84 protein-coding genes, 2 rRNA genes and 1 pseudogene (1 of these 87 running past the window's edge) are annotated in these 96,608 nt (G+C 71.7%); 32 read left to right on the forward strand and 55 right to left on the reverse strand.

All coding sequences use genetic code 11. The features are described 5' to 3' along the window. The 5 genes and pseudogenes from BG418_RS19355 to BG418_RS19375 form a co-directional block, all read left to right on the forward strand. Positions 1–165, forward strand: partial view of a hypothetical protein gene (locus tag BG418_RS19355; protein ID WP_188275175.1) — the end only. 264 nt of this gene lie to the left of the window's left edge; the window shows 165 of its 429 coding nt (coding positions 265–429); its start codon lies off the left edge, out of view; it ends in the stop codon at positions 163–165. A 436-nt stretch (positions 166–601) separates the two neighbouring features. Next, positions 602–1,381 (forward strand): glycosyltransferase family 2 protein, encoded by a 780-nt coding sequence (locus BG418_RS19360; RefSeq protein WP_188275252.1) that lies wholly within the window; start codon positions 602–604, stop codon positions 1,379–1,381. After that, entirely contained in the window at positions 1,378–2,502 is a 1,125-nt protein-coding gene (locus BG418_RS19365) for a glycosyltransferase family 2 protein (protein ID WP_223185118.1), read from the forward strand. The genes BG418_RS19360 and BG418_RS19365 overlap by 4 nt, the downstream gene beginning before the upstream one ends. 20 nt (positions 2,503–2,522) lie before the next feature. Beyond that, complete coding sequence (locus BG418_RS19370; protein ID WP_188275254.1) at positions 2,523–3,290, forward strand: polysaccharide deacetylase family protein; 768 nt, start codon at positions 2,523–2,525, stop codon at positions 3,288–3,290. Between the two features lie 117 nt (positions 3,291–3,407). Then, positions 3,408–4,688, forward strand: a pseudogene (locus BG418_RS19375) (lipopolysaccharide biosynthesis protein); the annotation flags it as partial. Between the two features lie 31 nt (positions 4,689–4,719). Here BG418_RS19375 and BG418_RS19380 read toward each other — a convergent pair. Continuing rightward, a complete protein-coding gene (locus BG418_RS19380; RefSeq protein ID WP_188275176.1) occupies positions 4,720–6,093 on the reverse strand; it encodes a xylan 1,4-beta-xylosidase in 1,374 nt (457 codons plus the stop codon). Between the two features lie 153 nt (positions 6,094–6,246). Between BG418_RS19380 and BG418_RS19385 the strand changes: the two genes are divergently transcribed. Continuing rightward, positions 6,247–7,350 carry a DUF5925 domain-containing protein gene (locus tag BG418_RS19385; RefSeq protein WP_188275177.1) on the forward strand — a complete coding sequence of 368 codons (1,104 nt, stop codon included), beginning with the start codon at positions 6,247–6,249 and terminating at the stop codon, positions 7,348–7,350. A 69-nt stretch (positions 7,351–7,419) separates the two neighbouring features. Here BG418_RS19385 and BG418_RS19390 read toward each other — a convergent pair whose 3' ends face one another. Continuing rightward, on the reverse strand, positions 7,420–7,794 hold the full coding sequence (locus BG418_RS19390) for a GntR family transcriptional regulator (RefSeq protein WP_188275178.1): 375 nt from the start codon (positions 7,792–7,794) through the stop codon (positions 7,420–7,422). A 77-nt stretch (positions 7,795–7,871) separates the two neighbouring features. Here BG418_RS19390 and BG418_RS19395 point away from each other — a divergent pair, with 77 nt between their 5' ends. Together BG418_RS19395 and BG418_RS19400 are read left to right on the forward strand one after the other, a co-directional pair. Beyond that, a complete protein-coding gene (locus BG418_RS19395; RefSeq protein ID WP_188275179.1) occupies positions 7,872–8,810 on the forward strand; it encodes a GNAT family N-acetyltransferase in 939 nt (312 codons plus the stop codon). Then, on the forward strand, positions 8,791–9,291 hold the full coding sequence (locus tag BG418_RS19400; protein WP_188275180.1) for a DUF402 domain-containing protein: 501 nt from the start codon (positions 8,791–8,793) through the stop codon (positions 9,289–9,291). The genes BG418_RS19395 and BG418_RS19400 overlap by 20 nt, the downstream gene beginning before the upstream one ends. Positions 9,292–9,326: 35 nt before the next feature. Here BG418_RS19400 and BG418_RS19405 read toward each other — a convergent pair whose 3' ends face one another. Both BG418_RS19405 and BG418_RS19410 read right to left on the reverse strand, forming a co-directional pair. After that, a complete protein-coding gene (locus BG418_RS19405) occupies positions 9,327–9,983 on the reverse strand; it encodes a bifunctional 2-polyprenyl-6-hydroxyphenol methylase/3-demethylubiquinol 3-O-methyltransferase UbiG (protein WP_188275181.1) in 657 nt (218 codons plus the stop codon). Between the two features lie 29 nt (positions 9,984–10,012). Further along, on the reverse strand, positions 10,013–10,591 hold the full coding sequence (locus tag BG418_RS19410) for a carboxymuconolactone decarboxylase family protein (protein ID WP_188275182.1): 579 nt from the start codon (positions 10,589–10,591) through the stop codon (positions 10,013–10,015). Between the two features lie 159 nt (positions 10,592–10,750). On the opposite strand from BG418_RS19410, the gene BG418_RS19415 reads away from it, so the two are divergent. After that, positions 10,751–11,104 (forward strand): helix-turn-helix domain-containing protein, encoded by a 354-nt coding sequence (locus BG418_RS19415; RefSeq protein WP_188275183.1) that lies wholly within the window; start codon positions 10,751–10,753, stop codon positions 11,102–11,104. Here BG418_RS19415 and BG418_RS19420 read toward each other — a convergent pair. Then, on the reverse strand, positions 11,047–11,562 hold the full coding sequence (locus tag BG418_RS19420; protein ID WP_398999424.1) for a GNAT family N-acetyltransferase: 516 nt from the start codon (positions 11,560–11,562) through the stop codon (positions 11,047–11,049). The genes BG418_RS19415 and BG418_RS19420 overlap by 58 nt on opposite strands. Positions 11,563–11,756: 194 nt before the next feature. Here BG418_RS19420 and BG418_RS19425 point away from each other — a divergent pair, with 194 nt between their 5' ends. Next, positions 11,757–12,818 carry a lytic polysaccharide monooxygenase gene (locus BG418_RS19425; RefSeq protein WP_188275184.1) on the forward strand — a complete coding sequence of 354 codons (1,062 nt, stop codon included), beginning with the start codon at positions 11,757–11,759 and terminating at the stop codon, positions 12,816–12,818. Between the two features lie 76 nt (positions 12,819–12,894). On the opposite strand, the gene BG418_RS19430 is transcribed toward BG418_RS19425, so the two are convergent. Both BG418_RS19430 and BG418_RS19435 read right to left on the reverse strand, forming a co-directional pair. Further along, the gene (locus BG418_RS19430; RefSeq protein ID WP_188275185.1) at positions 12,895–13,773 is read right to left on the reverse strand and encodes a triacylglycerol lipase; all 879 of its coding nucleotides are present in this window, start codon (positions 13,771–13,773) and stop codon (positions 12,895–12,897) included. Between the two features lie 233 nt (positions 13,774–14,006). Then, positions 14,007–14,681: a TetR/AcrR family transcriptional regulator gene (locus BG418_RS19435; RefSeq protein WP_188275186.1), complete on the reverse strand. Its 675-nt coding sequence runs from the start codon at positions 14,679–14,681 to the stop codon at positions 14,007–14,009. Between the two features lie 87 nt (positions 14,682–14,768). Between BG418_RS19435 and BG418_RS19440 the strand changes: the two genes are divergently transcribed. Then, on the forward strand, positions 14,769–15,506 hold the full coding sequence (locus BG418_RS19440) for an SDR family oxidoreductase (protein WP_188275187.1): 738 nt from the start codon (positions 14,769–14,771) through the stop codon (positions 15,504–15,506). Positions 15,507–15,549: 43 nt separating this feature from the next. Here the strand turns inward: BG418_RS19440 and BG418_RS19445 are convergent, their stop codons facing one another. Together BG418_RS19445 and BG418_RS19450 are read right to left on the reverse strand one after the other, a co-directional pair. After that, positions 15,550–16,644 carry a hypothetical protein gene (locus BG418_RS19445; RefSeq protein ID WP_317453697.1) on the reverse strand — a complete coding sequence of 365 codons (1,095 nt, stop codon included), beginning with the start codon at positions 16,642–16,644 and terminating at the stop codon, positions 15,550–15,552. A 209-nt stretch (positions 16,645–16,853) separates the two neighbouring features. After that, positions 16,854–20,357, reverse strand: a complete 3,504-nt coding sequence (locus BG418_RS19450) for a DNA polymerase III subunit alpha (RefSeq protein ID WP_188275188.1) — start codon at positions 20,355–20,357, stop codon at positions 16,854–16,856. A gap of 180 nt (positions 20,358–20,537) precedes the next feature. Here BG418_RS19450 and BG418_RS19455 point away from each other — a divergent pair, with 180 nt between their 5' ends. After that, on the forward strand, positions 20,538–21,575 hold the full coding sequence (locus BG418_RS19455; RefSeq protein WP_188275189.1) for a DUF3533 domain-containing protein: 1,038 nt from the start codon (positions 20,538–20,540) through the stop codon (positions 21,573–21,575). A 72-nt stretch (positions 21,576–21,647) separates the two neighbouring features. On the opposite strand, the gene BG418_RS19460 is transcribed toward BG418_RS19455, so the two are convergent. After that, positions 21,648–22,538 (reverse strand): slipin family protein, encoded by an 891-nt coding sequence (locus BG418_RS19460; RefSeq protein WP_188275257.1) that lies wholly within the window; start codon positions 22,536–22,538, stop codon positions 21,648–21,650. A 215-nt stretch (positions 22,539–22,753) separates the two neighbouring features. Between BG418_RS19460 and BG418_RS19465 the strand changes: the two genes are divergently transcribed. Beyond that, positions 22,754–23,623, forward strand: a complete 870-nt coding sequence (locus BG418_RS19465; RefSeq protein ID WP_188275190.1) for an alpha/beta fold hydrolase — start codon at positions 22,754–22,756, stop codon at positions 23,621–23,623. A gap of 96 nt (positions 23,624–23,719) precedes the next feature. Here the strand turns inward: BG418_RS19465 and fxsT are convergent, their stop codons facing one another. From fxsT to fxsA, 5 genes are read right to left on the reverse strand one after another with little or no spacing between them, the layout of a single operon-like run. Further along, on the reverse strand, positions 23,720–27,655 hold the full coding sequence (gene fxsT / locus BG418_RS19470; RefSeq protein ID WP_188275191.1) for an FxSxx-COOH system tetratricopeptide repeat protein: 3,936 nt from the start codon (positions 27,653–27,655) through the stop codon (positions 23,720–23,722). Further along, positions 27,639–28,979, reverse strand: coding sequence for an FxsC protein (gene fsxC / locus BG418_RS19475; protein ID WP_188275192.1), 1,341 nt, complete (start codon positions 28,977–28,979; stop codon positions 27,639–27,641). The genes fxsT and fsxC overlap by 17 nt, the downstream gene beginning before the upstream one ends. Positions 28,980–29,039: 60 nt before the next feature. After that, complete coding sequence (locus tag BG418_RS19480) at positions 29,040–29,855, reverse strand: AAC(3) family N-acetyltransferase (RefSeq protein ID WP_317453698.1); 816 nt, start codon at positions 29,853–29,855, stop codon at positions 29,040–29,042. After that, a complete protein-coding gene (fxsBH, locus tag BG418_RS19485; protein ID WP_188275193.1) occupies positions 29,848–32,085 on the reverse strand; it encodes a radical SAM/SPASM protein FxsBH, inactivated beta-hydroxylase extension form in 2,238 nt (745 codons plus the stop codon). The genes BG418_RS19480 and fxsBH overlap by 8 nt, the downstream gene beginning before the upstream one ends. Before the next feature lie 27 nt (positions 32,086–32,112). Beyond that, on the reverse strand, positions 32,113–32,280 hold the full coding sequence (gene fxsA / locus BG418_RS19490) for an FxSxx-COOH cyclophane-containing RiPP peptide (RefSeq protein WP_067156419.1): 168 nt from the start codon (positions 32,278–32,280) through the stop codon (positions 32,113–32,115). Positions 32,281–32,523: 243 nt separating this feature from the next. On the opposite strand from fxsA, the gene BG418_RS19495 reads away from it, so the two are divergent. Continuing rightward, positions 32,524–33,429 carry a DUF4231 domain-containing protein gene (locus BG418_RS19495; RefSeq protein ID WP_188275195.1) on the forward strand — a complete coding sequence of 302 codons (906 nt, stop codon included), beginning with the start codon at positions 32,524–32,526 and terminating at the stop codon, positions 33,427–33,429. A gap of 37 nt (positions 33,430–33,466) precedes the next feature. On the opposite strand, the gene BG418_RS19500 is transcribed toward BG418_RS19495, so the two are convergent. From BG418_RS19500 to BG418_RS19530, 7 genes are all read right to left on the reverse strand, one after another. Then, positions 33,467–33,946: a hypothetical protein gene (locus BG418_RS19500; protein WP_188275196.1), complete on the reverse strand. Its 480-nt coding sequence runs from the start codon at positions 33,944–33,946 to the stop codon at positions 33,467–33,469. Between the two features lie 163 nt (positions 33,947–34,109). Further along, positions 34,110–35,015 carry a trypsin-like serine protease gene (locus tag BG418_RS19505; RefSeq protein ID WP_188275197.1) on the reverse strand — a complete coding sequence of 302 codons (906 nt, stop codon included), beginning with the start codon at positions 35,013–35,015 and terminating at the stop codon, positions 34,110–34,112. A 196-nt stretch (positions 35,016–35,211) separates the two neighbouring features. Continuing rightward, positions 35,212–36,000, reverse strand: a complete 789-nt coding sequence (locus BG418_RS19510; RefSeq protein ID WP_188275198.1) for a DUF1684 domain-containing protein — start codon at positions 35,998–36,000, stop codon at positions 35,212–35,214. Further along, a complete protein-coding gene (locus BG418_RS19515; RefSeq protein WP_188275199.1) occupies positions 35,997–37,298 on the reverse strand; it encodes an NtaA/DmoA family FMN-dependent monooxygenase in 1,302 nt (433 codons plus the stop codon). Before BG418_RS19515 ends, BG418_RS19510 begins: the two co-directional genes overlap by 4 nt. Beyond that, on the reverse strand, positions 37,295–38,311 hold the full coding sequence (locus tag BG418_RS19520) for an LLM class flavin-dependent oxidoreductase (protein WP_188275200.1): 1,017 nt from the start codon (positions 38,309–38,311) through the stop codon (positions 37,295–37,297). The genes BG418_RS19515 and BG418_RS19520 overlap by 4 nt, the downstream gene beginning before the upstream one ends. 47 nt (positions 38,312–38,358) lie before the next feature. After that, positions 38,359–40,170: an FAD/NAD(P)-binding domain-containing protein gene (locus BG418_RS19525; RefSeq protein ID WP_188275201.1), complete on the reverse strand. Its 1,812-nt coding sequence runs from the start codon at positions 40,168–40,170 to the stop codon at positions 38,359–38,361. A 374-nt stretch (positions 40,171–40,544) separates the two neighbouring features. Then, entirely contained in the window at positions 40,545–41,801 is a 1,257-nt protein-coding gene (locus BG418_RS19530) for a DUF5685 family protein (RefSeq protein ID WP_188275202.1), read from the reverse strand. 310 nt (positions 41,802–42,111) lie between these two features. On the opposite strand from BG418_RS19530, the gene BG418_RS19535 reads away from it, so the two are divergent. Further along, positions 42,112–42,546: a cell division protein SepF gene (locus tag BG418_RS19535; RefSeq protein ID WP_188275203.1), complete on the forward strand. Its 435-nt coding sequence runs from the start codon at positions 42,112–42,114 to the stop codon at positions 42,544–42,546. A 55-nt stretch (positions 42,547–42,601) separates the two neighbouring features. On the opposite strand, the gene BG418_RS19540 is transcribed toward BG418_RS19535, so the two are convergent. Together BG418_RS19540 and BG418_RS19545 are read right to left on the reverse strand one after the other, a co-directional pair. Continuing rightward, complete coding sequence (locus tag BG418_RS19540; RefSeq protein ID WP_188275204.1) at positions 42,602–43,792, reverse strand: acyl-CoA dehydrogenase family protein; 1,191 nt, start codon at positions 43,790–43,792, stop codon at positions 42,602–42,604. A gap of 88 nt (positions 43,793–43,880) precedes the next feature. Continuing rightward, a complete protein-coding gene (locus BG418_RS19545; RefSeq protein ID WP_188275205.1) occupies positions 43,881–45,527 on the reverse strand; it encodes an MFS transporter in 1,647 nt (548 codons plus the stop codon). Positions 45,528–46,111: 584 nt separating this feature from the next. On the opposite strand from BG418_RS19545, the gene BG418_RS19550 reads away from it, so the two are divergent. Further along, on the forward strand, positions 46,112–47,101 hold the full coding sequence (locus tag BG418_RS19550) for a phosphatase PAP2 family protein (protein ID WP_188275206.1): 990 nt from the start codon (positions 46,112–46,114) through the stop codon (positions 47,099–47,101). A gap of 132 nt (positions 47,102–47,233) precedes the next feature. Here the strand turns inward: BG418_RS19550 and BG418_RS19555 are convergent, their stop codons facing one another. Then, complete coding sequence (locus tag BG418_RS19555) at positions 47,234–47,449, reverse strand: I78 family peptidase inhibitor (RefSeq protein WP_188275207.1); 216 nt, start codon at positions 47,447–47,449, stop codon at positions 47,234–47,236. A gap of 486 nt (positions 47,450–47,935) precedes the next feature. Here BG418_RS19555 and ctaD point away from each other — a divergent pair, with 486 nt between their 5' ends. Continuing rightward, positions 47,936–49,648 carry a cytochrome c oxidase subunit I gene (ctaD, locus tag BG418_RS19560; RefSeq protein ID WP_188275208.1) on the forward strand — a complete coding sequence of 571 codons (1,713 nt, stop codon included), beginning with the start codon at positions 47,936–47,938 and terminating at the stop codon, positions 49,646–49,648. 26 nt (positions 49,649–49,674) lie between these two features. Here ctaD and BG418_RS19565 read toward each other — a convergent pair whose 3' ends face one another. Together BG418_RS19565 and BG418_RS19570 are read right to left on the reverse strand one after the other, a co-directional pair. After that, positions 49,675–50,949 carry an ABC transporter substrate-binding protein gene (locus tag BG418_RS19565; protein WP_188275209.1) on the reverse strand — a complete coding sequence of 425 codons (1,275 nt, stop codon included), beginning with the start codon at positions 50,947–50,949 and terminating at the stop codon, positions 49,675–49,677. Continuing rightward, positions 50,927–51,445 carry a hypothetical protein gene (locus BG418_RS19570; RefSeq protein WP_188275210.1) on the reverse strand — a complete coding sequence of 173 codons (519 nt, stop codon included), beginning with the start codon at positions 51,443–51,445 and terminating at the stop codon, positions 50,927–50,929. Before BG418_RS19570 ends, BG418_RS19565 begins: the two co-directional genes overlap by 23 nt. 104 nt (positions 51,446–51,549) lie before the next feature. Between BG418_RS19570 and BG418_RS19575 the strand changes: the two genes are divergently transcribed. Genes BG418_RS19575 through BG418_RS19585 form a run of 3 tightly spaced genes read left to right on the forward strand, consistent with a single transcriptional unit; the run spans position 51,550 to position 55,072 of the window. Beyond that, positions 51,550–51,930 (forward strand): hypothetical protein, encoded by a 381-nt coding sequence (locus tag BG418_RS19575; protein WP_188275211.1) that lies wholly within the window; start codon positions 51,550–51,552, stop codon positions 51,928–51,930. Positions 51,931–51,933: 3 nt separating this feature from the next. After that, positions 51,934–54,390: an ABC transporter permease subunit gene (locus tag BG418_RS19580; protein WP_188275212.1), complete on the forward strand. Its 2,457-nt coding sequence runs from the start codon at positions 51,934–51,936 to the stop codon at positions 54,388–54,390. Between the two features lie 22 nt (positions 54,391–54,412). After that, positions 54,413–55,072, forward strand: coding sequence for an ABC transporter ATP-binding protein (locus BG418_RS19585; RefSeq protein WP_188275213.1), 660 nt, complete (start codon positions 54,413–54,415; stop codon positions 55,070–55,072). Between the two features lie 56 nt (positions 55,073–55,128). On the opposite strand, the gene BG418_RS19590 is transcribed toward BG418_RS19585, so the two are convergent. Further along, positions 55,129–55,836 carry a transglycosylase family protein gene (locus tag BG418_RS19590; RefSeq protein ID WP_188275214.1) on the reverse strand — a complete coding sequence of 236 codons (708 nt, stop codon included), beginning with the start codon at positions 55,834–55,836 and terminating at the stop codon, positions 55,129–55,131. A gap of 531 nt (positions 55,837–56,367) precedes the next feature. On the opposite strand from BG418_RS19590, the gene BG418_RS19595 reads away from it, so the two are divergent. Together BG418_RS19595 and BG418_RS19600 are read left to right on the forward strand one after the other, a co-directional pair. Further along, the gene (locus BG418_RS19595) at positions 56,368–57,141 is read left to right on the forward strand and encodes a hypothetical protein (protein ID WP_188275215.1); all 774 of its coding nucleotides are present in this window, start codon (positions 56,368–56,370) and stop codon (positions 57,139–57,141) included. Positions 57,142–57,460: 319 nt separating this feature from the next. Then, entirely contained in the window at positions 57,461–57,871 is a 411-nt protein-coding gene (locus BG418_RS19600; RefSeq protein WP_223185120.1) for a hypothetical protein, read from the forward strand. 17 nt (positions 57,872–57,888) lie between these two features. On the opposite strand, the gene der is transcribed toward BG418_RS19600, so the two are convergent. From der to BG418_RS19620, 4 genes are all read right to left on the reverse strand, one after another. Then, positions 57,889–59,346 carry a ribosome biogenesis GTPase Der gene (gene der, locus BG418_RS19605; RefSeq protein ID WP_188275217.1) on the reverse strand — a complete coding sequence of 486 codons (1,458 nt, stop codon included), beginning with the start codon at positions 59,344–59,346 and terminating at the stop codon, positions 57,889–57,891. 71 nt (positions 59,347–59,417) lie between these two features. After that, positions 59,418–60,155: a 1-acyl-sn-glycerol-3-phosphate acyltransferase gene (locus BG418_RS19610; protein WP_188275218.1), complete on the reverse strand. Its 738-nt coding sequence runs from the start codon at positions 60,153–60,155 to the stop codon at positions 59,418–59,420. Next, entirely contained in the window at positions 60,113–60,820 is a 708-nt protein-coding gene (gene cmk / locus BG418_RS19615) for a (d)CMP kinase (RefSeq protein ID WP_188275219.1), read from the reverse strand. Before cmk ends, BG418_RS19610 begins: the two co-directional genes overlap by 43 nt. Before the next feature lie 52 nt (positions 60,821–60,872). Then, positions 60,873–61,991, reverse strand: coding sequence for a prephenate dehydrogenase (locus tag BG418_RS19620; RefSeq protein WP_188275220.1), 1,119 nt, complete (start codon positions 61,989–61,991; stop codon positions 60,873–60,875). Positions 61,992–62,136: 145 nt separating this feature from the next. Between BG418_RS19620 and BG418_RS19625 the strand changes: the two genes are divergently transcribed. The 3 genes from BG418_RS19625 (at position 62,137) to BG418_RS19635 (ending at position 63,693) form a co-directional block, all read left to right on the forward strand. Then, positions 62,137–62,454, forward strand: coding sequence for a DUF952 domain-containing protein (locus BG418_RS19625; protein WP_188275221.1), 318 nt, complete (start codon positions 62,137–62,139; stop codon positions 62,452–62,454). A gap of 91 nt (positions 62,455–62,545) precedes the next feature. Continuing rightward, complete coding sequence (locus tag BG418_RS19630; protein ID WP_188275222.1) at positions 62,546–62,959, forward strand: Rieske (2Fe-2S) protein; 414 nt, start codon at positions 62,546–62,548, stop codon at positions 62,957–62,959. Positions 62,960–62,976: 17 nt separating this feature from the next. Continuing rightward, positions 62,977–63,693: a DNA polymerase beta superfamily protein gene (locus BG418_RS19635; protein ID WP_188275223.1), complete on the forward strand. Its 717-nt coding sequence runs from the start codon at positions 62,977–62,979 to the stop codon at positions 63,691–63,693. On the opposite strand, the gene BG418_RS19640 is transcribed toward BG418_RS19635, so the two are convergent. The 11 genes from BG418_RS19640 to BG418_RS19690 form a co-directional block, all read right to left on the reverse strand. Next, on the reverse strand, positions 63,662–64,687 hold the full coding sequence (locus tag BG418_RS19640) for an ADP-ribosylglycohydrolase family protein (RefSeq protein WP_188275224.1): 1,026 nt from the start codon (positions 64,685–64,687) through the stop codon (positions 63,662–63,664). The two genes, BG418_RS19635 and BG418_RS19640, sit on opposite strands and share 32 nt — an antisense overlap. Then, positions 64,684–65,424, reverse strand: coding sequence for an NUDIX domain-containing protein (locus BG418_RS19645; RefSeq protein WP_188275225.1), 741 nt, complete (start codon positions 65,422–65,424; stop codon positions 64,684–64,686). The genes BG418_RS19640 and BG418_RS19645 overlap by 4 nt, the downstream gene beginning before the upstream one ends. A 157-nt stretch (positions 65,425–65,581) precedes the next feature. Further along, positions 65,582–66,739 carry a pseudouridine synthase gene (locus BG418_RS19650; RefSeq protein WP_188275226.1) on the reverse strand — a complete coding sequence of 386 codons (1,158 nt, stop codon included), beginning with the start codon at positions 66,737–66,739 and terminating at the stop codon, positions 65,582–65,584. Continuing rightward, a complete protein-coding gene (scpB, locus tag BG418_RS19655; protein ID WP_188275227.1) occupies positions 66,739–67,386 on the reverse strand; it encodes an SMC-Scp complex subunit ScpB in 648 nt (215 codons plus the stop codon). The genes BG418_RS19650 and scpB overlap by 1 nt, the downstream gene beginning before the upstream one ends. Then, on the reverse strand, positions 67,383–68,369 hold the full coding sequence (locus BG418_RS19660) for a ScpA family protein (RefSeq protein ID WP_188275228.1): 987 nt from the start codon (positions 68,367–68,369) through the stop codon (positions 67,383–67,385). Before BG418_RS19660 ends, scpB begins: the two co-directional genes overlap by 4 nt. 66 nt (positions 68,370–68,435) lie before the next feature. After that, a complete protein-coding gene (locus BG418_RS19665; protein WP_188275229.1) occupies positions 68,436–68,963 on the reverse strand; it encodes a hypothetical protein in 528 nt (175 codons plus the stop codon). Beyond that, complete coding sequence (locus tag BG418_RS19670) at positions 68,948–70,069, reverse strand: ParA family protein (protein ID WP_188275230.1); 1,122 nt, start codon at positions 70,067–70,069, stop codon at positions 68,948–68,950. The genes BG418_RS19665 and BG418_RS19670 overlap by 16 nt, the downstream gene beginning before the upstream one ends. A gap of 402 nt (positions 70,070–70,471) precedes the next feature. Next, a complete protein-coding gene (gene ald / locus BG418_RS19675; RefSeq protein ID WP_188275259.1) occupies positions 70,472–71,587 on the reverse strand; it encodes an alanine dehydrogenase in 1,116 nt (371 codons plus the stop codon). A 145-nt stretch (positions 71,588–71,732) separates the two neighbouring features. Then, the gene (locus tag BG418_RS19680) at positions 71,733–73,808 is read right to left on the reverse strand and encodes a tetratricopeptide repeat protein (RefSeq protein WP_317453699.1); all 2,076 of its coding nucleotides are present in this window, start codon (positions 73,806–73,808) and stop codon (positions 71,733–71,735) included. A gap of 240 nt (positions 73,809–74,048) precedes the next feature. Next, positions 74,049–74,675: an NUDIX hydrolase gene (locus BG418_RS19685; protein WP_188275232.1), complete on the reverse strand. Its 627-nt coding sequence runs from the start codon at positions 74,673–74,675 to the stop codon at positions 74,049–74,051. Between the two features lie 77 nt (positions 74,676–74,752). Further along, positions 74,753–76,414: a CTP synthase gene (locus BG418_RS19690; protein WP_188275233.1), complete on the reverse strand. Its 1,662-nt coding sequence runs from the start codon at positions 76,412–76,414 to the stop codon at positions 74,753–74,755. A 419-nt stretch (positions 76,415–76,833) separates the two neighbouring features. On the opposite strand from BG418_RS19690, the gene BG418_RS19695 reads away from it, so the two are divergent. The 3 genes from BG418_RS19695 (at position 76,834) to BG418_RS19705 (ending at position 81,870) form a co-directional block, all read left to right on the forward strand. Further along, a complete protein-coding gene (locus BG418_RS19695) occupies positions 76,834–78,636 on the forward strand; it encodes a glycoside hydrolase family 15 protein (protein WP_188275234.1) in 1,803 nt (600 codons plus the stop codon). Positions 78,637–78,788: 152 nt separating this feature from the next. Further along, positions 78,789–80,168: an FAD-binding oxidoreductase gene (locus BG418_RS19700; protein ID WP_188275235.1), complete on the forward strand. Its 1,380-nt coding sequence runs from the start codon at positions 78,789–78,791 to the stop codon at positions 80,166–80,168. A gap of 70 nt (positions 80,169–80,238) precedes the next feature. Beyond that, a complete protein-coding gene (locus tag BG418_RS19705; protein ID WP_188275236.1) occupies positions 80,239–81,870 on the forward strand; it encodes a PucR family transcriptional regulator in 1,632 nt (543 codons plus the stop codon). Between the two features lie 94 nt (positions 81,871–81,964). Here the strand turns inward: BG418_RS19705 and BG418_RS19710 are convergent, their stop codons facing one another. Both BG418_RS19710 and recN read right to left on the reverse strand, forming a co-directional pair. Continuing rightward, a complete protein-coding gene (locus tag BG418_RS19710) occupies positions 81,965–83,041 on the reverse strand; it encodes a glycosyltransferase family 4 protein (protein WP_188275237.1) in 1,077 nt (358 codons plus the stop codon). 182 nt (positions 83,042–83,223) lie between these two features. Next, positions 83,224–84,942 (reverse strand): DNA repair protein RecN, encoded by a 1,719-nt coding sequence (gene recN / locus BG418_RS19715; RefSeq protein ID WP_188275260.1) that lies wholly within the window; start codon positions 84,940–84,942, stop codon positions 83,224–83,226. A gap of 166 nt (positions 84,943–85,108) precedes the next feature. Here recN and BG418_RS19720 point away from each other — a divergent pair, with 166 nt between their 5' ends. Continuing rightward, on the forward strand, positions 85,109–85,525 hold the full coding sequence (locus BG418_RS19720; RefSeq protein WP_188275238.1) for a hypothetical protein: 417 nt from the start codon (positions 85,109–85,111) through the stop codon (positions 85,523–85,525). Between the two features lie 224 nt (positions 85,526–85,749). Here BG418_RS19720 and BG418_RS19725 read toward each other — a convergent pair whose 3' ends face one another. Genes BG418_RS19725 through BG418_RS19735 form a run of 3 tightly spaced genes read right to left on the reverse strand, consistent with a single transcriptional unit; the run spans position 85,750 to position 87,792 of the window. Beyond that, on the reverse strand, positions 85,750–86,691 hold the full coding sequence (locus BG418_RS19725) for an NAD kinase (RefSeq protein ID WP_188275261.1): 942 nt from the start codon (positions 86,689–86,691) through the stop codon (positions 85,750–85,752). Positions 86,692–86,696: 5 nt separating this feature from the next. Next, positions 86,697–87,512 carry a TlyA family RNA methyltransferase gene (locus BG418_RS19730; protein ID WP_188275239.1) on the reverse strand — a complete coding sequence of 272 codons (816 nt, stop codon included), beginning with the start codon at positions 87,510–87,512 and terminating at the stop codon, positions 86,697–86,699. A 7-nt stretch (positions 87,513–87,519) separates the two neighbouring features. After that, positions 87,520–87,792 carry a hypothetical protein gene (locus BG418_RS19735; protein ID WP_188275240.1) on the reverse strand — a complete coding sequence of 91 codons (273 nt, stop codon included), beginning with the start codon at positions 87,790–87,792 and terminating at the stop codon, positions 87,520–87,522. A 42-nt stretch (positions 87,793–87,834) separates the two neighbouring features. On the opposite strand from BG418_RS19735, the gene BG418_RS19740 reads away from it, so the two are divergent. Beyond that, positions 87,835–88,182: an SCP2 sterol-binding domain-containing protein gene (locus BG418_RS19740; protein ID WP_188275241.1), complete on the forward strand. Its 348-nt coding sequence runs from the start codon at positions 87,835–87,837 to the stop codon at positions 88,180–88,182. Positions 88,183–88,187: 5 nt separating this feature from the next. On the opposite strand, the gene BG418_RS19745 is transcribed toward BG418_RS19740, so the two are convergent. The 4 genes from BG418_RS19745 to BG418_RS19760 all read right to left on the reverse strand — a co-directional run bounded on the left by BG418_RS19745 (position 88,188) and on the right by BG418_RS19760 (position 92,317). Then, positions 88,188–88,988, reverse strand: coding sequence for an ABC transporter ATP-binding protein (locus BG418_RS19745; protein ID WP_188275242.1), 801 nt, complete (start codon positions 88,986–88,988; stop codon positions 88,188–88,190). Between the two features lie 47 nt (positions 88,989–89,035). Next, entirely contained in the window at positions 89,036–90,100 is a 1,065-nt protein-coding gene (locus tag BG418_RS19750) for an iron chelate uptake ABC transporter family permease subunit (protein ID WP_188275243.1), read from the reverse strand. After that, complete coding sequence (locus BG418_RS19755) at positions 90,097–91,167, reverse strand: FecCD family ABC transporter permease (RefSeq protein WP_398999465.1); 1,071 nt, start codon at positions 91,165–91,167, stop codon at positions 90,097–90,099. Before BG418_RS19755 ends, BG418_RS19750 begins: the two co-directional genes overlap by 4 nt. A 121-nt stretch (positions 91,168–91,288) precedes the next feature. After that, the gene (locus tag BG418_RS19760; protein ID WP_188275244.1) at positions 91,289–92,317 is read right to left on the reverse strand and encodes an HAD hydrolase-like protein; all 1,029 of its coding nucleotides are present in this window, start codon (positions 92,315–92,317) and stop codon (positions 91,289–91,291) included. Positions 92,318–92,388: 71 nt separating this feature from the next. On the opposite strand from BG418_RS19760, the gene BG418_RS19765 reads away from it, so the two are divergent. After that, positions 92,389–93,717 (forward strand): DUF1015 domain-containing protein, encoded by a 1,329-nt coding sequence (locus BG418_RS19765; protein ID WP_188275245.1) that lies wholly within the window; start codon positions 92,389–92,391, stop codon positions 93,715–93,717. A 103-nt stretch (positions 93,718–93,820) separates the two neighbouring features. Here BG418_RS19765 and BG418_RS19770 read toward each other — a convergent pair whose 3' ends face one another. Further along, positions 93,821–94,540 carry a tetratricopeptide repeat protein gene (locus tag BG418_RS19770; RefSeq protein ID WP_223185149.1) on the reverse strand — a complete coding sequence of 240 codons (720 nt, stop codon included), beginning with the start codon at positions 94,538–94,540 and terminating at the stop codon, positions 93,821–93,823. Between BG418_RS19770 and BG418_RS39990 the strand changes: the two genes are divergently transcribed. Further along, complete coding sequence (locus BG418_RS39990) at positions 94,421–96,226, forward strand: hypothetical protein (protein ID WP_317453700.1); 1,806 nt, start codon at positions 94,421–94,423, stop codon at positions 96,224–96,226. The genes BG418_RS19770 and BG418_RS39990 overlap by 120 nt on opposite strands. A 64-nt stretch (positions 96,227–96,290) precedes the next feature. Here the strand turns inward: BG418_RS39990 and rrf are convergent. Beyond that, positions 96,291–96,407: ribosomal RNA gene (gene rrf / locus BG418_RS19780) — 5S ribosomal RNA — on the reverse strand. Between the two features lie 105 nt (positions 96,408–96,512). After that, positions 96,513–96,608: ribosomal RNA gene (locus BG418_RS19785) — 23S ribosomal RNA — on the reverse strand; the annotation flags it as partial.

Here is a 96,608-nt window from a genome sequence, read left to right on the forward strand (position 1 = left end):
ATCAATCTGGTGATCGCCGAAACAATGGCGATCATCGAAGTCCGGTCCGTACGCGGCGAGATCATGGCGGTCGCAGTGATCAGCTTTCTTCTTTTCCTTACGGGAACGGGAGTAAAACGCTCCGCAACCGATCGGTCGAGAATGGTCAAAAACCCAAAAACGTGAGGCCACGTTCCAGGTCTTGCCATACAGCCCCAATCATCAATACCGTCTTACATCCACCCGCATCGGCCCATCATGCAAAGCGGCTCTAGGGGAGGGCTCAAGCGCCGCGAGGGGCGGCCGGGGCGGGACGCGCTAGGGGGGTACCGTGCTCGGTCTTTCTGCGTTCTCGACCGGTCACGGGCCGCGCGGCCAGCAAAGCCAGCTCACCTCAGCACGGAATGCCAGACCGTCATGACCGGGGTGGGGACCCCCCTTTCGTAACCGGAAACCATCCGGACTGCCCGGGGGCGGGCAGTCCACCGGACGAGAGGGACAGAGACTCGTGAGCTCTTCTGTGCGCCCGGCGAGCCGGGAGCAAGATCTATTCATCGTGCCACCGGACGGTGCCACGAACAGCCCGTCGGACGGCCCGGCCGCCGACGGCGAGGCCACTCGAATACCGGCGAATTCCGCGCGCTACCGCGCGGTCTCGCCGAATCTCGCGATCGCGCCGCCGGTGAGCGTCGTGATCCCCGCCATGAACGAGGCGGAAAACCTCCCGTACGTCTTCAAGACACTTCCGGAGTGGATCCACGAAGTCGTCCTGGTCGACGGGAATTCCACCGACGACACCGTACGGGTGGCCCGCGAACTGTGGCCCGAGGTCAAGGTCGTCAAACAGGTCGGCAAGGGCAAGGGAGATGCCCTCATCAGCGGATTCGCCGCCTGCACCGGAGACATCATCGTGATGGTCGACGCGGACGGCTCGGCCGACGGCGAGGAGATCGTCAGCTATGTCTCCGCGCTGGTCGGCGGCGCCGACTTCGCCAAGGGCTCCCGCTTCGCCAACGGCGGCGGCACCGACGACATGACACCGATCCGCAAGCTCGGCAACTGGGCGCTGTGCTCCATCGTCAACCGCAAGTTCGGCGCCCGCTACACCGACCTCTGCTACGGCTACAACGCCTTCTGGAAGCACTGCCTCGACAAGATCGTCCTCGACTGCAGCGGCTTCGAGATAGAGACCCTGATCAACATCCGGATCGTCAAGGCCGGACTGCGGGTCCAGGAGGTGCCCAGCCATGAGTACAACCGGATCCATGGTGTCTCCAACCTGAGCGCCGTGCGCGACGGCATCCGGGTGCTCAAGGTGATCGTCAAGGAGAAGTCCGTGCCCCGGGCGCACCGCCGCCCGCAGATGATCGGCCTCAACGCACGCCGGGGAGAGCTGTCTTGACCGATCGTCACCGCCGCGAGTTCTCCGTGGTGATCTGCGTGTACACCGAGGACCGCTGGGAGGACATCCTCGCGGCGGTCTCCTCCGTGCGCCATCAGTCACTGCCGGCCCTGGAGACGCTGCTGGTCGTGGACCACAACCGGCCGCTGCTCGAACGGCTCGGCGAGGAGTTCAAGGAGTACGCGGCCGACGGGGAGGTGCGGGTGCTCGCCAACGCGGGCCCCCGTGGCCTCTCGGCCGGACGCAACACCGGAATCGCCGCCGCCCGGGGCGAGTTCGTGGCCTTCCTCGACGACGACGCCGTGGCCGAGCGCGACTGGCTGCGGTACTTCGCCTCGGGATACGACAACCCCCGGGTCATGGCGGTCGGCGGCCGCACCATGCCCGCCTGGTCCTCGGGCCGCCGCCCGGCCTGGTTCCCCGAGGAGTTCGACTGGGTGGTCGGCTGTACGTACCGGGGCCTGCCGCCCGGACGGGTGCGGGTCCGCAACGTCCTCGGCGGCAACGCCTCGTTCCGCCGCACCGCCTTCGACGCGGCCGGCGGATTCGCCACCGGCATCGGCCGCGACGGCGACAAACGGCCACTGGGCTGCGAGGAGACCGAACTCTGCATCCGCCTCGCCCGCGCGGTGCCCGACGCCGTGCTGTTGATCGACGACCGCGCGGTGATCCACCACCGCGTCCCGCCCACCCGCGAACACTTCGCCTACTTCCGCACCCGGACGTACGCCGAAGGCCTGTCCAAGGCCCTGGTATCCCGAAGTGTCGGCGCCGGAAAGGGACTTGAGTCGGAGCGCCGCTATACGACCCGCGTGCTTCCGGCCGGTGTCGTACGCGGGGTACGGGACGCGGCGCTGGGGCGGCCGGGCGGGGCGGGGCGCGCGGGCGCGATCGGGCGCGCGGGTGCGATCGTGGCGGGTGTCGCGGTGGCGACCTGCGGCTATCTGCTCGGCACACTCCGGGCCCGCCGGGGCGGGGCCGTGTTCGAGGTCGCGCCGATCGCTGCTGGCGGGGAGCCGGGCGGGGATGGCTCGGGTGGGGATCCGTCGGGCGGGGAGCTTTCGCCCGGGCAGCAGCCGGGCGGATCACCTTCGGACACGGAGGAGGGGGAGGCCGCGTGAGCGCGCCCGTACCGATCCTGATGTATCACGCGGTGGGCCACCGCCCGGCCAGGGCGGCCTACGGCCTCTCCGTCTCGCCGGACGCTTTCGCCGACCAGATGGCCCTGCTCGCCGACCGGGGCTTCACCCCCCTGACCACCGCCCAACTGGCCCACGCATGGCGCACGGCGGGAGCGCTCCCCCTGCGGCCCGTCCTGATCACCTTCGACGACGGATACGAGGGCGTGCACCGCCACGCGCTCCCCGTCCTCGCCAAACACGGCTTCGCCTCCACCCTCTTCGTCTCGACCGGCTGGCTGCGCGGCGCCCACGAGGAGAGCGGCGCTCTCGACACCATGCTCGACTGGGACCAGGTACGGGAACTGGCCGCCGCAGGCACAGAGATCGGCGGCCACAGCCACACCCACCCGCAACTGGACCAACTCCCCGACGACCAGCTCTGGTTCGAGACCCTGCGCTGCAAGGAGATCGTCGCCGAGGAGCTGGGCGCCTGCCCGGTCTCCTTCGCGTATCCGTACGGCTACTCCAGCCGCCGGGTACGCCGAACCGTCCGGGCAGCCGGCTTCACCCAGGCACTGGCGGTCGGCAACGCACTCGCCCGCCGTCACCAGGGCCCGTACGCCCTGGAGCGGGTGACCGTCCGGCGCGGTACCGACATCGACGAGTTCGCGCGACTCGTCGAGGGCCGCGCCATCGCCCGCACCTTCGCCCGGGACCGCGCGCTCACCAAGGGATACGCCCTGGTCCGCAGGGGACGGCAGGCCGGGCGCGCACTGGCCGGAAGGTGAGCGGTGACGGTGACCGAGACGACGGCCGTGACGACCACCGCGCGGCAGCGGCTACGCAGAGCGCAGGCCCGGCAGAAACGTGACGGCACGCCGCTCTTCCGCAACGCCTACGCGCTGATGGTCAACACCGGTATCAGCGCGGTCCTCGGCCTCGGCTTCTGGCTGGTGGCCGCGCGGTACTACTCGGCGGACGCGGTCGGGCAGGGCTCGGCGGCCATCGCGGCGATGAAGTTCCTCGCCGGGATCACCGCACTCACCCTGACCGGCGCCCTGGCCCGCTTCATCCCGGTCTCCGGCGCCGGAACCGGCCGACTGGTCTTCCGTACGTACGCGGCCAGCGCCGTCGTCGTCGCTCTCGCCGCCGTGGTCTTCCTCCTCACTCTGAACGTCTGGGGACCCTCCTACCGCTTCCTGCACGGGCCGCTGCACGGCCTCGGCTTCATCGCCTCCGTCATCGCCTGGGCGATCCTCACCCTTCAGGACGGGGTGCTGACCGGGCTGCGCAGCGCGTTCTGGGTCCCGATCGGCAACACCGTCTTCTCCACGGTGAAGCTCCTGCTCCTGATCGCCATCGCCGCCTCTCTGCCCACCACGGGCGTGTTCGTCTCCTGGGTCGCGGCCATCGCCGTCTCCGTACTGCCGCTGGGATGGCTGGTCTTCCGACGCCTCGTCCCCCGTCACATCGAGCTGACGGCATCATCGGCGCGCCCGCCCAGCTACCGCGAGCTCGGCCGGTTCCTGGCCGGCGACTACACGGGCTCGCTGTTCGCCCTGGCCGTCGTCTATCTCGTACCGGTGATCGTCGCCTCCCAGGTGAGCTCGTCGGACAACGCGTACTTCTACATCACCGCCACCATCGGCGGCACGGTCGAACTCCTCGCCATCAACATGGGCGCCTCCCTGACCGTCGAGGGCGCCCACGACCCGAGCCGCCTCGGCCGCAACGCGCGCGCCGCGCTGATCCGGATGACCAAGATCGTGGCGCCGATCTGTGCCACGCTCTTCGTCCTCGCGCCGCTGGTCCTGCGCGTCTTCGGCCAGGGTTACGCGGACCACGCCACGCCCCTGCTGCGCCTGCTGGTGACCGGAGCACTGCTGCGGGTGGTGATCGAGCTGCACTTCGCGGTCCTGCGCGCCCAGAGCCGCACCGCCGGACTCGCCTACCTCCAGGGCGCGTTGTGCGCCCTGGTACTCGGCTCGACCCTCGCTCTCCTCCCTCCGATGGGCCTGACGGGCGTCGGCATCGCCGAGGCGTCGAGTCTCGCCGTGATCGCGGCAGTGACGGCGCCGAGGCTTTACGGGGTGCTGCGGGGGTCGGCGGCGGATGTGGCGGGGGGTATGGCAGAGGGCGTGGCAGGGGCCGCTCGGCCGGACGCCGGCGAGCCGGATGCCGCTGGGCTCGGCAGGTGAGCGGCGCGCGGCCGAGTCATCAACGGCTGAGCCAGCGCACCTGGTAGGCGGTCATCGGGAACGACCGGCCGTCGACCCGCGCCTGAGTGGCATGGTCCCGCGTGTTGACGACGAGGACGGTCCTGTCGCTCGCCAGCACCCGCACGTCGGGTATGTCTTCGGCAGTCGAGTCGAGGGATGCGTACCGGGTGCCGGGCGGGAACTCCCGGGCGAACCGGGAGACCAGCCCGTACATCGGCAACGGGGTTCCCCCGTCGGGGAGTTGTGTGGCGCTCCACAGGCAGCCCGGGCACTGGGCGGTGGCCTGCTGCGGGCTCCAGTAGAACCCCGTGGTCGCCCCGCCCCGGACCATGGCGATCATCGCGGCGGCCTGTGCGGCGACCCGGCGGTCCTCGCCCCACCCGGAGTTCTCGGGCTCCACGTAGTACTCCGACCACCACAGCGGCAGCCCGCCCGACTCCTTGCGCAGCCAGCGGCCGACATCGGTGAACTTGTCGAGCGCGGTGAAGGGATCGGGCAGCATCTGATTGTCACGGGTGAACCCGGCACCGTCGACCGCCACGAAGTCGGCGCCCTTCTTGTGCTGGTTCCAGTACCGGAAGGCGTCGAGGACCCGCTGGTCGACCGAGCCCCAGGGCCCCTTGAGGTCGGAGGCGAACTGGTTGTCCTGCGGCCCGTAGCTGTCCATCACCAGATAGGGCCCGCCGACCTGGTTGGCCTTGTTGGCCTTCTTCACCTCGTCGTAGACGAGGTTGTAGAGCCGGGTGTACCCCTCGTAGTTCCACCGCTGGCTGCTGTCGTCGAAGAACCCCTTGAACTCGTTCCACACCACGAAGTGCCGTACGTCCGGATAGCGCTTGGCGACGGTCGCGGCGAGGTCGGCGAAGTCCTGGTAGTGGGTCGGAAGGGGCGCGGACTCGAAGGACTTGAGACTCCAGTCGGTGTTCTGCTCGCCCGGCTTGCCGCCCTTCATCCAGTCCGGTGCGCAGCAGAGCGTGATCACCGGCGTGGAACCGGTCGACCGGATGAACGCGATGCGCCGGTCGAGATCCCCGAAGTCGTACGTACCCGGCGACGGCTCCGGGTTGCCCGCGCCCCAGCCCATGATGGCCTGGTCCTGCGGCATGGGCTGCCCGGCGAGGAGCTTGCGGGCCCGCGCGACGGCGTCGGGCGATCCGCTGTCCGCGCTGTACTGCGTGTGCGTGAAGCCCCAGCCGAGCTCGGTGTCGCTGCGGGCGGGACCGGTGGGACCGCCGGAGGTGGCGCCGTCCTTGCCGTCGGCGGTATGGCCGTCGGACGAGCCGGTCGTGCCGCCGCTCACGGCGAGGACCAGCGTGAGCGCGGCCGCGACCAGGCCGAGCAGCACGATGGAAGCCCCCACATGACGACGCATCACGATCCAGCCTATCTACGAGAGTTGCCTTTCGAGTCTTTTTCCACCGAACACTGATGGAACGTCCCACGCCCCACCCCGGTTCCCGCTTCCATCGGCGGCGCGAGTCCAACGGGACAAAACACCGTGCGCGGAGGGGAATGTTGCCGGATCATGGGCGCCATGTCCGCGAACCCTGAAGCCACGCTGCCGATCCGGCTGAATGTGGACGACAGCGATTCCCCGTCCGATGTCGTCGACGCGTTGTTCCTCGGGCGATTCGCCACGGGCGAGCAGCCGTTCTCGCACAGTTCCTCCATAGACCGGGTCAAGAAGGGCGTCAGCCTGCTGCCCCCGGGCGCCAAGGTGCTGCGCGCGGCCCGGGACGACGACCGCAGCGCCACGCTCGCCGAGGGCGACGGCTGGACGCTGCTCGTCTCGCGCTGGAACCGGGGCGCGGACGTCACGGTGACCGCGACCAGCGAAGACCTCGCCGAACGCGTCCTGAAGCAGGCCACGGAAGGCGCCGAGGACGAACCGGCACCGGTGCCGGAGAACGTCACGATGGGCTTCTGGTACGTCTCCCCGCGCCGGGGCCCGCACCGCACCACCCGCCAGATCGCCGCCGGTACCTGGGACGAGGTGCGGCCCAACTACACGGCGCCGGTCGCCGAGGCGATGGACCGCCTGATGAAGGTGACCCCCGACGACATCGCGGGCCGCCTGCTCCTGCTCCACGGCCCGCCGGGCACCGGCAAGACCTCGGCCCTGCGCACCCTGGCCCGCTCCTGGCGCGACTGGTGCCAGGTGGACTGCGTCCTGGACCCGGAGCGCCTGTTCAACGACGTCGGGTATCTGATGGACATCGCGATCGGCGAGGACGACGGCACCGCGAAGGGCCGCTGGCGGCTGCTGTTGCTGGAGGACTGCGACGAGCTGATCCGGGGCGAGGCCAAGCACACGGCTGGCCAGGCGCTTTCCCGTCTGCTCAACCTGACGGACGGCCTGCTCGGCCAGGGCCGCAACGTCCTGGTCGGCGTCACCACCAACGAAGACCTCGAACGCCTCCACCCGGCCGTCGTCCGCCCCGGCCGCTGCCTGGCGCGTATCTCTGTAGGCCCCATGACCCGCCGCGAGGCCGTCACATGGCTGGGCACGGAGGAAGGCGTCGGCCGCGAGGGCGCGACCCTGGCCGAACTCTTCGCCCTCCGCCGCGGCTCCACACCCCCCAGCGTCCCGGACCCCCGGGAGGACGTGGACGCGGGGCTGTATTTGTAGTTCGCGGGCGGGTTGTCGACGTGAGGACAGCGCGCCCGGCGCCCATGCCCCCACCCACGCGGGGGCGGCTCAGTCGCCGTACGCCGCCCGTACCGCGTCCTCCACCGCCGCCAGCGCCGCGTCGCGGCTCAGTCCCAGCCGTCGTACCTCCTCCGTGTACGTCTGAGCGGCTGCCGCGGCCCGGCGTTCCGCCGCGTCGCCCGCCGCCGCGACGAACGTCCCGTTGCGGCCGCGCGTCTCGATCACCCCGTCCGCCTCCAGCGCGCGGTAGGCCTTGGCCACGGTGTTGGCGGCGATCCCGAGGTCCTCGGCGAGACCGCGCACCGTGGGCAGCTTGTATCCCACGGGCAGCACCCCCGCCCGCGCCCGCTCGGCGATCTGGGCCCGCAGCTGCTCGTACGGCGCGCTCGCGGCTTCCTGGTCAATGACGATCTTCAGGGTCACAGCCCGATTCTCCCCCTCCCCCGCGCCCGGCGAAAATGGGAGGCACCCGCCTCGCCGCGCGCGTAGCGTGCGACCACATGACCGTGATCGTCCGAGCTTTCCGGCCCGAGGACCCCCTCGACGCCGAATCCGTGGTCCGGATACGCCGTGCGGTGGCCCCGCATCTGGTGACGACCCCGCAAGCCGTCGCGTTCAACGTGGCCCGGGCCAACCCGGCGCAGCACTACCTCCTCCTGGTCGCCGAGGAGAACGCCACCGTCATCGGCACGGCCCGTACGGGCATCGTCTATGACAGCCCGCTCCCCGGACAGGCGTTCCTCTCGCTCCAGGTCCACCCCGACCACCGGGGCCGTGGCGCCGGCACCCTGCTCACCCGCAGCGCCGAGGAACACCTCGCGACCGCGGGCGCCACCACGGTGCATTCCAGCGTGGACGACGCACCGGTCCCCCGCGCCTTCGCCGAACACCGTGGCTACCGCCCCTCGCGGACCGCTCACTGGCAGCGCGTCGGCCTCGCCAACGGCACCCTCCCTCCTCGTCTCTCACCCGAGGACCTGCCCCCGGGCGTCGAACTGCGCACCGCCGCCTACTACATCGACGACCCTCGCCCTGTCTTCGAGGCCGACGCCGAGGTCACCGCCGATGAACCCGGCGATGTCGACGTCGACTTGACGGACTACGACGACTGGCTCGGCCACACCTGGAACCACCCCTGCCTGGACCGCGACCTCACCATGGTCGTGGTGGTCGACGGCAGGATCGCCGCCTTCACCGCCGCCCACACCGACGGCGCCACCCGCTATCTGTCCGGCATGACGGGCACCCTGCGGGAGTTCCGCGGTCGGGGCCTGGCGAAGCTCGCCAAGAACGAATCCCTGCACCGCGCCCGCGCCGCCGGCTACACCGATGCCTTCACCGCCAATGACGCGGAGAACGCCCCGATGCTGGCGATCAACAAATGGTTCGGCTACGAAATCTGCGCCACGGAGATACAGCATGTCCACGAACTCGATTGACCCCGGCACCCTCCTCTCGGTCACGCTGGTCAAGTCAGGCCGTACGAAGATCAGTTACCCGGCGTCGGTGGTGTCCGACGACGGCACCCGCCTGACGGTGCACGCGGCCTGGGCGGGAGACGGCGTCCGCGACTTCGGCTTCGTCCGGTTCGAGCCGGGCGACGTCTTCACCGAGCACTACTGGCGGGACCGGTGGTACGCGGTGAAGGAGGTACGGGCCGCCGACGCGTCGCTCAAGGGCTGGTACTGCGACATCGCCCGCCCCGCCGTGGTCCGCGACGGCGAAGTGGTCGCCGAGGACCTCGACCTGGATCTCTGGGTCTCCGCCGACGGCGCCACCGTGCTCCGCCTGGACGAGGACGAGTTCCTCGCGAGCGGCCTTGCCGCCCGCGACCCGGACGCGGCGTCCCGCGCCGAGGAGGCCCTGGACGAGCTCGAACTCCTGGCCAAACTGGGCAAGTTCACGGCGTTGCTCGACTGACAGCTGACCGCTTCCGGTCGGCTGACTGCTCCCGGTCAGCCGACCTCCGCCTCCCCGGCGACGGCGATCACCGCGTACCGCTCGTCGTCCACCTCACGCCCCCACAACCGGGCGTCCCCGGACAGCCGCTCGTACCGCACCTGTCCGCCCAGCGGTGCCAGCGCGTCCGTGAGCCGCCCGGCGGGTATGCCGACGGATCCCCAGACCCCCTCGACCAGGATCAGACGCCCGCCGGGCCGCAACATGGACCACCAGTGCCGCAGCGCCCCGGCCGGGTCGGGCAGCGCCCACACCACATGCCGGGCCAGCACCACGTCGAAGCTCCGCCCGTGCACCGGCGGCCGAGCCGCGTCGCCCGTCAGCACCTCGGCGCCGGTCCCGGCGAGCTTGGCGCGGGCGCGCTCGACCATCCTGGGCGAGAGGTCGACGGCGGTCACCCGGTGCCCGCGCCCGGCCGCGAGCAGCGAGAGGCTTCCGGTGCCGCACCCGAGGTCGAGGAGGTCCCCGGTGCTTTCCGGCAGCCACGCGGCCAGCCGCTCGGCCCAGGCCGCGCGCACGGCCGGATCGCGCAGCCCGTGGTCGGGTGCCTCGTCGAAGGTGTCCGCGGCTTGGTCCCAGTCGATGGGATCGCAGGCGTCGTTGGCGTCGTTGGCGCCGCCGGCAGGGGTCGCGTCGATGCGGTCGATGTTCATGCACCGATCGTGACACCCACCACTGACAGTCACCCCTGCCGACCGCCGGACGCGCGGTCCACCAAGGCCGGAGCACCCGGCTCCGGTTCCAGGCGGCCGACCCGCGCCACAAAGCTCACCGCGTGGTACCAACCGCAGAGCACCAGCAGATCGAGAAGCTGCTCATCGCCGAAGTGCCCGGTCAGCCGCGCCCACAGCACGTCGTCGACGTCGGCGGTGTCGCACAGCGAGTCCACGAGTTCGATGAGCAGCCGGTCACGTTCACCGGTCCAGCACGCGTCATCCGCCTCACCCCCGGCGAGGGAGGTCACCTGCTCTTCGTCGAGCCCGACGCGGTCCGCGAAGTGCGCGACATGGACGCCCCATTCGTACGCGCAGCCGCGCCGCACGCAGGTCCGCAGGATCACGATCTCCCGCTCGCGCCGCCCGACGCTCAGGCCGCGCCCCAGCATGTACGAGCCCCACTCCTGCATGGCATCGGCGAGCGGAATATTGCGTACGAGCGCGCGGAAGAGGCCGATGGGCTCGGGGCCCGGCATCATCCGGTGCAGCAGTGCGGCGGTTTCCGGCTCGTACGGCGGTTCAAGCGGTGTGATGCGGGCGGTCATTGCTCCTCCAGGCGCGCTGGCACAGCAGTGGCGAACAGACGCTTCTAATTCAGAAGCATCGATACACCCACGGTACTGTTTCTGGATCCGAAGCGCCAGAGAGGCGGGCGGTGAGCGGTGAGCAGTCAGCGACGAACGGCCAGTGCCAAGGAGGCAGCCATGACCACACCCATGCCGGGGCGCGAGGTTCGCGGCTCGACGACCGGGCGGCCACTGATGGCCGCGCTCGACCTGTTCGGCCGCCGGTGGATCCTGCGCATCCTGTGGGAGCTGCACGAAGCGGGCCCCCTGGGCTTCCGCCCGCTCCAGCAGCGGTGCGACGGAATGTCCTCCAGCGTGCTGCACCAGCGGCTCGCCGAGTTGCGGGAGGCCCGCCTCGTCGAGCAGGCCCCAGGGACCGACTACCGGCTCACGCCGCTCGGCCGCCAGGCCTGGGCCGCGCTCGCCGGACTGAGTCAGTGGTCGCAGACCTGGGCCGCCGAACTCGACGGCGAGGAGAGCACCTTGCGGTAGTGGAACCGGTCGTAGGGCCCTTCCACCCGCCGCTCCACCACCTCGTATCCGTATCGGGGATACATCCCCCGGTTCTCCCACATCTTGGCGTTGGTGTAGAGCCGTACCTCGGCGAGGCCCAACCGACGGGCGTGCTCCTCCACGTAGTGGAGGAGCCTCTTGCCGAGGCCCGAACCCTTGGCGTCCGGGTGCACGGCGATGGAGTCCAGGAAGAGATGGTCCGCCTCGGCGACCAGCACCAGGACACCGACAACCGGCTCACCCGTCACGAACACCAGCCCCGCCGCCACGTTCGCCGCATGATCGGCCTCCATGGGCGCGGGCACCAGCCCGATGCGCTCGATGTAGTGGTGGTAGGCCGCGTCGGTCACCGCCTTCACGCGCGCGACGTCGGCGGCGGTGGCGAGCCTGATGTCATCGAAGGCATCGTCATGACTGTCGTTGTTCATGAGGATCATGGCCCCACCGTACGGCCGGTGCGACAAGCCGTTGCGGCCCGTTCTTAATCGCCTCTCAGTGGCCCCTTAACGGCGCCATAAGGATCACCATCACCCGTCCCCAGCAGGCGATTTCGGGGTTTCGGACGGCTAGCGTGCTGCACGCCCACCCCCGTGGCACCACCCCCCCCGTGCAGCACCGAAGGAGAACGTCGATGACCTTCCCCAAGCTCTCCACCGCGTTCGAGCAGGGGGCACCCCGTCGTCGCAAGGCCGCCACCGTCGCCGCCCTTGCCGTGGCGCCGCTCGCGCTGACCGGGCTCGCGGCCGGTTCGGCGGCCGCCCATGGCTCGATGACGGACCCGGTCAGCCGGGTCTCCGCCTGCTACGCCGAGGGTCCGGAGAGCCCGCGTTCGGCCGCGTGCAAGGCGGCCGTCGCCGCCGGCGGCACTCAGGCCCTCTACGACTGGAACGCGGTCAACATAGCCAACGCGGCGGGCAAGTCGAAGCAGATCATCCCCGACGGCAAGCTCTGCAGCGCGGGCAACGACAAGTACAAGGGCCTGGACCTGGCGCGCGCGGACTGGCCGTCCACCAAGCTGACCGCCGGCCACCACACGTTCCGCTACAAGGGCACCGCACCCCACAAGGGCACGTTCGAGCTGTACCTCACCAAGGACGGCTACGACCCCGCCAAGCCGCTGAAGTGGTCGGACCTGGAGTCCACGCCCTTCGCCAAGGTGACGAACCCGGCGATGCGGAACGGCGATTACGTCTTCGACGGCACCCTCCCCGCCAAGTCCGGCCGCCATCTCATCTATTCGATCTGGCAGCGCTCGGACAGCCCCGAGGCCTTCTACACCTGCTCGGACGTGGTCTTCGGCAAGGACAACGGCGCCGGTACCGGATCCGCCCCGGCCCCGACCGCCTCCGCGCCGACCGAGCAGCAGGTCGAGGACGGCGCCGCCAAGTCGACCGTGGAGCACCACGGCCACGGGGACGACGACGCGAGGACGGGCGCCGGCGCGCCGGCCCGGCCGGCCTCCGAGAAGTCCGGCGACACGGCCCGCCCCGGCAACCAGCCGCAGCCGGACGGCGTGGCCGCCTCTCCCGCCGGGGCGGACTCGGGCAGGACCGAGAACCTCGCCGAGACGGGCGGGGACGGCTCCACCACGTATCTCGCGATCGGCGGCGCGGGCGCGCTGACCGCCGGTGCCGCAGTCCTCTTCGCCACCGTTCGCCGCAAGGCCGCCACGGGCAGCCGCCACAGCGGCTGATCCCGCGCGACAACAACGCGGCCCTCTCCCCTACTTACGAAGTAAGTGAGAGGGCCGCGTTGCGTTCAGAACGAACTCAGCCGATGACGGACGCGCAGGTCGTGGGCGTCGCGTGCGCGGGGTCGAGCGCGTTCCCCACTTCGTGGTAGGTGATGCGGTCGACCAGGCCCATCGCCACATGCTCGGAGAGGTCGAGGGCGCACTTGTCCTGGATGAGGACGTTGTTGACGTCGGGCCCGTTCAGGAACTGCGAGCGGTACGGGGTGACGACCTCGTCGAACTTGCTGGAGATGACGGTGTAGTGCACCCCGGGGACGGTGTCGCCGCCTTCGTTGAGCTTGGTCAGGAAGGGCGACCCGGCGACCTGGTCGGCGAGGCCGGGAGTGGTGGCCTTGAGCAGGTCACCGGCGCCGGGGAAGTAGGGCAGCAGCGCCGTGAGGCCGAGCAGGGTGGTGCCGTGGTTGTCGGGCGCGATGCCCACCAGGGTGTTCACCTTGGCGGCGCCACCCAGGAACTTCAGATACCAGCGCGGCATCATGCCGCCCTGGGAGTGACCCACCAGATCGGCCTTGGGGGCGCCGGTCGCGGCGAGCACTTTGTCTACGAAACCGTCGAGCTGTCCGGCCGATTTGTCGATCGGGCCGAGCCCGTTGAAGAGCGGCACGCCCGGGAGTTGTCCGTAGTCGAGCGAGAAGACGCAGTACCCGCGCTGGGCCAGGTACGGGGCGAGGGCCAGCCAGTTGTCGACGGAGTTCCCGAAGGTTCCATGGACCAGCACGACGGGGCGGGGGTGGGTGGCGGAGGGCTTGCACGAGTAGTCGTTCCAGCCGCTGCTGGGGGCGGACTGGGCGTGCGCGGCGGTGGCGGGAAGGGCGGTGACCGAGGCGGCGAGCAACACCGCGGCCAGCGGTCTGATCACACGTTTCCAGGGATGGCGGGGCTTCCAGGGCAGCATCGGGCGATCTCCTTGCGGCTCAAGGGGAGTTGCGATGACACGCATCCTGTGATCCGGACCACAAGTGCTGTTCGCCCGCCAAATTACGCACCAGTAGCCTGAGAGTGAAGTTACGCGTCAGTAAAAACTGTTGTGTCGGCACCCACGACCGCTACACGCGGCACCACCACAACCGCTGGTCACCACCGCAACCGCCCGCCGCACCCCGCCTCGCGGCTCGCAACCGTCCCTGATCAACCGCGATCAGCCGAGGCGGCCTCCGCGCGACTCCGATCGCCCCCGTCAGCCGAGAGCAGCTTGCACACCGCCGTGGCGAGCTCGGCCGCGAGCGCGTCGTCGACCGGAGCATGGCGGCTGAGCAGCCGGTACCACATCACGCCGAACGCGAAGTCGACCGCGAGGTCCAGCGAGGCTCCGCCGGTCTCGCTCAATTCGCCGCGCCGCACCCAGCGTTCGAGGATCCGACGCAGCACCTCCCGACGCGGGCCGATCACCGACTCCTGCAACCGCCGGGAGAGCTCGACGTCGCCCTGCGCGTCGGCCATCAGCCCGACGAGGGCCCGGCCGGTGACGCCCTGGGTCAACTGGAAGGTGTAGCGGAGCAGTTCCTCGACGTCGTGGCGGACGCTGCCGGTGTCGGGGAACAGCCGGTCCGGGGTGCGGTGCGGGAGCTCGACCAGGACTTCGAGCAGAACGTCCTGCTTGGTCGGCCACCAGCGGTAGACGGTCTGGCGCCCGACGCCGGCGACGTCGGCGATCCCCTTCATCGTCAGTTCCTGGTAGCCGTCGCGCTGACACAGCTCCAGCGCGGCGTCCAGCACGGCGCGCCGGGCGGTCTCGCTGCGGGGCCGCCCGCGGGGCGCAGACCCCTCGCCCGCCTTCTTCGAGGAATTTTCCGGATTCTCCATGAGGCCACTTTACAAGACACCGTGCACCGGAATACTCTTTACGAGACACGGAGCACCGGAAATCATTCGAAGCGTGGAAGGCACGTCATGAACGAGCGAGTTGTGATCATCGGCGGCACGTCCGGCATCGGCCTGGCCACCGCCCGGCGCCAGCTCAGCGAGGGCCGGGACGTGGTCGTCACCGGCCGCTCCCCCGAGCGGCTGCAGGCCGCGCTGGCCGAGCTGAGTGCCCTGGAGGGGGCGGTGGGCACGGCGACCGGCGAGGTCGTGGACGCCCGGGACGAGGCGGCGACCCTGCGGTTCTTCACCGGCCTGGGGCGGGCCAACCACGTGGTCGTGGCCGCCACGGGTTCCACCGCGGCGGGACCGTTCCGGTCGGTGACGACGGATGCCTTGCGCGAGGCGTCCGAGGGCAAGCTCATAGCGCACGCCCTCACGGCCCGGGCCGCCCTTGAGGTCCTCTCCCCCGGCGGGTCCCTCACCTTCCTGACGGCCGCGTCGGCGGGCGCCGCGATGCCCGGCACGGCGGGTCTCGCGGCGGTCAACGCCTCGGTGGCGGCGATGGTTCCCGTCCTCGCGGTCGAGCTGGGCCCGGTCCGGGTCAACGCGGTCTCGCCGGGCATCGTGGACACGCCGTGGTGGGACTGGATGGACGCGGACACCAAGGCCGAGACCTTTGCCTCGTACGCCAAGTCCACCCCGGCCGGCCGCTGCGGCGCCCCCGAGGACATCGCGGACGCGATCGCGTTCCTCATAGGCAACAGCTTCACCACGGGTGTGGTCCTCACCGTGGACGGCGGCGCACGACTCTCGTCCGGCGCGTAGGGCGTAGTACCGAGGGGGGAACGGGGTGAGGTCGGGGCGCGGATCAGGCGGCGTCGGCCAGCCCCGGCTCGGCAACCGCGTCGGGCTTGGCCACCACGCCCGATTCGGCCCGCGTGCTTGGCTCAGCCACCGCGTCGAGCTCAGCCACCGCCCCCGCCACCTCACCCGGCTCGGCCACGGCAATCACGCCCGGCTCCGCCAGCGCCCCCGGGACGACCGCGTTCTGGCCGAACTTGGCTCGGGCTCGGTCGGCCACCGCCTCGATACGCCGCACTCGGTCGTCCGTCGGGTCGAACGTCAGCTGGCGGGAGGCGCGGCGGGCGGGCATCAAGCCCTCGGCCCGCAGGGAGATGCCCCGGACGCGGGCGCGCTGGAGGCCGAGCGAGTCGTGGATCGCGTACGCCAGCGCGGTGAGCGCGGGCGAGTGGGCCGTGGGCTCACGCAGGGTGCGGCCGCGTGTGGTGCTGGACCGGTCGGCGTACCGCACGGTCAGGGTCAGGGAGCAACACACCTGCCCGTCCCGGCGCATCCGGACGCCCAGTTCCTCGGTGAGGGAGAGCAGCGCACGGCGTCGGCGCTCCGGGTCCACCTCGTCGCGGGGGAAGTAGCGTTCGGCACCGAGAGCGGGGGCGCCTCCCGGTGACAGCCAGGGGTGCGCGGCGGTGCTGGGCACGACAGTTTTGCGGTCGACGCCCAGGGCCCGCTCGTGGAGCTCGCGCCCGGCCCGCGCGCCCACGATCCGCTGCAGGGTGGCGAGCGGCGCGGCGGCGACCTTGCCGACCGAGTCGAGCCCGTACGAGCACAAGGTGCGGGCGGTCGCGGGGCCGACGCCGTCCAGCGCGACGACGGGCTTCTCCGCGAGGAACTCCGTCACCTCGTCCGGGGACAGCACCAGGGTCGTGCCCGGCCGGGCGGCCCGGGCGGCCATCCTGGCCAGCATGGGGTTGGGCCCGGCGCCGATGGTGCAGCCCACTCCGCAGTGCGCGAGCGCCCTGACCCGTAGGACGGAGGCGAGCTGGGCCGCGTTCCATCCGAAGTACCGCTCGGCGCCCCGCACATCGACGAGCGCGGAATCCGGCGGGAGGGCCTGAACGGCGGGGGTGAGGCCGCCGAGCAGCCCGAGCAGCGCGGGAAGCACGGCCTCGACCCCGCTGCCGCCCGCACCCGTGGCACCACCACGGGCCCCCGCGTCCCTGACTACCCCGACACCTCTGACAGACCCGGCACCACTAACCGACCCCGCACCCCTGACAGTCCCGACAGACCTGACAGCCGCAGCCCCAGCCCCGTCAGGCCGCCCAGTAGGCCCATCGTCACCAGGAGGCATATGGAATCGCACGCAGAGGATCATCCCGCGCTCCCCGGGCTCTGATGCCACAACTTCCGTCCGGTGGCGGCTCGTTCGCCGGCGGGCTGGAGGTCGGCCCAAGGGTTCAGTTGGTACCCCGTGGACAACTCGATACGACGACCGTCGTCGCCCCGATCGGTCCGGCCCTCTTCCTTGTTGTCCTCCCGGCCACCGCTCCCCTCATCGGACGACGCTTCGGAAGACGGTTCCGACGGGGTCGACAAGCGGGCGGAGACCGCGTCCAGGCCGCCCTCGCGGCGCAGTTCGACCAGTTCGGCCAGGTTCCAGGCCGCGGCGCCCACCACGCTGAGGCTGCGTGGGCCGCGGCGCTGCACCACCCCTCGTACCAGCAGGAGCCAGGAATGGAAGACAGTGTGAGCACAGGCGGCGTGGCTGTCGCCGAAGAAGGCGAGGTCGACCAGGCCGGTGCCGTCGTCGAGCGTGGTGAAGATGACCCGCTGGCCGGACCGGATCGGCGGGGTCTGGGTGGCCGCCTTGGCGCCCGCGACCAGGACGGTCTCACCGTGCACGGCGTCCCGCAGCCGCTTGGCCGAGACCACGCCGAGCTCCTTCAGGAACGTCTCGTGATCCACCATCAGATGGCGGGAGGTGTCCATGCCGAGGACGCCCAGCTCGGCGCTGAGCCGTTCCGCGCCGTCGAGGTCGGGCAGCCCGGCGCGGGCCGTCCGCCGCCCGTCGGCGAGCGGGAGCTGGCCGCCGCCGGACCCGACCGCCCGCTGGGCGCGGTGGAGTTCGGCCAGGTGCAGCAGCAGGTCGCGCCGGTTGGCGCCGAACGCGTCGAGCGCGCCGACCTGGGCGAGCCGTTCGGCGACGGGGCGGCTCGGCCTGGCCCGCTGCCAGAAGTCGAGCAACGAGGCGTAGGGCTGCCCCTGTTGGATGCGGGCCGCCTCGGCCTCGCTGATTCCCTGGACGTCCGCGAGGGCGAGCCGGAGGCCCCAGACCCGGGTATTGGACACCAGTTCGATTTGATGAGCGACCGCGGACCGGTTCACATCGACCGGCAGGATGGGCACCCCGCGGCGGCGCGCGTCCGCCAGGAGCAGTCGCTTGGGGTACATCCCGGGGTCGTGGGTGAGCAGTCCGGCGTAGAAGGCGGCCGGGTGGTGGGCCTTGAGCCAGGCGGACTGGTAGGTCGGCACGGCGAAGGCGACGGCGTGCGCCTTGCAGAAGCCGTACGAGCCGAACGCCTTGATGATCTCCCAGGTGCGGTCGACCACTTCGGGCGAGTACCTGCGTGCCGCGTGCTCGGCGAACCAGATACGGGCCTTCTCCTGCGACTCGGGGTCGGAGAGCCCGCGCCGCAGCCGGTCGGCCTCGCCCCGGCCGCAGCCGGTCATGAGGTTCACCATCTCGATGATCTGCTCGTGGAAGACGACCACTCCGTAGGTCTCACCGAGGACGTCCGCGAGGTGCTCGTGCGGGTAGCGCACCGGGGCGCGGCCGTGCCGGGCCTCGATGAACGGCCGGACCATGTCGGCCGCGACCGGGCCGGGCCGGAAGAGCGAGATGTCCACGACCAGGTCGTGGAAGGTCGAGGGCTGCAGCCGCCCGATCAGATCGCGCTGGCCCGGCGACTCGATCTGGAAGCAGCCGAGCGTCTCGGTGGACCTGATGAGCCGGTAGGTCGGCAGGTCTCCCTGCGGCACCTGGCGCGGGTCGTCGAGGTCGAGGCGGCGGCCGGTGGTGCGGCCGATCTCGGCGACCGCGTGCGCCATCGCCGACTGCATCCGCACCCCGAGGACGTCGAGTTTGAGCAGCCCGAGGTCCTCCACGTCCTCCTTGTCGAACTGGGACATGGGGAACCCCTCGCCACTGGTCGGCACCACGGGGGTGCGGCGCAGCAGGGAGGCGTCCGAGAGCAGCACCCCGCAGGGGTGCATGGCGATACCGCGCGGCAGCGCGTCCAGCGCCTCGACCAGCTCCCACAGCCGCCCGTGCCGTCCCTGTTCCGCCGCGACCTCGCGCAGCTCGGGCAGTTCGGCCATCGCGGCGCGGGCGTCGCGGGCCCGGATGTGCGGGAAGGACTTGGCGATCCGGTCGATCTCGGCCGGGTCCATGGACAGGGCGGCGCCGACGTCCCGTACCGCGTGACGGACCCGGTAGGTCTCGGGCATGGCGACGGTGGCGACCCGTTCGGCGCCGAAGCGGTCGATGATCGCGCGATAGACGTCGAGGCGGCGGGCGGACTCGACGTCGATGTCGATATCGGGCAGTACGAAGCGCCGGGTGGAGAGGAAGCGCTCCATCAGCAGGCCGTGTTCGACGGGGTCGGCGTGGGCGATGCCGAGGAGGTGGTTGACGAGCGAGCCCGCGCTGGAGCCGCGCGCGGCCACCCGGATGCCCATCTTCCGTATGTCGTCGACGACTTGGGCGACGGTGAGGAAGTACGAGGCGAAGCCGTGGTAGGCGATGATGTCCAGCTCGTGGTGCATCCGCTCCCAGTAGGCACGGCTGCGGTCGTGGCCGCGCAGCACCATGCCGGCGGCGGCCCGGGAGGCCAGGACCCGCTGCGGGGTGCGGTCCGCAGCGCCGACGAGGTACGGCTCCGGGAAGTAGCTGTACTTCTCGATGCCCAGTTCCTCCGCGGGGTCGACCAGGCACGCGGCGGCGGTGTCCTCGGTCGCGGCGAGCAGCCGGTGCGCGGCGTCGCGGCGCAGCCCTGCGGCCTCGGCGACCAGTTCGGCGGTGGCTGCCATGGCGGCCGGGTCCTTGAGCCAGCGCTCACCGCTGTCCAGACCCTTGCCCGGGTCGACGGGGAGGAGCCGGCGGGCCGCGTCCAGGACGTCGGCGACCGGGCCGAGCCCGGCGTCCGCGTACCGTACGGCGTTGGTCAGCACGGCTCGTACGCCCTGTTCGGCGGCGAAGCCGAGCGTGCGGGCGGCGAGGCGCAGCGAGCCGGGGCCGGTGCCCTGGAGGCCGTGGTGGACGACCTCCAGACGCAGGGCGTCGCCGTAGAGCTCGCGCCAAGGGGCGAGGAGGCGCACGGCGCGGTCCGGGCGGCCCCCGGCGAGCGCCCGGCCGACCTCGGAGTCGGGTCCGAGCAGCACGGTGAGCCCGTCGGCGGGCAGCGCGGGCCAGGACAGTACGGGCCGGTCGGCGGTGGTGTGGGCGGCGGTGATCAGCCGGCAGAGTTCCGCCCAGCCGGTCGCGCCGTCCCGGGCGAGGAAGGTGGCGCGCGGCGCCGACTCGTCGACGAAGGCGCCGCCCCGGACCGGGGTGCGCTGCCGCTGGGCGCGGGGGGCCGGCCGGGCGCCTTCGAGGAGGTGCTCCGGGACGGCGAGGTCTACGCCGAAGAGCGGGCGCACCCCCTCCTTCGCGCATGCCTTGGCGAAGCGCACGGCACCGGCGAGGGTGTCCCGGTCGGTGAGAGCGAGTGCGTCCATCCCCCGTTCGGCGGCGCGTTCGGCCAACCGTTCCGGGTGGGAAGCCCCGTACCGCAGGGAGTACCCCGAAACGGTGCGCAGATGCGTGAAACCGGGCATCCGCACCTCCTGGACCAGTCGTTCTCGCGTTCCCCCTCCTTCACCATAGACCATTTTTCGAACATGCGTACGACATGCGTTCGAGCGACTTGTTCGAACAGCCGGGACGGGCCGGGCGGCTGTCAGCCATTCGGCCCACCCCTGACTGCGCGAGCCCGGCCCGCCCCGGAGCGTGAGGGCATGACCTTCCTCGACGAGGTGAAGAACGCCGTCACCGTGCGGGCCGCGCTGCTGGTCATCGGGGTGCTCGGGCTGATGGTCGCGTTCATCACGTCCTACGCGGGGGCCTTCCACAGCCCCAAGCCGAAGGACGTCCCGTTCGGGGTGGTCGCGCCCCCGCAGATCAGCGCACAGGCAGTGCAGCGGCTGAACGCGGTGCCCGGCGGCGCCCTCGACGCCCGCGCGGTCACCGACCGGGCCGCGGCCGTCAAGAAGCTGCGCGAGCGCGACCTCGACGCCGCGCTCATCGTCGACCCGGCCTCCACCACCGACACCCTGCTCGTCGCGAGCGGCGGCGGGGCGTCCCTCTCGGGTGCCGTCGAGCTGGTCACGACCGCGATCGAGAAGGCCGAGCAGCGCACCCTGAAGGTGGTGGACGTCGCCCCGGCCGATCCGAAGGACACCCGCGGCCTGTCGTCGTTCTACCTGATCGTCGGCTGGTGCGTGGGCGGCTACCTCTGTGCCGCGATCCTGGCGATCAGCCATGGCGCACGGCCCGCCAACACCCAGCGGGCGGTGATCCGCCTCGCCGCGCTCGCGGTGTACGCGATCGCCGCCGGGCTGCTCGGCGCGCTGATCATCGGGCCGGTGCTCGGCGCACTGCCCGGCAGCTACCTCGGGCTCGCCGGGCTCGGCGCGCTGGTGGTGTTCGCCGTCGGCGCCACGACCCTGGCCTTCCAGGGGCTCGCCGGGATCGTCGGCATCGGGCTCGCGATCCTGGTCATCGTGGTCCTGGGCAATCCGAGCGCGGGCGGCGCCTATCCGTATCCGCTGCTGCCGCCGTTCTGGAAGGCGATCGGGCCCGCGCTACCACCGGGCGCGGGCACCTGGACGGCGCGCTCCATCGCGTACTTCCGGGGCAACGCGGTCACCGGGCCGCTCCTGGTGCTCTCCGCCTGGGCGGTGGGCGGCGCCCTGGTCACGATGGTCATGGCCGTGCTGCGCCAGCGGGGCGAGCACCCCGAGGACGAGGCGCTGGAAGTCGGGGCGAGGGCATAACAAACGTACACCGTACGGTAATTGACAGTCCGTCAGCGACGGCTGACCGAGTCCTCCGCCACAACCGGCCGCTCACGGCCCCTCGGGCCCCTCGATGGAAGGCGGCTCGCCGACCGAGCCCTCCACCGCCTCCTCGACCTCGAACTCCAGGCTCGAATGAGCCTGCGCCGCCGGGGGTTCGGGGGCGGCGGGCGGCGGACCCTGCGGGGCCGCACGTTCCAGGAAGCGCAGCAGTTCCACCGGGAACGGCAGCACCAGCGTCGAGTTCTTCTCGGCCGCGACCGCCACCACCGTCTGGAGCAGGCGCAGTTGGAGCGCCGCGGGCTGCTGCGACATCACGCCGGCCGCCTCGGCCAGCTTCTTCGACGCCTGGAGCTCCGCGTCCGCGTTGATGACCCGGGCCCGGCGCTCGCGGTCGGCCTCGGCCTGGCGGGCCATCGACCGCTTCATCGTCTCCGGGAGCGAGACGTCCTTGATCTCCACCCGGTCGATCTGCACGCCCCAGCCCATGGCCGGGCTGTCGATCATCAGCTCCAGGCCCTGGTTGAGCTTCTCGCGGTTGGAGAGCAGATCGTCGAGGTCGCTCTTGCCGATGATCGAGCGCAGCGAGGTCTGGGCCATCTGGGAGACCGCGAAGCGGTAGTCCTCGACCTGGATGACCGCGTCCGCCGGGTCGACCACCTTGAAGTAGATCACCGCGTCCACCCGGACCGTGACGTTGTCCCGGGTGATGCCGTCCTGCGCCGGGACCGGCATCGTCACAATCTGCATGTTCACCTTGTGGAGCCGGTCGGCGAAGGGAAGGATCAACGTGAACCCGGGGCCGCGCACCCCGTCCCTGAGCTTTCCCAGCCGGAAGACCACACCGCGTTCGTACTGTTTGACGACCCGGGCCGCCGCCAGTACGTACACGAGCCCGGCGGATCCGGCAGCCACTGCCGCCGCCACCAATGCTTCGACCATCACGGCCCCCAAGGGTCCGAATCGGACGTGTACTTCGACGGTAACTCCGCTTCCGTCCCGGGGGGAGTCCCGGTCACACTCCACTGAACGGGTAAAGCACGGGCGGGAGGGGAATGCCGCAACAGTCAATGCCTGCATACGGCAATCGATACGGCCGGTGGGACGAGGGGCCAGCCGGCGGCCGGTATCGCGATCCACGACCGGAGGGGGCACGAGTGCGCGGTCGGGTGCGCGCGGCCGACGGGCGGCATCTGATGGTGGAGCGCTTCGGTGACCCGCGGGGCAGGCCGGTGTTCCTGCTGCACGGCACCCCCGGCAGCCGCCTGGGCCCCGCACCGCGCGGCATGGTGCTCTACCAGCGCCGGATGCAGCTGATCGCCTACGACCGGCCCGGCTACGGCGGCTCCGACCGGCTGGAGGGCCGCAGCGTCGCCGATGTCGTCCAGGACGTGCGGACGATCGCGGACAGTTACGGGCTGGAGCGCTTCGCGGTCGTCGGGCGGTCCGGCGGCGCCCCGCACGCGCTGGCCTGCGCGGCCCTGCTGCCCGAGCGCGTCACCCGCACCGCGGCCCTGGTCACGCTCGCGCCCCGGGACGCGCCCGGGCTCGACTGGTTCGAGGGGATGACCGCGTACAACGTCGAGGAGTACACCACCGCGAGCGTCGACCCCGAGGAGTTCGCCGCCCGGCTCATCCCCCGCTCCGACGAGATCCGCAGAAACCCGATCCAGCTCCTGGACGAGCTGCGCCGCGATCTCACCCACGCCGACCGGATGGTGGTCAAGGACGCGGGCGTGCGCTCCATGCTGCTGCGCAACTACCAGGAAGCGCTGCGGACTTCGGCGTACGGATGGATCGACGACGCACTCGCGCTGAGCAGCCCCTGGGGGTTCGACCCCGCCGACATCACCGGTGAGGTGCTGCTCTGGCACGGCGTGAAGGACGTGTTCTCGCCCGTCGGCCACTCGCGCTGGCTCGCCGAGCGCATCCCGGGCGCGACGGCCGTACTGGAGCCGACCGCCGCCCACTTCGACGCCCTGCACGCGCTCCCCGACATCCTCACCTGGCTGATCGAGGAGGACTGACCGCGAGGAACGGCCGACCGGCGGGAACCGGTGCGATCACTCCAGTCGCACCGGCCGTCCCGTCGCTCCGGTCACCGCCCCCGCGCACCGGCGGACTCACACCGCCAGCGGCTCCAGGTCCCGTTGTACTCTGCGCTCCTCCCGGGCGATACGTACGAACGCGTGCTCGTCTCCCAGGAGCCGCTGGAGCTCGTCCACGGTCTCCGCCCGCAGCTGGGTGGCCTCCTCCTTGCGGCCGAGGCCGTCCAGTGTCACCGACAGGTTCGAGGCGCAGGCCAGCGTCTCGGGGTGATGCGCGCCGAGGACCTCCCGCAGCCGTGCGACCGCGTTGCGCTCGATCTCCAGCGCGGCCTCCAGATCGCCCATGTCGGCCTTCACATTGGCGAGGTTGACCGTGGCGAACAGCGCGTGCGGGTGGTTCTCACCGAGTATGTCGCGCATGGTCCGTATCGTGCCCTCCAGCATCGACTCGGCGGCGTCCAGCGCCCCGCAGCCCCACTGGTAGATGCCCAGGTTGTTCACGGCCGCCAGCGTGTACGGATGCCGCTCCCCCGGCACCTTTATGTACTGGTCGACGACCTCCTGCGCGGTCTCCCGCGCCGCCGTCGAGTCCCCGGCCGCGAACAGGTCGGCGGCCATGTTGAGGTCGCAGGCCAGCCAGTCCGGGTTGGCGGAGGTGTACTTGGCGCGGTAGCGGTTGCGGGTGGCCGTGGTCAGCCGCCGCGCGTCGTCGAGCCGGCCCGCCCGGCGCAGCGACACCGCGAGGCTCTTGGCCGCGGCGAGGGTGCCCGGGAAGGCCCGGCCCAGCTGCTCCTTGTAGAGGTCGTAGGTCCGGCTGAGCAGCGCCACCGAGTCCTCGTACCGGCCGACCTCGCGCAGGTCGCGCGCCAGGTTCATGGCCGAGGACAGGGTGTACGGGTGCTCCGGGCCCAGCACCTCGGTGCGCCGGTCGTAGACGTCCTGGTCGAGCTCGCGGGCCCGGGCGTACTGGCCGAGCATGCGCATGTTCAGGGCGAGGTTGTTGGCGGCGGCCAGCGTACGGGGGTGCGACTCGTCGAAGATCTGCCGGAACCCCTCGTGCGCCTCGGTCGCCAGCTCCATCGCCTTGCTGTACTGGCCGACCGCGCCGAGGTCCATCGCCAGGGCGCTGGTGGTCATGTACGTGTGCGGATGCGAGGCGCCCAGCACCTCCGTCTGGCGGGCCAGGGTCTCCTCGTCCAGCTCCATCGCCTCCACGTAACGGCCGCGCGAGCGAAGGATGTTGGAGAGGTGGAAGCGCAGGTACAGATACTGGAGGTCGTTGGGCCCCAGCTTCTCGCGCCACTCCTCGCGCAGGTCCTCGGCGAGGTTGGCGGCCGCGTTGAAGTCACCGCGCTTCCACAGGTAGCGCACCCGGTCGATGAGGAGCCGACGGGTCTCCGGGTCGTCGCAGAGCCGGGCTCCGGACGGGGTGAGATGCGGCCAGATGGTGCCGAACTGCGGCCAGGTCTCCGGGTTGTCGATCGGCTCGTCGGCGTCGGGCCGGGCGCCCGCGAGGATGCGGTGGACGGCGTGCCGCGCGTCCATCTGCTCCTGGTCGCTCAACTGCGCCCGGATCACGGCCTGGACGAGCCGGTGCACCTGGATGGAGGAGCCGACCTGGTCGACCTTGGCGAGGGCGAACCGGCCGATCTCCCGGATGACCCGGCCGAGCACCAGTTTCTCCTGGAGTGTGGCGTCGTACGGCTTGAGCGCGTCGATCATCTCCTTGCTGTAGAGGAGATTGGCCGAAATCGGCTCCGGCGCGAAGAAGGCGCACAGCTGGAGCAGCCGGACGGCCGCCGGTGAGCGCTGCTTCAGCCGTTCGATGGAGACGTTCCAGGTGGCGGCGACCGGCTGCGGGTATCCGGCGGGCTGGTTGAGTGCGAGAACGCTGGGCGCCTGCTGGGCCAGCTGCTCCAGATAGGCGGCGACCGGTGTCGCGGTCTCGGCGATCCACGCCGCCGCCTGCTCGACGGCGAGCGGCAGGTCGCCGACGGCCATCGCGACCTGGTCGGCGTCGTCCGCGGAGAGCCCGGGGGCGCGCCGCTGGAGGTGCTCGACCGACTCCTCGCGCAGGAACACGTCGACCGGCAGCGCGTCGCCGTACTGCGACCAGGTCTGGTTCCTGGAGGTCACCAGGACGTGGCCCGGGCCGCCCGGCGGGAAGAACCGCTTGATCTGCTCGGGGTCGTCCGCGTTGTCGAAGACCAGCAGCCAGCGCGCGGTGGGCACCCCGCGCCGCAGCCGGTCGATGGCCTCGCGGGAGGCGGAGTTCATGTCGTCGCCGCCCTGCACGCCCAGCCGGCCGCCGAGTTCGGCGAGTCCTGCCACCACGTCGTCCTGCTGCTCGGCGGACATCCACCAGACCAGGTCGTAGTCGGCCATGAACCGGTGGACGTATTCGAGCGCCACCTGGGTCTTGCCGACGCCGCCGAGTCCGTACAGCGTCTGCGGCTGGGGCAGGACGACGGCGAGGCCGCCGCCGAGCTGATCGCGCATCCGCTCCAGGACCAGCGAGCGGCCGGTGAAGCCCGGGTTGCGCGGCGGCGCGTTCCAGATCTTCGGCACGGTGCCGGGGAACCGGGGGCCGGGCGCCACGCCGTCGCTGATCTGCACCGGCCGCTCAAGGGCGCGCAGCAGCGCGGTGGTCGCGTGCACCTCGTCGAGGCGGAACAGGTCCACCGGGTTGCGGTCGATGTAGGGGGCGGTGAGCCGGACGTCGCCGACCCGCAGCGGCAGCAGCTGGCGGCGTGCGCCCGAGGGGTCCTCGGCGGCGGCCCGCGACCATATCTCCACGGCCCGGGCCGACTTGAGGTAGGCGCTGGAGAGCAGCACCACGGTACGGGCCGCGCCCTCGGCGGCGATCGCCTCCCCGTCGGCGCCGCTGGGCTCGGCCGACACATCGCGCGGCACGACCCGGAATCCGGCCCTGGTCAGGACGGACTCGATCCAGTCGGCCCACATCCGGTTCTCGGCCACATAGCTGAGGAACAGATCGGCCGGCAGGGCGGGCCTGCGGCGGGTGAAGGCGTCCCGGATCCGCAGCCTGATCTCCTCGTTGACGGCCGGCATCGAGGTGATCCGGCCCTCGGTGACGACGGAGGCGAGGCGTTCGAAGGCGGAGAGCAGTGAGTTGGAGAGCCCGGCCTCGTCGCCGAAGGTCGCCAGTGTCTCCTCATAGGCGTAGTACGGGCGGTACGGGATCTCCACCGCGCCCCAGTACGCGGTGAGTTCCTCACCGGCGAGCCCGGCCGGGAAGCGGTCGAACTTGAGGCGGGCGAGCGCCCGTCCGGCGTCCGCCTTCTCCTTCTCGCCCTCGTCGATGCGCATCGGCACGGGCAGGATGCGGATGTTCTGGCCGCTGTAGCGCTCGTCGATCTGGCGGGCCACGGAGGCCGCGCCGTCGATGGACTGGTCGCTCAGGGTGAAGCAGTCCACCAGGATGTCGGGCAGGTGGACGGTGCAGATGTCGGCGATGTCGCTCAGGCCCGTACGGCTGTCGATCAGGACGTAGTCGTAGTTCTCCTTCATGTCGTCGCGCAGCGCGTCGAAGAAGTGGCCGCCGCCGAGCCGGTCGTAGAAGTTGTCCCAGTCGAAGGTGGAGACGGTCGCCGAGTACTCGCGGTTCTGCCGTCCGGCGGAGACGAAGTCGAGCGTCCCGCCGTCGGGGAACTGCCAGCCCAGCGCCTCCGGGGTGAGGGAGACGGCGTGCGGCTGGATGCGCGCGTAGTCCCGGTGCCACTCGTCGGAGCGGGGCACGGGGCTGGTCGCGGCCCAGGCGTACTCGGTGATCAGGTCGATGACCCCGGTGGTGGCGCCGAGCGTCGAGGGGTCCAGGAACGGGTGGAAGAAGCGGTGCAGACCCGGGGCCTCCAGGTCCCAGTCCACCGCGAGGACCCGCTTGCCGTTGGCGGCAAGGATCCAGGCCGTGTTGGCCAGGGCCATGGTGCGGCCCGTACCACCCTTGTACGAGTAGAACGTGACGATGCGTCCGTCACGACTGGCTGTCATCCGTCTCCTCCGCATCGGGCGCGTGATCGAGCCTGTCGGGGATGTACTGCGTGATGCCGAAATCGGTGCCCATCGGCCCGACCAGGCGCGGCCGTTCGGTGTGCCCGCCCCCCGCCGGCGGATAAACCGTCGCGTGTCTCAGATACTGCTGTGCGGCTGCCTCCACTACCTGGGGCAGGATCTGCCCGAAGGCCTCCATGCTGGGTACGCCCTTGGCGGCGGCCCGGCACGCGGCCCGTCCCTGGCGCATCTTGGACGGCATGGTGGACTCCAGACGCTCCGACAACTCTCCTTCCGCCGCTCTGCTCTGCTGGTCGTCGCGGTTCCAGGGGACGACCACGCTCACCCAGGGCCGGTGTTCCGCGTCGAAGGCCGCGAGCCGGGCCCGGCGGTCCGGGTCCTCAAGGGCCCAGCGGTCCACCAGCAGGACCTCGGGCCGGGACGGGGGCTGTTTGCCGTCGAGGTGCAGCACCTCCTCGTCGAAGGAGGAGACCGTGGTCTGGTAGTTGAGCGAGCGCACCATGTCCTCGGCGACGAGCGCCAACGGCCGTGCGGAGATGGGATGGTAGGGGTTCCAGTCCAGCGGACTGTCCCCGTAGTACGCGTCGTCGCGGCCCTCGGGCAGCTCATGGCGGGTGGGCGCGGCGACGGTGACGTGCATGGGACGGGGACCTTCACTGGCGGCCGCGCCGAAGGCGCTGGGGGCCAGCCGGTAGTCGACGTGCCGGCCGGGGCGCACGGCGGTGGCGTCGGCGACGCTCACGATCCGTTTGGCCAGTTCGTAGACCGCCCGCTCGTACTCCTCGGCGAAGATCCTGAGCTTGATCAGCCCGTAGAGCCCGTCGGTGAAGTAACGGTCGCCGAAGGCACGGTGGTTGAACTGCAACCGCTCGGCCGGACCGGGTAACTGCTCGGGCGGGACCGGCACCCACAGCGCCGGCACGATCGCCTCGGCCGGGCGGTTGGTGTACGCCTGGTGCTGGATGGTGCGCTGCTCGAACGCGTACCACTCGCGGCCGCACATCTCGCTCGCGAAGTAGCGCGGCGAGAACAGCGGCACGAACACCCGGGTGGAGGCCAGGACTTCGCCCAGGCGCTCCGACCAGCCCTCGCCCGAGCGTATCTCCCGGTCCATGAAGCCGGCGGGCGCACCGGCGGGCAGGTCGGTCATGGCCATCACATGGCCGCAGAGATCACGGAAGAGCCGCTCCACCCACATGTCGGGGTCCGGGCCGCCCGCCCCGTACCTCGGCGTGTGCGCGTAACTCAGAAAGAAGTAGGGCCGATGTTGGTCGGCCGGACGCGGCTGCGCTGATGCGTGCACACGACCCCCGTCCTGCAGGATTGAAGAACATCATTCCGGAGCGAGCTGCGCTCCATCCCCTCACCGTTTGGTCAAACAAGGCCGCTTTTCGGTCATCCAGTCCATCGCATGGTCCACCGCACCCCTGATCGAAAACAACCGGGCGGCTCTTGGCCCCAGCTGCCACTCTTTGCGCACTTCCTCCGGAAGGTCCGCCCCCACCGCCTCGAAGTCGCCGTCATCAAGATCCACATCGCGATAGTGGAACCAGGCCCGCCGGCCGTTCGCCTCGCGCACCACACAGCTGTACAACTTCTTCGGCGGATCCTTGAGATAGAGGTATTCGGCGAGGTGAAAGGCGGTGCAGACGGAGAATCCCACATTGATCATGAGTACTTTGGCGTCTTTGATTCCATAGAGCACCCCGAGCGGCGACTTCTCGCCCAGATGACAATCCGGCGCGTGTCCCTGTGTCAGCTCCAGGGCGCGGCAGCCCCAGGCCGCGAAGGACGTCTGCGGATGGTCGCTGCGCACCGCGTCGTCCCTGGTGCGGACCCATTCCGCCAAGCGGCCGATTCCCTGGCTGCGGGTGGTCGCCGGGTCGAAGGGCTCCATGGTGTTCTTGAAGGCCCGGTACGCGGCCGGATCGCGCATATTTCTGGTCCGGGCCCGATGGGCCGGTGAGGTGAGCGAGTTGGCCGGGGTGAACGCCGGGACCACCAGCGTGCCCTTCAGCGGCCCGCCGACCGCCGCCATCAGCGCGTGCCCCAGCACCCTCGGGGGCCCCAGACCGCTCATCGAGGCGTGCACGAGCAGGGTGTCCCCCCGCTCCACGCCCATCGCCGTCAAGTCGTCGAGTAACGCGCTCCCCAGCGCTGCCTCGGCTCGTTCATCCACGGGCTGCCTCTTCCCACTCCAGCCGGACGGCGGCGACCAGGCTCTTCCCGCTCACGGTGAGCTCGGCCGCCTCCTCAAGAGCTTCCAGCGCGCGCCGGGTCTCCGCCAGAGTGCGCGCACTCCTGTCGTACGCAGCGAGGGCCACCCGCTCATGCGTTTCGGCCAGCAGGACCGACACCGGCACGGGCTCGCTGTGCCGGCCGACCGCATGGTGCCAGGCGCCGTCGAGCGCGTACAGGTCCGCGACATCGAGCAGGGCCCGCAGTTTCGCCCGGCGAAAGCCCTTCAGCAGCCCCAGCGCCAACGCGTCCCCCCTGAGCCCCACCGGCACCCCCAGTGCCCCGTAGCCGTGCCGCCCGACCACCGGCTCGCCGTCCCCGGCGAGCGGGGTGAGCGTGGTCAGCACCGCGGCCGCCTCGGCGGCGTGGCCGGGCACGGTGGCCGAGAGCAGCCCCCAGGCCTCACCGAGCCGCCCGCTCCACTCGTCGGCCTCACCGAGCCCGAGGCGCGGCAGCACGTCGGTGCCGAAGCAGTCGCGGTACGGGTCCAGGTCGTCCAGGGCCGGATCGGGCGCCCCGTCCCGGCCAAGGCCGCGCACCGGCAGCCAGTCGCCGCACGGCTCACGCGGGCACTCCACATCGAGCTCGACGCCCGCGCCCCGGGCCCGAAAGCCCTTCTCGGCGGCGGTCACCACGACGCGGCCGCGCTCGCCCGGGGCGCCGACGCGCAGCTGGCCGAGGCCCGGCAGGAGCAGCCGGCCGTCCTCGTAGCCGACGGCGACGGGCAGTTCGAGCCGGGCGCGCACGGCGGCCGCGGCGGTGTACGCGGCAAGCCGGTGGGCGTGCGCCACGGCGTCCGCGCGCCCGGCGCCCAGCGCCTGAAGGGTGGTCAGCAGCCAGCTGCGGGCGTACGGCTGGGCCAGCACCTCGTCGAGCGCCGGGCCGTCGACGAGGGCGGTCAGCCGCCATGCCTCGTCCCACTCGGGGCCGCCGCGCCCGGCGAGGTCGGCGTGCAGACGGGCCAGCAGGGTGCGGGTGAGCTCGTGCTGGGACGCGACGAGCTCACCGGGGTCGGTGACCGCCTCCGGGACCAGCCGGGCGGCCGTGCGCGCCTCGATGCCGCGCACGATGGCCTCCAGGTCCTGGCAGTAGACCGACGGCCCGGCGAAGGCGTCCGTGCCCCGCTCGGCGTTGGCCGAGCTGTAGCGGTGGGTGTAGAGCCCGCCGCCGCAGGAACGCACCACCGGGCACTCACGGCACTCGGGCCCCACGCCCGCGAGGCCGAGCTGGCGCACCCGTACACCGGGGTGGGCGGCGACCTCGTCGAAGGAGTGCCGGAAGACGTCGAATCCGGTGGCGGCGGCCCCGTCGTACGCGCTCTTGAGCGAGTCGACCTGCTCCAGCGTCCCGTCCGTCTCGACCACGACGAGATCGGTGGGGGCGAGGCCCAGGGACTCGGTGAGGCTGGGGCCGCCGTTCAACGTCGACAGTACGGACTCGAACAGCCGGACCGGCACCGGTCTGCCCTGCTGCTCCCAGCGGTCGAAGACGGTGAGGATCCACTCGGCGTACTCGGTGGGCGAACCCTTGGGCCGGGCCGGGGGCGCGTCCCAGGTCGCGTGCGGCAGCAGATAGTCGATGCGCGGCGGGTCCAGGGCGATCAGCGCGTCATGCACGGTGACAGGGTCGTTGGCCACGTCGATGGTGCAGAGCAGCCCGAGGAAAAGATGGCGGTAGCGCTCGCTCTGGAGCAGTTCGACGGCCTTGAGGACCAGGGGATGGCTGGTGCGGCCGTCGGCGAAGCGGCGGTGGCGGTCGTTGGCCGATTTGTCCCCATCGAGGGAGATACCGACGCGCACACCGAACTCGTCGAAGAGATCGAGGTAGCGGGGGCTCAACTGCAGGCCGTTGGTGTGGATGCGCAGATCGAGCGCCGCGACGCCGTCGAGGGCGGCGGTCAGCTCCTCGCAGACGCGGCGCAGCCGGGCCGGCCCTGCCAGCAGCGGCTCCCCTCCGTGCAGGATCACTGACACGGAGGGCAGTACGTGTTTCTCGGCGTGCTCGGCCAGTCGCCGGGCCGTCCAGGAGATCGCCTCGTCAGAGATTGCCTTGGGGCGGGTGCGCCAACTCTGATCAGGGGCTTCGTAGATATAGCAGTGATCACAAGCAAGATCGCATCTGCTGTGAACCTTGAGCACGATCTCGCGGAATGGGACCACGGGTCCAGTCATTCCGCCAGTCTAGAGCTCCGGGCGTGACTAGAGCGCCGAGTTGAAGGTCGATGCCTGAACAGGCCGGCCGAGGGACGAGGGCAGCACGCGGCCGAGCTTCCTGGCAGCATCGGCGCCACGGACGTCGATCTCGGCCAGGGGCACACGGCTCTTCTTCGCAGGGGCGAAGGAGAGAGAATTCACGGAGGTCTTCACGGCCGTCCTTGATGGGTAATTCCTGCATGTGGACAGTGGTACCGACGACATGCACCGTTGCAGTGTCGGCGGGACGACTTTACTCTCTTGGCCACTGTTGGCAACTGAGCACGACCACCTGAAACGAACAGGTGGCACAGCCTTAGCGGAAGATGTACGGAACGGGTCGTTCCATCGAAAGAGTGATGGATAAAACCGCAGACAGGGGTGGATGTGACGGCGATTCCCGGTCCTCTGCAAAGCATGGTCTTCCGCAACAACGACCTGCCGGGTCTCTTCCATCACGCGGACTCTCTCGCGATAGGGCGTCAGCGGGCCGCGGTGAACGTCACGCGCTGGCAGTTGTGCCTGCTGGTAGCGGGTGCGGCGCTGGCGGCGCTGCCGTGGAAGATGACGCTCGGTGGCGACTTCCGGCTGACGAGCGCGCTCAGCGCACTGGCGTACGCGGGGGTGCTCGCGGTGAGCTTCCGCGCCGCCCGGGGGCACGCAAAATCGCATTGGCAACTGAATCGTTCGGCGGCCGAGTTCATCAAATCCATGTGCTGGCGCTATGCGGTGCACGGGGCTCCGTTCGACTCCAACACACCTTCCCCCGAAGGTCTGTTCACCCTCCGTCTGGAGGAAGGACTGCGGGAGTTGCGGAAGGTGGGCTGGCAGGACCCGCGCGAAGAGCAGGCGTCCACGCTGGCCGACGCGGATCTCATCACCGCGCCCATGCGGGAGTTACGGGCGAAGGCCTTCACCGTACGCAAGGAGACGTATGTACGGGACCGCCTGATCGAGCAGCGCAACTGGTACCGGCGCCGCCAGGAGGCGTCCCGGCGGGCCACCGCGCTGTGGACCTCCGCGATCACCCTGCTCACGCTTCTCGCGTTGCTCTTCGCGACGCTGCACACGTTCGGGGCTGCTGAGGACGTGAAGCCGGCCGGGCTGCTCTCGGCCGCTGCCGCCGCATGCCTGGCCTGGAGCGAGATCCGCCGCCATCAGCCGCTGATATCGGCGCACTCACTGGTGGAGCAGGATCTGATGGAGAAGCATGTGGCCATGGAGAACACGGTCAGCGAGCGGGAGTGGCCGAGGGCGGTGTACGAGATCGAGCGAGTCGTCTCACCCATGCACACCGACTGGCTTGCCAGGCTCCGCAGTTGATCGACCGTAAGACCTACGTCACCCGTCTGACGAACCGTCAGGGGCGGGTGAGCCCGTCGCGCCACACCACCGTGACCGTCCTGCCCAGGCTGCGGGCGTACGCGACGATGTCGCCCGTGCCGCCGAGCCCCCGCGCGGGCCGCCCGTCCCACACCGCCACCAGACGGTCGCAGTTGTCCGCGATATAGGCGCCCGCCGCGTAGTAGGCCTCGTCGGTGGAGTGCGGGAAGTCCATCCGGATCTCCTGGGTGGCCTGCCGCTTGAGGCCCTGGTAGCGGGCGAGTTCGACGGCGTCGGTGAAGCCCGTCTCGTAGTCGCCGCTGGGAATGACCACGGTCAGGGACGCGCCGCATTCCAGGGCGACGGCCGCGAAGAGCTGGTCGGCGCCGGCGGCGAGGCTGGACAGCACCTCCAGTGAACCCTCGTGGCCGCACAGCAGACTGCGCAGACAGCCGCGGATCTCCTCTAACGCCTCGGAGGGAATGTCTCGGTGACCGGTCACTCCGATGCGTTTCACTGGCTCACCCCGTGTGTCCGCTCGCCTCTCCGCCGTGAACATCCTCCCAAAAAGGCGCAACGCGTCCAGTCGTACGCACCCGACCCCGGCCAGCTGGGACGAGCCCCCGCCCGGTGCTCGGGCGGGGGCTCGCCGCCGCTTTACGCAGCCAGGTGATCAGCCGTCAGAAGAGGCTGACGCCATAGGCGTTCATGGCCGCGACCACGGGCTGGAAGAAGGTCGTGCCGCCCGACGAGCAGTTGCCGCTGCCGCCGGAGGTGAGACCGAGGGCCGTGGAACCGGAGTAGAGCGGACCGCCGGAGTCGCCGGGCTCGGCGCAGACGGTGGTCTGGATCAGGCCGCGCACGATGTCGCCGTTGCCGTAGTTGACGGTGGCGTTGAGCGCGGTGACCCGGCCGCTGTGGATGCCGGTGGTGGAGCCGCGCCGGGTGACGCTCTGGCCGACCGTGGGATTGGCCGCACGGGTGATGGGCTGGCTGCCCACCGCGCTCGGGTGGGAGAGCGCGGTGTTGGTGTACTGCACCAGACCGTAGTCGTGGCCCGGGAAGGTGGTGCCGACCGTGGGGCCGATGCTCGTCGAGTGCGAGGAGCTGGTGTAGTAGTTCGGGTAGCCCTGGGTGCAGTGACCGGCCGTCAGGAAGTAATAGGTGCTGCCCTTCCTGACGTTGAAGCCCAGCGAGCAGCGCCAGCTCGTCGTGTAGATGGCGTCTCCGCCGGAGAGCAGCTTGCTGATCTTCCCGTTGGTCCGCTCGACGCGTATCGCGGACGCGTTGGATCCGGCCTGCTGCTTGATCTTGGCTATGTCGGCCTGGGTGACGCCGGGGTCGGCGGTCACGATCAGCGTGTGGGTGGCGGGGTCGACGTGCCAGGCGGTGCCCGCGACATCGGCTCCGAGCACGGCGTCGCTGACGGCGGAGAGCTGGGTGGCGCTGAACGCTTGGGCCGGACTGGCGCTGGCGGTGGGGACCGCGAGAGCAGCGGCGGCGACGAGCCCGGTGGTGATGGCGGCTGCCTTGGTGCGTCTCGCGAAAGAGCCGTGACGCCGGGGGATGGTGCGCTTGATCCTCACTTCTGTTCCTCCCGAGGGAAGTCGAGGGGCCCGGTTTGGGTGGGGGGACCCCGTGAGGCGCGGCCAAGGGCCGACGGCAGCACAATGAAGCGCCGCCGTGCTCCTGACAAGCGCTGGGAGGGAGTATTCGGTGGCCCGGCCGTCGGGCGCAAGGGCGCCTTTCGGCCGGGCAGTTGGGGTTTCGGCGAGGCGCGGGTCAGCCGGTGAGCACGGTCCGCTCCCCCGCCGGGACGGCGATGTCCAGCGTGTTGCCCGGGGGCGGGAAGGGGCAGATGAAGTGGTCGGCGAACGCGCACGGGGGCAGCAGTGCGCGGTTGAGGTCGACCGTCACGCTGCCGTCCACCTCGGGTGCGCCGGGGCGCAGAAAACGGAACCGGTAGCTCGAATCCCCGCTGGTCGCATCGGCGAAGACCGCCCAGAGCCCGCCGTCGCCCTCGACCGCCACCTGAAGGGTGTGGTTTCGGCCCTCCAGCGTGAAGGCGATCTCGCCGCCGAGCCCGAGCCCGCGCTCCACCCCGTCGGCGTTCGCCACATTGACGGTCCGCGCCTCGTCGTACGGGCGGAAGGTGCCGGGCACCGCCCAGCGTGCGTCGTACGGCGTCGCCTCGATGCCCTTGAACGCGCGTCGGCGCTCGGCCTCGGGGTCCCAGATCCGCACCGCCCACAGCCCCTCGCGGCGCAGCACCACCAGCCGCCTCGCGCCCTGGGCCAGCCGCGACTGTCCGATCGGGGCGTGGTCGGCGGTGAGCCGGACCTCGCCGGTGAACTCCTCGCCGTCCAGGCTGATCCCGTCCTCGGCGCCCGCCGAGAGCACCACTTCGTCGCCCTCTTCGCGCCAGCGCCCCGGCACGGCCGGAATTCGACCCTCCACTGCGTCGGCGAGCCAGTGGGTGCCGGTCAGCGCGAGGGGGCCGTAGGGCGAAGAAACGGTCGCGATGCGCCGTTCGTGCCAGCGGTCCCACTCCTGTGCCGCGTCCGTGCTCATGCTGGTCCATCCTTCCGTACGGGGGTGCGCAGCCCCAGATGCGAGCGCAGTGTCGGGCCGGAGTATTCCGAACGGAACACGCCACGCTCCTGAAGCAGCGGCACCACGTCGTCCACGAAGTCGTCGAGCCCGCCCGGGGTGAGCTGCGGGATGAGGATGAACCCGTCGGCGGCGTCGGTCCGTACGAACTCGTCCAGCTGGGCGGCGACCGAACCGGGTGTGCCGATGAACGACTGGCGGGCGGTGGTCTCGATGACCGTCTGCCGGATGGAGAGACCCTTCGCCTCCGACAGCGCCCGCCATTTGGCCGCGACCGCGAAGGGGTCACCGACCTTCACCCGCCCCTGCACCAGCGTCGACGCGGGATCCGGGTCGATGTCCGGGAGCGGCCCGTCCGGGTCGTACGCGGAGAGGTCGCGGCCCCAGATCTGCTCCAGGGTGACGATCGCGTTCTGCGGGGAGACCTGACGGCGGCGGATGTCGGCGGCCTTCTCCTGCGCCTCGGCGTCGCTGTCGCCGAGCACGAAGGTGACCCCCGGCATGATCTTCAGGTCCTCGGGCTGTCTGCCGTACCGGGCGAGCCGGCTCTTCACATCGGCGTAGAACGCCCGCCCGGCCTCCAGGCTGCCGTGCCGGGTGAAGACGACATCGGCGGCGGACGCGGCGAACTCGCGGCCCTCGCCGGAGTCCCCGGCCTGGATGACGACCGGATGACCCTGCGGGGAGCGCGGCAGCGTGAACTCCCCCGATATGGCGAAGTGTTGGCCCTGGTGAGAGAAGGGACGGGGAGTTCCCTCAGCCGTCCAGGAATCCCACAGTTCACGTGCGGTGGCGACGAACTCGGCCGCCCGGGTGTACCGGTCGGCCCGGTCCAGATAGCCGCCGCGCCTGAAGTTCTCGCCGGTGAACGCGTCGAACGAGGTGACCACGTTCCAGGCCGCGCGGCCGCCGCTGAGATGATCCAGCGAGGCGAGCCGACGGGCGAGTTCGTACGGCTCGTTGAACGTGGCGTTGACCGTGGCGGCCAGACCCAGGTGCTCGGTCACGGCCGCGAGGGCGTTCAGGACCGTGATGGACTCCGGGCGGCCCACCACGTCCAGGTCGTGGATGCGCCCCTTGTGCTCGCGCAGCCGCAGCCCCTCGGCGAGGAAGAAGAAGTCGAACCGGCCGCGCTCGGCGGTGCGGGCCAGATGCTCGAAGGAGGCGAAGTCGATCTGGCTGCCCGAGCGCGGGTCGGTCCAGACGGTGGTGTTGTTGACGCCCGGGAAGTGGGCGGCGAGATGCATCTGCCTGGTCATGACGCCCTCCCGGCCTGCGCGTACTGGTTGACGGCCCGGGACAGGCCCAGGTGTTCGCGGAGTGTGGCGCCGGGATAGAAGCGGCGCAGTAAGCCACGGTGCTGGAGCACGGGCACCGTCCCGTCGACGACGAGCGCGAGATCGCGTCCGGGGTCGGCCGGGCGCAGATGGAAACCGTCGGCGGCGCCCTGCTGACACCAGTCGCCGATCAGCCCGGCGAGGCCGACCGCGTCGGCCGTGGTGTGCAGTTCGACCGGGATCGAGACGAGCACCCGCAGGCGTCCGGGGTCGCGGCCATGGGCCCGCACCCGGTCGCGCAGTTCCTCGCGGGCCTCGCGCGCGGTGGTGGGGTCCTCGGCCCGTACGAGGGCGATGTCGGCGTGCCGGACGGCGGCGGCGCGGGCCTCCGGATCGGTCGCGTCGATCACGGTGACGGGGTGGCCCTGCGGTGGCCGGGGCACGATGGCGGGGCCGCGCACCGAGAACGTACGGCCCTCGAAGTCGACGTAGTGCAGCTTGTCGCGGTCGATGAAGCGGCCGGTCGGCTCGTCACGGATCTCGGCACCGTCCTCCCAGCTGTCCCACAACTTGGCTGCCACATCGGCCACTTCACGCGCCTCGTGCCACAGCTCGGCGATGGGAGCGGCTGATCGACGACCGAAGAGCCGGGCCTCGGCCTCGGTGGTCGACACCTGCGGGCTCCAGCCCGCCCGGCCCCGGCTCACCCAGTCGAGGGTGGCCACGGCCGAGGAGACATGGAACGGCTCGGTGTGGGTGGTGGTCACGGTGGGGACGAGCCCGATCCGCCCGGTGGCGGGCGCGACCCTCGCCAGCACGGCGAGCGCGTCCGGGCCCGGCCGGGCGAAGGAGTCCCCGAGGGTGACGAAGTCGAGCCGGCCGCGCTCGGCGAGCCGGGCGAGGCGGACGTAGTGCGGGGCGTCGTAGTGCGGTGGGCCGCCGAGGTCGACGGCGAGATGGAGCGGCCGGGTGGCCGACCTGTCGGAGGCACTCATGGGGTGGTTCCTTTCGGACGGGGTACGGAGTGGGCGGCGCCGGGTCGTCAGGCGCTGAGGCGGTGGCATGCGAGGTCGCGCAGGAATCCCAGCGCGGCGCGGGCGGTCGCGTCGTTCTGGCGGAACGCGGGGCCGCCGGTGCGGGGCCGGGTGAAGGCTCCGGGCGCCCGCGCGGTGGTGTGCGGGCCGAGCGCGAACAGGCGTGGGTACGGGCGGGCCTCGCGGTCCAGGACGCGCCCGTCGGCGGGGTCCACGGTGAGCAGCCCCGCCCCGGTCGCGCCCGCCCCGTCCCGGTACAGCGCACGCAGCAGCGGGCTGCGGGTGCGGTCGAGCGACGGCTCGGGCAACCGTGCCTCGACCAGGGCGCGTGCCTCGATCCACTCCCCCGGCACACTGGCACTGCCCGCCCGGAAGACCCCCGCGTCCTCGTCGCTCTCGACGGTGACGCCCGCGCCGAGGAAGCGCACGATCCCGGCGTCGGACAGCGCGAGCAGTTGCCGCAGCCGGGGGCCGGGCGGGCCGGAGGCGAGATAGCTGAAGAACCCGTGCCACCAGCGGCCCACATCACCGAGCCGGGGCAACTGCCCGTATACGGAAAGCAGCCCCAGGAACACCGCCAAGTCGACGCTGTTGGCATCGTCATGACGTCTCGTCAGATCCTGGGAGACATATCCCCGCAGGCCCTCCTGGAGTGCTTCGTACGACGGGAAGCGCACCCCGTCCAGAGGGTGGTCCAGGGCCTCCAGGTCGAGGCGGTCGGCCGGGTCGGGGACGGCCGCGGCGACCAGCGCATGCAGCTCGGGGCTGCCGGGGTCTGCGGCCGCGTACTTCTCCTCGAAGTCCGGCCAGTCGACAGCCGTGCGCTCGGGATGGGCGGTGAAGAGCCGGTGGTAGTGGGCGAAGCCGAGCTCCTTGTCGATGAGCGGCCACACGTCCCGGCGGAAGTCGGGGCGGCTCGGCCGACTCAGCAGTTCGTCGACCGCCTCCGGTCCGAAGAAGCGTGGCAGCGGCGGCCGTTCGCCCTGCCAGGCATATCCGATCTTGGAGTGGTACGGGACACCGCGCCGCGACCCGACGTACAGCACCGGCTCCCGGCCCGACGGGAGGTAGCTCCCGTCCTCCGCGTACCGCCCGCCGCGCCCCTCGGTCAGGAGCACCATCAGGTCGACGAAGGCGAGCCCGAAGCCGCGCACGATCACCGGCTCACCGGGGCGCAGGGCCGACAGATCCGAGTCGGCGGTGAAGTCGGGCGGCAGATGGACGAGGTCGTGGCGGGCCGCGAAGGCCGCCAACTCCCGCTGCTCGTCGTCGAGTTCGGCGTCCAGGTGGCCGATGGTGAGCACCACGAGATCGGCGGCCAGCGGTTCTGCGCGACCCTCCAGACGGACATGCTGACGACCCTCGCGCGGTCCGCCGATCCGCAGCGCGCGCGTGCGGTGCTCGTGCACGGTGACGGTCGGCCCGAGCGCGGCCACCGCCTCCTCGTACACCCAGCGCAGATACGCGCCCTGCGCCCGCCGACTGGGGAAGGTCTGTCCGTCGATCCCGGCCCATTCGGCGAGGGTGGGTCCGGGGCGGACCGGGCCCTCCTGCTGGACGGTGTCGTCGGTGAACATGGTGACGTCCTCGGCCATGGAGTTCATCCACAGCAGCGGCGACTGCTCGGCGCGCCAGATCCGGCCGCCGCCCGGCGGATACGGGTCGACGAGGTGGACGTCCAGCGGCTGATCCCCGTACAGCTCAGGGAGGTTGGCGGCCAGCCGCTCCAGGAATCCGGTCCCCCGCGGACCGGCTCCGACGACGACTAGGGACGGCTGGTGAAGCGAGGGCGTGGGGAGTTTCGAACGGGCAAGGGACATACGAAGGCTCCGTGGATGCAGAGATCGAACACGGTGATGCCTTCACGGAACACGGCGCGGACCAGCCCCTCAGCACGGTCCGTTGCCGAGGCTAGGCGGTGCGTACGGCCCGTTGTCAAGCCTGTCCAGACTGTGAGCCGTACGTCTCAGGTCGGTTGACGCGGATACGGATGCCTGTTCCACTTGGGCCATGCATCCGCAGCAGTGGCTGGTCACGCGCTCCCACATCGACTTCGGTCGAGTGTGGTCCTGTTCCTGTTGAGCCGACCCCCTGCACGGCCCCGCGTTCTTTTTTCTCCTTCCGCGCCTTCACACACCTGACACCGCGCACCCCTCCCCTCGCACCACCGCGCAAGCGGCATGACGGAGCGTCATCAGTTGCATCCGCAGTCGCATGCGTCACAGCAACAGCTCTCGCAGCTGCAGCAGTCCCCGCAGCCGCTGCAGCAGTCGCAGACGTCACAGCAGTCGCAGTCCCGGCAGAAGCCCTCGCGCTTCTTCCGGGACCAGGGCCCCTCGTACTCCTTGGCGCAGCACATCTGGCAGGTGCAGCAGAGCCCTGCGAAGACACCGCACCCGGCGATCAGCCCACGCCGACGCGGCGGCTCGGGCGGCCCGAACGGCGGCCCGAACGGGCCTCCGGGACCAGGCGCGTACGGGTTGCCCGGGTTCGGTGCGTACGGGTTGCCCGGCGGCGGCGTGCCGTAGGGGCCGTACGGTCCCGGCTGATGCGACGCGTGCGCCGACCCGTCGTCGTGGCCGCCGTGCCCACAGCTCACCGTTCCGAACGACCGGTTCACGGACTGGCCGAGTTCATGCGCGAGGAGTACGTGCGCGAGCTTGCCGTCGACGAAGTCGACCTCGCGCAGGGCGAGCCGGATGCCGTGCACGGCGTCATCGGCGAGGCGTCGGGCCTCGACGAGGTCGGTGCCGGTCGCCGTGAGCGGGTTCCACGCACCCGACGCGGCGTCAGATGCCTGGTCCTCCACGGCGTCCAGCAGATGCGCGAGCCGTCCGAAGAGGCGGCCCGCCTCCGCCAGCGGCTCCGCGTTGTGCGGGCGGTCAGCGAGGACGGCGGTGTGCGCGAAGGCGGCGGCCGTGGCCGTCTCGGTCGGCTCGGTGACGGTCAGCAGCGAGGTGCCGGGCCCGGCGAGCGCCTCGATCGCGGTCTGCCGGTCGACCGCGTCGACCAGGACCGCCGTGTCGAAGCCGAGCGACGCACCGGTGCGGGCGCCCGCCTTGTCCCAGCTCGCGGCGACCCGGCGGGCGGCGAGCGCCACGGGCCTGCGCTTCAACAGGCCGTCCCGGTCGGCCACGTGGTCGCGGACCTTCGCCGAGGCCAGGACGAGGGAGACGGCGGCAGCGAGGCGGGCGCCCTCACCCTTGGCGACGGGGGCGGTTCGCATCGCGCGCAGCGGACAGGGCCCGGCCGTGCGCCGCCACCCGGTGGTCCGCTCGACCTGAGCCTCCGTCAGAACCGAGACGATCAGGCCGTCGTAGTTGGTGACGACCCTGGCGAGCTGACCGTGGTCCGAGCGAAGTGCCAGGCAGAGCCCGCACAGATGGGCCATCCACTCGGTCTTCAGCCCTTCGGTGAGCCGATGCGAGCAGGGCCTGACGATTCCGAACACGAAGCTCCCCCGGTGACGTAGGACACATGCCCTACGCTTCGTTCAACAGTGCGCCAGGCATCGTATCGAGCCACCCGTTCACTCGTACGCCCCCTCCGTCACCCGTCTGGACGGAAGTTCATATTTTGTATCCGTTACCCGTCATACAGCGGAAGAAAGCTGACGATTCGCCACATCTTCTGCACCAGTACCGTCACGAATCCCCTGCACGGCGGCTATCCACTTGGCGCGGTATCCGCATCATGGACGACCATAGGGATGCGGAACGCAAGAAGTGGCAAGAAGAAGTCCGCTGTGAGAGGAGGCGTCCATGGGATCGGTGCGCAAGGCGAGTGCATGGCTGGGACTTGTCGAGGACAACGACGACCGCTACTACGACGACGAGTACACCGAGGAAGCCGCGCCGTCCGGCGAGGCCTGGGTGACGGACCCGCGGGTACGCGTGGCCTCCGAGGCGGCCGAGGAGCAGGGCCGCCGGATCGCCACCGTCACCCCCGACGGCTTCCGGGACGCGCGCGGTATCGGCGAGCTCTTCCGGGAGGGCGTCCCGGTCATCGTGAACCTCACGTCCATGGAGCCCGGTGACGCCAAGCGCGTCGTCGACTTCGCGGCCGGTCTGACCTTCGGGCTGCGCGGCTCCATCGAGCGGGTGGCGACGAGGGTCTTCCTACTGACCCCCGCCGACACCGAGATCGTCAGCGGCGAGGCGGGCCGCACCGCCGGCGGCTTCTTCAACCAGAGCTGAGCGAGGCGCTCACCGGTCCGAGCCCGGCCGGATCGATTTACCGGAAGGTGCCGGTCTAGCGGAAGGCATCGAGCCCGGTGAGCGCCTTGCCCAGCACCAGCTGGTGCATCTCGACGGTGCCCTCGTACGTCAGCACCGATTCGAGGTTGGTGGCGTGCCGCATCACCGGGTATTCGAGCGAGATCCCGTTCGCCCCGAGGATCGTGCGCGAGGTGCGGCAGATCTCGATCGCCTCCCGCACATTGTTGAGCTTTCCGAAGCTGACCTGTTCCGGGCGGAGCCGCCCCGCGTCCATGCGCAGGCCCAGATGATGGGCGAGCAGGATGCCCTTGTGGAGCTCGACCGCCATGTCGGCGAGCTTGGCCTGGGTGAGCTGGAAGCCGCCGATGGGCCTGCCGAACTGCTCACGGCTCTTCGCGTACTCCACGGCCGCCTCGAAGGAGGAGCGGGCCGCGCCCATCGCACCCCAGACGATGCCGTAGCGTGCGTGCGAGAGGCAGCTGAGCGGGCCCTTGAGGCCGGTGACGCCGGGCAGCACGGCGTCGGCGGGCAGCCGTACGTCGTCCATGACCAGCTCGCTGGTGACCGACGCCCGCAGCGACCACTTGTGCTTGATCTCGGGCGCCGAGAATCCCGGGGTGTCGGTGGGTACGGCGAAGCCGCGGATCCCGTCGTCGGTCTGCGCCCAGACCACCGCGACCCCGGCCACCGAGCCATTGGTGATCCACATCTTGCGCCCGTTGAGCACCCAGTCGGTGCCGTCCTTCTTGGCGTAGGTGCGCATACCGGCCGGGTCGGAGCCGTGGTCGGGCTCGGTGAGGCCGAAGCAGCCGATGATCTCGCCCGCCGCCATACCGGGCAGCCAGCGCTGCTTCTGCTCCTCGGAGCCGTACTTCCAGATCGCGTACATCGCGAGCGAGCCCTGGACGGAGACGAGCGAGCGGATGCCCGAGTCGGCGGCCTCCAGCTCCAGACAGGCCAGGCCGTACTGGACGGCACTGGCGCCCGCGCAGCCGTATCCGGTCAGGGACATGCCGAGCGCCCCGATCGAGCCGAGCTCGCGGGCGAGTTCGCGGATGCCGGGCAGCTCGCCGTTCTCGTACCACTCGGCGATGTGCGGCAGGACCCGGTCGGCGGTCCAGGAGCGGACGGTGTCGCGGACCGCGAGGTCCTCGTCGCTCAGCAGGTCGTCGATGCCGAGGGGGTCGGCCGGGTCGAAGGGGGGCAGCTTGGCGGGTGCGGACATGAGGGATGCCTCCGGCGGCTCGCTCAGAACCTGTGCGGCTCAGCTAAAACTAGCAGTGGTAGTTATTGCTGGGCGCTGACGTTACGGGTCAGTGTCCCGCGCGTCCAGACCCCGCGGCCTCGGCGGCGGGGACCATCGGCCGATCGGCCATCGCGAGCGGTGCGTCGGTGCGCTGGGCGGGCAGTTCCGGGTGCTGCGCCGCGCACTCCATCGCGCGCGGCAGCCGCAGCGCGGCCACCGCGCCGAGGACCAGCAGACCCGCGCTGACCAGCAGCGTCACATGCAGTCCATGCACGAAGGAGTGCTGGGCCGCGCTGCGCAGGGCGTCCCCCGCGGGTCCCCCGAGCCGGGCGGCGATGTCGTACGCCTCGCCCAGCGAGTTGGTCGCGCCCGCCGAGGCGGTGTCCGGCACTCCGGGGACGTCGGCGACGCCGGGGGCGTAGGCCGCGTTCATCACGCTGCCGAGCAGGGCGATCCCCATCCCGGCGCCGAGCTGGTACGAGGTCTCGCCGATCGCGGCGGCGCCGCCCGCGCAGTCGGCGGGCGCCTCGCTGAGCATCGATTCGTACGCCCCGAAGAGCGTCGTCTGCAGGCCGAAGCCCAGGACTATGAACGCGCAGGTCAGCAGCGCCGGGCGGTCGTGCTGGCCCATCATGACCAGGAGCAGGACGGCCCCGGCGGTGAGCGCGAAGCCGCAGGCGACCATCGTGCGCGGGCCGAACCGGCGCAGGGTGTGCGAGCCGGTGGCGCCCGCGGCCATCGCGGCGAAGGTGAGCGGCAGCAGCCGCAGCCCGGTCTCCAGCGGGCTGAGCCCGAGGACCAGCTGGAGGTACTGGACCGCGATCAGCTCCAGGCCGACCAGCGCCAGCATGGCCAGGACGATGCATCCCACCGAGGTGGAGAAGGTGGGCCGGGAGAACATCCGCATGTCGACGAGCGGATGTGTACGGCGCTTCTGACGGCGTACGAAGAGGACGATCAGGGCGGTGCCCACGCACAGCGGCGCGAGCGTCCAGATGTCCATGACGCCGTGACCGGCGCCGAGCCGCTTCACACCGAGCACCAGGATGAGCACCCCGGCCGCCGCCATCAGCGCGCCGAGCACGTCCCACGGCCCGTCGGCAGAGCCCTTCGACTCGGGCAGCAGCTTGCGGCCGAGCGGCAGGATCAGCGCCATCAGCGGGATGTTGATCAGGAAGACCGAGCCCCACCAGAAGTGCTGGACCAGGAAGCCGCCGAGCACCGGCCCGGTGGCGGCGCCGATCGCGGCGGTGGCGGTCCACACGCCGATGGCGGTGGCGCGTTCGCGACGGTCGGGGAAGACCGCGCGCAGGATGGAAAGGGTGGCGGGCATGATCATCGCGCCGCCGACGCCGAGCAGCGCACGGGCGACGATCAGGAGCTCCGCCGAACCGGCGAGGGCGGCGACCGCGGAGGCCGCGCCGAATATGCCGTAGCCGAGCAGCAGCACCCGGCGGCGGCCGATGCGGTCGCCGAGGGTGCCGAAGAGGATGAGGAGCGCGGCGCAGACCAGCGGGTAGGCGTCGACGATCCAGAGCAGCGCGGTGGCGCTGGGGCGCAGGTCCTCGGTGACCGAGGGGACCGCGACGTGCAGAACGGTCGCGTCGAGCGCGACGAGCAGCAGGCTCACACAGAGGACGACGAGGACGACCCAGCGGTTGGCGCCGCCGACGGTGGCACGCGCGCGTGCGGCGTCCGTGGTCGTTCCTGCCATGTGTGTACCTCCTGTACGGCGGCCCCTGCCGGGGTCCCGGGACGCGCCGGCCTCGCGGTGACGCGTCGTCCCTCGCTGTCGGCGGCCCCATGACCTGGTCTCGGTGGGCCCGGCATCGACGATGCGAGTGATCCGTCAGCGTACGCGAGTTCAAGCCAGCGGCACGTGGTGCAGCTCTCACCCCGTACGCCCCACAGGTGTGGCGTACGCCACCCTGTTACGCCCCCGCGCGCTCCGCTTCACCCCTCGTTCACCCCGCGAGTCACCGCGCCACGGCACAAGCGCGGCGGGGCGCGAGGCCGGGGCACGATAAATGATCTTGGCACGCCGTGCCGCGATAGCCCGGCACACGGTGCCAGGGCCGATGACCGAACGATGAATTCCGTCCCGCTTCCCGGCGAACCAATTCACCGGGTCCAAAGCGCGTTCCCGAACCGGACCGAGCGGAATAGATCCCAAGGTCATCACCGTATTTTCCGGGCCCGGGAATAATCCGGCGCGTGAGACCTACTCCACATCACATCGTCATCACAAACCCGCCGGATCGGCCTGGGCCGTCACTCACTCGCTGTAACGTCGATTGAGTGCGTACCGACCGAATCTTCGCCCGTCTGGACCGGGAGCCCGAACCGCCGAAGATAGCGATCCCGCGGATGAGCCGTCACCGCGTGATCCTCTTCGCCGCGACGATGGCGTTCTACCTCGCCATCGTCGTCGCCGTGCTCGCCTCGTCCTGGCTCGTCGAGCTGGACTGGAAGGTCATGCTGTACCGGCCGTACGAGCAGTGGCCGCAGCTGCACGCCTTCCTCGACTACTTCGTGGTCCTCGGCCAGCGCGGCCCGACGGCGGTGATGGTCGCGGCCTGGCTGGGCTGGCGCTCCTGGCGGCAGCACACCCTGCGCCCGCTGCTCGCGCTCGGCGCCTCCCTGCTGCTCCTGAACATCACGGTCGGCGCGGTCAAGCTGGGCCTGGGGCGGCTCGGTCCGCACTACGCGACCCAGATCGGCTCCGCCGAGCTCTTCGCGGGCGGCGATATATTCCCCTCCGGCCACACCGCCAACGCGGTGGTGACGTGGGGCATCCTCGCCTATCTGGCCACCACCCCGAGGGCCAGGCGCTGGCTGTCGGTGATCTCGGCCATGGTCGCCCTCGGCGTCGGCGCCACCACGGTCTACCTCGGTACGCACTGGGTGAGCGACGTGCTCCTCGGCTGGGCGGCCGGGCTCCTCATCCTGCTCATGCTGCCCTGGTGCGAGCCGCTGATCGCGCGCGCCGAGGCCCTGGTCTTCGCCCTGCGCGCCAAGTGGCGCGCACGCGGAACTGCCGCTCCCGCGCTGCCCGTTCCGGCCGGTGCGCTGCCCGCGATGTTCGCCCAGCGCAGCGCCAACGAGGACGACGCGCCGGTCCGCGAGCCGGTCGGCGCGGCCTCCGGCACCCGCGCGGCCCGGGGCGCCACCCGGCCCCCCTCCGGCTCCCGCCCGGAGCGGCCCCCGGTGCCCCCGGCCGCCAGCAGGCGCCCGCAGCACTCCGAGCGCGGCCCGCGCCCGGCCCCGGCGCGCCCGATCGGCGGCTGACCCGGCGCCTGCCGGTCGGCACACTGGACGGCGGGGGACCGGTACGCACAACCACCCCCGCAAGGCGAAGGCCCCCGCGGCTCCACTTCGGAGCGGCCGGGGCCTTCGTCGTACCGGGGATCACACCGTGTCTCAGCCGCGCCAGCAGCGGATCACCGTGCCGTCGGCCACCTCGAAGTTCAGCCGCCCTTCGAGGTACTCCATGGTGATGATCGAGCCGGGCGGGAGCGACCTGACGGTGGTCCAGCCGCGCGCGCGTGCCAGCCGCTCGGCGGCCTCGCCGGCCAGGCCGACATAGGCGTCGGGGGCGTCGTCGGGCTGTGCTGAGGGGGTCGGTATGGGTGCCATGCCAGCCACCGTAGGCCGCCCCGGGCGGTGACGGAAGCCGGGGCCGCGCCCTGCCCGCCGCCTGACCCCTTGCCCTGCCCGTGTCCGCACCACGTCCCCCTCCGGTCACACTTGTGTCACAGGATCTTGCGCGGGGTTTACCTCGAACTTGGTCACTCGTACGGGGAGTTCCGTGCGGCCCGAGGCGAAATACGGCACCCTTCGACAGATGGTTCGGATCCATTACGGAATTCGCCGGACGGTGGCTCGCAAACGCCTGCCGGAATTACTTCCCCGGCGCCCAGCGTGGGAAATTGACGGGTCATAGGGAATTCACGGCATCCTTACAGAATCCGCACCGACGGCGGTTCCGCTTCGCCGTCGCTGCGTCCGGCCCGTTTGGCTCGTATGCACCCGTCTTGGTCACGTACGCACCCTGTCGGACCGGGTACCAGCGCGAGCATCATGGCTACCGGCCTGATGCCTGACACCTGAGTGGGGGCGGCGATGGGTACGGAGACGGCGACCGCGGACGCGGAACCGGTGGAGGCCCGCCAGTCGGGCCGGGTGATCGTGGACTGGCTGACCACCACGGATCACAAGAAGATCGGGCATCTCTACCTGGTCACGTCGTTCGTGTTCTTCCTGGCCGCCGGCGTCATGGCGCTGCTCATGCGGGCCGAGCTGGCCCGCCCGGGCCTGCAGATCATGACCAACCAGGAGTACAACCAGCTCTTCACCATGCACGGCACGATCATGCTGCTGCTCTTCGCCACCCCGACCTTCGCCGGGTTCGCCAACGAGATCATGCCGCTCCAGATCGGCTCGCCGGACGTCGCCTTCCCCCGGCTGAACATGCTCTCGTACTGGCTGTTCCTCTTCGGCGGGCTCATCGTCCTCGGCTCGTTCTTCGTCACCGGGGGCCCGGCCGCCTTCGGCTGGTTCGCCTACGCGCCGCTCAACTCCTCGGTCCACTCCCCCGGCGTCGGCCCGGACCTGTGGATCATGGGGCTCGCCCTCGCCGGCTTCGGCACGATCCTGGGCGCCGTCAACTTCCTGACCACCATCATCGGGATGCGCGCGCCCGGCATGACGATGTTCCGGATGCCGGTCTTCACCTGGAACGTGCTGTTCACGTCGATCCTGGTGCTGATCGCCTTCCCGGTGCTCGCGGCGGCGCTGCTCGTCCTGGAGGCGGACCGCAGGTTCGGCGCGGTGGTGTTCGAGCCGCAGTGGGGAGGCGCGCTGCTGTGGCAGCACCTCTTCTGGTTCTTCGGCCATCCCGAGGTCTACATCATCGCGCTGCCGTTCTTCGGCATCATCACCGAGATCATCCCGGTCTTCGCCCGCAAGCCGATCTTCGGCTATCTCACCCTGGTCGGCGCCACCATGGCGATCACGGGCCTGTCCGTCGTGGTGTGGGCGCACCACATGTTCGCGACCGGCGCGGTGCTGCTCCCGTTCTTCTCGTTCGTGTCGTTCCTGATCGCGGTGCCGACCGGGGTGAAGTTCTTCAACTGGACCGGCACGATGCTGCGCGGCTCGCTCAGCTTCGAGACACCGATGCTCTGGGCGGTCGGGTTCCTGGTGAGCTTCCTCTTCGGCGGCCTCACCGGCGTCATCCTCGCCTCGCCACCGCTCGACTTCCATGTCACCGACTCGTACTTCGTGGTGGCCCACTTCCACTACGTCGTCTTCGGCACGGTCGTCTTCGCGACGTTCGGCGGCTTCTACTTCTGGTGGCCCAAGTTCACCGGCAAGATGCTCGACGAACGCCTCGGCAAAATCCACTTCTGGACGCTCTTCATCGGCTTCCACACCACGTTCCTGGTCCAGCACTGGCTGGGCGCCGAGGGCATGCCCCGGCGGTACGCGGACTATCTGGCCGCCGACGGCTTCACCGCCCTCAACACGGTCTCCTCCATCGGCGCCTTCCTGCTCGGCATGTCCACGCTGCCGTTCCTCTACAACGTCTGGAAGACCGCGAAGTACGGGGAGTTGGTGGGCGTCGACGACCCGTGGGGGTTCGGGCGCTCGCTGGAGTGGGCGACCTCCTGCCCGCCGCCGCGCCACAACTTCGTGACCATCCCCCGCATCCGCACCGAGTCCCCCGCGTTCGACCTGCACCACCCGGAGTTCGCGCCGTTCCGCGACGACCTCGTGCTCGACAGCCGCCGCAAGGAGAAGGAGCCGGTAGTTCCGGAAGCGTCGGACGACTGAGCAGCGGGGATTCAAAGACAGGCTCTTCAGGGCCGGTAGGCCAGCTGCGGGACGGTGAAGCAGTTCGTGGTCATCTCGCCCTGGGGCACCCACCCCCTGCCGTCCTGCCAGCGGGCCACCGACAGACAGGTGCGGCGCTCCTTCGGCGGCCGGGCGAGATGCCCGTACGAGACCGGAAGGAGCAGGCCGCGTGCGGTGTACGGTTGGGGGCGGTTGAGGAAGTCCTCCACGCACGCGCGCGTGAGCGCGGCCTGCGGGCAGGAGCGGGCCGCGTCCGTGAACCACATCGCGGCCGCCCAGCCCTCCAGCTGCCACTGGGAGAGCGCCTTGCCCTTCATCGCCGTACGGAACGCCGCCACCTCCGCGTTGCCCTTGTCGTCGTAGTCGCGCGACGAGCCGGTCACCCACAGGGCGTTGCGGCAGCGCGGCGCGTCCCGGTAGTCGTCGCCGACGGCCGCGTTCCAGTTCTGCACATTGGTGACCTTGGCGGTGACCTTCACGCCGAGCGCGTCCATGGCCTCGCACAGCTGCACATTGCCGTGCGTGTCCAGCGCGTCGAAGACGAGATCGGCGCCCCGGTCCTTCAGGTCGGCGGCGACGGCACGGAAGTTCGGCAGCACGAAGTCGACCTGTTCGCCGACCACTTGATAGCCCTCGGCCTTCAGCCCGGCGGTCACAAGACGGGCGTACGCGGCGGACGCGGCCTGGTTGTAGGAGACGACGGCGGCCGTGCGCGCGCCCTGCTCGTTCTTGAAGTAGCGGTAGACCTCGGTACCGCCGTAGAGGCTGCCGCCCCAGCCGGGGGTGCCGTCGCGCGGGGCGTCGCTGCCGTAGATCCCGTACAGATGCGGGTAGGTGTCATAGGCCGCGCCGATCGGCTGGCCGCCGATGTCGGGGACGCCCGCGGCGGAGACCAGGGGCGCGCCCGCGTAGTCGAGCGCGGTCGTGGCGACCAGGGCGAACACCTTCTTCTCGTCCACGAGTCGGTGCACGCACTCGGTGTTGCCGACCCCGCTGCCCCCGTCGTCGCAGGTCAGCACCTCGATCTTGCGCCCGCCCAGGCCGCCTTGGGCGTTGAGCGCGTCGAAGTAGGCGCGGGCGCCGTCGCGCGGACCGGTGAAGGCGGCGCCGCCGACCGGGCTGGTCTCGCTGGAGATGACGCCGATCCGGATCGGCTCGGCGGCCGCCGGCCGGCTGGGCCCGCTCTCGAAGTCCCGCTCGGGAAGCCGACTGCCGCACCCGGCGCCGAGCAGGAGCAGCGCCGTCAGCAGCAGCCTCTCAGCAGCCCGGCGCGGCCGCATTGCCGCTCAGTTTGACGAGCGCGCAGAGCGTCTTCACCGAGACCTTCCATGTCTGGTCCTGGAGCACCGCGGTGCCCTTGGCGCCGGGCAGCGCCGGGTTGCCACCGACCAGCAGGTCGTACGTCACGGCTGCACCGGTCGGCGAGGTGAACGTGACGGCGGTGACCTTCGCGGAGGACTGCGCCGCGTTCTTGTCGCCGCCGAACGCGGCGAGCAGCGGCCGCAGCATGTCGCCGTTCTCCAGCACCTTCACCTTGGCGTCGGTGGACGCCTTGGAGTCGAAGAAGGTCGCCCAGTTCCTCTCGATCTGCGCCTTGGCCGCGGCCGGGTCGCCCGGCCGGTTCGGCGCCGGGGAGTTGGCGGGCGCGGTCGCGGAGGGCGAGGGGGACTTCGCGGAGCCGCCGCCGCTGTCCGAGCACGCCGACGCGACCGGGACCAGTACGAGGACCGCCGCGGCCGCCCAGGCCGCAGGTCGAACACGAGTGCCGAGACTCATCTGGCTCACCACCAAGACCGAATGCTTCCAGGGTCTGCCGCTTCAGGGCATAGTGCAAGGAATCGCCTTCCACCACCAGACGCGACGCGGGACCTGGGGGCCTGATGCGGACTTCCCGGCTGCTGTGGGCGGGCCTCGCGGCCGTCGCCTGCGGCGCGGTCCTGTGCGTGGCGGGCTGGTACGGCGTGTCCGGCGAGCGGTTCGCCGCGCGCCAGATCCCCTATCTGGCCTCCTGTACGGTGCCGGGCGCGGCCCTCCTGGTGGCGGGCGCGGTGCTCCTCGCGCGCGTGGAGGCCGCCCCGGAGGTACGGCGCCCGGCCGAGGCTCCCGAGGAACCCGGGCCGTCCTCCTCGGACGGCCCGCTGCTGTGCGTACCGGGCGGAACGCTGGCGCACCGGCCCGACTGCCCGCTGGTCGCCGCGCGCCCGGACGCCCGGCCCGTCGGCGACAAGGTGCTCGACCCCTGCCCCGTGTGCGAGCCCTGACCCGTGGCGTCCCTGACGTACGACCTGACCCTCGCCGGGCTCACGGTCGGCAGCGCGGCCGCCCTCACCGGTATGGGGCTCGTGGTCACCTATCGGACGACCGGCGTACTCAATCTGGCGCACGGCGCGATCGCGATGGTGTGCGCCTATGTGCTGCGCCAGTTGGTCGTCGACTGGCACTGGCCGCTCGCGCTCGCGGCCGTCGTGACCCTGGTGGTGATCGCCCCGGCCATCGGCGTGCTGCTCGACGTCCTGGTCTTCCGCCGTCTCTCGGTCGAGGGCAACGACCCCACCCGGACGCTGGTCGCCTCGATCGGGGTGTTCGTGCTGCTCGTCGGCGCCGCCGCGCTGATCTGGGGCCCGGGCGCACGGCCCGACGCCCCGGCGCTGGTGACGGACGAGCCGTGGGGCCAGCTGGCGGTGGTCGCCGCGCTCGCCGCCCTGGTGGTGACGGTGACCCGCTGGACGCGGTTCGGCGGCGAGGTGCGCGCGGTCGTCGACAACCGTGAACTGGCCGCGCTCGGCGGCATCGACACGGACCGGGTGGCGTCGGTGGGCTGGGCGTTCGGCGCGTTCACGGCGGGACTCACCGGCGTGCTGCTCGCGCCTTACGTACGACTCGACCCGTACGGGCTGCCCCTGCTCGTCGTCGAGGTCATCGCGGTCGCGGTGATCGCCAGGATGCGCAGTGTCGTGGTCGCGGTGGCGGCGGCGCTCGTGATCGGCGTCGCCCAGGCCCAGCTGACCCGGCTGCACCCGTCGGGCCGCGTCGAACCGCTCCTCCAGGCGGTCGGGGCGAACCTGTTCGTGGTGGCGCTGCTGGTGGCCGCGTTGGTGCTGCCGGGGGTCGGCGGGCGGGACGCGTTGTCGCGTACGACCGTGGCGGCCGTGCGGATACCGCCCGTCGCCTGGCTGGTGGCGGGGGTCCTGTTCCTGCTGCCCCTCGGCTTCGCGGGCTCGGATCTGCACACCTCGGTGCAGGTCCCGGCGCTGGCGATCATCCTGCTCTCACTGGTCGTGGTGACCGGCCGGGGCGGCCAGATCTCGCTGGGCCAGACGGCGTACGCGGGTCTGGGCGCGCTCTTCACGGCATGGCTCGCACGGTCGGTGCCGGAGCTGGTCGCGCTGGGCCTCGCGGTGCTCCTGGTCGCCCCGCTCGGTCTGCTGACCGGCCGACCCGCGATCCGCCGGCACGGCCTGGCACTGGCCCTCGCGACGCTGGCGGTCGGCGTGGCCGCGAGCCGTTTCGTCTTCGCCCAGCCGTACGCGACCTCGGGCCTGACCGTGTCCCGCCCGGCGGGCCTGGGCGACGACCGCGCGTACTACAGCGTCGAACTCGCCCTGCTGCTCTGCTCGTTGCTGGCGGTCGCCGCGTTGCGCCGGGGGCGCCCGGGCCGCGCGCTGGCGGCCATGCGCGACCACGAGGAGGGCGCGGCCGCCTCGGGCGTGCCCGTCCCCGCGCTCAAACTCCTCGCGTTCGTCACCGGCGCAGCCCTCGCCGCGCTCGGCGGCGGGCTGCTCTCGATGGGGCTGCGCACCTTCGACCCGGGCGCGTACGACCCGGTGCGCGGGCTGCTCTGGTTCGCGGCGGTGGTGGTCCTGGGCGCCGACAACCCGCTGGGGGCGCTCGCCGGGGCGGCGCTCCTCGTGGGCCTGGACGCGGGCACGCAAGGCGGAGTGGCGGCGGCCGTCGTCGGTCTGCTCGCGCTGCTGATCGGCCGCTTCCCGCAGGTCCACGAGCTGCTGTCGCGGTGGCGGCGACCCGCGCGCGTGCAGCCTCCGCCTCCGTCGCCCCGCAAGGCGCTCCCAGTGGGCCCGCCCCTGCAGCTCACCGCGCACGGAGTACGGCTCTCGTACGGCCCGTACACCGTCCTGGCCGGGGTCGACCTGGCCGTGCCGCCGGGCGAGGTCACCGCGCTGATCGGCGGCAACGGCGCAGGCAAGACCACCCTGTTCCACTGTCTGTGCGGCACCCTGCGCCCCGACGCGGGCCGGGTCGCGCTCGGCGGGGACGACATCACCCGCCGCCCGGCCCACGCCCGCACCCGGCTCGGCATCGCGCGGACCTTCCAGCAGATCGCGGTGTTCCCCTCGCTGACCGTGGAGGAGAACGTACGGGTCGGGGCCGAGCAGGGCCGCGTGCGGGACCCGGCCGCCGTGGAGCAGGCGCTGCGGCTGATGGGCCTGGCGGGCGGGGTGCGGCGGCTGCCCGCGGCCGGGCTGCCGACCGGCACGCTGCGCCGCGTCGAGCTCGGCCGGGCGCTCGCGGGCCGCCCGCACACCCTGCTGCTCGACGAACCCGCGGCCGGACTGGACGCCGCCGAGATCCGCGAACTGGCCCGGGTGCTGCGCGCGCTGGCCGCCGACGGCATGGCCGTGCTCGTCGTCGAGCACGACCTCGACCTGGTCGCGGACATCGCCGACCGGGTCCATGTGATGCGGGCGGGACGGATCGAATGAGCGCGCGGCGCGGAGGCGGGTCATGGGCGTCGAGATCGAACTGAGCGGCGCCCGGGTGCGGTACGGGCCGCTGGAGGCGCTGCACGGGATCGACCTGGCCGTGCCCGCCCGCGCCCTCACCGTCCTGCTCGGCCGCAACGGCTCCGGGCGCACCACGGCCCTGCGCGCCCTGGCGGGCACGGTGCCGCTGGCCGCCGGGCGGGTGGTGTGGCGGGGCGCCAATGTCACCCGGCTGCCCGCCCACGTACGGGCCCGGCGGGGCCTCTGCCTCGTCCCGGACACCCGGGCCGTGCACGCCGGGCTGACCGTCGCCGAGAACCTCGAACTGGCCGCCGCCTCCAGCGACTTCACGGTCGCGCTCGACGGGTATCCGGAGCTGCGCCCTCTCCTCACCCGCCGGGCGGGCACGCTCTCCGGCGGCGAGCAGCGGATGCTCGCCGTCTCGCGCGCGCTGCTGCGCGGCGCCCGCCTCGTCCTGCTCGACGAGCCCACCCAGGGCATGTCCCCGCAGGTCGCGGACCGTACGTACGACCTGCTCGCAGAGCTGGCCCGGGACGCGGCCGTCGTCGTCGCGGAACAGCGGCTGCCGCCCGGCCGCACCGCGATCGTGCATCAACTGCGGCGCGGGCGCGTGGTATTCAGCGGCGAGAGCGCCGAGTTCGGCGACCACTCGCCCGAATGAGCCCCACCCGGTCGGACGACCGGATGGGGCTCAGATACCCACGCTCGCCCGACTGCCTACAGCGCGAGCGTCTGCCCGGGCAGGATCAGGTCCGGGTCGGCGCCGATGACGGCCTTGTTGGCCTCGTACAGCGACTGCCAGCCCGTGCCGTGGGCCGCCGCGATGGTGGAGAGCGTGTCGCCGTCACGCACGGTGTACTGGCCGCCGCGCGCGGAGCGGTCGGCCCGCACGGGCGGCCGCTCGACCGAGGTGACCCGCTTCGGCTCGGCCTGGCGTGTTTCGGCCTTGCCCGATTCCGCCTTGTGCGGCTGGGACTTGGGCGCGTGGAACGACTTCGACACGGTCTTGGGCGCGGAGTGCTTGGCGGGCTTGGGCGCCGAGGGCGCGTCCCCGTACGCACCCGCGCTGACCGAGCAGGAGGGCCACGCACCCCAGCCCTGCGCGTGCTGGAGCCGGGTGGCGACGGCTATCTGCTGCGCCCGACTGGCCCCGTCGGCGGTGGACGCGTACGCCCCGCCGCCGTACGCCCGCCAGGAGCCGGCGGAGAACTGGAGCCCGCCGTAGTAGCCGTTACCGGTGTTGATGTGCCAGTTTCCTCCGCTCTCGCACTGGGCGATGCGGTCCCACACCGCACCGTCCGCCGCGCCCGCCGGGCCGGCGGAGACCGCGAGCAGGGCCAACGGTGCCGCCACCACGGCGGCTCCGATCAGCGCCGCTGTGCCACGGGAGCGCCTGGAGCCGGAACGACTGGTACCAACAGACATGAAGTCCCTCTTCCGAAGGACCCGGGGTTCCCCCTTGACGCCACGGCCCTCGACGCGTCCGGCGTCTCGGTCCGTGCCGCCCCGCCCGCCGGGGTCGTGCGCTTGCCTGTGGTGCGGTCGTACGAGTCGTACTCGTTCGTGCGGCCGTACGGGGCGGGCTGCCCGGGCGGTGCTCGATGCACACGGCGTGGAATGTAGGGACCGGATCACCCTGGTATCAACCAATGCCTTGTCATTCCAGGCCAGTTGACTATTACCCCGGGTAACGGCTATTTCCGGACACCCACTTGATTGAGGGATTTCAGGATTTGTCGACCTGCTGTCCAGCTGATCTGTGACTCAGCTCACCGGGTCAACTTCCGTGTGACTGCCACCTGTTGACGCGGAGTAAGGAATTCCGGGGGCGCGCTCACGCTGTGCGCCCGCCGGTTCGATTCCGTTCGCCTCGGAGCGTGACCCCTGCCACAGATCCGCCGTTGTCCTTTCAGGAGCCGGGAACCACCCGGCGCACGCATCCAGTAGGAGCCACCCGTGCCGCGCATGCTCGACGTCAGCGAGGACGTCCGCGCCGAGATCGGCGACGAAGAAGCCGACCGGCTGCTCGCCGGCGAGAACGCCCCGGGCAGCTACGACTGCACCTCCTGCCGCACCCCGGGCGACTCGGAGCACGAGGCGACCAGCACCGTGCTCTTCGTCGGCGACGAGACCGCCGTCCTCGCCTTCGCCCACGCCTCCTGCATCCCCTCCCAGGTCGTCCAGGTCTCCGAGGAGCAGCTCCAGGGGGCCGTGCGGTCCATCACCGGCGACGAGTTCGGCGGCGCCGCGCCCGAGCAGGCCGTGCTCGGCATCACCAGCGGCCTCATCCTGATCGAGGGCGCGCTGCACCCGGCGCTCGTCGTGGAGCCGACCGCCCCGATCGCCCGCCCCGGCTCGGGCGGCACCGTGGACGAGTTCCTGCCGCTCCTCATCGAGCAGGGCTTCGTGCCGGTCACCGAGGTCGGCCGGATGCCGTCGGTCCTCAACGGCTGGTCCGTGCTGCTCGCGATGGGCCAGCTGCACGCGATCCTCCAGCCGGGCACGGGAGGCGGCGGCAGCCCCGTCTCGTGGTGGCAGGCCCACCAGCCGCTCCAGGTGACCGAGGGCTGGCGCGCGGCCGCCAACCGCACCCAGCGCGTCCTGGTGTTCGCGGCCCCGGTCGGCTCGATCGGCCAGCAGCCCCGTGAGGACCTGCTGCGCGACGCGCTGGAGAAGGCGGCCTCCGACGGCACGCTGGTGTCGGCGGCGATGCCCCTGGCGGGCACGTGAGCTGAGCCGACGGCCCCGCACCCCGGGGTCCGGGCCTCGCATCGGCCCGGGCCCCGGGGTGCGTCGGGGCGCCGAGCCGATTCAGCCGAACTGTTCCATCGGGGCGCCCGGGGCGGATTCAACGCGGCCCGCAGGTCGCCCGTTCAGCCGGTACAGCGGCGGCCGCGTGAGCGCCCCGCGCACGCGGGGATGTCCCGGTGCATCCGTTCGCACGCGATATCCGCGCTGGGGCCCGCATCCGACGGCCCTCGGGGTCGTTGGCACATACGTGCACTCATACGAGCCCTCCCGCCAGCCGTACCAGTCGCAGATCCCCTCCATGCGCCCCGCGCAGGACCTGTTCGGCGGGCTCTCCGCCACCCCGATCTACGACGCGCTGTACTCCGAGTACCGCCGGTCCTTCCGGGCGCTGCCGGGCGATCGCAGCGGCGAGGACGACCTCGGCTTCCGCAGCTTCGCGGCCCTGGCCCACGCCGGGGCGCACGGCTTCCGCGGCGGCCACCAGCACCACGCCCAGCCGTTCCACCCGCAGGGCCCGCACCCCCAGACCGTGCCCAGCCTGACCGCGTACCCCGCGCACAGCGGTGTCACCTGGCAGATGAGCGGCATGGCCACGGGCGCCATGCCCACCGGCGTCGGCGCGGGCACCGCCCATATGACAGGGCGGCAGCACACCGGGCTCCATCAGCTCCCGGCCGCACTGCCGCCCGCCCCGCGCAGAGGGCTGTAGCAGCCCCCGCGCCGGGGTTACTTCTTCTTGTTGGCGCCGCGCTTCTCGCGCACCCGCACCGAGATGTGGATCGGGGTGCCCTCGAAGCCGAACTCCTCGCGCAGGCGGCGCTCGACGAAGCGGCGGTAGCCGTGCTCCAGGAAGCCGGAGGCGAAGAGCACGAACCGCGGCGGCTTGGTGCCCGCCTGCGTACCGAACAGGATGCGCGGCTGCTTGCCGCCGCGGATCGGGTGCGGGTGGGCGGCGACGATCTCACCGAGGAAGGCGTTGAGCCGACCGGTCGGGACGCGCGTCTCCCAGCCCGCCAGCGCGGTCTCGATGGCCGGGACCAGCTTCTCCATGTGACGGCCGGTCAGCGCCGAGACGTTGACGCGCGGGGCCCAGGCCACCTGCTGCATCTCGGTCTCGATCTCGCGCTCCAGGTAGTAGCGGCGCTCCTCGTCGAGGTCGTCCCACTTGTTGTACGCGATGACGACGGCACGGCCCGACTCGACGGCCATGGTGATGATGCGCTGGTCCTGGACGCTGATGTTCTCGGTCGCGTCGATCAGGATGACCGCGACCTCGGCCTTCTCGACGGCGGCGGCCGTGCGCAGCGAGGCGTAGTAGTCGGCGCCCTGCTGGAGGTGGACCCGCTTGCGGATGCCCGCGGTGTCGATGAACTTCCAGGTCACCCCGCCGAGCTCGATCAGCTCGTCGACCGGGTCGCGGGTGGTGCCGGCCAGCTCGTTGACGACGACGCGGTCCTCCTTCGCCACCTTGTTCAGGAGCGAGGACTTGCCGACGTTCGGGCGGCCGATGAGCGCGATGCGGCGGGGGCCGCCGACGGCGGCGGTGCCGAAGGTCTGCGCGGGCGCCTCGGGCAACGCCTCCAGGACGGCGTCCAGCATGTCGCCGGTGCCGCGGCCGTGCAGCGAGGAGACGGGGTGCGGCATGCCGAGGCCGAGCGACCACAGCGCGGCGGCGTCCGACTCGCCCGACTGGCCGTCCACCTTGTTGGCGCACAGCACGACGGGCTTGCCGGCCCGGCGCAGCAGCTTGACGACGGCCTCGTCGGTGTCGGTGGCGCCGACCTTGGCGTCCACGACGAAGACACAGGCGTCGGCGGCCTCGATCGCGTACTCCGCCTGGGCGGCCACGGACGCGTCGATGCCGAGCACGTCCTGCTCCCAGCCGCCGGTGTCGACGACCTTGAAGCGGCGGCCGGCCCACTCCGCCTCGTAGGTGACGCGGTCGCGGGTGACGCCCGGCTTGTCCTCGACGACCGCCTCGCGGCGGCCGATGATGCGGTTCACCAGGGTCGACTTGCCGACGTTCGGGCGGCCGACGACGGCGAGGACGGGCAGCGGGCCATGGCCCGCCTCCTCGATCGCGCCCTCGACGTCCTCGATGTCGAAGCCCTCTTCCGCGGCGAGCTCCATGAACTCCGCGTACTCGGCGTCGCCAAGCGCTCCGTGGTCGTGCTGGTCGTTCATGAAGTCCGTTCCTCGTTCTGCGTCATCGATGGACCGGGCGTCCGGTCCACTACTCAAGTCTCAAGTCTCGCTCAGCGCCCGGTGAGGCGCCTGGCGTTTTCCAGGTGGCCGGTGAGCCGTTCCTGGATCCGTACGGTCGCCTCGTCCAGCGCCGTCCGGGTCCGCCGTCCGCTGCCGTCCCCGGCCTGGAAGGCGTCGCCGAAGACGACGTCGACCCGGCTGCGCAGGGGCGGCAGCGCCTTTATCAGCCGCCCCGGGCGCTCGGTGCTGCCCAGGACCGCCACGGGGACGATGGGCGCCCCCGACCGTACGGCGAAGTAGGCGAGGCCGGCCCGCAGCGAGGCGAAGTCGCCGTCGCCCCGGGTGCCCTCGGGGAAGATCCCGAGCACCCCGCCGTTGTCGAGCACGGCCAGCGCGTCGGTGATCGCCGTGCGGTCGGCCGACGAGCGGTCGACCTTCACCTGGCCGATCCCCTCCAGGAAGGGTCCCAGAGGCCCGACGAAGGCCTCCTTCTTGATCAGGAAGTGGGTGCTGCGCGGGGCGGTGCCCATCACCATCGGGCCGTCGATGTTGTGCGAGTGGTTGACGGCGAGGATCACCGGGCCGCTCGCCGGAACCCGCCAGGCGCCGAGCACCCGGGGCTTCCACAGCCCGTACATCAGCCCGACGCCGATCCGGCGCCCGATCTCGGCGCCCCGCTCGGCGACAGGCGGGTGCGGCGCGAAGCGCCTCGATGAGGGGCGGTGGCCGGGTGACGGGAGGGATGTCACTTGGCGGCCCGCTTCTCCTCGATGAGGGTGACCACGCACTCGATGACCTGGTCGAGGGTGAGCTCGGTGGTGTCCACCTCGACGGCGTCGTCGGCCTTGGCCAGCGGGGAGGTCTTACGGCTGGAGTCCGCCGCGTCCCGCTTGATCAGGGCTTCCTTCGTGGTGGCCACGTCGACGCCCTTCAGCTCACCGCTGCGCCGGGCGGCGCGCGCCTCCGGGGACGCGGTGAGGAACACCTTCAGGTCGGCGTCGGGCAGCACCGTCGTACCGATGTCGCGGCCCTCGACCACGATGCCGGTCTCGGCGGCGGCCGCCGTGTCCCGCTGGAGCTGGGTGATGAGCGCCCGCACCTCCGGGACGGCGCTGACCGCGCTGACCTTGGCGGTGACCTCCTGCGTACGGATCGGACCGGACGCGTCGAGGCCGTCCACCGTGATGGTGGGCGCCGAGGGGTCGGTGCCGGAGACGATGACGGGCTTGGCGGCCGCGGTGGCGATCGCCGCCGGGTCCTCCGTGTCGACATCGTTGCTCAGCATCCACCAGGTGATCGCCCGGTACTGGGCGCCGGTGTCCAGGTAGCTCAGCCCCAGCTTGGCGGCGACCGCCCTGGAGGTGCTGGACTTGCCGGTGCCGGAAGGGCCGTCGATGGCGACGATCACAGCTGCCGGAGCGGTCCGGGCGGCGCTTTCCACGGTGACGGACACCTTCCTGGTACGGAGACGGGGTGGGCGGGCACACTTCCGCCCCGCACCAAGGTTACTGGCTCATACGTGCGGCCCGTTCCGGCGCCTGCTGCCGGATCGCCCAGCCCCGCTCCCGCAGGGACGCGGTGAGGCCCGGCGCGGCGGCCGGCTCGACCATCAGCTGGACCAGACCGGCCTGCTGGGCGGTGGCGTGGTCGATCCGCACATCCTCGATGTTGACCCCGGCCCGGCCGGCGTCCGCGAAGATCCGGGCCAGCTCGCCCGGCTGGTCGCTGATGAGCACCGCGACGACCTCGTACACCGTGGGGGCCGCGCCGTGCTTGCCGGGCACCCGCTCGCGGCCCGCGTTGCCGCGCCGCAGCACGTCCTCGACATCGGCCGCGCCGCCGCGCCGCTTCTGCTCGTCGGAGGACTCCAGGGAGCGCAGCGCCCGTACCGTCTCGTCCAGGTCGGCGGCGATGCCGGACAGCACGTCCGCGACCGGGCCCGGGTTGGCGGAGAGGATCTCCACCCACATCCGGGGGTCGGAGGCGGCGATCCGGGTCACGTCCCGTATGCCCTGGCCGCACAGCCGCACCGCCGTCTCGTCCGCCTCCGCGAGCCGGGCGGCGACCATGGAAGACACCAGCTGCGGGGTGTGCGAGACGAGCGCGACCGCGCGGTCGTGCGCGTCAGCGTCCATCACCACGGGCACCGCGCGGCAGAGCGCGACCAGCTCCAGGGCGAGGTTCAGCACCTCGGTGTCGGTGTCCCGGGTCGGGGTGAGCACCCAGGGGCGGCCCTCGAAGAGGTCGGCGGTGGCGGCCAGCGGCCCCGAGCGCTCCTTGCCGGACATCGGATGCGTACCGATGTACGCGGAGAGGTCGCAGCCCAGTGCCTCCAGCTCGCGGCGCGGGCCGCCCTTGACGCTGGCGACGTCTATGTACGCCCGGGCCGCGCCCGTACGGATCGCCCCGGCGAGCGTGGCCGCGACATGGGCGGGCGGCACCGCGACCACCGCCAGGTCCACCTGGCCCTCGGGCGGGTCGTCCGTCCCGGCGCCGAGCGCGGCCGCGGTCCGGGCCTGGGCCGGGTCGTGGTCGACGAGGTGGACGGTGACCCCGCGCCCGGCGAGGGCGAGCGCGGCGGAGGTACCGATCAGGCCGGTACCGATGACGAGTGCGGTCCTCACTGGGCGATGTCCTTGCGACGTGCGGCGCCGGGTGGCGTGAACTCCCTGGCCCGGAACTCCGGACCTGAGACCTAAAGCCTAGTCAGCTCCACTGACACCCGGGCACGGCGTCCGCCGTACGGACGGCATGGGGTAGAACGAGGGGATGATCTTCCATGTGGTCCCGCTGTCCGACTGGAACGCGGCCGGGACGGCCCCGTACGCCCCATCCTCCCTCGCGTCCGAGGGCTTCGTGCACTGCTCCGGCGACCGCGCGACCGCGCTGGCGATCGCGGACGCGCACTACGGGGACGAGTCGGCGCCGCTGCTCGTCCTGTCCATCGACGAGGCCGCGCTGGGCGCCGAGGTCCGCTGGGAGGGCCGGGACGGGGCCTTCCCTCATGTGTACGGCCCGATCGAGCGGGCGGCGGTCACGGGCGTCGTACAGCTGCACCGGGCCGCGGGGAAGTGGACCACGCCGTAACAGCGGACCGCGCCCTGACGGCTGGGCCATACGGCGTACCGCACGCGCGCGTCGCCGCCTTCGCGGCGGGGGTGCACCAAGATGGCACCCCATGGAGACGGCAACCACCCGCCGCGCGGTCCTCGCGGCGGCCGCGGGCACGGCCGCGCTGGCGAGCTGCGGCAAGAGCGACCACACGAGCGGCGGTACGGGCAGTACGCAGCAGGGCGCCGGGGGCGGTGGCGTACTGGCGAAGACGTCCGACATCCCGGTGGGCGGCGGGAAGGTGTTCGCGGCCGAGAAGGTCGTGGTGACCCAGCCGGAGGCCGGCACCTTCAAGGCGTTCTCGGCGATCTGCACCCACCAGGGCTGCACGGTCAAGGACGTCTCCAACGGCACGATCAACTGCCCCTGCCACGGCAGCAAGTACCGCGTGGCCGACGCCTCGGTGGCGTCCGGCCCGGCCCCGCGCCCCCTCGCGCCCGAGCGCATCACGGTCGAAAACCAGTCGATCCGCCTGGCCTGACCGGCCACAATCGCCGGATGACGCCCGATCTGCCCGACCTGCTCGTCCGCGACCACACCGTGTACTCCTGCGTGATGGGGTCACGCGCCTTCGGCCTGGCCACGTCCGCCAGCGACACGGACCGCCGGGGCGTCTTCGTGGCCCCCACCGAGCTGTTCTGGCACTTCGACAAGCCGCCGACGCACGTCGAGGGCCCCGCCGAGGAGCAGTTCAGCTGGGAGCTGGAACGATTCTGCGAACTGGCCCTGCGCGCCAACCCCAACATCCTGGAGTGCCTGCACTCACCGCTGGTCGAGCAGATCGACGACACCGGGCGGGAACTTCTCACCCTGCGCGAGGCGTTCCTCTCCCGACGGGCCCACGAGACGTTCACCGGCTACGCGGTGAGCCAGCGCCGGAAGCTGGAGGCGGACGTCCGGGTGCACGGCGCCCCGCGCTGGAAGCACGCCATGCACCTCCTGCGCCTGCTGACGAGCTGCCGCGACCTGCTGCGCACCGGGGCCCTCACGATCGACGTCGGCGAGGAGCGCGACCGTCTGCTGGCCGTCAAGCGCGGCGAAGTGCCGTGGCCGCAGGTCGAGTCCCGGATGACCCGGCTGGCCGAGGAGTGCGAGCGGGCGGCGGGCCGCACTCCCCTGCCGGCCGAGCCGGACCGCACCCGGGTGGCGGACTTCCTGTTCCGGGTGCGGCGCGAGTCGGCGCTCACGCGTCCCAGAGCGCTCCGAGCGCGATGAGCTCACCGCGGTACTCGATCCGTTCCGCCCATTCCTTCGGCCAGGCCGCGACGCCCAGGTGAGCCCCCGCGAACGCGCCCGCGAGGCAGGCGATGGAGTCCGAGTCGCCCCTGGTGCAGGCGGCCCGGCGCAGGGCCGTCAGCGGCTCCGAGGGGAAGAGCAGGAAGCAGACCAGGGCCGTGGCCAGCGCCTCCTCGGCGACCCAGCCGTCCCCGGTCTCCAGGCACGGGTCCGTCTCCGGCGACGGGTTGTGCAGCGCCTTGAGGACCCGGTCCAGGGCGTCCAGGCACTCGTCCCAGCCGCGCGCCATGAAGGCCGCCGGGCTCTCGTCGTGGGCGTGCGTCCACAGGTCGCCCAGCCACCGGTCGTGGTAGCGGGTGCGGTTCTCGTACGCGTACGAGCGCAGCTGGCCGACCAGGCCCACCGGGTCGGCGCCCTGGGCGAGCAGGAAGACCGCGCGGGCGGTCAGATCGCTCGCCGCCAGCGCCGTCGGGTGGCCGTGGGTGAGCGCCGCCTGGAGCTGGGCCGCGCCCGCCCGCTGCTCCTCGCTCAGCCCCGGCACCAGACCCACCGGCGCGACCCGCATGTTCGCGCCGCAGCCCTTGGAGCCGACCTGGCTCGCCTGCTGCCAGGGCCGTTCGCTGTCGAGGAGCCCGCAGGCGACCAGGCAGGTGCGCCCGGGCGCCCGGTTGTTCTCCGGCGAGTGGTACCAGTCCACGAACTCCTCGCGCACCGGCCGCTCCAGGCGGCGCGGGCCGAGCAGACCGCGGTCCATGGCGGCCCGTATGCCCCGCCCGACCGCGAGCGTCATCTGGGTGTCGTCGGTGACGATCGCGGGCTTGGGCAGCCGCATCTCCCGCCACGGCCCGCACTTGGCCAGGATCGCGGGCACGTCGCTGAACTCGGTCGGGAAGCCCAGGGCGTCCCCGAGCGCGAGTCCGACCAGCGACCCGGTGGCCGCCTGTTTGGCTCGGCTGGTCACTCGACTGTTCATGAGGGTCGTCCTTCCGGGCGCAGTAGCGGCGGGTGCAGCGCGGTCGCCACGCCCGCCCGGTACAGCGCGGCCGGCTTGCCCCGGCCGCCGGTCAGACGCGCGGCGCCCGCCACCGGCTCCACGAAACCGGGCGTGGCGAGGACCTTGCGTCGGAAGTTGGGCCGGTCGAGGGCGGTGCCCCAGACCGTCTCGTAGACCTGTTGCAGCTCGCCGAGGGTGAACTCGGGCGAGCAGAAGGCCGTGGCCAGGCAGCTGTATTCGAGCTTGGCGCCGATACGGTCGCGCGCGTCGGCGAGGATCCGCTCGTGGTCGAAGGCGAGAGTTCCGTACGTGCCGAAGGGCACCCACTGCGCGTGCGCCGCGTCCCCGCCGCCGCGCGGCTCGGGAAGGTCCGGCACCAGGGCGGTGTAGGCGACCGACACCACCCGCATCCGGGGGTCGCGGTCCGGGTCGCTGTACGTCCGCAGCTGTTCCAGGTGCAGACCGGCGACGACCGGATCGCTGAGCCCGGTCTCCTCGGCCAGCTCGCGCCGCGCCGCCTGTCCCGCGCTCTCCCTGGGCAGCACGAACCCGCCCGGCAGCGCCCATTCGCCCTTGTACGGCTCCTCGCCGCGCCGGATCAGCAGGACGTGCAGCCCGCCGTCCCGGACCGTCCAGACGGCGAGGTCGACGGTGACCGCGAACGGCACGAAGGCGTACGGGTCGTAGCCCTCCGGCACCCTGGCCGCGCTCGCCATCACTCGCCACCTCCATCAGCTTTATAGTCATTCTGACTATAAAGCTGATGCGGGGGCGCGCACAACCGGCGCGCGCGGACAGCACGAAGCCCGGCCCCCATGGATCAGGGACCGGGCTTGGAGCCTGTCTTCGTCGGACAGCTGCCGACCGGGCGACCTACAGGCCGACCTCGCGCATCAGCATGCCCACCTCGGTGTTGGTGAGGCGGCGCAGCCAGCCGGACTTCTGGTCGCCGAGCGCGATCGGGCCGAAGGAGACCCGGACCAGCTTCTCCACCGGGAAGCCCGCCTCGGCCATCATGCGGCGCACGATGTGCTTACGGCCCTCGTGGAGCTCGATCTCGACCAGGTAGTTCTTGCCGGTCTGCTGGACGACCCGGAACGCGTCCGCACGCGCGTAGCCGTCCTCCAGCTGGATGCCCTCCTTGAGCCGCTTGCCGATCTCGCGCGGCAGCGGACCGGTGATGGCCGCCAGGTAGGTCTTCTTCACGCCGTACTTGGGGTGGGTCAGACGGTGGGCCAGCTCGCCGTGGTTGGTGAGCAGGATGATGCCCTCGGTCTCGGTGTCGAGACGGCCGACGTGGAAGAGCCGCGTCTCGCGGTTCGTCACGTAGTCGCCCAGGCACTGGCGGCCGTCCGGGTCCTCCATCGTGGAGACGACACCGGCCGGCTTGTTGAGCGCGAAGAACAGGTACGACTGGGTGGCGACGGTCAGGCCGTCCACCTTGATCTCGTCGCGCTCCGGGTCGACACGCAGGCCCTGCTCGACCACGATCTCGCCGTTGACCTCGACGCGGGACTGCTCGATCAGCTCCTCGCACGCACGCCGCGAGCCCATGCCGGCCCGGGCGAGCACCTTCTGCAGCCGCTCGCCCTCCTGCTCGGCGCCCGGGAAGGTCTTGGGGGTCTTGATCTCCGGCTTGTCCGCGTACCGGTCGCGGTTGCGCTGCTCGATCTTGGCGTCGAGCTCGCGCGGGCGGGCCTGGCCCATCCGCTGGCCGTGCGGGCCACGGCGCACCGGGGTGCCGCCCTGCGGCGACTTGGGGCCGCCCTTGGCGCCGCCGCGCGCGGACGCGCCGCGACCGCTGCGCGGGGCGTCCGAGGAGCCGCCCACGTCGTACGTGCGCTCCTCGGGGCGGAGCGGGCGCTGCTTGCCGCTGCCGCTCTGGCGCGGGCCACCGCCCTGGCGCTGGCCGTCCCGGCCACCACCGGAGCCGCCCCGGCCGCCGCCACCGCCGCTGCTGCCGCGGCCGCCGCTGTTGCCACCACGGCTCCCGCCGTTGTTTCCGCTGCTGTTCCTGCCGCTGCTTCGCATCAAATTTCCGTCTTGTCGTCTACGTGGGTTTCCGGGGCGTCCAGCGCGTCCGGATCGAACGACGGCACACCTTCCAGCGTCTCGGCCTCGATCGCGTCCGCCTCGGGGAGGAAGGGCGCGAGCTCCGGGAGCTCGTCCAGGCCGCGCAGGCCCATCCGCTCCAGAAAGTAGTTCGTCGTCCTGTACAGGATCGCACCTGTTTCGGGTTCCGTCCCCGCCTCGTCCACCAGACCCCGCTGGAGGAGGGTCCGCATGACGCCGTCGCAGTTGACCCCACGTACGGCCGAGACCCGCGAACGGCTCACCGGCTGGCGGTACGCGACGACCGCCAGGGTCTCCAGGGCCGCCTGGGTGAGCCGCGCCTGCTGGCCGTCCAGGACGAACCCCTCGACGGCCTCCGCGTACTCCGCGCGGCTGTAGAACCGCCAGCCGCCCGCCACGAGCCGCAGCTCGAAGCCGCGCCCCTGGACGGTGTACTCGTCCGCCAGCTCCCGCAGCGCGTCCGCCACGGCCCGCCGGGGCCGGTCGAGGACCTTCGCCAGGTGCTCCTCGGTGGCGGGCTCGTCGACGACCATCAGGACGGCTTCGAGGGCGGGCTTGAGCGCGACCTGCTCCGCTGAGCCGTCCTCTTCCGGTTCGCCGTTCACGCGCTCTCCACCTCCACGACTTGGTCGAACTCGTCCGTGACGGCCGGCTGGTCCCCGTCGCCCCCGCTCCACCGCACCACGAGCTCCCCCAGGGCCTCGTCCTGGTCGAGGACGACGGCCTTCTCCCGGTAGAGCTCCAGCAGGGCGAGGAAGCGGGCGACGACGGTGAGGGTGTCGGCCGCGTCCAGCGTCAGCTCCCGGAAACTGACATCCCCGCGCTCGCGAAGCATCGCCACGACGACGGCCGCCTGCTCCCGTACGGAGACGAGCGGCGCGTGGATGTGATCGATGTACACCTGCGGCTTGGCCTTCGGCTGCATGGCCTTGACCGCCAGCTTGGCGAACCCCTCGGCGCCGATGCTGATGACGACCTCGGGCAGCAGCTCGGCGTGGTGCGCCTCAAGTCCGACGGTACGGGGGTACCGGCGCGCCTCGTCGTCGAGCCGCGCGCTGAAGATGTCCGCGATGCGCTTGTACGCGCGGTACTGGAGCAGCCGCGCGAACAGCAGGTCGCGCGCCTCTAGCAGCGCGAGATCGGCCTCGTCCTCGACCTCGGCGACGGGCAGCAGCCGAGCGGCCTTGAGGTCGAGCAGGGTGGCCGCGACGACCAGGAACTCGGTGGTCTGATCGAGATCCCAGTCCGGCCCCATGGCCCGGATGTGCGCCATGAACTCATCGGTCACCTTCGACAACGCGACCTCGGTCACGTCCATCTTGTGCTTCGAGATGAGCTGAAGCAGCAGGTCGAAGGGCCCTTCGAAGTTGGCAAGCCGGACTTGAAAGCGCCCGTCACCGACCTCGGGCCGCGCCTCCAGGGGCGCGGGGGACTGCGCGACCGGCCCGGCACGGTCCGCAGCCGGAGCGGCGACCGGCACGGGGTCCGGGGGCGGAGCCTCCGGGAGAACTTCCACCCCCGGACCGCGACCCAGGACGCGGCGGCGCCCCCGCGCGGCGGGAACGTTCGGGTCGTCGGCGGTGGGCAAGAGGCGGTCCAGGGGGTGCGGAGCGGGCGGTACGAGGCGCGGCGGGACGCACGGCGCAGGCTAGTGCTACCGGCCCCGCAGACGCCGTACGAGGATGCTCGCGTCGCCACGCGACTCCAGGTCGGCCAGGACCACCGCGACGGCCTCGCGCACGATCCGCCCGCGGTCGACCGCGAGCCCGTGCTCCCCGCGCAGGACCAGGCGGGCGTGCTCCAGGTCCATCAGCTCCTCCGCGGAGACGTACACCGTGATCTTCTCGTCGTGCCGCTCACGGCCGCTGGGGCGCCGGTTGGCCGCCCGGGCCCGCCGGCGCTGCTGCGCGGTGCTGGAGGCGGCAGGAGCGGCCGGACGGGCCCCCTTGGCGGCCTCGGCGGGCGCCGCCGTGCGGCTGCGCGGCTCGGCCGAGGCCGACTCCTCCTCGGCGGCCGAGTGCTCGGACGCGGACTCGTCCGCCGCCCCGGGGTCGCTCTCGCCCGCCGGACCCGGCACCCGTGCCTCGCCGTTGGTCCGCCTCGGGGCGGAGGACTGGAGCGCCATCCCTCCGGTCGTACGGAACAGTTCGTCGGCCCCGGGCAGACTCACTCGGCGTGACACCGGGCGAGCACCTCCCTGGCGAGCTGACGGTAGGCGGCGGCGCCGACGGAGTTGGACGCGTACGTGGTGATGGGCTCGCCCGCGACCGTGGTCTCCGGGAAGCGCACCGTGCGGCCGATCACCGTGTGGTACACGTGGTCGTCGAAGGCCTCGACCACACGGGCCAGGACCTCGCGGCTGTGCACCGTGCGCGAGTCGTACATCGTGGCGAGGATGCCGTCGAGCTCCAGGTCGGGGTTGAGCCGCTCCTGGACCTTCTCGATCGTCTCGGTCAGCAGGGCGACACCGCGCAGCGCGAAGAACTCGCACTCCAGCGGCACGATCACCTTGTGAGCCGCCGTCAGGGCGTTGACGGTGAGCAGGCCGAGCGAGGGCTGACAGTCGATCACGATGTAGTCGTAGTCGGCCATCAGGGGCTTGAGCGCACGCTGGAGCGTGGACTCGCGGGCCACCTCGCTCACCAACTGCACTTCGGCGGCGGAGAGGTCGATGTTGCTCGGCAGCAGGTCCATGTTGGGAACCGCGGTCTTGAGCAGGACCTCGTCGGCCGACATGCCCCGCTCCATGAGCAGGTTGTAGACCGTCAGGTCGAGCTCCATCGGGTTCACGCCCAGGCCCACCGAGAGGGCGCCCTGCGGGTCGAAGTCGACGAGCAGCACCCGGCGTCCGTACTCCGCGAGCGCGGCACCCAGGTTGATGGTCGACGTGGTCTTGCCGACGCCGCCCTTCTGGTTGCACATCGCGATGATCTTCGCGGGACCGTGGTCGGTCAGCGGACCCGGGATCGGGAAGTACGGCAGCGGCCGTCCGGTGGGGCCGATCCGCTCACGGCGCTGGCGTGCGGCGTCGGGGGCGAGGGTGGCCGCGTACTCGGGGTCGGGCTCGTACTCGGCGTCGGGGTCGTAGAAGTGCCCCTGGGGCACCTCGTCGTAGTCGGCGAAAGCGGCGGTCTCGCGGCCGCTCTCGTTGCCGGCCATGGCGTTCACGTGTAGGCCGTCCATCATCCGTGGGGCTGTCGTCATGTGCGGGGTGGTTGCGAAGGCGCGGACCGCGACGGAGCCGACAGCCTCAGCAGGCCCCGAAGGGCCATGGCCCCGTGCGGGCATCCCTGGTTGACCACCTCCGGGAGTAAATGTCGACTCATTCACAAGTCGTCTTACCTCCTTGGAAGTGACCAGGAAACTTTATCGATAGGTCAGCGTGGCACCATGCCGACGGTTGGCGACTCTATGGCGTGTCACCGGTCCGCAGCAACACAATCCGCCGGACCCGGCCGGATGTGTCGGCAATGGAACACCACTCTGTCAAGGGCGTACAGGCGTCAGAGCGCACGTTTCGGGGGTGCGCGAAACGGTTAAACAGTTACGTTCGAGGCGAGTTGAGCGAGCCTGCCACACTCCGGTGGAAGTGTCGTGATACACACCCGGCCGGACCTTGGTCGACAAGGTCCGGCCGGGCGTGTGAGGTTGACGGCCCGGGTTGACGAACCGTTTTTTTAGAGCGTCTGATCAGCCGATCAGCGTGCTGAGCTCAAGGGTCTCCAGGCCGTGGGCCTCGGCGACCGGGCCGTAAACGACCTGGCCGTCATGGGTGTTGAGGCCCAGGGCGAGCGCCGGGTCGCGGCGCAGCGCCTCGACCCAGCCGTTGTTCGCCAGCGACACGATGTAGGGCAGCGTGGCGTTGGTGAGCGCGTACGTGGAGGTGTTCGGCACCGCGCCCGGCATGTTGGCGACGCAGTAGAAGACCGAGTTGTGGACCATGAAGGTCGGCTCGGCGTGGGTGGTCGGACGGGAGTCCTCGAAGCAGCCGCCCTGGTCGATCGCAATGTCGACAAGGACACTTCCGGGCTTCATCTTGGCGACGAGCTCGTTGGTGACCAGCTTCGGGGCCTTGGCGCCCGGGATGAGGACCGCGCCGATGACGAGGTCGGCCTCGATGACGGCCTTCTCCAGCTCGTAGGCGTTGGAGACGATCGTCTTGATCTTCGTGCCGAAGATCTTGTCGGCCTCGCGGAGCTTGTTGATGTCCTTGTCGAGCAGGGTCACGTGGAAGCCCATGCCGACGGCGATCTGCACGGCGTTCCAGCCGGAGACGCCGCCGCCGATGACCACGCACTCACCGGCGTGGGTGCCGGGGACGCCGCCGGGGAGCACACCGCGGCCGCCGACCGAGCGCATCAGGTGGTACGCGCCGACCTGCGGGGCCAGCCGGCCCGCGACCTCGGACATCGGGGCGAGCAGCGGCAGCGCGCGGCCCGCGGTCTCGACCGTCTCGTACGCGATGGCGGTGGTGCCGGACTCCAGGAGGGCGTCCGTGCACTCGCGGGACGCGGCGAGGTGCAGGTAGGTGAAGAGCGTCTGGTCCTTGCGGAGGCGGTGGTACTCCTCGGCGATGGGCTCCTTGACCTTCAGCAGCAGGTCGGCGGAGGCCCACACCTCGTCGGCGGTACCGAGGATCTCGGCGCCGGCGGCGACGTACTCGGCGTCCGTGATCGACGAGCCGACACCGGCGTTCTGCTCGATGACGACCTGGTGGCCGTGGCGCACCAGCTCGTGGACGCCGGCGGGGGTGATGGCCACCCGGAACTCGTTGTTCTTGACCTCGCGGGGGATACCGACCTTCACGTCGATCACGGTCCTTGGCTCAGGGGATGAAGGGGGTCTAACACGTACATACCCGGATGCACGGGGGCGCACCGGGAGACACCGCAAGAAGGTGCGGCGGAGCCAGTCTAATGAAGGTTTTCCAGCTGTCTACCCTTACAAACTATTAATCTTTGGCCGAAGCGCTACGGATTTCGCAGGCCGGAGCGGCGGCTTCACCTTCGGGTCCCAGCAGCCTCTCGGCAGCACCCCGGTGCAGCCTGGCCCCGGCCGGGTCGCCGAGCCGGTCGAGGGTGTCCGCGAGCCGGAGCTGGAGGGCCGCCTGGAGACGCAGATCACCGGCCTGACGCGCCCACTCGACCGCCTCGCGGCAGGTGCGCAGCGACTCCTCGGGGCGCCCGGCGTACTCCTGCACCCGGGCCGCCTCGCTCAGCGCCCGCGCCTGGCCCGGCAGATCGCCGAGGCGTCGGTATCCGGCCACGGCGGCGCGCCAACTGCGCAGCGCCTCGCCGTACCGGCCCGCGTAGGTGTGCACCGCGCCGAGCCGTCCGTACAGCCGGGCCTCGTCCTCGCGCTCGCCGCGCGCCAGCCGCTGGGCGAGCGCCCTGCCGTACCAGTCGGCGGCCCGCTGCCAGTCGCCGAGCTCCTGGTGGGCGCCGCCTACGGATTCCATCGCGCGGCCGGTCGCATACGGGTCGTTCGCGGCCCGGCCCGCGTCCAGCGCCGCCCGGTAGCGCACCAGAGCGTCGGCCGTACGCCCGGTCCCCGCGTCCAGATCGCCCAGATTGAGCAGGGCCGCGGCCTTCTCCCGGTGCAGATTCCGTCGCTCGGCCACATCGAGGACCAGCTGATGCAGCCCGTACAGCTCGGGCGCGGCGGCCTCGGTGCCCTGGTGCGCGGCCAGCGCCCGCACCAGGGCCGCGACCAGGCGCCGGGCCAGCGTGTCCAGGTCGCCGTCCTCGACCGCGAGCCGGGCGGCCGCGAGCAGCGCGGGACGGCGGGTGCGCAGCCACTCGGCGGCGAGCGGGGCGCTGGGGAAGCGCAGGGCGCGGGGCAGTCCGGCGAGCTTCTTGCGGGCCGGGGAGCCGTCCGGCTCGGTGACCGCGCGGCACGACTGGAGCAGCCGTACGGTCCGCTCCAGCATCCGGGCCCGGGCCAGCTGCACCTCCGCCACCCGGTCGGTCGCGGCCAGCTTCACGAGCAGCGGCGCGAGCCAGCCGGGCACCGCGTACTGGGCGGGCCGCTCGTGCGGCTCCCCCACCGCCCGCAGCAGCCCGTACGCGACGAAGTCCTCCAGCGTGTTCTGCGCCGCCGACACCGAGCACCCGGCGAGGGCCGAGGCGGTCTGGGCGTCGACGAATCCGGCCGGGGCGAGCGAGAGGAGGCGCAGCAGCCGGGCGTTGGGCTGCGGCAGCGACTCGTACACCAGGCGGAAGACGCGCACCAACGGCCGCTCGGCGACGGGGAGTTGACCGGTAAGGACGCCGCCGTCGTCGGGCAGCGCGTGCAGTCGCTTGGCCACGTCGGCGACGGCCGCCTGGGGGCGGATCGAGAGCCAGCCGCCGGCCAGCGCGAGCGCGGCGGGCTGACCCGCGCACTCCTCGGCCAGGTTCTCGGCCGCGCGCGGGTCCACGGTGATCCGCACCGACCCCGCGAAGCTCTCCAGGAACTCCACGGACGCCTTGGGGTGGAGGCCGCCGAGCGTGCACGGGCGTACGTCCGGGATGCCGGTGAGCGGGCCGCGCGCGGTCGCCACCACCAGGCAGTCGGCGTTCTGGGGCAGCAGCGGGTCGACCTGCTCGGCGCCGGCCGCGTCGTCGAGGAGCAGCAGCACCCGGCGGTCGGAAAGCGCCTCGCGCACCAGCTGCGTCAGCTCGTCCTCGCCGCCGCCGGGCGGCACCGGCACGTCCAGTACGTCGAGGAGCTCGCGGGCCGCCCGCTCGGCGGGGACGGGGGCGCCGCCGGGCTCGGTGAGGCCGACCCGGAGCACCCCGTCGGGGTAGTCGTCGCGGAGCTGGTGGGCCAGCTCCTCGGCGAGCGCGGTCCGCCCGGAACCGGGCCGTCCGGCGATGAGCAGCACGCGTGCGCGGGGCGACTTGCGGCCGGACAGGGTGTCGAGCCCGGCCCGCTCGACGTCCTCGCGCAGCTCCTTCAACTCCCGCTGGCGGCCGAAGAACTGACGGCCACTGCACTCCTGCGGATCAACGGCAGAGCCGCCCAAGTCCACCGCCTGATCCGTCACGGGGCCACGCTCCGTCCGCTGCGCACGAGCCGAGCCCGGCGGGGCTCCGCGGCGGGCGTTCCGAGCGTAGTTCACCCCCCACGACTGCCCTGGTCGAGCGCGGCTGTCAGGTCGCCCGATCGGATCAGCGGATCGTCGGACCGGCATGCTCGCCGCGGCGGGAGGTGCCGTCGTTCGGGTGCGGGTCGTCTGTGGCTGGTCGCGCAGTTCCCCGCGCCCCTGTAGGCCCGGGGGGCGGTCCTACTTCTCGAACGGCCTCGCCGGCCACGGGGCCTCCGCCGGGCGCAGCGACTCCACGCCCGACCCCGCCTGCGCGGCCGTCAACGCCAGGGCTCCCACCACCAGGCAGTTGTTGTGGAGCTCGCCCGCGAGCACGCCGCGTACCAGCTCGGGCAGGGGGACCCGGGCCAGTTCCATGTCGGCCTCCTCCTCGGAGACCTCGAAGCGTTCGCCCTCCGCCTCGGAGAGATCGCGGGCGAGGAAGATCCGTACGGCCTCGTCGCAGCCGCCGGGGGTGGTGTAGACGTCGGTGAGGACCCGCCAGTCCTCGGCCTTGACGTGCGCCTCCTCGTACAGCTCGCGCTGGGCGGCGTGCAGCGGGTTCTCACCGGGCACGTCGAGCAGCCCGGCCGGGATCTCCCACAGCTTGTGGCGCACGGGGTGGCGGTACTGGCGCAGCACCAGGACCCGGCCCGCGCCGTCGAGCGCGAGGACGGCGACGGAGCCCGGGTGGACCTGGTAGTCGCGGCGCGCGACCGTACCGTCGGGCATGACCACGTCATCCGTGCGCACGCTGGTCTTGTTGCCCTCGAACGGGGTCGTGGTGGCGACGACCCGCCACTCCTCGGGGGTGTCCTGGAGCTGCATCGATGTCCTCCCGTAAAACAGAAAACCGGGGTACGCGTCCGGTGAAGGACCCGTACCCCGGCAACCGTATCGCCTGGTTACTTCTTGCCGGTCTTCCGCTCCACGGCCGCCTTCACCAGGCCCGCGAAGAGCGGGTGCGGGCGGGTCGGGCGGGAGCGCAGCTCCGGGTGCGCCTGGGTGGCGACCAGGTAGGGGTGCACCTCACGCGGGTACTCGACGTACTCGACGAGCTTGTTGTCGGGGGACGTGCCCGAGAAGAGGATGCCCGCCTTCTTCTCCAGCTCCGCGCGGTAGGAGTTGTTGACCTCGTAGCGGTGGCGGTGGCGCTCCTCCACGTACGGCTGGTCTCCGTAGACCTCGCGGACGATCGAGCCCTCGGCGAGCTTCGCCGGGTACATGCCCAGGCGCATGGTGCCGCCCAGGTCGCCCGCGCCCTCGACGTACGCCAGCTGCTCCTCCATCGTCGAGATGACGGGGTGGGCGGTGGCGGCGTCGAACTCGGTGGAGTTGGCGTCCGGGATGCCGGCGAGGTTGCGCGCGGCCTCGATCACGATGCACTGCAGGCCCAGGCAGATGCCGAGCAGCGGCACCTTGTTCTCACGGGCGTACTGGATCGCGCCGATCTTGCCGTTGACGCCGCGGTCGCCGAAGCCGCCGGGCACCAGGATCGCGTCGACGTCGCCGAGGTTCTTCTTGGCGCCGGCCGGTGTCTTGCAGTCGTCCGAGGTGACCCACTTGACCTTGACGCGGGCCTTGTTGGCGAAGCCGCCGGCGCGCATGGCCTCGGTGATCGAGAGGTACGCGTCCGGCAGGTCGATGTACTTGCCGACCAGCGCGACCGTGACCTCGTGCTCCGGGTTGTGGACGCGGTCCAGCAGGTCGTCCCAGGTCGTCCAGTCCACGTCGCGGAACGGCAGGTCGAGCTTGCGCACGACGTACGCGTCCAGGCCCTCGGTGTGCAGGACCTTCGGGATGTCGTAGATCGACTTGGCGTCGATGGCGGCGACCACCGCGGCCTCGTCGACGTCGCACATCAGCGAGATCTTGCGCTTGATCGACAGCGGCACCTCGCGGTCGGCGCGCAGCACGATCGCGTCGGGCTGGATACCGATGTTGCGCAGGGCCGCGACCGAGTGCTGGGTCGGCTTGGTCTTCAGCTCGCCGGACGGGCCGATGTAGGGCAGCAGCGAGATGTGCACGACGAAGACGTTGTCGCGGCCGACCTCGTGGCGGACCTGGCGGACGGTCTCCAGGAACGGCAGCGACTCGATGTCGCCGACCGTGCCGCCGACCTCGGTGATGACGACGTCGACGTCGTCGGTCGCCATCCGGCGGATGCGGTGCTTGATCTCGTTGGTGATGTGCGGGATGACCTGGACGGTGTCGCCCAGGTACTCGCCGCGCCGCTCCTTGGCGATGACCTGCGAGTAGACCTGGCCGGTGGTGACGTTGGCCGAGCCGTCGAGGTCGACGTCGAGGAAGCGCTCGTAGTGGCCGATGTCCAGGTCGGTCTCGGCGCCGTCGTTGGTGACGAACACCTCGCCGTGCTGGAACGGGTTCATCGTGCCCGGGTCGACGTTCAGGTACGGGTCGAGCTTCTGCATGGTGACGCGCAGGCCGCGCGCCTTGAGGAGCGCACCCAGGCTGGAGGCAGTCAGACCCTTGCCGAGGGAAGAGGCGACACCCCCGGTGACGAAGATGTGCTTGGTCGTCGAGGACGCAGAGGATCGAGTCTGCATGGCCAAGAGGGGGCTCCCGTGGTCGCGGTCTGGAAGTGCGTGCCGGCTGCCCGGTGCCGGATCCTGTCGGGATTCCGGGGGGCGCCGTCGCTGCGGTTCGGGGGTTCTTGCACCACCCGGCCACGGGCTACCAGGGTATCAGCGAGTGCGGCTCATCGCTTCCGGCCACGCTCCGCACACCGCCCGGCAACCCTGTGTACTCCACTCACCCGGACGGCCCAGCGGCGTTGCCGGAAGGCCTCGGCGGATCACCCACGTGCGTCGTATCCTGCTCGGACACTCGCCGCCGAGCCGCTGGTAACACGGCACCACCCCGGCCGTCACCCGCAACATGCGCTCGTTGGCTGTCCCTTGACCGCAGTCGCAGTAGCAGTAAGCGCCCCGCGGGGCGGACGTGGCCGTTCGACTGGAGATTGCACGTGGCCGGGCGCATCGAGGATTACGCACTCATCGGAGACATGCAGACCGCCGCACTGGTCTGCCGGGACGGCACGACCGACTGGTTGTGCCTGCCACGCTTCGACTCGCACGCCGTCTTCGCCGGACTGCTCGGCACTGATGAACACGGCTTCTGGCGGATCGGCCCGGCCCACGCGGCCGACGCCGCGCCACCCCGGGCGGACCGGCGCCGCTACCGGGGCGACTCGCTGATCCTGGAGTCGGAGTGGGACACCCCGCGCGGCACGGTCCGGGTGACCGACTTCATGCCGCCGCGCGACGGCGCGCCGCAGCTGATCCGGATCGTGGAGGGCGTGAGCGGCCGGGTGCCGATGCGCAGCGCCCTGCGGATGCGTTTCAGCTACGGGCGTGTCGTGCCCTGGGTGCACAAGGTGGACGGCCGTACGGTCGCCGTCGCGGGCCCCGACTCTGTCTGGCTGGACACGCCGGTCGACACGTACGGCAAGAACCTCACCACGTACTCCGATTTCACCGTCTCCCCCGGCGAGCGCATCGCCTTCACGATCAGCTGGCAGCCCTCCCACAAGGAGCCGCCCGCCCTCTCCGAGCCCGAGGCGGCCCTTGAGGCGACCGAGGACTTCTGGCGGGAGTGGGTCGATCACTGCACGTACCACGGGCCCTACCGCGAGGCCGTGGTCCGCTCGCTGATCACCCTGAAGGCCCTCACGTACGCCCCGACCGGCGGAATCGTCGCCGCGCCGACCACCTCGCTGCCCGAGGACATCGGCGGCTCGCGCAACTGGGACTACCGCTACACCTGGCTGCGCGACGCGGCGATCACCCTCTCCTCGCTGCTGCGCACCGGCTACCGCGAGGAGGCCCGCGCCTGGCGCGAGTGGCTGCTGCGGGCGGTCGCGGGCGACCCCGAGAACCTGCAGATCATGTACGGGATCGCGGGCGAGCGCGAACTCGGCGAGGCCGAGCTGGACTGGCTGCCGGGATACGAGAACTCGGCCCCGGTCCGGGTCGGCAACGGCGCCGCCCACCAGCTCCAGCTCGACGTGTACGGCGAGGTCACCGAGGCCCTGCACCTGGCCCACATGACGGGCCTGGCCCGCAACGACTACGCCTCCCTGCTCCAGCTCAAGCTCATCCGCTACCTGGAGGACCACTGGGACCAGCCGGACGAGGGCATCTGGGAGGTGCGCGGCCCGCGCCGCCACTTCGTGCACTCCAAGGTGATGGCCTGGGTCGCGGTCGACCGCACGATCAAGCTGATCGAGTCGGGCGACGCGGACGGGCCGCTGGAGAAGTGGCGCGAGCTGCGCGACGACATCCACCGCGATGTCTGCGAGAAGGGCTACGACAAGGAACGCAACACGTTCACGCAGTCGTACGGCTCCAAGGAGCTGGACGCCTCGCTGCTGCTGATCCCGCAGATGGGCTTCCTGCCGCCGGACGACAAGCGCGTCATCGGCACCATCGAGGCGATCCAGCGCGAGCTGTCCACGCCCGACGGATTCATCCTGCGCTACCCCACGGCGGGCGAGGAGGCGGGCTGCGACGGCCTGGAGGGCGACGAGGGCGCGTTCCTGGCCTGCTCGTTCTGGCTGGCGGACGACCTGGCCATGATCGGCCGCGTCGACGAGGCCCGGAAGCTCTTCGAGAAGCTGCTGTCGCTGCGGAACGACATCGGGCTGCTCGCCGAGGAGTGGGATCCTCGGCTCCAGCGCCAGGTGGGGAACTTTCCGCAGGCGTTCAGCCATGTTCCGTTGATCGACACGGCGCTCAGGCTTACTGCCTCCGGCGCGTACGGGGGGTAGGCGCTGGGGTGGGTGCTCGCCGCGTTCGGGTGCGGGTCGTCTGTGGCTTGTCGCGCCCGCGCGGCGGAGCCGCATAACGTCGCTTCCCCGCGCCCCTAGCGGGGTTGCCGCTTAGGGTGGAAATGTCCTGTTCCCTCCGAAAGGGGGGCGCCATGACCTCCCCCTCCAAGGCGGGCACGGCCCTCGCCGAGCTTCGCGAAGACCTCTCCGGTGATGTGTACGCGCCGGGCGATCCGGGCTACGACGAGGCGCGGCAGGTCTTCAACGTCATGATCGACCGCCGCCCCGCCGTCATCGCGCAGTGCGCGTCCGACGCGGATGTGGCGACCGCCGTACGTTTCGGCCGCGAGCTCGATCTGAAGATCGCCGTGCGGGGCGCCGGCCACAGCGTCGCCGGGCAGGCCGTCAACGACAACGGCCTGGTCGTCGATCTGCGCCGGATGCACGAGGTCACCGTCCACCCCGCTGCCCACGCCGTACGGGTCCAGGGCGGCGCCACCATGAGCCACCTGGACCTCGCCACCACGGAGTACGGGCTCGCCACGACCGGCGGCCGGGCCTCCACCACCGGTGTCGGCGGCTTCGTCCTCGGCGGCGGCACGGGGTGGCTGGACCGGGCGTTCGGGCTGGCGGTCGACAACCTCCTCGGCGTCGAGCTGGTCACGGCCGACGGCACGGCCCTCACCGCGAGCCCGGAGGAGAACCCCGAGCTGTTCTGGGCGCTGCACGGCGGCGGCGGCAACTTCGGCGTCGCCACCTCGATCACCCTGCGCCTGCACGACCTGCCGGCCTTCTCGATCGCGATGCTGATGTACCGGCCGGAGCTCGGCCCCGAGGCGATCCGCACCTACCGCGAGCTGATCGAGGCCGCACCGCCCGAGACGGGCGGCGGGGTCCTGTACATGAACGGCCCGCCCGAGGACTTCATCCCCCCGGAGCTGGTCGGCAAGCTGCTGTGCGCCGCGCTCCTGACGTACGCGGGCCCCGCCGACCGGCTCACCAAGCTCGCCCAGCCGCTGCTCGCGCTGCCGCACGAGGTCGAGATCGTGGGCGACATGCCGTACCCGCAGGTGCAGACCATGTTCGACGACCCGCCGGGGATGCGGAACTACTGGTCGGCCGAGTATCTGACCGGACTGCCTAACGAGCTGATCGACGTCTTCTGCGCCCGGGCCGACAGCCTCCCGGCGCCCACGGTCCAGCATGTGGTCTTCCCGCAGGGCGGCGCGATCGCGTCCGGCCCCGCCGAGTTCCCGGTGCCGTACCGCGACGCGCCGTGGGCCGTGCACCCGTTCGCGATCTGGGAGGACGCGGCGGACGACGAGCGCTGCAAGCAGTGGGTCAGGGACGTGCGCGCCGATGTGCGGCCCTGGTCGACCGGTGCGGTCTACCTCAACTTCATCGGGGACGAGGGCCAGGACCGGGTGGTCGCGGGCCTCGGCGCCGAGAACACCGCACGGCTCGCCGCCGTCAAGCGCCAGTACGACCCCGACAACGTCTTCCGCTACAACCACAACATCGCCCCGGGCTGACCACCGCCGCCGTCCGTGTCGTACCGTGACCCGCATCACGTCCGTACGACAAAACACGAGGTGAACCCCATTGGACACCCAGGGCGGGATCACCGTGCGGCGGGCGCTGGAGCTGCCGGGGCTGCGCGGCGGGCTCCCCGAGGTGGTGGCGGGCGCCGAACGCCTCGGCCGGACCGTGCGCTGGGTGCACGCGGGCGAGGTGCCGAACATCGCGTCGCTGCTCAAGGGCGGCGAGCTGCTGCTGACCACGGGCCTGGGCCTGGGCACCCGCCCCGCCGAACAGCGCGCCTTCGTACGGCGGCTCGCCGACCGGGGCATCGCCGCGCTGGTCGTGGAGCTCGGCCCGCGCTTCAGCCGGCTGCCCGCGACGATCGTGGACACCGCCCGCGCGGCGGGCCTGCCGCTGGTGGCGCTGCACCGCGAGGTCGCGTTCGTGACGGTCACCGAGGAGATCCACACCGAGATCGTCAACGGCCACTACGCCCTGCTCCAGCGCGCCGAGGAAGTCCACCGGCGCTGCACGGAAGCGCTGCTCTCGGGCGGCGGGGTGCCGCAGGTCCTGTCGATCCTGGCCGACTTCACCGCCAACCCGGTGTTCCTGGAGACCCCGGACGGCCAGCTGCTCTACGCGGCCGCGTGCTCCGGCGAGTCGGGCGCTGATCCGCTCCAGGTCTGGGAGGGGCTGCGCGGCCAGCGCGAGTCCCGCGAGTCGGGGCCGCCCACCGGTTCGGTCCTGGTGGACGTGCCGGGAGGCGGCCACGGCACCGGGGCCGTCCGCGCCCGGCTCGTGCTGCTCGCGGTCGCGGCGCCGCTGCTGCCGGTCCACCGGATGGCGGCGGAACGGGCGGCGGCCATCCTCGCGGTCGTCCTGATGCAGGCGCGCCAGGAGGAGGAGCTGGCCGCGCGCGGGCGCGGCGACTTCCTGACCGACCTCGCCGAGGGCCGGATCACCGCCGAGGACGCGCCCGGCCAGGCGAAGGTCCTCGGCTTCAAGCCGGGCGATGGACCACTGCTTCCGGTGGTGATGCGGCTGACCACCGAGTTCTCGGAATCCTCCGCCACCGGCAACTGGGCGGTCCTGGCCCGCGCGGTCCTGGAGGAGCTGTCGTCGGTGGGGGTGCCGGTCCTGTTGGGCGTACGTCCGGTGGAGGGCCGGGTGCCGCTGCTGCTCGGGCTGCGCTCGGAGCCGGAGCGCAACGCGGTCGCGGACCGGGTCGCGGCGGCCCTGCGGGCGGGCGTGGAGCGGGCGGGACTCGCCCGGGCCGGGGCGCAGCCGGTCGTGGTGGTCGGGGTGGCGGGCGGCTGGGCGGCGGCCTCGGCGGGGCTGCGGCACGCGGCCGAGACGGCGGCGGCCGCCCAGGGCCTGCCGGAGCTCCCTTGGTACGACGCCCGGCGCCTGGACATCGACCTGCTGCTGTGGCGGCTGCGCGAACACCCGGACCTGGCGGCGTTCGTGGAACGCGCGATCGGCCCGCTGCGCACCCACGACGCGGCCTCGCGCCCACCGCTGCTGCCGACCCTGGAGGTCTATCTGGCGCACGCGGGCCGCAAGGCGGAGACGGCCCGCGAACTGCACCTCAACCGCCAGACCCTCTACAACCGCCTGGCCCGCATCGCGGAGCTACTGGGCACGGACTTGGACGACCCACAGACGGTCCTGGCGCTGTCTTTGGCGCTGCGGGCGCGCAGGCACGTTGCCTGAGCGTCGCTGTACCTAAAGGGGCGCGGGGCTGTGTCATTTTGCGGCTCCGCCGCGTGGGCGCGACCAGCCCAGCACGGTCCACACTCGAAAGCAATTAGTGACGATTCGTCAACTCATCGTAAACGCTGAGCACTTGAGCAACCGTCTCATCCTCGGTAGGCCAGTCCGCAGCCTGCGCGGGCCCGGCTTCGGCCAGTTCACGCCGCCGCACCGGATCCGCAAGCAACCGCACCACCGCGTCGGCCAGCGCCGGAACATCCCCGTACGGCACCAGCTCCGCCGCGTCCCCGACCAGCTCCGGCACCCCGCCGACGGCGGTGGCGACCAGCGGCACGCCGAGCCGAAGCGCCTCCTGCGCAAGCAGCGAGCGCCCCTCCCAACGGCTGGGCAGCACGGCCACATCGGCGGCGGCGAGCAGCTCGGGGACGTCGTCGCGCCGCCCGATCAGCCGCACCGGCAGCTCCTCGGCGTCGATGCGCCGCTGGAGCGCGCCCCGCTCCCGCCCCTCCCCCGCGATCACCAACAGCGGTACGGGGTCGAGCCCGCGCCAGCCGTGGGCGGCGTCCAAGAGCACGTCGTACCCCCGGTGCTCGACCAGACTGCCCACCGCGACGATCAACGGCCGGTCCACCACGCCCAGTTCGGCCCGCACCTTGCCGTCGGCGACCGGCGTACGCGGCCCGGGCACCGCGATCGCGGCGAGCCGGGCGTCCCGGGCGCCGTGCCGACGGGCGCGGTCGACCAGGTCGGACGAGGTGCCGAGCACCACGGCGGCCGCGCGGGCGGCCCGGCGCTCCAGGACGCGCAGCAACTGCCCCCGCGCGCCCTCGGCGTGGGCCAAGGTGTGCCAGGTGACGACGAGCGGGACCGCGCCGCGCCCGCCCATCGCGAGCGCGGTCCGCACCGCCGCGTTCAGCCCGTGCGCGTGCACCACGTCCGCGCCCGCGCAGACCGCCCGCAGCGCGCCCACCGCGACCGGGTCGCCGCGCCGGGGGACGGGTACGAACTGGGCTCCCGCGCCCCGGAAGTCGAACTCCCGCTCCAGCGCGGCCGGTGCGCACACGGTGACCCGCACCCCGCGCGCGGCGAGGCCCGCGGCGAGGGAGCGCACATGCGCGCTGCTGCCCGCGCTGCCGCCGCCCAGCACTTGGACCGTACGCAGCTGTGACACGTGAACAGGCTCCCGGGTCGGCGGTCGGGCGGGGTGGGCCCCGGCCAAGGATGCCAGCCCGTACGGACGTTCCGCTCCCGTCCGGACGTTTCCCCGGGTCCACGGCGGGCGGACCCGGACGAGGGACCACCCACACGGGTGATCCCCGAGGCCCGCGTCTGACGCCGTACTCCTTGTTGCGCCTAGCCCTCGGCCCGCGCGGTGGCCAGCAGCTCCTCCGCGTGGGCGCGGGCGGTCTCCGAGTCCTCCTGGCCCGCCAGCATCCGGGAGAGCTCGCGGACGCGGTCCTCGCCCTCCAGGACGGTGACGCCGGAGCGGGTCACCGTGCCGTCGTTCGTCTTCTCCACCAGCAGCTGGCGGTCCGCGAAGGCCGCCACCTGGGGCAGATGGGTCACCACGACGACCTGCGCCGACTTGGCCAGCTTCGCCAGCCGACGGCCGATCTCGACCGCCGCCCGGCCGCCGACACCCGCGTCGACCTCGTCGAAGAGGTACGTCGGTACGGGATCGGTGCCCGCGAAGACCACCTCGACCGCCAGCATCACCCGCGAGAGCTCACCGCCGGAGGCACCCTTGGCGATCGGCCGGGGCGGGGCGCCCGGGTGCGGGGCGAGCAGCAGCTCGACCTCGTCGGCGCCGGTCGGGCCGTACGCCACGGTCCGCCCGCCCACCTCGACGCCCTCGGCGTCGTCCACCTGCCGTACCGCGAACGACACGCGCGCGTGCGGCATCGCGAGCGAGGCGAGCTCGGCCGTCACCGCGTCGGCGAACCGCGCGGCCGCCTCCGTACGGGCGTCCGTCAACTCCTGGGCGAGCACCGACAGTTCACCGCGCAGCCCGTCGCGCTCGACGGTGAGCTCGCCGATCCGGTCGTCGTCGCCGTCCAGCTCGGTCAGGCGCGCCGCGCCCTCCTGGGCCCAGGCCAGGACCGCCGTGATGTCCTCGCCGTACTTGCGGGTGAGCGCGGTCAGCGACGCGCGGCGCTCCTCGACGGCCGCGAGCCGCAGCGGGTCGGCGTCCAGGTCGTCCGCGTACCCGGCGAGTTCACCGGCCACGTCGCCGAGCAGGATGCCGACCTCGCCGATGCGCTCGGCGAGCGCGGCCAGCGCCGGGTCGTGGGAGCGTACGGCCTCCAGGGCCCGGTGCGACCCGGCGACCAGCGTGGTCGCGTCGACGCTCTCGGGGTCCTCGGGGTTGCCCGCGAGGGCCGCGTGCGCGAGGGCCGCAGCCGACGCCAGCGCCTCCGCGTGGCCCAGGCGCTCCGCCTCCGCCGCGAGCTCCACGTCCTCGCCCGGCAGCGGTTCGACCGCCGCGATCTCGTCGAGACCGAACCGCAGCAGATCCGCTTCCTGCGCCCGCTCGCGCGCCCGCGTGGTCAGCTCGTCCAGCTCCACGGCGACGGACCGCAGCCGCCGGTAGGCCTCCGCGTACTTGGTGAGGGGTCCGGTCACCGCGTCGCCCGCGTACCGGTCGAGGGCCTCGCGCTGGCGGGCCGGGCGCAGCAGGCCCTGCTGGTCGGTCTGGCCGTGCACCGCGACGAGTTCGTCGGCGAGCTCCGCGAGCAGGCCGACCGGCACCGACCGCCCGCCGAGGAACGCCCGCGAGCGGCCCTCCGCCGAGACGGTACGGCTGACCAGCAGCGCGCCCTCGTCGAGTTCGGCCCCGGCCTCCTCCGCCCGGATCGCCGCGGTGCCGCCCGCGCGCAGCGCGATCCGCCCCTCGACGACCGCCGCCTTGGCGCCGATCCGCACCAGGGCGGGGTCGGCGCGCCCGCCGAGCAGCAGCCCGAGGCTGGTGACGACCATGGTCTTGCCCGCACCGGTCTCGCCGGTCACCGCGGTGAACCCGGGCGACAGCTCGACGACCGCGTCGTCGATGACCCCGAGCGACCGTATCCGCATCTCCTCCAACACGCCCCCGACCTTACGAGGTCCCGGGGCCTGTTTGCGACGCCCCCCGCACGCTCACCCTCCCGGGCCACCTCCGCGCACCCTCGGGTCATCCCCCGGTCGATCCGGGTATCCGCCCCATTCACCCGGCACCACCCCCGCCACCAGGCTCTTCACCATGAGCACAGGACTGGCCCATTCGGCCCTGCGCGGCCACCGCCCCGCGGTCTGGTTCGCCAGGATGCGCGACCACGGGCTGATCCCGGCGGAGGTGACCTACCGCATCACCTGGCTCGCACTACCGGTCTGCCTCGCGGTCGCGGTCGTGACGTCGGCGCTCGCGGCGCTGTTCGCCTCGCTGCGGTTCTCGCTGCTGCGGCCCGCCAGGGCCCTGGACGAGGCCTCGGCGGGCCGCCGGGGCCTCGGGTGGCTGCGGGGCCCGCTGGGCGCCGTCGCGGTCGCGGGGGCGTGCACGCTGTCCGTCGCGCTCTCGAAGCAGTCCGCCGACAGAGCCGCCCAGGGCATACGAAGGCGGCCCACCGCACCGGCTCCTCGGGCAGCGCGGCGGCGACCGCGCTGGTGCTCGGCACGGTGATCGCGCTTGCCACGCTCGCGCCCATGCCGGCGGCCCAGTCCGGCTCGCCGCTCCCTATCTGCCGTTGCCGACGGCCCTGGCCATCGCCGCCGGGACCGTACTGCTGACCCTGCTCGCGACCGGCCTGCCGGTACGGGCGGCGCTGCGCGGGCGCGCGGTCAGGACGCTCAACGCGACCTGACCGCGCATCAGACACCGTGCACCGGGCGCCTGCTGAGGCCGACTCAGTGCGGCGCGCCGCGCCAACCGCTCACCGGCAGCGCGAACTTCGCGACCAGCCGGTCCGTGAACGAGGCGTGGTGCAGCCGCGCGAGCCGCACCGGCACCGCGCCGCGGCGGACCTCCACCCGCGCCCCGGGCGGCAGTTCGACCGTCCGGCGCCCGTCGCACCACAGCACCCCGTGCGGGGTGTGCGGCTGGACCTCCACCGCGAGCACCGAACTCGGCGAGGTCACCAGCGGCTTGGCGAACAGCGCGTGCGCGCTGATCGGCACCATCAGCAGCGCCTCGACCTCCGGCCACACCACGGGCCCGCCCGCCGAGAAGGCGTACGCGGTCGAGCCGGTCGGCGTCGCGTACACGATGCCGTCGCAGCCGAACCCGGTCACCGGACGGCCGTCGATCTCCAGGACGACCTCCAGCATCCGCTCGGGCGACACCTTCTGCACGGCGGCCTCGTTCAGCGCCCAGTCGGTGTGCACCACATCGCCGTTGCTGTGCACCACGACGTCGAGGGTCATCCGCTCCTCGACCTCGTACGCGCGCGTCACCACCCGGTCGACGACCTTGTCCAGGTCGTCCCGCTCGGCCTCGGCGAGGAAGCCGACCCGGCCGAGGTTGACGCCGAGCATCGGCACCCCCGACGCCCGCGCGAACTCGGCGCCGCGCAGCAGCGTCCCGTCCCCGCCCAGCACGATCAGCAGCTCACAGCCGTCCAGACACTGCGGCGTGGCCTCCTTCACCGTCTGCACGGCCTCAGGCAGCGGCAGATCGACCGCCTCCGCCTCCAGGACGCGTACGCCGATGCCGGACCGCAGCAGCCCCTGCACCACCAGCTCCGCGCTGCGGATGGCGGCGGGCCGCCCCGTGTGCGCGAGCAGGAAGACCGTCCGTACCCCCTCGTCCTGTCTCTGTGCCCCGTCTGCCGAACTGGTCGTGCTCTCCAACGCGCTCAACTGGGTCCCTCCGCCACTGCACGGTCGACATCCGCCGGATCGAGCGCGGGCGCCCCCGCCCGCAGCCACAGAAAGTATTCGACATTGCCGGAGGGTCCGGGCAGCGGGCTGGCCGTGACGCCCACCACGCCGAGCCCGAGCGCGGCCGCCTGCGCGGCCACCGTCCGTACGGTCTCGGCCCGCAGCTCGGGGCTGCGCACCACCCCGCCGCTGCCCAGGCGGTCCTTGCCGATCTCGAACTGCGGCTTGACCATCAGCACCAGATCCGCGTCCGGCGCCGCGCACCGCACGAGCGCGGGCAGCACCAGCCCGAGGGCGATGAAGGAGAGGTCCCCCACGATGATGTCGACCGGCTCGCCGTCGATGTCGTCGAGCGTCAACTCCCGTACGTTGGTACGGTCCTTGACGGTGACCCGGTCGTCGCTCTGCAGGGACCAGGCGAGCTGTCCGTAGCCGACGTCCACGGCGACCACGTGCCCGGCGCCGGAGCGCAGCAGCACGTCCGTGAAGCCGCCGGTGGAGGCGCCCGCGTCCAGCGCCCGGCGCCCCTCGACCTTCAGTCCCCGCGGCACGAACGCCGCCAGGGCCCCGGCCAGCTTGTGGCCGCCGCGCGAGACGTAGTCCGGGTCGCTGTCGTCGTCGGCGACCACGATGGCGGCGGCGGTCTCGACCTGGGTGGCGGACTTGGTGGCGACGGTCTTGCCCACGCTCACCCGCCCCGCGGCGATCAGCTGGGCGGCGTGCTCGCGCGACCGGGCGAGTTTCCGGCGGACCAGCTCGGCGTCGAGGCGGCGGCGTGCCACTCCTGCCACGTTCGGTTCAGCTCCTGTTGTCGTACGGATGCGGTACCGGGGCCGGTGGCCCCGGGCGGGCGTCGAGCGCGGTCAGCGTCTCGCGCAGCCCCCGGTGTACATCCTCGTACACCTCAAGGTGTCCGTCCGTATCGAGGTGGTCGACGTCGCCGAGCCGCCCGACCAGGGCGTCCACCCCGGCGTCGCCGGTGGGCTCGCGGGGGACGCCCAGGGGTACCGGGCCGACCGGTTCGTCGCATACACCGGCGTCCGCCTCGGCCCCCGGCATCAAGTCGCTCATGCCAAGACGCTACCGCGTGGCCCTGGGGTACGGTCGATCACGATGGCGACCACGCAGGAGTGCCGCGCGGCACTCGACAAACTTTCGGACAACATGGCGGGCGCGGAGGGCGACGTGCACGCCGCCGCCGCGCTGGACCGCTCGCTGAGCTGCCACATCACGGACCTGGACATCACGTTCACCGGACGCCTCCAGGACGGCCGTATCCAGGTCCACGAGACGCTGGCGGGCCCGCCCCGCGACCGCGCCCAGATCCGGCTCGCCATGCGGGGCGACGACCTGGTGGCGCTGGTCGGGGGCGACCTCGACTTCGCCCGGGCCTGGGCCACCGGCCGGGTCCGCCTGGAGGCGGGCTTCCGCGACCTGCTGCGCCTGCGAACGCTGCTCTAGATCGCTCAGGACGCCACCGCGGCCCGCTGCCGGGCCGCCGGTACCACCAGCGGTGTGCCCGTCTCCGGGTCGTCGATGACCTGGCAGCGGACCTGGAACACCCGCTCCACCAGCTCCGCCGTGACGATCTCGGAGGGCGGGCCCTCGGCGACGATCTCGCCGCCGCGCATCGCGATCAGATGCGTGGCGTACCGGGCCGCCTGGTTGAGGTCGTGCAGCACCGCGACCAGGGTGCGCCCCTGCTCCTCGTGGAGCTGGGCGCAGAGGTCCAGGACCTCGATCTGGTGCTGGATGTCCAGGAACGTCGTCGGCTCGTCGAGCAGCAGCAGCGGTGTCTGCTGGGCGAGCGCCATCGCGATCCACACCCGCTGGCGCTGCCCGCCGGACAGCTCGTCGACGTACCGCTCCCCCAGCTCGCCGACCCCGGTCGCCTCCATCGACTCCCGTACGATCCGCTCGTCCTCGGCCGACCACTGCCGCAGCAGCCCCTGGTGCGGGTAGCGGCCCCGCGCCACCAGGTCGGCGACGGTGATCCCGTCCGGCGCGACGGAGGACTGCGGCAGCAGTCCCAGCGTCCTGGCGACCTTCTTCGCGGGCATCGCGTGGATGGTCTCCCCGTCGAGCAGCACCCGGCCCCGGCTGGGCTTGAGCATCCGCGACAGGGCGCGCAGCAGCGTGGACTTGCCGCAGGCGTTGGGGCCGACGATGACCGTGAACGAGTGGTCCGGGATCTGGACCGACAGGTCCTCGGCGATGACCCGCTGGTCGTAGCCGAGGGTCACCGAATCGGCGCTGAGGCGCTGCATGCTCGTACTCCTGGAATCCGTACGGGGGTTGGACAGGTGCGGGGCGCTCATATCCGGCCCGCCTTGCGCTCGGTGACCAGCAGCCACAGCAGATAGAGACCGCCGAGGACCCCGGTCACCACGCCCACTGGCAGCTTGCTCTCGCCGAACAGCCGCTGGGAGGCCCAGTCGGCGACGACGAGCAGGGTCGCGCCCATGCAGCCGGCGGCCAGGATGTTCGGCCCGGTGGCGCGGGTGAGGCGGCGGGCGAGCTGCGGCGCGGTGAGCGCGACGAAGGAGATGGGACCCGCCGCGGCGGTCGCGGCGGCGTTGAGCAGCACGGCGGCGAGCATCAGCACGGTGCGGGTGCGCTGGACGGGCACGCCGAGCGCGTACGCCGCGTCGTCGCCCATCTCCAGCATCCGCAGCGGCCGTCCGTACGCGAGGATCGCCGGGAGCAGCACGGCGAACAGCGCGAGCAGCGGCCAGACCTGCGCCCAGTCGCGCCCGTCGAGCGAGCCGGTCAGCCACACCATGGACCGGGTCGCGTCGACCAGCTGCGCCTTGGTGAGCAGGTACTGGATGCAGGCGGTGAGCATCGCGGCGGTGCCGATGCCGACGAGCACCAGCCGGTAGCCGTGCACGCCCTTCTGCCACGCGAGCAGATACACGGCGACACCGGTCGCGAGCCCGCCGATCAGCGCGCCGACGGCGACCTCGGTGGCGCTGCCGCCGATCCACACGATGACGACGAGCGCCCCGACCGCCGAGCCCTGCCCGAAGCCGATGATGTCCGGACTGCCCAGCGGATTGCGGGAGATGGACTGGAAGACCGCCCCGGAGATCCCGAGCGCGGCGCCGACGAGGAGCCCCACGAGCACACGCGGCAGCCGCAGTTCGTTGACGATGAAGTCCTGCTGGGCGGTGCCGTCGCCGAAGAGGGTGCGGACGACGTCGACGGGCGCGATGTCGAAGTCCCCGCTGCCGACCAGGACCACACCCGCCGCGAGCGCCGCGCCGAGCAGCGCCACGACGACGACCAGCGAGCGGGGATCGAGCCGGAAGGAGTAACCACCGGGCGTACGGATGGCCTTGACCGGCGACTTCGAGGACGGCTTCACGGGCGGGTTCACAGGTGGGCCATCCTCTTGCGGCGTACGAGAAAGATGAAGACGGGCCCGCCGATGAGCGCGGTGACGATGCCGACCTGGAGCTCGGAGGGCCGGGTGACAACCCGCCCGACGACGTCCGAGCCGAGCAGCAGCACCGGCGAGAGCACGGCCGCGTACGGCAGGATCCAGCGCATGTCGGGCCCGGTGATGGCCCGGACGATGTGCGGGACCATCAGCCCGACGAAGACGATCGGCCCGCAGGCGGCGGTCGCGGCCCCGCACAGCAGGGTGACGGTGACCATCGACAACACGCGCGTACGCGTCAGATGGGCGCCCAGGGCGCGCGCGGTGTCGTCGCCGAGCGCCATCGCGTTGAGCGGCCGGGCGAGCAGCGCGGCGAGCACCAGACCGGCCACGACGAACGGCGCGATCTCGGTGACCGTGTCGGTGTTGGCGGAGGCCAGCGAGCCCACCGACCAGAACCGCAGCCGGTCGAGGGCAGCGGAGTCCATCAGCTGCACGGCGTTGATGTAGCCGGCCAGCGCGGCCGACGCGGCCGTCCCCGCGAGCGCGAGCCGGACCGGGGTGGCGGCCCGGCTGCCGCCCAGGATGTACACGAGCGCCGAGACGACGGCGGCCCCCGCGAAGGCGAACCACACGTATCCGGTGAGGCTGGTGACGCCGAAGAAGCTGATGGCCGAGACGACGGCGGCGGAGGCGCCCGCGCTGACCCCGAGGATGCCGGGCTCGGCGAGCGGGTTGCGGGTGAGCGCCTGCATCACCGCGCCGGAGACGCCGAGCGCGGCCCCGACGAGCAGTCCGAGCAGGGTGCGGGGGACGCGGGTGTCGTGGACGATGACGTCGTCGGCGGTGCCCGAGTAGTGGAAGAGCCCGTGCCAGACGTCTGACACCGGTATCTGTTTCGCCCCCACCGCGATACTCGCGACGGCCACGAGGGCCAGCACGCCCAGGGACACCAACAGCCCGGCGGCGCGCATCGCGTGCCGCCGGGGGGTCGCGGCCGGGTTGGGCTCGGAAAGCGCGGGGTCGGTCGTCGCGCCGGGCTCGGGAGGGCTGTCTACCAACACCCGAGTTAGGTTAGCCTACCCTCTCAAGCGCCGGACAGGCACCTTGATCCTTTACGCGCGGGAAAGCGAGTGCGCGAGGGAAAATGAGCGGCCAGGTTCACCACCTGCCCGCTCCCCGGCGTCACAACCCCAGCCGCGCCAGCACCTTGCCCGCGTCCAGACCACACGTGCCGTCCCCCGCGTACGTCCACGCCGCCGCGCACAGCGCCCGCAGTCCGTCGAGCGGCTCGCCGTCGCCGTCCAGCGCGAACGCCTCGTCGCGGACGGCGGCCGTCCACCCGCCACACTTGAACTCACCGCTGTTTTCGGCCACTTCCGGCTGGCCGGTCAGCATGCCCCGCAGATCCGCGTCCACGAAGGTGGGCCGGTGCTCGGGCCGGGCGGCGAGCAGCTGGGCGCCGTCGGTCACCCCGGTGAGGACGAGCAGCGAGTCCACCCCACCGTTGAACGCCCCCTCGATGTCCGTGTCGAGCCGGTCCCCGACCACCAGCGGCTTGCGCGCACCCGTGCGCAGAATCGTTTCCCGGTGCATCGGGGGCAGCGGCTTGCCGGCCACGGTCGGCTCGGCGCCGGTCGCGATCCGCACCACCTCGACCGCGGCCCCGTTGCCCGGCGCGATGCCGCGCCCGCTCGGGATCGTCAGATCGGTGTTGGACGCGAACCACGGCACCCCGGCCGCGATCGCGTAGGACGCCTCCGCGAACCGGCCCCACGCAAGGTCCGGCCCGCCGTACCCCTGGACCACCGCCGCCGGATCGTCCTCGGCCGACTCCACCGGCACGAGCCCGCGCTCGCGCAGCGCGACCCGCAGTCCTTCCCCGCCGATCACCAACACCCGTGATCCGTCCGGCACCTGCTCGGCGATCAGCCGCGCCACCGCCTGCGCCGAGGTGATCACATCGCCCGGCTCGGCGGGTACGCCCAGGTCGGTGAGGTGCGCGGCCACCGCGTCGGGGGTGCGCAGCGCGTTGTTGGTCACGTACGCGAGATGCATCCCGCCCTCGCGCGCGGTGCCCAGCGAGTCGACCGCGTGCACGATCGCCTCACCGCCCGCGTAGACCACCCCGTCGAGATCCAGCAGAGCCGTGTCGTACGCCTCGCTCAGCGCCACCGCGCTGCCGCTCGGCCGGGTCCTGCTCGGCTGGCTCATCCTCATCCACTCCTCGCTCGATGCTCTCCCCCGATCATCGCGCATGTCCGCACCCCACTTACCATGCACCAATGACCACAACTGGGCGTGCGGACGACGGGCTGCGCCTGATCCCGTTCCGAGGACTGCGCTATGTACCCGAGCGCGTCGGCAGCCTCGCGGCCGTGACCTCCCCGCCGTACGACGTGGTGGTCCGCCCCGACGGCCTGCTGCACCTGGAGTCGGCGGACCCGTACAACATCGTCCGGCTGATCCTCCCGCAGGCGGCCACGCCCACGGCCCGCCACCAGCAGGCCGCGCTGACCCTGGAGGACTGGCTCTCGGAGGGCGTCCTCGCCCCCGATCCGGAACCGGCTCTCTATGTGTACGAGCAGGTGGGCGGCGGGCTGCTCCAGCGCGGCCTGATCGGGGCGCTGGCCCTGTCCGAGCCCTCCGAGGGCGTGGTGCTGCCGCACGAGGACGTGATGCCGCACGTCGTCAAGGACCGCGCCGACCTGATGCGGACGACCGCCGCCCACTTCGAGCCGCTGCTGCTCACGTACCACGGTGAGACGGGCGCGAACGGGCGCTCGGCGGGGTTGAACGGAAGCGCGGCCAGCGGCCCCGGTGGCGCGGGCGCCGTGATCGAGCGGACCGTGCAGCACGAGCCGCTGCTCGCCACGACGACCGAGGACGGCTACAGCCACCGGCTGTGGGCGGTCACGGACCCCGCCGACCTCGCCGCGATCCAGGCCGACCTCGCCCACCACCAGGCGGTCATCGCCGACGGCCACCACCGCTGGGCCACCTATCTGCGACTGCGCTCCGAGCAGTCCGGCCCCGGCCCCTGGGACTTCGGCCTGGTCCTGCTCGTCGACACCGCCCGTTACCCGCTGCGGGTACGCGCCATTCACCGCCTGCTCCACCGGCTTCCGGTCAGTGAAGCGCTGGCCGCCGTGGCTGAAACAGGTGCCTTCCGCGTCCGTACGTTCGCGGTGCCGCTGCCCGACGCGCTGGACCTCCTCGCGGAGGCGAGCACCGAGGGCAACGCGTTCCTGCTGGCGGGCGACGGCCGCTTCCACCTCCTCGACCGGCCCGACGAGGACCTGCTCGCGCGCACCATCCGCACGGACCGCCCGCAGGCCTGGCGCGCCCTGGACGCCACGGTGCTCCACTCCACGCTCCTGGACCACGTCTGGCGCATCCCGGACGCCCCCGAGCACATCATGTACATCCACGACACGGCGGCCGCCGTAGAGCAGGCGGAACGGCGCGGCGGCACGGCGGTGCTCATGCATCCCGTACGCGAAGAGGTCGTCCGCGACCTCGCCCGTCAGGGCGTCACGATGCCCCGCAAGTCGACGTCCTTCGGCCCCAAGCCCGCGACGGGCCTGGTGCTGCGGAGCCTGACGGTGAACTGACGCCTGTTGTCAGGGCACCGACGCCTTTTCAGGGCGCGGATACGAGAAAGGGCGGCACCCCGGCCGGGGTGCCGCCCTTCTTACTCGGTCCTACTCAGTGGGTTCAGGCCTTGTCGGCCGGGCCCTTGTCCTCGTCAGCGTCGACGGCCGGCTGGTCGGCGACGGGCTGGTCGGCGACGGCCTCGATGTCGAGGTCGTCGTCGGCGTCCACGTCGGCACGCTCGTCGTCCTCGTCGGGCGCGCTGTCCGACTCACCGGCGACATCGAGCTCCGGCTCGTCGGCGATGACGTCGGCGTCCAGCTCGTCCTCGTCGGCCATGGCGTCCACGAAGTCCACGCCGTCCATCTCGGCCAGGCGATCCGAGGCGTCGGTGGTGCCGTCCTTGTCGGACTCCAGCGCCTTGGCGAACCACTCGCGCGCCTCGTCCTCACGGCCGGCGGCGAGCAGCGCGTCGGCGTACGCGTACCGCAGACGCGGGGTCCACGGCTGGACGGAGTTGGAGGCCAGCTCCGGGCTCTGCAGGGTCACGATGGCAGCGTCGAGCTGGTCCATGTCCCGGCGCGCACCGGCCGCGACCAGGCGCATCTCGACCTGAGCGGCCTTGTCCAGCTTCTGCACCTCCGGCGCACCAGCCATCTCCAGGGCGCGCTCGGGCCGGCCGAGGCCGCGCTCGCAGTCGGCCATGACGGGCCACAGCTCGACGTGCCCGGTCATCCGCTTCGCGGCCCGGAACTCGGCCAGCGCCTCGGAGTACTTCTGCGTCGCGTACGCGGCGAACCCGGCCGCCTCGCGGACCGCCGCCACACGGGAGGCGAGCCGCAGGGCGATACGCGAGTACGCGTACGCCTGCTCGGGGTCCTCGTCGATGAGGCGCGCCACCATCACGAGGTTCTGCGCGACGTCCTCGGCGAGGGTCTTGGGCAGGCTCAGCAGCTCCTGACGCACGTCCTCGTCGATCTCGTTGCCGGTGACGTCCTCGTCGATCGGCAGCCGCTTGATCGGCTCACGGTCGCGGTCCCGCTCGCGGCGGTCGTCGCCACGGTAGCCACCGCGGTCGTCACGGTCGTCGCGGCCGCGGTACCCACCACGGTCGTCGTCGCGACGCGGGCCACGGTCGTCACGGCGGAACCCGCCCCGGTCGCCACCACGGTCATCGCGACGGAAACCACCACGGTCGCCGCCCCGGTCGCCACCGCGGTCGCCGCCTCGGTCATCGCGGCGGTCGTCGCGGCGGAAGCCGCCACGGTCGTCGTCACGGCGCGGGGCCGGACGGTCATCGCGACGGAAGCCACCGCCGGTGCCGCCACGGTTGTCGTCACGGCGCGGGGCCGGACGGTCGTCGCGACGGCCGTAGCCGCCACCGGAGGGACGGCCACCACGGTCGTCATCACGGCGGAAGGACGGGCGCTCGTCACGACGGTCGTCACGACGGAAACCACCACGGTCATCGTCCCGACGCGGGGCCGGACGGTCATCGCGACGGAAGCCGCCACCGGTGCCACCACGGCTGTCGTCACGACGCGGGCCGGACGGACGGTCGTCACGACGGCCATAGCCACCACCGGAGGGACGGCCACCACGGTCGTCATCGCGACGGAAGGAGGGGCGCTCATCGCGACGGTCATCGCGACGGAAACCACCACGGTCGTCATCACGACGCGGGGCCGGACGGTCATCGCGACGGAAGCCGCCGCCGGAGGGACGGCCACCACGGTCATCGTCACGGCGGAAGGACGGGCGCTCGTCACGACGGTCGTCACGACGGAAACCACCACGGTCGTCGTCCCGACGCGGGGCCGGACGGTCGTCACGGCGGAAGCCGCCACCGGTGCCACCACGGCTGTCGTCACGACGCGGGCCGGACGGACGGTCGTCACGACGGCCATAGCCACCGCCGGAACCGCCGCCGTAGCCGCCACCGGAGGGACGGCCGCCACGGTCGTCATCACGGCGGAAGGACGGGCGCTCGTCACGACGGTCATCGCGACGGAAACCACCACGGTCGTCGTCACGGCGCGGGGCTGGACGGTCGTCACGGCGGAAGCCGCCACCGGTGCCACCACGGTTGTCATCACGACGGCCGTAACCGCCGCCGGACGGGCGACCGCCACGGTCGTCATCGCGACGCGGGCCGGACGGACGGTCGTCACGACGGCCATAGCCACCGCCGGAACCGCCGCCGTAGCCACCACCGGACGGACGGCCGCCACGGTCATCGCGGCCTCGGTCGTCGCGGCGGAAGCCGCCGCCGGTACCGCCACGGTTCTCGTCGCGACGGCCGTAGCCACCGCCCGAGCTGCCACGGCTGTCGCTGCGGTTGTCGTCACGGCGCGGGCCGCGGTCGTCACGACCGCCCCGGTAGCCGCCCCTGTCACCGCCGTCACGGCTGCGCCCCTCGCGCTGCGGACGGTCCTCGGGAGAGTTGGTGGACATCGGTGCGACTCCTGTCTTCGGGTACTGCTAGTCATTCTCGCGCAGTCGGCTGCCCGACGCGCTTCGGCAAATTGAAACAAAAACAAAAAAGGACCCTTGGTCCCAGCGTGAACGCTGGGACCAAGGGTCCTGAAAGATTGTTCGGCGGTGTCCTACTCTCCCACAGGGTCCCCCCTGCAGTACCATCGGCGCTGAAAGGCTTAGCTTCCGGGTTCGGAATGTAACCGGGCGTTTCCCTAACGCTATGACCACCGAAACCCTATCGGTTTCGAGCGAACAAGCACACTCTTCAATTAAGTGGGTTCTGCTCAACCAGCAACTGTTCGTTGCTTCAGAACTAACACAGTGGACGCGAGCAACTGAGGACAAGCCCTCGGCCTATTAGTACCAGTCAGCTCCACCCCTTACGAGGCTTCCACATCTGGCCTATCAACCCAGTCGTCTACTGGGAGCCTTA

The organism is Streptomyces sp. CBMA152 (assembly GCF_014596475.1).
Taxonomy (GTDB): Bacteria; Actinomycetota; Actinomycetes; order Streptomycetales; family Streptomycetaceae; genus Streptomyces.

Coding starts and splice junctions, on each gene's coding strand:
- BG418_RS19370 (WP_188275254.1), top strand. CDS start 2,523: ATGTATCACGCGGTGGGCCACCGCCCGGCCAGGGCGGCCTACGGCCTC.
- BG418_RS19380 (WP_188275176.1), bottom strand. CDS start 6,093: ATGCGTCGTCATGTGGGGGCTTCCATCGTGCTGCTCGGCCTGGTCGCG.
- BG418_RS19385 (WP_188275177.1), top strand. CDS start 6,247: ATGGGCGCCATGTCCGCGAACCCTGAAGCCACGCTGCCGATCCGGCTG.
- BG418_RS19395 (WP_188275179.1), top strand. CDS start 7,872: ATGACCGTGATCGTCCGAGCTTTCCGGCCCGAGGACCCCCTCGACGCC.
- BG418_RS19400 (WP_188275180.1), top strand. CDS start 8,791: ATGTCCACGAACTCGATTGACCCCGGCACCCTCCTCTCGGTCACGCTG.
- BG418_RS19405 (WP_188275181.1), bottom strand. CDS start 9,983: ATGAACATCGACCGCATCGACGCGACCCCTGCCGGCGGCGCCAACGAC.
- BG418_RS19410 (WP_188275182.1), bottom strand. CDS start 10,591: ATGACCGCCCGCATCACACCGCTTGAACCGCCGTACGAGCCGGAAACC.
- BG418_RS19415 (WP_188275183.1), top strand. CDS start 10,751: ATGACCACACCCATGCCGGGGCGCGAGGTTCGCGGCTCGACGACCGGG.
- BG418_RS19420 (WP_398999424.1), bottom strand. CDS start 11,562: ATGATCCTCATGAACAACGACAGTCATGACGATGCCTTCGATGACATC.
- BG418_RS19425 (WP_188275184.1), top strand. CDS start 11,757: ATGACCTTCCCCAAGCTCTCCACCGCGTTCGAGCAGGGGGCACCCCGT.
- BG418_RS19430 (WP_188275185.1), bottom strand. CDS start 13,773: ATGCTGCCCTGGAAGCCCCGCCATCCCTGGAAACGTGTGATCAGACCG.
- BG418_RS19435 (WP_188275186.1), bottom strand. CDS start 14,681: ATGGAGAATCCGGAAAATTCCTCGAAGAAGGCGGGCGAGGGGTCTGCG.
- BG418_RS19440 (WP_188275187.1), top strand. CDS start 14,769: ATGAACGAGCGAGTTGTGATCATCGGCGGCACGTCCGGCATCGGCCTG.
- BG418_RS19450 (WP_188275188.1), bottom strand. CDS start 20,357: ATGCCCGGTTTCACGCATCTGCGCACCGTTTCGGGGTACTCCCTGCGG.
- BG418_RS19455 (WP_188275189.1), top strand. CDS start 20,538: ATGACCTTCCTCGACGAGGTGAAGAACGCCGTCACCGTGCGGGCCGCG.
- BG418_RS19460 (WP_188275257.1), bottom strand. CDS start 22,538: ATGGTCGAAGCATTGGTGGCGGCGGCAGTGGCTGCCGGATCCGCCGGG.
- fxsT (WP_188275191.1), bottom strand. CDS start 27,655: ATGACAGCCAGTCGTGACGGACGCATCGTCACGTTCTACTCGTACAAG.
- fxsBH (WP_188275193.1), bottom strand. CDS start 32,085: ATGACTGGACCCGTGGTCCCATTCCGCGAGATCGTGCTCAAGGTTCAC.
- BG418_RS19495 (WP_188275195.1), top strand. CDS start 32,524: ATGGTCTTCCGCAACAACGACCTGCCGGGTCTCTTCCATCACGCGGAC.
- BG418_RS19510 (WP_188275198.1), bottom strand. CDS start 36,000: ATGAGCACGGACGCGGCACAGGAGTGGGACCGCTGGCACGAACGGCGC.
- BG418_RS19515 (WP_188275199.1), bottom strand. CDS start 37,298: ATGACCAGGCAGATGCATCTCGCCGCCCACTTCCCGGGCGTCAACAAC.
- BG418_RS19520 (WP_188275200.1), bottom strand. CDS start 38,311: ATGAGTGCCTCCGACAGGTCGGCCACCCGGCCGCTCCATCTCGCCGTC.
- BG418_RS19525 (WP_188275201.1), bottom strand. CDS start 40,170: ATGTCCCTTGCCCGTTCGAAACTCCCCACGCCCTCGCTTCACCAGCCG.
- BG418_RS19535 (WP_188275203.1), top strand. CDS start 42,112: ATGGGATCGGTGCGCAAGGCGAGTGCATGGCTGGGACTTGTCGAGGAC.
- BG418_RS19540 (WP_188275204.1), bottom strand. CDS start 43,792: ATGTCCGCACCCGCCAAGCTGCCCCCCTTCGACCCGGCCGACCCCCTC.
- BG418_RS19545 (WP_188275205.1), bottom strand. CDS start 45,527: ATGGCAGGAACGACCACGGACGCCGCACGCGCGCGTGCCACCGTCGGC.
- BG418_RS19555 (WP_188275207.1), bottom strand. CDS start 47,449: ATGGCACCCATACCGACCCCCTCAGCACAGCCCGACGACGCCCCCGAC.
- ctaD (WP_188275208.1), top strand. CDS start 47,936: ATGGGTACGGAGACGGCGACCGCGGACGCGGAACCGGTGGAGGCCCGC.
- BG418_RS19565 (WP_188275209.1), bottom strand. CDS start 50,949: ATGCGGCCGCGCCGGGCTGCTGAGAGGCTGCTGCTGACGGCGCTGCTC.
- BG418_RS19570 (WP_188275210.1), bottom strand. CDS start 51,445: ATGAGTCTCGGCACTCGTGTTCGACCTGCGGCCTGGGCGGCCGCGGCG.
- BG418_RS19575 (WP_188275211.1), top strand. CDS start 51,550: ATGCGGACTTCCCGGCTGCTGTGGGCGGGCCTCGCGGCCGTCGCCTGC.
- BG418_RS19585 (WP_188275213.1), top strand. CDS start 54,413: ATGGGCGTCGAGATCGAACTGAGCGGCGCCCGGGTGCGGTACGGGCCG.
- BG418_RS19590 (WP_188275214.1), bottom strand. CDS start 55,836: ATGTCTGTTGGTACCAGTCGTTCCGGCTCCAGGCGCTCCCGTGGCACA.
- BG418_RS19600 (WP_223185120.1), top strand. CDS start 57,461: ATGCGCCCCGCGCAGGACCTGTTCGGCGGGCTCTCCGCCACCCCGATC.
- der (WP_188275217.1), bottom strand. CDS start 59,346: ATGAACGACCAGCACGACCACGGAGCGCTTGGCGACGCCGAGTACGCG.
- BG418_RS19625 (WP_188275221.1), top strand. CDS start 62,137: ATGATCTTCCATGTGGTCCCGCTGTCCGACTGGAACGCGGCCGGGACG.
- BG418_RS19630 (WP_188275222.1), top strand. CDS start 62,546: ATGGAGACGGCAACCACCCGCCGCGCGGTCCTCGCGGCGGCCGCGGGC.
- BG418_RS19635 (WP_188275223.1), top strand. CDS start 62,977: ATGACGCCCGATCTGCCCGACCTGCTCGTCCGCGACCACACCGTGTAC.
- BG418_RS19640 (WP_188275224.1), bottom strand. CDS start 64,687: ATGAACAGTCGAGTGACCAGCCGAGCCAAACAGGCGGCCACCGGGTCG.
- BG418_RS19645 (WP_188275225.1), bottom strand. CDS start 65,424: ATGGCGAGCGCGGCCAGGGTGCCGGAGGGCTACGACCCGTACGCCTTC.
- BG418_RS19650 (WP_188275226.1), bottom strand. CDS start 66,739: ATGCGAAGCAGCGGCAGGAACAGCAGCGGAAACAACGGCGGGAGCCGT.
- BG418_RS19670 (WP_188275230.1), bottom strand. CDS start 70,069: ATGCCCGCACGGGGCCATGGCCCTTCGGGGCCTGCTGAGGCTGTCGGC.
- BG418_RS19685 (WP_188275232.1), bottom strand. CDS start 74,675: ATGCAGCTCCAGGACACCCCCGAGGAGTGGCGGGTCGTCGCCACCACG.
- BG418_RS19690 (WP_188275233.1), bottom strand. CDS start 76,414: ATGCAGACTCGATCCTCTGCGTCCTCGACGACCAAGCACATCTTCGTC.
- BG418_RS19700 (WP_188275235.1), top strand. CDS start 78,789: ATGACCTCCCCCTCCAAGGCGGGCACGGCCCTCGCCGAGCTTCGCGAA.
- recN (WP_188275260.1), bottom strand. CDS start 84,942: ATGCGGATACGGTCGCTCGGGGTCATCGACGACGCGGTCGTCGAGCTG.
- BG418_RS19720 (WP_188275238.1), top strand. CDS start 85,109: ATGAGCACAGGACTGGCCCATTCGGCCCTGCGCGGCCACCGCCCCGCG.
- BG418_RS19735 (WP_188275240.1), bottom strand. CDS start 87,792: ATGAGCGACTTGATGCCGGGGGCCGAGGCGGACGCCGGTGTATGCGAC.
- BG418_RS19740 (WP_188275241.1), top strand. CDS start 87,835: ATGGCGACCACGCAGGAGTGCCGCGCGGCACTCGACAAACTTTCGGAC.
- BG418_RS19745 (WP_188275242.1), bottom strand. CDS start 88,988: ATGCAGCGCCTCAGCGCCGATTCGGTGACCCTCGGCTACGACCAGCGG.
- BG418_RS19760 (WP_188275244.1), bottom strand. CDS start 92,317: ATGAGCCAGCCGAGCAGGACCCGGCCGAGCGGCAGCGCGGTGGCGCTG.
- BG418_RS19765 (WP_188275245.1), top strand. CDS start 92,389: ATGACCACAACTGGGCGTGCGGACGACGGGCTGCGCCTGATCCCGTTC.